The 109,773-nt window shown below is 67.5% G+C and carries 117 protein-coding genes and 2 pseudogenes (1 of these 119 running past the window's edge); 54 read left to right on the top strand and 65 right to left on the bottom strand.

Translation table 11 applies throughout. The features are described from left to right. The 23 genes from K2X73_RS04825 to K2X73_RS04715 form a co-directional block, all read right to left on the bottom strand. On the bottom strand, positions 1 to 286 hold the 5' portion of the coding sequence (locus K2X73_RS04825; protein ID WP_294108973.1) for a hypothetical protein. The gene continues 71 nt to the left of window position 1, outside the view; only the first 286 of its 357 coding nucleotides appear in the window; its start codon is at positions 284 to 286; the stop codon falls past the left edge of the window. Positions 287 to 297: 11 nt separating this feature from the next. After that, positions 298 to 684: a hypothetical protein gene (locus K2X73_RS04820; protein WP_294108972.1), complete on the bottom strand. Its 387-nt coding sequence runs from the start codon at positions 682 to 684 to the stop codon at positions 298 to 300. 13 nt (positions 685 to 697) lie between these two features. Further along, positions 698 to 4,612 (bottom strand): hypothetical protein, encoded by a 3,915-nt coding sequence (locus tag K2X73_RS04815; protein WP_294108971.1) that lies wholly within the window; start codon positions 4,610 to 4,612, stop codon positions 698 to 700. After that, the gene (locus tag K2X73_RS04810) at positions 4,609 to 8,400 is read right to left on the bottom strand and encodes a hypothetical protein (RefSeq protein ID WP_294108970.1); all 3,792 of its coding nucleotides are present in this window, start codon (positions 8,398 to 8,400) and stop codon (positions 4,609 to 4,611) included. The genes K2X73_RS04815 and K2X73_RS04810 overlap by 4 nt, the downstream gene beginning before the upstream one ends. Then, positions 8,397 to 8,603 (bottom strand): DUF1799 domain-containing protein, encoded by a 207-nt coding sequence (locus tag K2X73_RS04805; RefSeq protein WP_294108999.1) that lies wholly within the window; start codon positions 8,601 to 8,603, stop codon positions 8,397 to 8,399. Before K2X73_RS04805 ends, K2X73_RS04810 begins: the two co-directional genes overlap by 4 nt. Positions 8,604 to 8,713: 110 nt before the next feature. Then, a complete protein-coding gene (locus K2X73_RS04800; RefSeq protein ID WP_294108969.1) occupies positions 8,714 to 9,139 on the bottom strand; it encodes a histidine kinase in 426 nt (141 codons plus the stop codon). 10 nt (positions 9,140 to 9,149) lie between these two features. After that, complete coding sequence (locus tag K2X73_RS04795) at positions 9,150 to 10,082, bottom strand: phage tail tube protein (protein WP_294108968.1); 933 nt, start codon at positions 10,080 to 10,082, stop codon at positions 9,150 to 9,152. A 3-nt stretch (positions 10,083 to 10,085) separates the two neighbouring features. Beyond that, positions 10,086 to 10,286, bottom strand: coding sequence for a hypothetical protein (locus K2X73_RS04790; protein ID WP_294108967.1), 201 nt, complete (start codon positions 10,284 to 10,286; stop codon positions 10,086 to 10,088). Continuing rightward, positions 10,283 to 10,702 (bottom strand): hypothetical protein, encoded by a 420-nt coding sequence (locus K2X73_RS04785; RefSeq protein ID WP_294108966.1) that lies wholly within the window; start codon positions 10,700 to 10,702, stop codon positions 10,283 to 10,285. The genes K2X73_RS04790 and K2X73_RS04785 overlap by 4 nt, the downstream gene beginning before the upstream one ends. Continuing rightward, on the bottom strand, positions 10,699 to 11,052 hold the full coding sequence (locus K2X73_RS04780; protein WP_294108965.1) for a helix-turn-helix domain-containing protein: 354 nt from the start codon (positions 11,050 to 11,052) through the stop codon (positions 10,699 to 10,701). Before K2X73_RS04780 ends, K2X73_RS04785 begins: the two co-directional genes overlap by 4 nt. Further along, positions 11,049 to 11,564, bottom strand: a complete 516-nt coding sequence (locus K2X73_RS04775; protein ID WP_294108964.1) for a phage virion morphogenesis protein — start codon at positions 11,562 to 11,564, stop codon at positions 11,049 to 11,051. The genes K2X73_RS04780 and K2X73_RS04775 overlap by 4 nt, the downstream gene beginning before the upstream one ends. Then, entirely contained in the window at positions 11,564 to 12,274 is a 711-nt protein-coding gene (locus K2X73_RS04770; RefSeq protein ID WP_294108963.1) for a phage protein Gp36 family protein, read from the bottom strand. Before K2X73_RS04770 ends, K2X73_RS04775 begins: the two co-directional genes overlap by 1 nt. Further along, the gene (locus K2X73_RS04765) at positions 12,274 to 12,447 is read right to left on the bottom strand and encodes a hypothetical protein (RefSeq protein ID WP_294108962.1); all 174 of its coding nucleotides are present in this window, start codon (positions 12,445 to 12,447) and stop codon (positions 12,274 to 12,276) included. The genes K2X73_RS04770 and K2X73_RS04765 overlap by 1 nt, the downstream gene beginning before the upstream one ends. Continuing rightward, entirely contained in the window at positions 12,444 to 12,857 is a 414-nt protein-coding gene (locus K2X73_RS04760) for a hypothetical protein (protein ID WP_294108961.1), read from the bottom strand. The genes K2X73_RS04765 and K2X73_RS04760 overlap by 4 nt, the downstream gene beginning before the upstream one ends. A 93-nt stretch (positions 12,858 to 12,950) precedes the next feature. Then, positions 12,951 to 13,889, bottom strand: a complete 939-nt coding sequence (locus tag K2X73_RS04755) for a major capsid protein (protein ID WP_294108960.1) — start codon at positions 13,887 to 13,889, stop codon at positions 12,951 to 12,953. 24 nt (positions 13,890 to 13,913) lie between these two features. Continuing rightward, complete coding sequence (locus tag K2X73_RS04750) at positions 13,914 to 14,279, bottom strand: DUF2190 family protein (RefSeq protein ID WP_294108959.1); 366 nt, start codon at positions 14,277 to 14,279, stop codon at positions 13,914 to 13,916. Between the two features lie 16 nt (positions 14,280 to 14,295). Next, positions 14,296 to 15,234, bottom strand: a complete 939-nt coding sequence (locus K2X73_RS04745) for a hypothetical protein (protein WP_294108958.1) — start codon at positions 15,232 to 15,234, stop codon at positions 14,296 to 14,298. Positions 15,235 to 15,352: 118 nt separating this feature from the next. After that, complete coding sequence (locus K2X73_RS04740) at positions 15,353 to 15,562, bottom strand: hypothetical protein (protein ID WP_294108957.1); 210 nt, start codon at positions 15,560 to 15,562, stop codon at positions 15,353 to 15,355. Between the two features lie 55 nt (positions 15,563 to 15,617). Then, positions 15,618 to 15,887, bottom strand: a complete 270-nt coding sequence (locus K2X73_RS04735; RefSeq protein WP_294108956.1) for a hypothetical protein — start codon at positions 15,885 to 15,887, stop codon at positions 15,618 to 15,620. Further along, complete coding sequence (locus K2X73_RS04730) at positions 15,884 to 16,171, bottom strand: hypothetical protein (protein ID WP_294108955.1); 288 nt, start codon at positions 16,169 to 16,171, stop codon at positions 15,884 to 15,886. The genes K2X73_RS04735 and K2X73_RS04730 overlap by 4 nt, the downstream gene beginning before the upstream one ends. Next, a complete protein-coding gene (locus K2X73_RS04725; protein WP_294108954.1) occupies positions 16,141 to 16,356 on the bottom strand; it encodes a hypothetical protein in 216 nt (71 codons plus the stop codon). Before K2X73_RS04725 ends, K2X73_RS04730 begins: the two co-directional genes overlap by 31 nt. 195 nt (positions 16,357 to 16,551) lie before the next feature. Beyond that, positions 16,552 to 17,316 (bottom strand): hypothetical protein, encoded by a 765-nt coding sequence (locus K2X73_RS04720; protein WP_294108953.1) that lies wholly within the window; start codon positions 17,314 to 17,316, stop codon positions 16,552 to 16,554. After that, positions 17,316 to 18,143, bottom strand: coding sequence for a LexA family transcriptional regulator (locus tag K2X73_RS04715; RefSeq protein ID WP_294108952.1), 828 nt, complete (start codon positions 18,141 to 18,143; stop codon positions 17,316 to 17,318). The genes K2X73_RS04720 and K2X73_RS04715 overlap by 1 nt, the downstream gene beginning before the upstream one ends. A 176-nt stretch (positions 18,144 to 18,319) precedes the next feature. On the opposite strand from K2X73_RS04715, the gene K2X73_RS04710 reads away from it, so the two are divergent. The 28 genes from K2X73_RS04710 to K2X73_RS04575 all read left to right on the top strand — a co-directional run bounded on the left by K2X73_RS04710 (position 18,320) and on the right by K2X73_RS04575 (position 36,753). Then, positions 18,320 to 18,766: a hypothetical protein gene (locus K2X73_RS04710; protein WP_294108951.1), complete on the top strand. Its 447-nt coding sequence runs from the start codon at positions 18,320 to 18,322 to the stop codon at positions 18,764 to 18,766. Next, positions 18,763 to 20,574, top strand: coding sequence for a transposase (locus tag K2X73_RS04705; RefSeq protein WP_294108950.1), 1,812 nt, complete (start codon positions 18,763 to 18,765; stop codon positions 20,572 to 20,574). The genes K2X73_RS04710 and K2X73_RS04705 overlap by 4 nt, the downstream gene beginning before the upstream one ends. Then, a complete protein-coding gene (locus K2X73_RS04700) occupies positions 20,571 to 21,347 on the top strand; it encodes an ATP-binding protein (protein WP_294108949.1) in 777 nt (258 codons plus the stop codon). The genes K2X73_RS04705 and K2X73_RS04700 overlap by 4 nt, the downstream gene beginning before the upstream one ends. Further along, a complete protein-coding gene (locus tag K2X73_RS04695) occupies positions 21,347 to 21,961 on the top strand; it encodes a helix-turn-helix domain-containing protein (protein WP_294108948.1) in 615 nt (204 codons plus the stop codon). The genes K2X73_RS04700 and K2X73_RS04695 overlap by 1 nt, the downstream gene beginning before the upstream one ends. A 2-nt stretch (positions 21,962 to 21,963) precedes the next feature. Then, a complete protein-coding gene (locus K2X73_RS04690) occupies positions 21,964 to 22,347 on the top strand; it encodes a hypothetical protein (protein WP_294108947.1) in 384 nt (127 codons plus the stop codon). 3 nt (positions 22,348 to 22,350) lie between these two features. Then, entirely contained in the window at positions 22,351 to 22,638 is a 288-nt protein-coding gene (locus K2X73_RS04685; RefSeq protein WP_294108946.1) for a hypothetical protein, read from the top strand. Then, positions 22,635 to 22,958, top strand: coding sequence for a hypothetical protein (locus K2X73_RS04680; RefSeq protein ID WP_294108945.1), 324 nt, complete (start codon positions 22,635 to 22,637; stop codon positions 22,956 to 22,958). The genes K2X73_RS04685 and K2X73_RS04680 overlap by 4 nt, the downstream gene beginning before the upstream one ends. Beyond that, complete coding sequence (locus K2X73_RS04675; RefSeq protein WP_294108944.1) at positions 22,955 to 23,206, top strand: hypothetical protein; 252 nt, start codon at positions 22,955 to 22,957, stop codon at positions 23,204 to 23,206. Before K2X73_RS04680 ends, K2X73_RS04675 begins: the two co-directional genes overlap by 4 nt. Continuing rightward, the gene (locus K2X73_RS04670) at positions 23,206 to 23,397 is read left to right on the top strand and encodes a hypothetical protein (RefSeq protein WP_294108943.1); all 192 of its coding nucleotides are present in this window, start codon (positions 23,206 to 23,208) and stop codon (positions 23,395 to 23,397) included. Before K2X73_RS04675 ends, K2X73_RS04670 begins: the two co-directional genes overlap by 1 nt. A 2-nt stretch (positions 23,398 to 23,399) precedes the next feature. Beyond that, positions 23,400 to 23,570: a hypothetical protein gene (locus tag K2X73_RS04665; protein ID WP_294108942.1), complete on the top strand. Its 171-nt coding sequence runs from the start codon at positions 23,400 to 23,402 to the stop codon at positions 23,568 to 23,570. Next, positions 23,563 to 24,531 carry a hypothetical protein gene (locus tag K2X73_RS04660; protein WP_294108941.1) on the top strand — a complete coding sequence of 323 codons (969 nt, stop codon included), beginning with the start codon at positions 23,563 to 23,565 and terminating at the stop codon, positions 24,529 to 24,531. Before K2X73_RS04665 ends, K2X73_RS04660 begins: the two co-directional genes overlap by 8 nt. Continuing rightward, a complete protein-coding gene (locus K2X73_RS04655; protein WP_294108940.1) occupies positions 24,528 to 24,827 on the top strand; it encodes a helix-turn-helix domain-containing protein in 300 nt (99 codons plus the stop codon). The genes K2X73_RS04660 and K2X73_RS04655 overlap by 4 nt, the downstream gene beginning before the upstream one ends. Next, positions 24,824 to 25,075: a hypothetical protein gene (locus tag K2X73_RS04650; protein ID WP_294108939.1), complete on the top strand. Its 252-nt coding sequence runs from the start codon at positions 24,824 to 24,826 to the stop codon at positions 25,073 to 25,075. The genes K2X73_RS04655 and K2X73_RS04650 overlap by 4 nt, the downstream gene beginning before the upstream one ends. Continuing rightward, positions 25,075 to 25,557 (top strand): ASCH domain-containing protein, encoded by a 483-nt coding sequence (locus K2X73_RS04645; protein ID WP_294108938.1) that lies wholly within the window; start codon positions 25,075 to 25,077, stop codon positions 25,555 to 25,557. The genes K2X73_RS04650 and K2X73_RS04645 overlap by 1 nt, the downstream gene beginning before the upstream one ends. Positions 25,558 to 25,714: 157 nt before the next feature. Then, positions 25,715 to 26,404, top strand: coding sequence for a regulatory protein GemA (locus K2X73_RS04640; RefSeq protein ID WP_294108937.1), 690 nt, complete (start codon positions 25,715 to 25,717; stop codon positions 26,402 to 26,404). 3 nt (positions 26,405 to 26,407) lie between these two features. Continuing rightward, complete coding sequence (locus tag K2X73_RS04635; RefSeq protein WP_294108936.1) at positions 26,408 to 26,908, top strand: hypothetical protein; 501 nt, start codon at positions 26,408 to 26,410, stop codon at positions 26,906 to 26,908. A gap of 42 nt (positions 26,909 to 26,950) precedes the next feature. Next, a complete protein-coding gene (locus K2X73_RS04630; protein ID WP_294108935.1) occupies positions 26,951 to 27,355 on the top strand; it encodes a hypothetical protein in 405 nt (134 codons plus the stop codon). Continuing rightward, positions 27,352 to 27,642, top strand: coding sequence for a hypothetical protein (locus K2X73_RS04625; RefSeq protein ID WP_294108934.1), 291 nt, complete (start codon positions 27,352 to 27,354; stop codon positions 27,640 to 27,642). Before K2X73_RS04630 ends, K2X73_RS04625 begins: the two co-directional genes overlap by 4 nt. Further along, positions 27,643 to 28,176 carry a phage protein Gp27 family protein gene (locus tag K2X73_RS04620; protein WP_294108933.1) on the top strand — a complete coding sequence of 178 codons (534 nt, stop codon included), beginning with the start codon at positions 27,643 to 27,645 and terminating at the stop codon, positions 28,174 to 28,176. Continuing rightward, positions 28,176 to 28,556, top strand: a complete 381-nt coding sequence (locus K2X73_RS04615; RefSeq protein WP_294108932.1) for a hypothetical protein — start codon at positions 28,176 to 28,178, stop codon at positions 28,554 to 28,556. The genes K2X73_RS04620 and K2X73_RS04615 overlap by 1 nt, the downstream gene beginning before the upstream one ends. Further along, a complete protein-coding gene (locus tag K2X73_RS04610) occupies positions 28,553 to 30,094 on the top strand; it encodes a hypothetical protein (protein WP_294108931.1) in 1,542 nt (513 codons plus the stop codon). Before K2X73_RS04615 ends, K2X73_RS04610 begins: the two co-directional genes overlap by 4 nt. Beyond that, positions 30,094 to 32,115, top strand: coding sequence for a DUF935 family protein (locus K2X73_RS04605; protein ID WP_294108930.1), 2,022 nt, complete (start codon positions 30,094 to 30,096; stop codon positions 32,113 to 32,115). Before K2X73_RS04610 ends, K2X73_RS04605 begins: the two co-directional genes overlap by 1 nt. Beyond that, positions 32,112 to 32,327 (top strand): ankyrin repeat domain-containing protein, encoded by a 216-nt coding sequence (locus K2X73_RS04600; protein ID WP_294108929.1) that lies wholly within the window; start codon positions 32,112 to 32,114, stop codon positions 32,325 to 32,327. Before K2X73_RS04605 ends, K2X73_RS04600 begins: the two co-directional genes overlap by 4 nt. After that, complete coding sequence (locus K2X73_RS04595; protein WP_294108928.1) at positions 32,324 to 32,575, top strand: hypothetical protein; 252 nt, start codon at positions 32,324 to 32,326, stop codon at positions 32,573 to 32,575. Before K2X73_RS04600 ends, K2X73_RS04595 begins: the two co-directional genes overlap by 4 nt. Then, positions 32,568 to 33,785, top strand: coding sequence for a phage minor head protein (locus K2X73_RS04590; protein WP_294108927.1), 1,218 nt, complete (start codon positions 32,568 to 32,570; stop codon positions 33,783 to 33,785). The genes K2X73_RS04595 and K2X73_RS04590 overlap by 8 nt, the downstream gene beginning before the upstream one ends. A 159-nt stretch (positions 33,786 to 33,944) precedes the next feature. Beyond that, on the top strand, positions 33,945 to 34,484 hold the full coding sequence (locus K2X73_RS04585) for a host-nuclease inhibitor Gam family protein (protein ID WP_294108926.1): 540 nt from the start codon (positions 33,945 to 33,947) through the stop codon (positions 34,482 to 34,484). Next, positions 34,481 to 35,176 carry a hypothetical protein gene (locus K2X73_RS04580; protein WP_294108925.1) on the top strand — a complete coding sequence of 232 codons (696 nt, stop codon included), beginning with the start codon at positions 34,481 to 34,483 and terminating at the stop codon, positions 35,174 to 35,176. Before K2X73_RS04585 ends, K2X73_RS04580 begins: the two co-directional genes overlap by 4 nt. After that, a complete protein-coding gene (locus K2X73_RS04575; protein ID WP_294108924.1) occupies positions 35,176 to 36,753 on the top strand; it encodes a hypothetical protein in 1,578 nt (525 codons plus the stop codon). The genes K2X73_RS04580 and K2X73_RS04575 overlap by 1 nt, the downstream gene beginning before the upstream one ends. A gap of 55 nt (positions 36,754 to 36,808) precedes the next feature. Here the strand turns inward: K2X73_RS04575 and K2X73_RS04570 are convergent, their stop codons facing one another. Continuing rightward, complete coding sequence (locus tag K2X73_RS04570; protein WP_294108923.1) at positions 36,809 to 36,931, bottom strand: hypothetical protein; 123 nt, start codon at positions 36,929 to 36,931, stop codon at positions 36,809 to 36,811. A gap of 165 nt (positions 36,932 to 37,096) precedes the next feature. Between K2X73_RS04570 and K2X73_RS04565 the strand changes: the two genes are divergently transcribed. From K2X73_RS04565 to K2X73_RS04540, 6 genes are all read left to right on the top strand, one after another. Beyond that, complete coding sequence (locus K2X73_RS04565) at positions 37,097 to 37,894, top strand: DNA adenine methylase (protein ID WP_294108922.1); 798 nt, start codon at positions 37,097 to 37,099, stop codon at positions 37,892 to 37,894. A 314-nt stretch (positions 37,895 to 38,208) separates the two neighbouring features. Then, positions 38,209 to 39,144 (top strand): hypothetical protein, encoded by a 936-nt coding sequence (locus tag K2X73_RS04560; RefSeq protein ID WP_294108921.1) that lies wholly within the window; start codon positions 38,209 to 38,211, stop codon positions 39,142 to 39,144. Beyond that, the gene (locus tag K2X73_RS04555) at positions 39,135 to 40,004 is read left to right on the top strand and encodes a transposase (protein WP_294108920.1); all 870 of its coding nucleotides are present in this window, start codon (positions 39,135 to 39,137) and stop codon (positions 40,002 to 40,004) included. The genes K2X73_RS04560 and K2X73_RS04555 overlap by 10 nt, the downstream gene beginning before the upstream one ends. 106 nt (positions 40,005 to 40,110) lie before the next feature. Continuing rightward, complete coding sequence (locus K2X73_RS04550; protein WP_294108919.1) at positions 40,111 to 40,746, top strand: winged helix-turn-helix domain-containing protein; 636 nt, start codon at positions 40,111 to 40,113, stop codon at positions 40,744 to 40,746. 26 nt (positions 40,747 to 40,772) lie between these two features. After that, positions 40,773 to 42,311, top strand: coding sequence for an acyl-CoA synthetase (locus K2X73_RS04545; RefSeq protein ID WP_294108918.1), 1,539 nt, complete (start codon positions 40,773 to 40,775; stop codon positions 42,309 to 42,311). 96 nt (positions 42,312 to 42,407) lie between these two features. After that, entirely contained in the window at positions 42,408 to 43,193 is a 786-nt protein-coding gene (locus K2X73_RS04540) for a crotonase/enoyl-CoA hydratase family protein (protein ID WP_294108917.1), read from the top strand. A gap of 182 nt (positions 43,194 to 43,375) precedes the next feature. On the opposite strand, the gene K2X73_RS04535 is transcribed toward K2X73_RS04540, so the two are convergent. The 4 genes from K2X73_RS04535 to K2X73_RS04520 all read right to left on the bottom strand — a co-directional run bounded on the left by K2X73_RS04535 (position 43,376) and on the right by K2X73_RS04520 (position 46,607). Continuing rightward, positions 43,376 to 43,810, bottom strand: coding sequence for an acyl-CoA thioesterase (locus K2X73_RS04535; protein WP_294108916.1), 435 nt, complete (start codon positions 43,808 to 43,810; stop codon positions 43,376 to 43,378). Between the two features lie 2 nt (positions 43,811 to 43,812). Continuing rightward, positions 43,813 to 44,322: a DUF1993 domain-containing protein gene (locus K2X73_RS04530; RefSeq protein ID WP_294108915.1), complete on the bottom strand. Its 510-nt coding sequence runs from the start codon at positions 44,320 to 44,322 to the stop codon at positions 43,813 to 43,815. A gap of 60 nt (positions 44,323 to 44,382) precedes the next feature. Beyond that, positions 44,383 to 45,165 carry an SDR family NAD(P)-dependent oxidoreductase gene (locus K2X73_RS04525; protein ID WP_294108914.1) on the bottom strand — a complete coding sequence of 261 codons (783 nt, stop codon included), beginning with the start codon at positions 45,163 to 45,165 and terminating at the stop codon, positions 44,383 to 44,385. A 269-nt stretch (positions 45,166 to 45,434) separates the two neighbouring features. Further along, entirely contained in the window at positions 45,435 to 46,607 is a 1,173-nt protein-coding gene (locus K2X73_RS04520) for an acetyl-CoA C-acetyltransferase (RefSeq protein WP_294108913.1), read from the bottom strand. A 97-nt stretch (positions 46,608 to 46,704) separates the two neighbouring features. Between K2X73_RS04520 and K2X73_RS04515 the strand changes: the two genes are divergently transcribed. Then, positions 46,705 to 47,370 (top strand): nitroreductase, encoded by a 666-nt coding sequence (locus K2X73_RS04515; protein ID WP_294108912.1) that lies wholly within the window; start codon positions 46,705 to 46,707, stop codon positions 47,368 to 47,370. Between the two features lie 567 nt (positions 47,371 to 47,937). Here K2X73_RS04515 and K2X73_RS04510 read toward each other — a convergent pair. Together K2X73_RS04510 and K2X73_RS04505 are read right to left on the bottom strand one after the other, a co-directional pair. Beyond that, positions 47,938 to 49,176: pseudogene (locus K2X73_RS04510) on the bottom strand (DEAD/DEAH box helicase); the annotation flags it as partial. 306 nt (positions 49,177 to 49,482) lie between these two features. After that, a pseudogene (locus K2X73_RS04505) lies at positions 49,483 to 49,776 on the bottom strand (GIY-YIG nuclease family protein). A gap of 165 nt (positions 49,777 to 49,941) precedes the next feature. On the opposite strand from K2X73_RS04505, the gene K2X73_RS04500 reads away from it, so the two are divergent. After that, complete coding sequence (locus tag K2X73_RS04500) at positions 49,942 to 51,441, top strand: M20/M25/M40 family metallo-hydrolase (protein WP_294108911.1); 1,500 nt, start codon at positions 49,942 to 49,944, stop codon at positions 51,439 to 51,441. A gap of 143 nt (positions 51,442 to 51,584) precedes the next feature. Further along, positions 51,585 to 52,091 carry a CHAP domain-containing protein gene (locus K2X73_RS04495; RefSeq protein ID WP_294108910.1) on the top strand — a complete coding sequence of 169 codons (507 nt, stop codon included), beginning with the start codon at positions 51,585 to 51,587 and terminating at the stop codon, positions 52,089 to 52,091. 18 nt (positions 52,092 to 52,109) lie between these two features. Here the strand turns inward: K2X73_RS04495 and K2X73_RS04490 are convergent, their stop codons facing one another. From K2X73_RS04490 to K2X73_RS04480, 3 genes are read right to left on the bottom strand one after another with little or no spacing between them, the layout of a single operon-like run. After that, positions 52,110 to 53,576 carry a S41 family peptidase gene (locus K2X73_RS04490; protein ID WP_294108909.1) on the bottom strand — a complete coding sequence of 489 codons (1,467 nt, stop codon included), beginning with the start codon at positions 53,574 to 53,576 and terminating at the stop codon, positions 52,110 to 52,112. 34 nt (positions 53,577 to 53,610) lie between these two features. Next, positions 53,611 to 54,927 carry an amidohydrolase family protein gene (locus K2X73_RS04485; protein ID WP_294108908.1) on the bottom strand — a complete coding sequence of 439 codons (1,317 nt, stop codon included), beginning with the start codon at positions 54,925 to 54,927 and terminating at the stop codon, positions 53,611 to 53,613. Then, positions 54,924 to 56,339 (bottom strand): amidohydrolase, encoded by a 1,416-nt coding sequence (locus tag K2X73_RS04480; RefSeq protein ID WP_294108998.1) that lies wholly within the window; start codon positions 56,337 to 56,339, stop codon positions 54,924 to 54,926. The genes K2X73_RS04485 and K2X73_RS04480 overlap by 4 nt, the downstream gene beginning before the upstream one ends. A 288-nt stretch (positions 56,340 to 56,627) precedes the next feature. Here K2X73_RS04480 and K2X73_RS04475 point away from each other — a divergent pair, with 288 nt between their 5' ends. Beyond that, positions 56,628 to 58,001 carry a cytochrome P450 gene (locus K2X73_RS04475; RefSeq protein WP_294108907.1) on the top strand — a complete coding sequence of 458 codons (1,374 nt, stop codon included), beginning with the start codon at positions 56,628 to 56,630 and terminating at the stop codon, positions 57,999 to 58,001. A 140-nt stretch (positions 58,002 to 58,141) separates the two neighbouring features. On the opposite strand, the gene K2X73_RS04470 is transcribed toward K2X73_RS04475, so the two are convergent. Continuing rightward, on the bottom strand, positions 58,142 to 59,233 hold the full coding sequence (locus tag K2X73_RS04470; RefSeq protein ID WP_294108906.1) for an alkene reductase: 1,092 nt from the start codon (positions 59,231 to 59,233) through the stop codon (positions 58,142 to 58,144). A 104-nt stretch (positions 59,234 to 59,337) separates the two neighbouring features. Between K2X73_RS04470 and K2X73_RS04465 the strand changes: the two genes are divergently transcribed. From K2X73_RS04465 to K2X73_RS04450, 4 genes are all read left to right on the top strand, one after another. Next, on the top strand, positions 59,338 to 60,222 hold the full coding sequence (locus K2X73_RS04465; RefSeq protein WP_294108905.1) for a DMT family transporter: 885 nt from the start codon (positions 59,338 to 59,340) through the stop codon (positions 60,220 to 60,222). A 24-nt stretch (positions 60,223 to 60,246) separates the two neighbouring features. Beyond that, on the top strand, positions 60,247 to 60,906 hold the full coding sequence (locus K2X73_RS04460) for a COQ9 family protein (RefSeq protein ID WP_294108904.1): 660 nt from the start codon (positions 60,247 to 60,249) through the stop codon (positions 60,904 to 60,906). 81 nt (positions 60,907 to 60,987) lie between these two features. Beyond that, positions 60,988 to 61,299: a hypothetical protein gene (locus K2X73_RS04455; RefSeq protein ID WP_294108903.1), complete on the top strand. Its 312-nt coding sequence runs from the start codon at positions 60,988 to 60,990 to the stop codon at positions 61,297 to 61,299. A gap of 102 nt (positions 61,300 to 61,401) precedes the next feature. Next, positions 61,402 to 61,932 carry a glycine zipper 2TM domain-containing protein gene (locus K2X73_RS04450; protein WP_294108902.1) on the top strand — a complete coding sequence of 177 codons (531 nt, stop codon included), beginning with the start codon at positions 61,402 to 61,404 and terminating at the stop codon, positions 61,930 to 61,932. Between the two features lie 45 nt (positions 61,933 to 61,977). Here K2X73_RS04450 and K2X73_RS04445 read toward each other — a convergent pair whose 3' ends face one another. Continuing rightward, the gene (locus K2X73_RS04445; protein WP_294108901.1) at positions 61,978 to 62,178 is read right to left on the bottom strand and encodes a hypothetical protein; all 201 of its coding nucleotides are present in this window, start codon (positions 62,176 to 62,178) and stop codon (positions 61,978 to 61,980) included. Positions 62,179 to 62,299: 121 nt separating this feature from the next. Between K2X73_RS04445 and K2X73_RS04440 the strand changes: the two genes are divergently transcribed. Beyond that, a complete protein-coding gene (locus K2X73_RS04440) occupies positions 62,300 to 63,034 on the top strand; it encodes a hypothetical protein (protein WP_294108900.1) in 735 nt (244 codons plus the stop codon). A 14-nt stretch (positions 63,035 to 63,048) separates the two neighbouring features. Here the strand turns inward: K2X73_RS04440 and nagZ are convergent, their stop codons facing one another. The 4 genes from nagZ to rarD form a co-directional block, all read right to left on the bottom strand. Further along, entirely contained in the window at positions 63,049 to 64,050 is a 1,002-nt protein-coding gene (nagZ, locus tag K2X73_RS04435; RefSeq protein ID WP_294108899.1) for a beta-N-acetylhexosaminidase, read from the bottom strand. A gap of 190 nt (positions 64,051 to 64,240) precedes the next feature. After that, positions 64,241 to 64,867, bottom strand: coding sequence for an SPOR domain-containing protein (locus K2X73_RS04430; RefSeq protein ID WP_294108898.1), 627 nt, complete (start codon positions 64,865 to 64,867; stop codon positions 64,241 to 64,243). Continuing rightward, on the bottom strand, positions 64,867 to 66,591 hold the full coding sequence (gene argS, locus K2X73_RS04425; RefSeq protein WP_294108897.1) for an arginine--tRNA ligase: 1,725 nt from the start codon (positions 66,589 to 66,591) through the stop codon (positions 64,867 to 64,869). Before argS ends, K2X73_RS04430 begins: the two co-directional genes overlap by 1 nt. A gap of 160 nt (positions 66,592 to 66,751) precedes the next feature. Next, positions 66,752 to 67,639 (bottom strand): EamA family transporter RarD, encoded by an 888-nt coding sequence (gene rarD / locus K2X73_RS04420; RefSeq protein ID WP_294108896.1) that lies wholly within the window; start codon positions 67,637 to 67,639, stop codon positions 66,752 to 66,754. A 102-nt stretch (positions 67,640 to 67,741) separates the two neighbouring features. Between rarD and K2X73_RS04415 the strand changes: the two genes are divergently transcribed. Continuing rightward, positions 67,742 to 68,980, top strand: coding sequence for a glutamate carboxypeptidase (locus K2X73_RS04415; RefSeq protein WP_294108895.1), 1,239 nt, complete (start codon positions 67,742 to 67,744; stop codon positions 68,978 to 68,980). An 18-nt stretch (positions 68,981 to 68,998) separates the two neighbouring features. Here K2X73_RS04415 and K2X73_RS04410 read toward each other — a convergent pair whose 3' ends face one another. The 3 genes from K2X73_RS04410 to K2X73_RS04400 are packed head-to-tail and all read right to left on the bottom strand — an operon-like array spanning position 68,999 to position 72,050. Beyond that, positions 68,999 to 69,400 carry a GFA family protein gene (locus K2X73_RS04410; RefSeq protein ID WP_294108894.1) on the bottom strand — a complete coding sequence of 134 codons (402 nt, stop codon included), beginning with the start codon at positions 69,398 to 69,400 and terminating at the stop codon, positions 68,999 to 69,001. Positions 69,401 to 69,426: 26 nt separating this feature from the next. Further along, on the bottom strand, positions 69,427 to 70,575 hold the full coding sequence (locus K2X73_RS04405) for a DUF1501 domain-containing protein (RefSeq protein WP_294108997.1): 1,149 nt from the start codon (positions 70,573 to 70,575) through the stop codon (positions 69,427 to 69,429). Positions 70,576 to 70,577: 2 nt separating this feature from the next. Beyond that, positions 70,578 to 72,050, bottom strand: coding sequence for a DUF1800 domain-containing protein (locus K2X73_RS04400; RefSeq protein WP_294108893.1), 1,473 nt, complete (start codon positions 72,048 to 72,050; stop codon positions 70,578 to 70,580). Between the two features lie 142 nt (positions 72,051 to 72,192). Between K2X73_RS04400 and K2X73_RS04395 the strand changes: the two genes are divergently transcribed. After that, positions 72,193 to 73,482 (top strand): adenylosuccinate synthase, encoded by a 1,290-nt coding sequence (locus tag K2X73_RS04395; RefSeq protein WP_294108892.1) that lies wholly within the window; start codon positions 72,193 to 72,195, stop codon positions 73,480 to 73,482. 144 nt (positions 73,483 to 73,626) lie between these two features. Here K2X73_RS04395 and K2X73_RS04390 read toward each other — a convergent pair whose 3' ends face one another. The 7 genes from K2X73_RS04390 to K2X73_RS04360 all read right to left on the bottom strand — a co-directional run bounded on the left by K2X73_RS04390 (position 73,627) and on the right by K2X73_RS04360 (position 80,108). Then, positions 73,627 to 74,004 (bottom strand): hypothetical protein, encoded by a 378-nt coding sequence (locus K2X73_RS04390; protein WP_294108891.1) that lies wholly within the window; start codon positions 74,002 to 74,004, stop codon positions 73,627 to 73,629. A 59-nt stretch (positions 74,005 to 74,063) separates the two neighbouring features. Continuing rightward, complete coding sequence (aroC, locus tag K2X73_RS04385) at positions 74,064 to 75,131, bottom strand: chorismate synthase (RefSeq protein ID WP_294108890.1); 1,068 nt, start codon at positions 75,129 to 75,131, stop codon at positions 74,064 to 74,066. 25 nt (positions 75,132 to 75,156) lie between these two features. After that, entirely contained in the window at positions 75,157 to 75,606 is a 450-nt protein-coding gene (locus tag K2X73_RS04380) for a DUF559 domain-containing protein (protein WP_294108889.1), read from the bottom strand. A 60-nt stretch (positions 75,607 to 75,666) separates the two neighbouring features. Next, on the bottom strand, positions 75,667 to 76,494 hold the full coding sequence (gene fabI / locus K2X73_RS04375; protein WP_294108888.1) for an enoyl-ACP reductase FabI: 828 nt from the start codon (positions 76,492 to 76,494) through the stop codon (positions 75,667 to 75,669). Between the two features lie 3 nt (positions 76,495 to 76,497). Next, entirely contained in the window at positions 76,498 to 77,448 is a 951-nt protein-coding gene (locus K2X73_RS04370) for a YihY/virulence factor BrkB family protein (RefSeq protein WP_294108887.1), read from the bottom strand. 49 nt (positions 77,449 to 77,497) lie between these two features. Beyond that, positions 77,498 to 78,427 carry a DnaJ C-terminal domain-containing protein gene (locus K2X73_RS04365; RefSeq protein ID WP_294108886.1) on the bottom strand — a complete coding sequence of 310 codons (930 nt, stop codon included), beginning with the start codon at positions 78,425 to 78,427 and terminating at the stop codon, positions 77,498 to 77,500. Between the two features lie 73 nt (positions 78,428 to 78,500). Continuing rightward, entirely contained in the window at positions 78,501 to 80,108 is a 1,608-nt protein-coding gene (locus K2X73_RS04360; RefSeq protein WP_294108885.1) for an FAD-dependent oxidoreductase, read from the bottom strand. A gap of 143 nt (positions 80,109 to 80,251) precedes the next feature. On the opposite strand from K2X73_RS04360, the gene K2X73_RS04355 reads away from it, so the two are divergent. From K2X73_RS04355 to K2X73_RS04345, 3 genes are read left to right on the top strand one after another with little or no spacing between them, the layout of a single operon-like run. Continuing rightward, positions 80,252 to 81,151 carry an ABC transporter ATP-binding protein gene (locus K2X73_RS04355; RefSeq protein ID WP_294108884.1) on the top strand — a complete coding sequence of 300 codons (900 nt, stop codon included), beginning with the start codon at positions 80,252 to 80,254 and terminating at the stop codon, positions 81,149 to 81,151. A gap of 16 nt (positions 81,152 to 81,167) precedes the next feature. Then, positions 81,168 to 84,755, top strand: a complete 3,588-nt coding sequence (locus K2X73_RS04350) for a M1 family aminopeptidase (protein WP_294108883.1) — start codon at positions 81,168 to 81,170, stop codon at positions 84,753 to 84,755. Between the two features lie 7 nt (positions 84,756 to 84,762). After that, the gene (locus K2X73_RS04345; protein ID WP_294108882.1) at positions 84,763 to 85,416 is read left to right on the top strand and encodes a glutathione S-transferase family protein; all 654 of its coding nucleotides are present in this window, start codon (positions 84,763 to 84,765) and stop codon (positions 85,414 to 85,416) included. Positions 85,417 to 85,427: 11 nt separating this feature from the next. Here K2X73_RS04345 and K2X73_RS04340 read toward each other — a convergent pair whose 3' ends face one another. The 9 genes from K2X73_RS04340 to K2X73_RS04300 all read right to left on the bottom strand — a co-directional run bounded on the left by K2X73_RS04340 (position 85,428) and on the right by K2X73_RS04300 (position 97,766). Further along, positions 85,428 to 86,399 carry a helix-turn-helix domain-containing protein gene (locus K2X73_RS04340; protein ID WP_294108996.1) on the bottom strand — a complete coding sequence of 324 codons (972 nt, stop codon included), beginning with the start codon at positions 86,397 to 86,399 and terminating at the stop codon, positions 85,428 to 85,430. Positions 86,400 to 86,586: 187 nt separating this feature from the next. Next, positions 86,587 to 86,973 carry a response regulator gene (locus tag K2X73_RS04335; RefSeq protein WP_294108881.1) on the bottom strand — a complete coding sequence of 129 codons (387 nt, stop codon included), beginning with the start codon at positions 86,971 to 86,973 and terminating at the stop codon, positions 86,587 to 86,589. Positions 86,974 to 87,038: 65 nt separating this feature from the next. Then, on the bottom strand, positions 87,039 to 89,477 hold the full coding sequence (locus tag K2X73_RS04330) for an ATP-binding protein (RefSeq protein ID WP_294108880.1): 2,439 nt from the start codon (positions 89,475 to 89,477) through the stop codon (positions 87,039 to 87,041). Further along, positions 89,477 to 90,916 (bottom strand): EAL domain-containing protein, encoded by a 1,440-nt coding sequence (locus tag K2X73_RS04325; protein ID WP_294108879.1) that lies wholly within the window; start codon positions 90,914 to 90,916, stop codon positions 89,477 to 89,479. The genes K2X73_RS04330 and K2X73_RS04325 overlap by 1 nt, the downstream gene beginning before the upstream one ends. A gap of 398 nt (positions 90,917 to 91,314) precedes the next feature. After that, on the bottom strand, positions 91,315 to 92,757 hold the full coding sequence (locus K2X73_RS04320; protein ID WP_294108878.1) for an efflux transporter outer membrane subunit: 1,443 nt from the start codon (positions 92,755 to 92,757) through the stop codon (positions 91,315 to 91,317). Positions 92,758 to 92,759: 2 nt separating this feature from the next. Next, entirely contained in the window at positions 92,760 to 94,352 is a 1,593-nt protein-coding gene (locus K2X73_RS04315) for a DHA2 family efflux MFS transporter permease subunit (RefSeq protein ID WP_294108877.1), read from the bottom strand. Beyond that, the gene (locus K2X73_RS04310) at positions 94,352 to 95,434 is read right to left on the bottom strand and encodes an HlyD family secretion protein (RefSeq protein WP_294108876.1); all 1,083 of its coding nucleotides are present in this window, start codon (positions 95,432 to 95,434) and stop codon (positions 94,352 to 94,354) included. Before K2X73_RS04310 ends, K2X73_RS04315 begins: the two co-directional genes overlap by 1 nt. Then, on the bottom strand, positions 95,431 to 96,072 hold the full coding sequence (locus K2X73_RS04305; protein ID WP_294108875.1) for a CerR family C-terminal domain-containing protein: 642 nt from the start codon (positions 96,070 to 96,072) through the stop codon (positions 95,431 to 95,433). The genes K2X73_RS04310 and K2X73_RS04305 overlap by 4 nt, the downstream gene beginning before the upstream one ends. 212 nt (positions 96,073 to 96,284) lie before the next feature. Then, positions 96,285 to 97,766, bottom strand: a complete 1,482-nt coding sequence (locus tag K2X73_RS04300; protein WP_294108874.1) for an NAD(P)/FAD-dependent oxidoreductase — start codon at positions 97,764 to 97,766, stop codon at positions 96,285 to 96,287. 163 nt (positions 97,767 to 97,929) lie between these two features. Between K2X73_RS04300 and K2X73_RS04295 the strand changes: the two genes are divergently transcribed. Then, the gene (locus tag K2X73_RS04295; RefSeq protein ID WP_294108873.1) at positions 97,930 to 98,481 is read left to right on the top strand and encodes an isochorismatase family protein; all 552 of its coding nucleotides are present in this window, start codon (positions 97,930 to 97,932) and stop codon (positions 98,479 to 98,481) included. Between the two features lie 3 nt (positions 98,482 to 98,484). Here the strand turns inward: K2X73_RS04295 and K2X73_RS04290 are convergent, their stop codons facing one another. The 3 genes from K2X73_RS04290 to K2X73_RS04280 all read right to left on the bottom strand — a co-directional run bounded on the left by K2X73_RS04290 (position 98,485) and on the right by K2X73_RS04280 (position 101,678). Next, positions 98,485 to 100,524 (bottom strand): malate synthase G, encoded by a 2,040-nt coding sequence (locus K2X73_RS04290; RefSeq protein WP_294108995.1) that lies wholly within the window; start codon positions 100,522 to 100,524, stop codon positions 98,485 to 98,487. Positions 100,525 to 100,603: 79 nt separating this feature from the next. Further along, a complete protein-coding gene (locus K2X73_RS04285; RefSeq protein WP_294108872.1) occupies positions 100,604 to 101,050 on the bottom strand; it encodes a MarR family transcriptional regulator in 447 nt (148 codons plus the stop codon). Beyond that, on the bottom strand, positions 101,037 to 101,678 hold the full coding sequence (locus K2X73_RS04280; protein ID WP_294108871.1) for a DUF1275 family protein: 642 nt from the start codon (positions 101,676 to 101,678) through the stop codon (positions 101,037 to 101,039). Before K2X73_RS04280 ends, K2X73_RS04285 begins: the two co-directional genes overlap by 14 nt. Positions 101,679 to 101,781: 103 nt before the next feature. Here K2X73_RS04280 and hppD point away from each other — a divergent pair, with 103 nt between their 5' ends. The 4 genes from hppD (at position 101,782) to K2X73_RS04260 (ending at position 105,746) form a co-directional block, all read left to right on the top strand. Further along, a complete protein-coding gene (gene hppD, locus K2X73_RS04275) occupies positions 101,782 to 102,828 on the top strand; it encodes a 4-hydroxyphenylpyruvate dioxygenase (protein ID WP_294108870.1) in 1,047 nt (348 codons plus the stop codon). Positions 102,829 to 102,988: 160 nt separating this feature from the next. Continuing rightward, positions 102,989 to 104,272 carry a homogentisate 1,2-dioxygenase gene (hmgA, locus tag K2X73_RS04270; protein WP_294108869.1) on the top strand — a complete coding sequence of 428 codons (1,284 nt, stop codon included), beginning with the start codon at positions 102,989 to 102,991 and terminating at the stop codon, positions 104,270 to 104,272. Positions 104,273 to 104,488: 216 nt separating this feature from the next. Continuing rightward, complete coding sequence (gene gntA, locus K2X73_RS04265) at positions 104,489 to 105,172, top strand: guanitoxin biosynthesis heme-dependent pre-guanitoxin N-hydroxylase GntA (protein ID WP_294108868.1); 684 nt, start codon at positions 104,489 to 104,491, stop codon at positions 105,170 to 105,172. Then, on the top strand, positions 105,156 to 105,746 hold the full coding sequence (locus K2X73_RS04260; protein ID WP_294108867.1) for an urea carboxylase-associated family protein: 591 nt from the start codon (positions 105,156 to 105,158) through the stop codon (positions 105,744 to 105,746). Before gntA ends, K2X73_RS04260 begins: the two co-directional genes overlap by 17 nt. Before the next feature lie 10 nt (positions 105,747 to 105,756). Here K2X73_RS04260 and K2X73_RS04255 read toward each other — a convergent pair whose 3' ends face one another. From K2X73_RS04255 to K2X73_RS04240, 4 genes are all read right to left on the bottom strand, one after another. Next, the gene (locus K2X73_RS04255; protein WP_294108866.1) at positions 105,757 to 106,503 is read right to left on the bottom strand and encodes an isocitrate lyase/phosphoenolpyruvate mutase family protein; all 747 of its coding nucleotides are present in this window, start codon (positions 106,501 to 106,503) and stop codon (positions 105,757 to 105,759) included. 23 nt (positions 106,504 to 106,526) lie between these two features. Beyond that, positions 106,527 to 106,847 (bottom strand): quaternary ammonium compound efflux SMR transporter SugE, encoded by a 321-nt coding sequence (gene sugE / locus K2X73_RS04250; protein ID WP_294108865.1) that lies wholly within the window; start codon positions 106,845 to 106,847, stop codon positions 106,527 to 106,529. 169 nt (positions 106,848 to 107,016) lie between these two features. Next, positions 107,017 to 107,817: a LytTR family DNA-binding domain-containing protein gene (locus K2X73_RS04245; RefSeq protein WP_294108864.1), complete on the bottom strand. Its 801-nt coding sequence runs from the start codon at positions 107,815 to 107,817 to the stop codon at positions 107,017 to 107,019. Beyond that, on the bottom strand, positions 107,814 to 108,920 hold the full coding sequence (locus tag K2X73_RS04240) for a histidine kinase (RefSeq protein ID WP_294108863.1): 1,107 nt from the start codon (positions 108,918 to 108,920) through the stop codon (positions 107,814 to 107,816). The genes K2X73_RS04245 and K2X73_RS04240 overlap by 4 nt, the downstream gene beginning before the upstream one ends. A 219-nt stretch (positions 108,921 to 109,139) precedes the next feature. On the opposite strand from K2X73_RS04240, the gene K2X73_RS04235 reads away from it, so the two are divergent. Further along, complete coding sequence (locus K2X73_RS04235; protein WP_294108862.1) at positions 109,140 to 109,724, top strand: HD domain-containing protein; 585 nt, start codon at positions 109,140 to 109,142, stop codon at positions 109,722 to 109,724. Positions 109,725 to 109,773 lie beyond the last annotated feature (49 nt).

Here is a 109,773-nt window from a genome sequence, read left to right as displayed (position 1 = left end):
TGCGCGGCTGCTCATAGCCGAGCTGGTCGCCGATGATCTGCACGGCGCGGCCGATCAGATCGCGGCGCTGGCCTGGCACCAGCACACGGTCGCGTACCAGCGGCCCGGCCAGGAACAGCGCCTGCCGATCCGCCTCGGCCGCCGCATCGTCGCGCAAGGCGAAGGGAGACATCGCCTTGAGCGACGCTCCCCGATCGCCCCAGATACCAGCGCCGGCTGGGCGGGCGCGCAAGTAGAGCGCGTCCGCTTTCAGCCACTGGCCATAGGCGGGATCGACGCTAGCCACGGATCGAACTCCTAGCTTGCCGCCGCCGGCTCGGCCGGTGCTTCTTCGTCGGCCGGCACTTGCCACTCAGCCTTGGGCACAGGCGCGTTGGCCACGTTCTGGCCGGCGAGCACGCGCGCGATCTTGGTGCCGCGCGCGTCGGCATTCATGCCGTGGAAGCCAAAGCCCTCGGCGAACAGGGCGCAGCCGCCGGCGATGTCCTTCACCTCGGCATTGGCCTCGCCGGGGTGAGCATACACCGCCTCGGCAAAACCGCAGATCAGGTCCACCGGCGAGGTGCCGGTGCCAGTCAGCGGCGCCAGCTTGTCGGCGATCGCGGCGGGCAAGCCGGTCGCCCCCAGGATCAGCACCCGTCGCGCCGCATTGGCGGCATCGGCAAGACCGTCGAAAGTCGTCATCTCATCCTCCTCATCAACCCCGCAGGAAACTCTGCGAGGAAACCACTGCGCCGCCCGCCGTTTCGGACGTCCGATCGACGATGGCACGGAATTCATAGACCTGTTGGCCGGAGCTGTTGGTGAAGCTGCCTGCGGCGGTCGCATATGCCGGCTCGCTGGCGCCGACGAAGACATAGGCGCCGGTGGCGACGTTGCTCCAAGCATTGGCATCGGCTGGCGAGACCTGAATGATGACGCGGACATTGCCGCTGTCGCCGCCCGCCTGGATGCCAGCAGCCGCGTCGAGATTGATGGAGTCGCCTGGCGCCATCACTTTGCGGATGGTCGCATAGAGTGCAGCCACCTGGACCCCGCCGCCAGAGATCGCGGCGAGGCGCGAGGCGGCTGTGGGATCGAGCTGGGCCAGCGTGTTCGCGGTCGCGCCGGCACCCTGCCCGGCGATCGCCGCCGCGACCCCGATCGCGGTCACCACCAGGGTCTCTGTAACCACCGTGGTACCATCGGCGCGCACCAGCAGCGTCAGCCGACGATCGATCACGCGGGCAAGACCGTCAAGATTGCCGCTCGTGTTGAGGTACTGGACCTGGCCGGCAACGTTGCCAGGCACCAGGCCCCCATAGGTAGCCCACGCCGACTGTCCGCTGATCGCGCTCGCCACCCGCGCCTCGGTGACGTTGGCGCCAGCCTCCTGCGGCTGAAGCGCGCTCACCCCGGCGCCGCCTGGATAGGCGATCGTGTCGGTGCCCAGATAGTTGCTGTTGAGCGGGTGCGGAGCGAGACGCACCGAGAGCGCGCCGCCCAGATAGCCGTCCGTCACGGTGCTGCGCGTCGCGAGCGCGCCTTGCCCCGAAATCGCTGCTGCCGTGCCGAGCAGCGTGATCAAGTCGGCATCGCCCAGCCACTGCGAATTGGCGGCGTTCACGATCCCGCCGGCTCCCAGCACCCCCAAACGGACGCGATCGAGCGGGGCTAGCCCCCCGAACCCGGTAAGGAGGGGCGAGCCGTACCCCAAGCTGCTGATCGTCGCGAGCGCACCCTGGCCCGCGATCCCGCTCGCCACCCGCGCCTCGGTGACGTTGGCACCGAACTCCGCTGGCCACCGGTCTCGCAACACGCCGGCGCTGCCAATGTCGTTGTACACGCTGGAGCTGTAGATGTAGCCGTCATCCTGAATCCGGCTCACCCGTGCTGCTACCGTCACCGGTGCCACTGCGCCATAGGTAGCCCAAGCCGACTGTCCGCTGATCGCGCTCGCCACCCGCGCCTCGGTGACGTTGGCGCCAGCCTCCTGCGGCTGAAGCGCGCTCACCCCGGCGCCGCCTGGATAGGCGATCGTGTCGGTGCCCAGATAGTTGCTGTTGAGCGGGTGCGGAGCGAGACGCACCGAGAGCGCGCCGCCCAGATAGCCGTCCGTCACGGTGCTGCGCGTCGCGAGCGCGCCTTGCCCCGAAATCGCTGCTGCCGTGCCGAGCAGCGTGATCAAGTCGGCATCGCCCAGCCACTGCGAATTGGCGGCGTTCACGATCCCGCCGGCTCCCAGCACCCCCAAACGGACGCGATCGAGCGGGGCTAGCCCCCCGAACCCGGTAAGGAGGGGCGAGCCGTACCCCAAGCTGCTGATCGTCGCGAGCGCACCCTGGCCGCTGATCGCGCTCGCCACCCTGGTTTCGGTGACATTCGCGCCGGCTTCCTGCGGCCGCAGCGTGTCGACGCCGGCCCCATTCGAATAGGGCAACACGCTGATATCGAGCCAGCTCTCGCCGAAGATCGGGCTCGGGCGAAGCCGCGTCGGCACGCTGGTGATCTGCGACCAGCCTGCATTGTTCTGAGTTGCCAATGCACCTTGCCCGGCGATCGCACTCGCCACCCGGCTCTCGGTAACGTTGGCACCGAACTCCGCTGGCCACCGGTCTCGCAACACGCCGGCGCTGCCAATGTCGTTGTACACGCTGGAGCTGTAGATGTAGCCGTCATCCTGAATCCGGCTCACCCGTGCTGCGACCGTCACCGGTGCCACTGCGCCATAGGTAGCCCAAGCCGACTGTCCGCTGATCGCGCTTGCCACCCGAGCCTCAGTCACATTCGCGCCGGCTTCCTGGGGCTGGAGCGCGCTGACCCCGGTCCCGCCAGGATAAGCGATCGTGTCCGTCCCTAAGTAGTTGCTGTTGAGCGGGTGCGGAGCGAGACGCACCGAGAGCGCGCCGCCCAGATAGCCGTCCGTCACGGTGCTGCGCGTCGCGAGCGCGCCTTGCCCCGAAATCGCTGCTGCCGTGCCGAGCAGCGTGATCAAGTCGGCATCGCCCAGCCACTGCGAATTGGCGGCGTTCACGATCCCGCCGGCGCCCAGTACCCCCAACCGGACGCGATCGAGCGGCGCCAGGCCCCCGAACCCAGTAAGGAGAGGCGAGCCGTACCCCAGGCTGCTGATTGTCGCGAGCGCACCCTGGCCCGCGATCGCGCTTGCCACCCGCGCCTCGGTGACGTTGGCGCCAGCCTCCTGAGGCTGAAGCGCGCTCACCCCGGCGCCGCCCGGATAGGCGATCGTGTCGGTACCGAGGAAATTGCTGTTGAGTGGGTGCGGAGCGAGACGCACCGAGAGCGCGCCGCCCAGATAGCCGTCGGTCACGGTGCTGCGCGTCGCCAAGGCGCCCTGGCCGCTGATCGCGGCGGCGACGTTGGTTTGGGTGACGTTGGCCCCGCGCTCGGCTGGTTTCAGATCCTCGATCGGCGTGCCGTCGCGATAGGTACCGTCGCTCGCCTGGAACACCGCGCTCAGCTCACCATCGCTGTGCTGGCGCTGATTGCGCTGATAGCCGAGCAACCGCTCGGTGACGGGCTTGTACACCGCCTCGCGCTCTGCCTCGATCGCCACCTGGGTCTCTACGGCGCCGGTGAACGCGATCGGCGCGAGCCGCACCACGCCGGTGGGCTCGACGATCCACAACAGCGAGGCGCCGAGCAGCAGGCGATCGAGTGCCTGGCCGGCGGTCTCGCTGTCCTGGTCGACGTGAAGCCCGCACGCGCCCGGCCGCGCCGCAATCGCCTCGGCCAAGCCGGTCACCGCCATCGTGGGCGCCCGCGCGGCGATCACCCGCGCGGCGATCGCCGCACAGCTCTCGACATAACCCGTCCCAGTTTCGCCACGGAGATCGGCCGTCAACGGCCCCGCCGGCTGGGTCCACCATTTCACGCACCCGATCGACGGTGCGACCACCGCCCCCCCGGCCGGCGCCGATGCTGCCTGCAGTGCGGCGAAGGTGGCGGCGACGCTGCCCTGCCAGCCAAGCACGGTCACCTGGTCGGCCGCGCGCCCCTTGTCCTTCACCGCGTCGATCGCGAGCAGCGGGCGGGCGGGATCGCCCAGCTCGTAGATGCTGTTCGCCTTGTCGAGGATGCGCGCCTCGACGTTCCAGCACCGTCCCCAGCTGCGCCGCTTGATCCGCTCCTTCGCCTCGGGGATGCCCTCGACGCCGCCAGTACCGGCGAAGCGATCGGTCAGCAGCGGCTTGGCCAGATCGCGCGAGAGATCGGCAATGGTGAAGCTCGCCTGCCCGCCACGGGCGATCATCCCGGCGACCGTGCCCACCAACAGCGTGGTCCATACCGGATCGGCGAGATCGTCATCCCCCACCCAAACGGTGATCGGCGCGTCGGTCCATACCAATTGCGCCAGCGCCGAGATCACGGCGGGGTCGCTCGGCAGGAACCCCAAAGCGCCCGTGGTCGGGACGGCACCACCGGTGAAGCCGCCGTCCGCCACATTGAAGCCGATCTGCGCCGTGAAGCGCGGCTTGCTGGCAATGCCGGGAACCCAATCGAGGAACCCGCGATGGGTGTAGCCACGCGAACCGCCGCCGGCGAGCCGCACCGCGACCGGCGTGCCGTCGGGCGCCCAGGGCTGCGCCTCGACCAGGATCAACTCGCTCATACCAGGGAGTTCCGGATCGTAAGGCCCAGCTGGGGCGCGTCCCACCAATTGCCGTAATCGCCGAGGGTGGTGGTGATGCGCGACAGATCGCCCTCGCCGCCGCCCTGGACCGCGCCGATCAGCGTATCGAGCTTGCCGTTGGTGGTGGCGGTGAGGCTGGCGATTTCGTCGAGCAGGGTGTTGCTCTGCTGGGCGGCATCGACCGCCGCCTGCTGCAGCCCGGCGGCGCGATTGATCCTGTCCTGCTCGGCCTTGATCGCCGCCTCGGCGCCAGCGACCGCTCGCGAGCGATCCGCCGCATATTCCGAGCCGGCGGTACCGAACGCGTCGCGGCTGTTGCTGAGCAGCTGCTGATAGAGCTGGGCTAGCTTCGCACCAGCACCTTCAACGCCCGCCGCCTGATCCGCCTGCGCCTTGTCGACCTGGTCGATCAGCTGGCGGCGCTTCTCGGCCGCCGTTCCCTCGAACAGATCGCCGAACTTGATTGAATCGAGCAGCGATTGCAGCTCGCCCGTGTTCGCCTGCAGCGTGTCGGCGACCAGCTTGGCGCGCGCCTCGCCGGTCTTTTTCTCCAGCTCGACCAGATCGAGGCTGTATTTCTTGGCCAGCTCGACGCGCTCGTCGGCGAGGCGATCGAAATCGTCGAAGGACTTCTTCAGCGCGGCCGCCGGCCCACCGATGAACGCTTCCAGGTCGCGCACTTTCAGCGCCTCGCGCAGCGCCTTGTTTACGTCGGTCGAGCTTTGCAGCGCCTTTGCAACCGCCGGGCTGATGCCCTTGATCGCGCCATCCTTGATCGCGTCGGCGATCGCGAAACCCACCGCGCCCTGGATGTCGTTATCGTCGAACTTGCCCAGGCCCGGCAGCTTGTCGCCATATTTGCCGCCGTCCGAGCCTGAGCCCGTCGGGTCGACGCGGAAGCTGGTTTTGTACTTGGCGATCGAGACGCTGAAATTGCCGATATCGGCGCCGAGCTGATCGGCGATCTGCTGCAGCCCGGCCTGCACCTGGCCGACGGCTTGGGCGACCGAATTCTTGGCGTCGCCATTATTGCCGCTGATTTCTACCTTGCCGTCGACGCTGGTGATCGCCCCCGATTTCGCCTTGGGCGTCGGGGCAAAAAGACTTCCAAATAAGCCGCCAACCAACCCGCCAACAATGTCGAGGCCAGGGATTTTGGGAAACAGCTTGCCCAGGAGCCCACCGGCCGCCCCGCCGATCGCCGCCCCGCCACTATCGAGCTTGATGCCCAGTGCTTGGCCCAACCCGGCGACGGCGAGCCCGGTCCCTGCACCCTTCAATCCGGTGCCGATCACGTCGCCGAGCTTGTTCAAGCTGCTCGACTCGATCTTGAGCCCCTTCGTCAGGAACTCCCTGAGGAGCCCTTGAAGGCTGCTGATGGTGTCGTCGGACCTTTTCAGGCGATTGGCGGTGACGGTGACCTCTGCCCCGTCATAGGCCGAGCCACCGCCCAATCCGGTGGCGCGCTGCCCGAACAGCGCGACCGTGGCACCTAGTATCGAGTTCGGGGAGATTTTGTTCGCGGCAAGCAGCGCCCGGGTCGCCGGATCGCTGCCGGCAACACCCGAGGCGGCAACCTGACGAAGGCTCGCAGCCGCACTAGCCGCCTCGCCGGCGAGATTGCCAAGCGGGTTGATGGTCTGGTCGACCGCCGCCTTGAACCGGTCGGCCGGCGCCTCGATCTTGCTGCGACCTAAAACGCGATCGGTAAGGTCGCGAAACAGGTTCCCGAAGAGCTGCTCAGTCAGCTGCTCGGCGAAGGCGCGGCGGAACGACTGGACGATGTCGCCGGCGATATCGGTGCTCTCCCCGGCGAAGGCACGCGCAATCGAGCCGCGCGCATCCCCCAGGAAGCCGATCAGATTCTGCTGGCGCCGCTGCAGCACCTCCAGCTCGCGCGCCTGCTGGCGGGTGGCCTGCACGCCAAGCAGGATTGCGTCCTGCTGCTGCTGGGTCAGCACAAGGCCAGCGCGCTTTAGGCCATTGATCAGCTGCAGCGCTTGGGCTTCGTCCTCGCGGCCGCGCAGGATCAGGTTGTTCGCCTCGATCTGCTCGCGCTGGCCGGTGACCAGTTCGCGATAAGGCCGAAGGACGGAAGCGTCGATCGCCGCCTGCGCTCGCTCCGCCTGCTCGATCAGGGGCTCAAAGCCAGGATTGTCCTTCAGATTGGCGTTTAGGTAGCGGACGATCGAGGAAAGCCGCTCGGTCCCTTCGCTCGCCCGCTTCGCGGCGGCGCCGGTCTGGTCGAAACCATCGCCGATCTTCTCGATTTCCTGGGCAAGCCCGCGATCGCGCCCGCCGATCACCGCCGCCCGCGCGTCCTCCAGCTGCTGCTTGAGCGCGGCGTAATTGGGCGGTTTGCGCTGCTCCAGCTCGCGCGCGATCGCGTCGAGCTGGTTGAGCGATTGCTCGACTTCGCGCACCGGCGCCGGCAGGTCCTGATAGCGCGTGACGATCGCCGCGAGCCGATCGCCGGCGCTCTCGCCGAACTGGGCCAGCGCGGCGCCGGACTTGGGCTTCTTCGCCTTGGCGTCCTGGCGGAGTTCGGGGGCAAGCCGCCCGTCGGCCAGCGACTTGTTGATCAGGTTGGCAACGGCATTTTCATTACGCGAGTCAGCTACCGCGATCACGGCGTCGATGAATTGTTTCCGCGTGACCGACGAGCTGCGGAAATCAGCGCGGCTGGCCTCTTGGATGATGCCGTCAAGCTGCCTGGCGCCGAGGGCTTGCTCTTCCTTTGTTCGAGACGGTGCTGTCAGCTGCCTGGCTGCCTCGGCGCGTGCGGCCAGGTCGCGAACCTGCCGGCCCACCGCGTATGCGTTCACCCCGGTATAGCCGCTTTGTAGCGTGCCGACGATCTGACTAAAGGTATCGGCCTGGTCGACGCGGCCGAACACGCCGATGGCGCTTTGCTGCTTTTCCAGCGCACTGGCCCGGAGGTTGATCTCCTTGGCACGCGCGTTCAGCAGCAGCGCCGCCGTGTTGTCCTTCAGCTTGCCGGTGGTGAGATCGAAGACTTTGCCGAGCACGCCCTGGGCGTCGGCAAGAGCATCGCCCGCGAGCGTAACTTCTTCGACGGCCTTCTTTGTGTTGAACAGCTCGGCGACAAACGGGCCAAGCACAGCGGTACCGGCGAGGATCGCCGCGCCCCAAGGGCCGGCGAAGAACGCCGCGACGCGCCCGCCCACCCCGGTCAAGCCGAGCTGGCTCACCGCCGAGGCGGTCTGGCCGCCCTGTTGCGCCAGGATAGTGAACGCGTTGGTGCCGAGCGCGATCGACTGGGTAATGTCCTGGATCTGGAAGCCGAGCTGGGCATAGCCCGCGCGCTGCGCGCCGAGCGACCGCGTCGCCGCCGTACCGGCCTGTTCGGCCTGCCGGCTGGCGCGCGTCACCTCGCCCTGGGCCTGCACCAGGTTCTGCTGCGCCGCCGCGACGCGGTTGGCGGCGGCGACCTGCTCTCCGCTGCCCGCCTCCACGGCGGCGGCCAGCGCTTCCTGGGCGGTCTTCAGCTCCTTCGCCGCCCGTTCCGCGCGGGCATTGGCCACCGCCATGTCCAGGATCGAGCTGGCCGCGCGTTCCGCCGAAGCGCCCGCCTTTTCGGCCGCCGCGCCGGCGCGGGTCATGTCGGCCGCCATGCCCTCGGCCGAGTTGCCAGCCTTCTCGGTCGCGCGCTTCAGCTCGTCGACCGACTCTTTCGACAGTCGCATCTGGCCGACCAGGCCGGACCCGTCCGCCTTAAGGCGTACCGCAACGACAAGATCGGTCATGCCGGGAACGCGGCGAGCGCCGCGCCCTCCATCACCTGCAGATCGGCGAATCGCGCGGGCGTCATCTCGATCCCCAGCAGCCGCGCCGCCGGCTCGATCGACGGGTAATCGAGCCCCAGCCGCGTCCCCGTCATCGGGTGGCGGCGCCACTGGGTCGCGAGCGCGAAGAACAGCTCGATCACGGGCACGTCTTCCTCGACTATCTCGGTCGCTTCAACCCGGCCGGGGCGAGCGGCCTGGGCGGCGCGGCTGAGCGGATCATCCGCCTGCTTTCCGCCGCTCCGGCCCCGCGCCCAGGCCTGGGCGACGGCCTTCAGTTTCCCGCCTTGGCTTCCTCGCGGGCATTGATGCAGTCGCGGAACGCCTCGAACACATGGCCGAACAGCCCGGGCTCGTTCATCAGCAGGGCAAGGTTGTCGGCGCCGAACGGCAGCGGCTCGCCATTCTCGGCCTGCACGCCCCGCCAATCATCGGCGATCTGCATCACCAGGTCGGCATAGCGGACGGGGAGCGCGGCGATCGCCGCCGCCACGGTGGCGGGATCGCTGCCATCGCCGGTCGGCGTCGCCTCGGCCGCGCGCACGCCGTCAACGGCCAGGGCGATCTTCACCGCCTCGTCCACCTTCAGCAGACGGAAGCGCAGCTCGATCTTGTTGGTGATGATCTCACCGTCTTCGCCCACGCCCTTCCAGCTCACCGGCCACCAGGCCTTGCGCTCCTTGACGATCTTGTACGCCATGCTCGCCCCCTTACTTGGCCGTGATGACGAGATCGTCATTGGTCGCGCCGACGTTCAGGCCGAACGTCATCGTCGCTTCCAGCACGTTGTTCTGCTCGCCGAGCTCGATATCGGTGACCTGCAGGCGCGATGCGTCGAGCTGGACGATGTTGCCGGCGGCGATGCCGTGGACCACGCTGAGCGCGATCTCGGCATTTGCGCGCAGATCGGCGAAATAGTTGCGGGCGCCGATCGTCGGCAGTTCGAACACCGTTCGGCCGGTAGCCGCGTGGTTGCCGCGCTGGATGTAGCGGCCGTTCACCAGGTTGCGCACCGCGATATCGGCGTTGGCGTCGATCGTCAGCGATCGCAGCACCACCGCATAGCCGCCGATCAGCACGTCGGTGTTGTCGGTATTCACCTCGACGGGGTCTTTCCAGCGATCGAGCGTCGGCGCGGCCGGCGCCAGGTCCGTGAACGGCACCGCGCCGAGCAGCCCGGTCATGTCGAACTTGGCGAACGGATAGGCGCCGGCGGTGAAATCCAGGCTGAAGGTGCCCCGGCTGCCCACGGCCTTCTCGAGGAGCGAACCCCGATAGTACCAGGCCGTCGCCGAGCTGAGCGCGGCGCCGACGGGGGCGAAGCGCTGCACCGCGTCCTGGCCGGCGGTGAGCGTCGGCGCCAGCATGCCGCAGGCCTCCAGGTGCTCCATCCAGCCCGGCGCGGTGCCGGCGGCGCCGGAGCCCGCCAGCTCGATCTCGTAGCTGAAGGTGGTGCGCTCGTTGCTCGTGCCGTCCTTCGTCCGGCCGCGCACCGGCCGATCGAGCGTGCGCTGGATGCGATCGGCCGCGATCGGCTTGGAGGTGAAGTTGCGGGTAAGCACCGCGTTGGCGGCCAGCGTCGGCGCCGAATCGGTGGCATACACACCCTCTTTCTTGAAGAGCAGCAGCTTGTTGTCTTCCACGGGTCAGCCCTCCTGATCGGTCTTCGTGCGGGGTTGGGGTTCGGCGGCGCCTTGCGTCGCGGCGCGATCCTGCAGCGCGCGGGCGCGCGCCGGGCCGGAGAGCGGCAGGCCGTCCTCGGCGAGCTGATAGCCCTGGGCGTCCACGGCGCGCGGTCGCGTGGGCTGCGCCGGTTCATCGTTCGCCGGCTGTCGATTGCGGCTCATGTCGGCTTCCTTTCGTGGTAGCGGGTGGCGAAGCGCATCAGCCACATGACCAGGCCGTCCTTGGTGGAGAGCAGCTCCCCCCCGGCATAATCGGTGGGCGCGCTCGCCTGCGGATGGGTCCAGCCTGTCAGCGCGCGGCCGGCGAGCTGGCATGCGTCTACCAGCTGCTCGCTGGTCGATTGACCGTGACGAGCGGCACCGGCGAGCACGATCACCACGCCGATCTCCACGCTCACCCTTTGGTCGCGGGCGCCGGCATAGGCATTGGGCTCGGCGCGCTCGCGCGTCGGGATCACGAAAAAGGCGGGCACCATCCGGGGCGCTTCCACCTGGCCGGCGAACTCGATCACGCCCTCGGCGCTCTTGGCCCCGGCGCGGCGCAGCTGCTCGACGATCGGTTGCTGGGCGAGCATCATGCCGCGCCTCCGTCCACGAAGGGCTGCCCGCCCCAGAACAGGCCGGTGCCGTGGGCGACGCCGATCGGATTGAACATCCCCGCCTCGTTGAACTTCTTGCGGATGCGCCGGACATGGACGCTGATCACCACGCGGTCCGTCACGTCGAGCCGATCGATCAGCGCGTCATAGGGGATGATCCGGCCACGCGCGCGGAACAGCGCGCCGGCCAGCTCGATCTCCTTGGGCGTCAGCGGGATCGCCACGCCGCCCACGCTGAAGCCGCCGCGCGGATCGTAATGGTACCCGCCGACATGCATCGGCTCGTCGCGGGTGAGATCGAAGCCGCAGTTCGGGCAGATCGCGGTCACGCCGATGCCTCCCCGCCAGCGCGGAAGGCGCGGGCGATATGCTCGATCAGCGTGTCGATCGCATAGCGCTCAAGCGTGTCGTTCCACCCGAGATAGGGGCGCGCGGGGATCTTCACCGAGGCGAAGAAGCGCTTGCCGACGCGCAGCGCCTTGGCCTGGCGCGGGCGGATCGTGCCGCCGAATTGATGGATCGCGGCGTAGCGCCCCGCACCGCCTGACGTTTCAGGGCCGGCCTCGGCAAAGTCCTTCCCCCAGTTTGCCTCAAGCGACCCGAGCAAATCTCCCGATTTCGAAAGCGTCTGCCCGCCCTCTTCGATGGCGCGGCGCGAAGGCTTCCATGGCACGCCAATTGGGGAGCGCTCGAACTCAAAGGATCGGGCCGCCTCTTTTTCGAGTTCGCCAGCGATATCGCCCATTGCCGGCGTCAGATCGATCGCCGCCTCGACCGCGCGGGCGAGCGCGGGGCCGAGTTGGTCATCGACCGAGATATCGAACTCAAGCCCGCCGGCCATCAATATCCCTCCAGCGCATCGGGGTAGGCACGCTTGCCGGGCACGAAGACGATCGGCGCTTCCTCGGCCGTGGCCGGCGCCGGCGCGATCGGCAGGCCGAGGTTCATCGTGCCCGCCTGGATGGACTTGAGCCGCTGCTCGGCGAGCTTGGCGGCATCGGCGATGCCCTCCGGCGCCCCGCGCGGATAGAGGCGCGCGCGCGCCAGGTCCGCGACGATCATGCCGACGATCGGCGGCACGCTCGCGAGTGGTACCTGGTACCGGATCGCCAGATAGCCGTCGGCGATCGCCTGGGCGTCGGCCAGCGCCGCCACCAGCAGCGCGCGATCGATCCGGCCGGAACCGTCGCCATCGGTCATCCGCACCGTCTCTTCGAAGCCGAACCGGCCGACGAAATCGGCGATCGACAGATAGGGCGTGCCGCCGCCGGGCATCGCCCAGGCACCGTCGACGATCGCCAGATCGATCTCGCGCTCGGCGGTCTCGCCACCCGCCAGCTCGGCGCGCACGGTGACGAGATAGCGCTCGCCATCGAGCCCGGCCGAGACGGTGACCACCACTGTGCCGGTGACGATCTCGGCCGTGGCGATGAGCGTGCCGTCGCCGCCGCCCTGGCGCTCGATCAATACCGCCTGCACCGCCGTTGCAGCGCCGGGGAAATCGAGCTGCAGACGCTTGGCCTCGGCCGGCTGTTTCAGCTGGACGAGCATCAGTCCTCCAGCACCAAGCCCAGCACGATCGAGATCGGCCAGATGAGGTTGAAGAACATATGCGCCCACAGCTCGACGGGTTCGGTCGACCAGTGCGACAGCTGCTCTTCAGCCAGATCGCGGCAGCAAAGGCTCAGCGCACCGCCGAGCCAGAGGGTAGCGAGGGTGATCACGCCGTCACCTTGGGCGCGCGAGGCCCGCTGCCGCGCGGACGGCGACCGGCGGCCGGAGGCACCGCCGGTTTATCGCTGGCCTTCCCCGTCGGCGCGGCCGCGCCTTCGGTTCCGGCCCCTCCACGCGACACCTCGGCCGCCCCCGCCGTGATCGGAGCAGCCGTGGCGCCGGGGTCAGCAGCAACGGGCGTATGCTCGCCGCCCGTCACCTTCCCGGCATCGCCCGAGGCCGGCGCCGCGGCGCCTTCCTTGGGGTCCGCCGGCCCGGCGCCTCCCTGGTATTTCTGCAGCTCTACGCGCGCGACGGCGCCAAGCGCCTCCAGCGCGATCACCGTCGCTTCATCCAGCTCGATCGTGTCGCCGGCCTTGGCGCGGCCGCGAATAGGGGTGTGGACGTGGACAGTGATCATGATGCGGTCCTTCTCAAAGTCCGGCGGGCGCGCGGCGGCGCCCGCCGGCACAGTCTGCCGGCGCAAGGGATCGGAAACGCCGGGGCTCGGCTGTTACAGCGCGTTCTGGATCAGGAAGCCGGCGTCGGCGCCGACGAGCTCGGGCGAATATTCGTCGAACACGTCGTTGAACCAGCTGCGGAAGTCGCGGACATAGACCGGCGGCTGAACGAACGGGTGGCCGCGCAGCTGGTAGGTATAGCCATAGCTGGGCAGCGCCATGTTGCGTTGGCCGGCGGTGCTTGCCGGCGCGACATAGGCCAGGATCGCATCGCCGCCCCAAATGTCGAGACTGGTACCATCCTGCTGATCATAGATCGCGTCACCGACGAGCAGATTATCGACCTGGAAATACGCCTTCAGCATGTCGACCGTCACCGTCGAGCTGGTGGTGTATTTGAAATGGTCGCGGATCTTCGGATGCGTCGAAAGCGCGGTGGCAAGCGCGCCGCCCACGGCCAGCGTATTCGGCCGCTTGCCGATGCGCTTGCGGATGGTCTCGCGATAATCGCCCAACTGATCGAGCGGGTCGCTCGCCGCGTCGCTCCACTTGTCGGCATCGGTCAGGGCGATCTTGTTGTTGTTGGGATAGAGCGCGGCGTTACGCGCGATCGTCGCCGCCTCGATCTCCTTGTCGAGCGCGATGACGTTGAGTACCAGGTCAACCGCCATGCGCTGGAGGTCGATCCCCGGCACTTCCGCTGCCTCTTCCAGATGCTCGACCGGCGTCTTGGCCGAAAGCGCACGCTGGGTCAGCGCGACATTCTTGCCCTCATAACCAAAGTCCATTTGGCCGATCTGGGCGCCAGGCGCGCGCTTGACCGGCGGACGCTTGAAACTGTCGCGGCCGAACTCGATCCGCTTGGCGGCGCGGGTGGGCATGGTGACGGTCGGGAACAGGCCGTTCCAGATGAACTCGGCATTGGTATAGCCGCGCGCGTGCTCGGTAAGGATCGGATCGACGACGCGCGCCTGATCGGGGGACATCAGCATTGGGGTCTCCTAGAGTAAGGGGGATCAGGCCGCTGGCGCCGGCGAGCGCGCCGGAAGCAGCAGCACCTCGACGATCTGGCCGGCGCCGCCCGACGCCTGCAGCGCGCGTGCCGCGCCCAGCGCATTGGCGCCGGCGCGAGTCACCGCGCGGCCCTGGGCGTCGGTCATCAGCTCCGTGCCGCGCGCGAAGGCGCCACCCGCCTCCACCTCGGCGGTACCGAGCATGTGGATCGGCACCTGCTTTCCGGCGGCGCTTGCCTCGTAATCTGCGACACCGGCGACCAATTGGCCGGCGGCGCTCGCCTGGGCATTGTCATAGCCGACGAAGCGCTTCTTGGTGATCGCGCCGGCGGCGACGATCGAATCGGTGAGGATCGGTTTCTGGGGCATCGGGGCGTCCTTTCGTTCAGGCTTCGGCGCGGGCGCGATTGACCGCCGCCCACCAATCGAGCTTGGGGTTTTCCGCCTGCAGCGCCTTGGCACGCGCATGGAGGGCGGCGGCAGCGGGATCGACCTCGAACCCGCTGGGGGCGGCGAAGCTCACCGGCGCCTTGCCCGGCGCCTTCTTGTCGGCGGGCGCCGCCTCGCCGAAGCTGATCAGCGGCGTCGCGGCGTCGATCAGCTTCTTAAGCTCCTCGACCGGGCTGAGCTCGGCGCCGCCTTCGGCGAAGCTCACCGGCGCGAGCGGCGCCAGCTGGTCGAGCAGGCCGATCAGCACCGGCTTGGCGGCGGGCGCCACCTTGCCGGCCTTCGACGCGGCCTCGACGAAGCTCACATGCTCGCGGTGAATGGCCTCGGCGCGGACCTTCGCGGCCTCCTCGCGCGCGGCCTGCAGCTCGGCGTCCTTCTTGGCGAGCGCGCTTTCGTGCTCGCTCAGGCTGATCGTGGTCATCTCGTTCTCCAGGGTGGTTTCAAGCGTGATGGCGGCGGCGGCGGCGGCGAAGCTCACCTGGCCGAGCCCTTTGATCGCGGGGGCGGCGGCGCCCAGAAAGCCGACATGGCGCAGATACCAGCCCTCGGGCGCGGGGCTGTTGGGATCGCCGGGCTGGTAGAGCTGGGCGCTGATCTTGCGATAATGGCCGGCCTTCACGGCCTCGGCGAAACTGGGCGCGATCTCGCTCGGCTTGGCGACGAGCACGTCGCCCTGGACTTCCAGGGCGCCGACCCAGCCATAGGCCGGGTCCGCCATCTTGGGATGACCCACAACGATCGGCGCCGGATCGCTCTCCGGCTTATAGCTCGCCGCGATCTGCGCGAGATCGGCGGCGGTGAAGCTCACCTTGGTCCCTTCGACCGAGGTGAAGCTGCCGGGGCGCAGGATCTTGATGGTAGGCGCGTCGTTCATGCGCCCCTGTTAGGAGGCGAGCGACACCCAGTTGCCCGTAACTATCCTGACGTCAGTGAACGACGACGAACTTTTCGGGGAAGCGGATGGATAGCCGCGTGCTGATTACAAAAACAAGCTACCAGTTCGTCATCGCCTGCATGGAAACGTGCTTCTGCAGTTCAACGGTCGTCATCGCCTTGCCGGTTGCGCCGGCAGCGATCAGCGTCGGGTCCGTCTGAAGCATCTCGAGCGCTTCAGCCGCTGAATAGGTCAGGTAAGGCGTGGTCCTCGTGCCATCCTCCTTCTTGGTATAGATGGCGTATGCGACACGAGGGAACGACGGCATGCGATCTCCGGCGGGATAGGCGAGCCCGGCAAGGGTACACCCGCCGTACCAAACGTCAAATCTGGGCGTCCGCTGTCCGGTCCGAGGCTCTGAGCGACCATTGCCAATAGTGCAGCGCGCTGTGCGTCGCCGCATCGAGCGCGGTTGAGGCGGTGTCTCCCTGGCCGCGCCACACCGGGAATGCCCCAGTGCGTCGCCATTGATCGTCGGCCTGCCCGCAATTGACTTGCGCCTCCCAGCGATCGCCTTCGCGCTTCACCAACGCACGCAACCTCAGGCCCAGCTTGGCGGCCACCACGGTCAGTTCGTCGAACTGGGGTGTCATGGCTCCCGACTTTGCAGCTCGACCGGTACCGCCAGATAATGCTCGCGCCGGCTGGCATCCCAGCTCGCCAGGCCGAGCGCGATCGCCTCGGCCATCGCCGCCGCCACGCTATCGTGCCAGGCGCCGCGCGGCCTGCCGAACACCGCCAGCCGGTACTGGCGGCGCGGCGGGGCCAGGGGCGGCGGCGAGGGCAACCGGGCGAAGCGCCCGCGCGCATCGTGCCAGCGCCGGCCGGCGTCGAACCCGCCGCCCATCACGCCGCGCGGGCCAGGGACGCGACCCACTCGCGCTCCGCGTCATCGAGCTGCTCGAACGCGTCGGGATCGGCCGCCATCTCCCCGAGCCGCAGCCGCACCTCGTCGGGCGAGGCATCACGCGGGAACGCGGCATCCGCCGCCGCCGAGCGCGCCAGGGCGCCGATCCACTCATCACGCCCCGCCTGAGCCACCAACCAAGTGCCGAACTTCATGCGTCGACTCCATCATGGAACATAGAGGGAACATGCGAGAAGCCGCAGCAAGAGTCGAGGGGGGATGGGCCAATGGCTGCCGACACCCCCCAAATTTGCCCGGGGCAGCTTGCCCCGTAGGGTCGAAGGTCTGGGGGGTCCCGACATAGCGGCGACACGTGGACGGGCCTCCACGGGGCTTAAAATCGACGGCGGTCAGTTCGTATCGGTCGCCCAGAGCACGATCGAATCAGGAGTGAGTATCAAGGCGCAGCGTAGATCGCCTCTGAGCAACACATATTGATGCCAGGTCTCTAGCGGATCATCGACGGTAGCTGACTTGTCCAGCTTCATTTGCTCTTGGACGAATGGGGCCTGCGGCTCAAACACGAATGCAACCGACAGATTATACCGGTAACGCTGCGCAAGCTCAGGGCTCATTGGCACGCGAACTTGTTTCTGGCCATTGGCAAAGAGGCCGGGCCCTTGCCCTTCGACGAGACCTACTTCGGTCACGCGCTCGACCTCAAACCGAGTGACGGCGCCAAAGCCATTTTTCCCGAGTTTTCTACCCAAAGACTGAACGGCGTAGAACCCGCGCGCCGATACCAACGGACCACTTTGATTTGCGTCAAGCACGTGCTCGGGCATTACGCGCTTGTATCCCGCATACCATGGGTTGAATAGATCAGCATCGAAGATCATGGACTCTGAGTCAGCGTCATAACGAAGACCTGCTTCGTCTCCAACTCTTCGAGATAGTATCCAAGGATTACTACCGAGCGCTGCAACAGCGGCCCGCTGGCGCGCCACAAAGTTAGCGGTCGTTTCAAACTCGCTCTTCGAACGTGGGACCGACGACAACATTTTCGCCGCCACGATACCAGCGTTCTTATGCAGCACACGTTGGCCGACGTAGCTTTGACATCGAGTGTTAGTGCTCTGCTCAGTGGCTAGCAGCAACATCATCGAGGCGAGCATCACATCACCTTTATTGCCGCGATGACGCGGCCCATAACCTCGAAGCTATCCTGATCCGCTTCCCGGTCAAGCACGGTCGTCGCATAGGCGGGATTGGCGCTCAGCAACATCACCTTGCGCCCTTCGAGCTGGACGCGCTTAACCTGCAGATAGCCGTCATGCCTCACCACATGCATACCCGGGCTGAGTCGGCGCTGGTTGTGATCGACGATCAATTGATCGCCGGTTGAAAGCTCGGGTTCTTGGCTGTCGCCGACCACGGTGACGATGAATAGATCGGGATCGCTGCCGACATGCTCGGCAATCCATGAAACGGGCAGCGGCCAATGGCCAATAGGCGTCTCGTCATGGACGCTACGCCCGGCGCCGGCTGCAACCTCGATATCGTAGATGGGTACGTCAATTGCCTTGGGCGCCCGCAAAGCCCTGTTCAAACCTGGGCCGATCACGTCGAAGATCGCATCGACCGACCCGACTGGGGGTTCGCCGTTGACCAGGTGATCCAGCGACATGCCAAGCGCCTTGGCGATCTTGGCGGCGGTATCGGTCCGCGCTGGTCCCTTATGCACCGCATCGCTGAGCGTTTGAGGCGGGATATCGGCCTCGCGAGACAACCAAACGAGGTCGCGGCCGCCTAGGGCGCGCAAAATACGCTTACCAACCGGATTTTCGGTTTGAAGGGGTTGACGCCGAGCCATCGGATCAATTATCCGAAATCTCGGGCCGGGATTTCGGATAAAGGAAGGCGTGTGCTGCCCCACCGCGAGGACATCAAAGCCGCGATCAGGAAGGAGTTCGGCAGCGTTGCCGCTTTCGAGCGCGAGCACAGCCTACCGGCAAAGTCGGTCACGGACTTCTTCCGGGGACGTCGCAGCGAGCGCGTCGAGCGTGCTGTTGGTTCGGTCATCGGTGCCCTCCCTCATAGCGCGCCGTCTCCGAAGCAGCGGAACGACGGGCGCCAGCGCAAGCCCTATCCCCCACAGCGTGCGGGAGGCAACCCGCAATGAGCTTCGATGGATTAGTCCTGTCCACCGCTGGGAAGGCGCGCCGCAAACTAGTCGCTGCGATTGACCAGCGGCTCATGGAAATTGACCCCAAGTTGCCGGTCCGAGAGCGCTTCTCCTATTGGAATGAGGGGCACGATCTTGCGGCGCGGGTCACGGGTGTCAAATTCGACATCTTTCAAGCCTGCGACAAATTGCACCTTTGCGCGAAGGACATTCAGGGCGCGGTTGTTCAGCTGGTCGGGGAAGACCATCCTGAGCTGCCGCTAGCGCTTTCCGATCAGCCTTCATGGGTTAAGCGGGGTACTGCCGAGGTCGACCAGATCCTCATGACCGCGCACGCCTTCCGCATCGCGGTCGACGCGCTGCCGGTCGGCAAGGACATTCGCGGTCGCCTGCTCGCGCATGTCGACGCGCACATCACCGCGATCGAGGCGCTGCAGTGAACCATCTGCTCGCCCGCACTCATCTCTCCGCCGCCGAGATCGCCCAGCTCCGGCTCGCCGGGTTGCCCGCCACCAAGCGCGGCGTGCTGCTGCTCGCGGGTAAGGCCGGGTGGCATAGGGTCGATCGACCAGGGCCTGGCGGCGGGTTTTGGTTCGCGGTCGCCGAGCTGCCCGAGGGGGCGCGCGCCGATCTCGCGCGGCGCCAGGCGGCGGCGAACGACGCGCAGCCCCAGCGCGGGCGCGGACGGCCCAAGGGCAGTGACTACTGGTCGGCGAACCCCCAGGTGGCCGACGCGGTCGAAGTGCTGCTCGCGGAGCAGCAGCTTTCAGCCTCGCGGATCTACGAGCTGATCGCCGCCCGCTTTCCTGGCATCCCCTTGCCCAGCGACCGCACGCTGCGCCGACGGATCGCCGCGATCGAGGCCAGCAAGCCCGCGCTGCTCGCCTATAACCGCGATCCCGATCTTTATCGCGGCAAATACCGCGTCTCGTTGGGCCGCGCCGATGCAGAGGCGACCCACGCCAATCACATCTGGGAAATCGATACCACCAAGGCCGACGTGGTCTGCACCGATGGCCGCAGGTCGATTCTTGGCATCGTCGACGTCTATTCGCGGCGCGCGAAGTATCTCGTGGTCGAATCGGAAAGCGCGCGATCGGCACGAGCAACGCTACTGGCCACGATCAGTGCGTGGGGCGTGGTCCCCGAGATCCTGCGTACCGACCAGGGCTCCGGCTTCGTCAACGCCACGATGAAGACGGGCCTGCCCAGCCTCGGCATCGAGCTTGACGATCTGCCGCCCGCCCGCCCCGATCTGAAACCGCATGTCGAACGGCTGTTCGGCACGTTCACGCGAGAGCGCGCCTCGCTGCTCGGCGGCTTTGTCGGGCACAATGTCGCCCAGGCGCAAAAGCTGCGCGCCGCCGCCCGCCGGAAGACCGGCCGCGCCGAGATCGTTGCCGCGATCAGCTCGGCCGAGCTGCAGACAATCATCGATAACTGGGTTGAGGGCACCTACGGTCAGCGCGTCCATTCGATGACGGGCGAGGCGCCGATCGCGCGCTTTCTAGCCTCGCCGATCGCCAGCCGCCGCGCACCCGATACCGACACGCTGCGTCGCGCGCTCAGCGCCTATGTCGGCCACGGCACGGTCACGAAGAAGGGCGTCCAGTGGAAGCGCGGCAGCTATTGGGCCGAACCGCTCGCTGCCTGGATGGGCCAGCGCGTCATCCTGCGCCGCGACGAGGACGAACTGGGCGAACTGTTCGTTTTCGCGAGCACGGGCGAGTTCATCTGCACCGCGCTCAACCACGAACGTGCCGGCTTCTCCGAACGCGATTTCGCAATGGAGGCCCGGCGCCAGCAAGCGGCCTGGATCAAGGCGCAGCAGGCGGAGCTTCGCGCGAAGCAACGCGAGTTCCGCTTTGACGATATGCGCGATGCGGTGCTGCGCCGCGATGCCGAGGCCGCGGGCAAGCTTCACACGCTGCCGCCGCGCACCGCGCCGCACACCACCCCGGCGATCGCCAGCATGGCGGCGGACGTGGCGCCCCCTGCGATGCCGGTGCCAGCCCCGCGCCGCCGCGAAGCCGTTGCGCCGAGCACCGCCAGCGTGCGCGAGCGAGTGGCGCAAACCGATCAGCTGCTGAGCGATGCCGCCGCCGGCATCGAAGTCGATCCGACGCTGCTCGCCCAGGCCCGCGCCTACTCGAAGAGCGCGGAATACCGGGCCGAGAAGATCCTTTCCGGCGCTTTCGAGCGCCCCCGCATCGCCAACCAAAACAGCCAATGGAGACAGGCCCGGTGAACGACCTTGTGCCCCCTGCGACCCCTATTTCGCCCGCGCCGCCCAAGGCGCCGGCACAACTGACCAACATGCGCCTCGCGATGGAGGCAATGGTCCGGCTCGATGATCCGCGCGAAGGCGTCGAACGCATGGGCGTGCTCTACGGCTATTCGGGCTGGGGCAAGACGATGGCCGCCGCCTACACCTGCGACAAGTATGACGGCGTCTTTCTGACCGCCAACCGCACCTGGACGCCGGGTGTCATGCTCAAGCTGCTCGCCCGCGAGCTGGGAATCGAACACCTGGAGCGCACGGCAGCGGATCGCCTGGGGCAGATCATCAGCGCGCTGAACAGCTATCGCCGGCCGGTTGTGATCGACGAGTTCGATCAGGTCGAACACTGCAAGTGGATCGAGCTGATCCGCACCATCTATGATGAAACCAAGGTACCGTTCCTGCTGGTGGGTGAGGAAAGCCTGCCCGCCAAGCTCCAGCGTCGTCAGCGTTTTCACAACCGCATCCGTGTCCACATGCCGGCACAGCCCTGCTCGCTGCCCGATGCCCTGGTTCTGCGCGACCATTATTGCCAGCAGGCGCATATCGCCGAAGATCTGGTCGCGGCCATCGTTACCGCCTGCAACGGCGTCACACGATACATCGCGAACAACCTCATCGAGGCCGAGGGCGAAGCGCTCAAGCGCCAGAAGTCGACGATGACGCTCGCCGACTGGGGCGATCTGCCGATCCAGAGCGGCCAGGTGCAAACTCGCCGGCAGCAACAGGCAGCCGCCTGATGCGCGCCGCGCCCAATCCCGTCCAGCAGCCGCTCTGGCGTCTGATGACCCGCGCAGCGCGGCCGATGACCAGCGATGAGCTCGCCGCCGCGATCCGCGTCACGCGCCAGGCCGTGCATGTGCGGCTGCTCTTCTGGCGCCGGGCCGGCCTTGTCGAACGCATCATGGGGAGACCGATGCGCTATGCCCTGAAGCCGGAGGCCATTGCCGCCGCCGCGAACACCAACACCCCGCCCCAGGTCGGCAAGCAAGGCCGGCTAAAGCCGCGCCGGCGCACCCAGACCGAGCGGCTGTGGCGTTTCATGCGCATCGTCAAGCGGTTCGATCGGCCGACGCTGATGCTTGGCTGCGAAGGCGTAGGCCGGCGCACCACCGACGAGTTCCTGCTTGCGTTGTTCCGCGCTGGCTATCTCACCCGCGAGGGGACCGGCCAGATCGCCCGCTATCGGCTGGTGCGCGACACCGGCCCCAAGCCGCCACGCATCACTCGCTCCGAGCGCGACGGCACCGCCCGCCGCTGGCTGATCGACGGCAACACGGGCAAGAAAATCGAGCTGATCGCCAGCCACGCACGCCCCAGCCGGCGCCGGCCCCGCGCCGGGGGGGAGGGTTAACCATGTTTGGTAACCCTAACATCGGCGAAAATCTCGCCAAGGCCATCGCCGCCTGGGGCGATCCACTCCCGGAATGGGTGCGGCTGCTCGCCCTGGCCTGCGACAAGACCAACCAGCGCGAAGCCGGCGACCGCATTGGTCAATCGAGCGGCACCGTCAGCAAGGTGCTCCGCCACGTCTATCCCGGCGATTATGCCGAGATCGAGCGCAAAGTGCGCGCCGCCTACTCGGCCGACACCGTGCTGTGCCCGGTCAGCGGCGCGGAAATCGCGCTGCGCACCTGCCTGCGCCACCGCCGCCGCAAAGGCCCGCTCATCGATTGGCGCACCCGCAAGTTCGCCGACACCTGCCCGAACTGCACCCACAACACCGACCAGGAGGCTTGACCGATGACCACTACAAGCACGCCCGTTGCAACCCAGCTGCAGGACCTGATCGTGCGCGCCAGCGCGGCGATCGCTGGCCGCGAGAATTGGGGCCGAACCGAACTCGAAATCCTCCGCCGCGATCTCGCTGCCGTGTGCGAGCAGGCCAAGGCCGAGCATCGCGGCGACGTGATCGCCCGCATGGTGATCGAGGATCTGTGCGTCGGCGTCGAAAAGGGCGTCGCCAACCTCGCCGGCCTCGCCCAGGCGGCGCGGCGCCAGGCAAAGCTTGGCGGGGAGGCGGCTCAATGAGCTTTTTCCCCAAGAAAATGAGCCAGATCGCGCTTCTCGGCTCTATGCGCACGCTCGTTTGCAGCCCTTGCACCCGCGAACAGCTCGGCTTGTCTCCAGGCTTGGTAGGCGCGTTTGTCGGCGTTCATCGCGCGATCGACACCGATCATTTGCCGCCCGAGCTCCACGGTTTCACTGCCATGTTGGGGCACGTCGATAGCCACGGGACGGCTTCTTACGCGGTGTTCACGCTTAAGCAGCTCGACGCGCTCGAAGCCAAGGTGTCCGAGCTGCGCGCCGCCATCCTCGCTGAGGAGCGCGCCCAGAGGTCGGTCCAATGACCATTCGCACCGGGCGCCCCGCCGGCCACGGCATGTTCGCCAGCGAGCTGTTGATCATGGACCTGTGGGACGCCGGCCGCTCGATCGAGGGCATCGCGCGTGAAACCGGGTTGATGGTCAGCACCGTGAAGAAGACGGTTGAGATCTACCGTCATCGATCAACGGACCGCGCCTGGGAAGAAGCGGCGCGCGCAGCCAGCGAGCAGCTGGTCCGCGCGATCGCGGCCACGGGCGAGAGCTTCGCGTGATGGCCAGCGCCGAGGCCCGGCTGCGCGATCGGCGGCGGCACCGCGAGGCATTCGCCCTCGCGGTCCGGCTTGGCTGCTCGCTCCGCCAGGCCCGGCGGCTGCTCATCAAACAGCGCAGCGACCAGCGCCGCCAACCCGGCGGCGACCAATTCGAACAGACCGAGCCCACGCTCCCCTGGTGGCAGAGGTAATCATGAAGCTCACCTATATCGGCTATTTCGGCCCTACGCAGAATGTGCGCGCGCCAGGCGCGGACGCCCCTAGCCCCGACGCGGTGGCGGCGGCGATCGCCGCGCTGCCCCGGCGCCGCAAGGCGCCCGCCGCCGACAACGTGATCGACCTGGAGGCGCGGCGCCGTGGCTGAGGGTTTCCGCTCCTGGGCGGAGGATTACGCCCATCGGTCGCGCGACTGGGTCTATGATCCGGCGAAGGTCGGCGCGGCCATGCGCTTGCGCGCCGCTCTCAGCACCGCCGGACAGGCGCAACGCAAATCCGGCTTCGGGTTCGCCGCCCGCGCCGAGCTTGAGCGCCAGGCCGAGGACGAGCGGCGCCGGACTGATCCGCTGGAGCGCGCAAAGACCTACCTCACGAAGCTGCTGCGCGTGCCGATCTACGCAGCCGAGGTAGCGAACGGCCCCAAAGGCCAGATCGTCGTGGGCAGCAAGCTCTACACGGCGGAACAGCTGCTCGACTTCGCCCGCGCCAAGGGCTGGCGCGAGGACGGTGACAGCGCGCCGCCGCCGCTGCCCAAATTGCAATCCGCGCCGGTCATCCCGGCGCCCGAGCTCGCGTCGCCTGCCGGTGAGACAATCCGGTCGGGCCAGGATGACGCGAGGGGAGAGGTTAGCCGGACCCCGCCGGTGCTCGAAGCCTCTCCCGAACCCGATCCGGCGCCGACCGAGGTGCCGTTCCCGAACATTACCCCCCCCCAATCTGAGCAAGAGGAGAAGACCGTGGTTTCATACGCATCCGGCGCCAAGCCGATCACCGTCCCCGCGCCGGCCGACGTTTACGCGGCCGTCCAGCAGCTGGCCGACGAACAGGACCTGCCGCTCGGCAAGGCCGCCCTGATCTTCATCGAGCGAGCGCTGGCCGAGCCGGCCGATCCCCACGCCCATGCCGACGGCTCCCGCGAGTGCCGGCCGGTCGATCCGATCGAGCCGGCGCCGCTGCCGCTGGGGAGCATCGCGCTCGACGCGCTGCTGGCCGAGATCAAGCGCCGCGCGGACAAGGCGGCGGACGTAGAAGCGCTGGGCGAAGCGATCGCCCGCGCCGAGGCCGCCGAGGCGAGGCTGGCCCGCCTTCGCGAGGCGCTCGCCGCATGACGCTCGCCGAGCGTTCCCGGATGATCGCCGAACGCGTCGCCGCCGCACGGGGCGTTTCCATCGCCGAGATGTTCGGGCCGGCGCGCCATACCCGCGCCGCCGAGGCGCGCTCGGTCGCGGCTTGGGTGATCCGCTGGATCACCGGCCAAGGCTCGACGCCGATCAGCCGGACGCTCAACCGCGATCACAGCACCATCATCGCCGCGCTCAACCGTGTCGACCGTCGCCGCGCCGCCGAGCCTGACTTCGCCACCACCCTCGACCAGCTGGTCGACCAGATCAGGGAGGACTTATGATCCACCACCTGCCCCCCGCGCCCCGCCAGGGTCGCGAGCATTGGAACCGCGTCCACCGCACGGGCGACAAGCACCCGCCGATCGCGCTGCCCGAGCCGCACTATCCCTTTTGGGCGCCCGAATGGGAGCTGCGCGGCGAACACTGGCTCCACCGCCGCCCGCGCCTGCTGGTTGCGGTCTGGGTCGCCCTGCCTCTGGCCGGGGTCGCGACCTGGGCAGTGATCCTCTGGGCGGTGGGGGTGCTGTGATGAAAGCGCTCACCCTTTGGCAGCCCTGGGCTTCGCTGGTGATCGAGGGATGCAAGCCCTTCGAATTCCGCAGTTGGCACGTGCCACGTTCGATCATCGGCCAGCGGATCGTGATCCACGCCGCCGCGCGCGAAGTAAATCACTCAGAATGTGTGCGCCTGCTGCGCGCGCTCCAGCAAGGCGGAGCAACGGCGGCCGAAACATGCCTGATTAGCGAGAAGGCTATCCCGCTGCTCGCCGGGCGATCATGGCTGGACTACCCGCTCGCGTGCGGCCTCGGCACCGCGATCGTCGGCGAGCCGCGCAACGGAATCGACATCGCGGAGGAATTCGGCGTCCCGCGCGCGAATGATAGCGACCGCGATCAGCACGCCAATTGGGGCTGGCCGATGCTCGAAATCGAGCGGTGGGAACAGCCGATCAGGATGCGCGGCGCGCAGGGACTGTGGAATTGGCCGACGCCGGCGGAGGCGGGGCTATGAGCGCTCGGCAAAGCCTCATTCACCACACCGCCGGCTGCTTCACCTGCGGCAAGTCCGTGTCGGCGCGCAACGCACTGGCTTGGGCGCACAATCACGTACGCCACAACCCTGGTCACTGGGTCGAGGTCTCGCTCGGCTACATCGTGAGTGCGGCGGCATGAAATCCCTCGGTCAGATCGCGCAGCGGACGCTGCGCACCGCCGAGGGCAAGTCGGAGAGCCGAACCGGCTTGATCCGCGCCGTCCGCGCCGCGTGTAAGGCGCAGGGGATCGAGGATGACGATCGCCGCGCGCTGCAGCTGGAAGTCACCGGCAAGGCCAGCCTGGGCGACATGACGCCGGCCGAGATCGGCCGCGTGCTCGATCAGCTCAACCGGGGCCGGGCGGCGCCGATGGCGCACCGGCCGCATGTCGCGAAGATCCGCGCCTTGTGGTGGTCGCTCTATTGGCTGGGCGCGATCGACGATCCGGGCGAGCGCGCGCTCAATGCTTTCGTCAAGCGACAGACGGGGCGCAATGCGCTCCGCTTCCTCGGCGCGCCCCAGGCGGCGAGCGTGATCGAGGCGCTGAAAGCCTGGTGCGCGCGCGAGGGCGTGGCCTGGCCCCCGGTCGCGGCCGATGCCGATGCGCGCGGCGAGCGCCGCGCCGTGCTCGATGCGCTGTGGCGCAAGCGATGCGACCAGGCCGGCGCGCCGCGCCTCGCCGACGCGCGCGGGCTGGGGATGAATGTCGGCCCGCTGCTCGGCGACCAGCCAGACCCGGCCAAATGGGGCGCCAAGACGCTCGATCTGGCCATCCGCCACGTCGGCAAGGCCGTGCGCCGCGCCGCCGGCAAGAGCGAGCGCTGAGCGATGGCTGGCGATCTGCCCCGATTCGACGAGCTGCCCATTCCGGCCGAGGTGACGATCGGCACCGGCTGGTCGCCGCTGATGGTGGAGATCGCCGATCATATCGGCGCCCATGCCACGCTAAAACTGCTCGAGCGCTTTGGCGGCGAGCATTTCCGCATCAGCCGCGCCAGCCGGCGGGACCGATTCGCCGAGGTGATCGGCGAGGCGGCGGCAAAGGCCTTTCAGGAGGCTTTCCACGGCGAAAAGCTCGATCTGCCCACCGGCCGCGATGCCATCTGGCGCGCGAAGGCGCAGCCGATACTTGGCCAGGTGCGCGATGGCCTGTTGACAGTCGCCGACGCCGGCCGGATTTTGCGCGTCAGCCGCACGCGCATCCATGCGCTGCTCGAAGAGGGCGACCGCGCCGGCCTGCCGCGCCGTCGCCGGATGAAACCCGTCGATCCCCGGCAGATCGATATGTTCCAGACCGTCAGCTCAGAGACGGGCATCATCCCCAGCTAACCCGCCCAAGGTCCACCCATTCACGCGCGCGCGAGGTGGGTTTTGGGTATCTGGGCGGACTACATCAAATATGGCTGGCCGATCCTCACAGGGGTCGCAGCCTTCATGGTGATGGTGGCGAGCCTGTTGCTCAACAGCCGCTTCGTCACCCGCGCCGAGCACAAGCTCCATGCCGAGGCCGATCGCGAGCGCGACGCAAAACGCGACGAGGCCATCGAAGCCCATGATCGCGAGATCAAGCTCCTCACCCAGCATCTGAAGGAACCGCCCACCCGCCACGAGCTGGACGAGCGGCTCAGCACGGTGTTGCAGCGCCTTTCCAGCGTCGAGGCGGAGATGCGCTCCAACAGCCTGCGCATCGATCGCGAGTTCGATTCGCTCTCCAAGCAGCTGGGCACCCTCAATGATTATCTGCAGGCGATCATCGAACAGGGGATGCGCCGATGATCAGCGAGGTTATCGCCCCCGTCGTCCGCCGCGCGGTGCTCGACTTCCTCGACGATGTCGGCGGCGAGCATAATGACGATGTCCTCACCCTGCAGCTGAACGCGCTCGCCCACCGCGTCGCGCGCCGCGACGTGCGCGAGCTACTTCAATGGCTCGGCGAGCGCGGGCTGGTCGAGCTGGAAGAGCTGGGGCCGTATCTGGTCGCCGAGATCACGCCCGACGGCCGCGACGTGGCGGCGGGCACGCTACGGATCGACGGCGTCTCGCGCCACAAGACGGGGGCCTGAATGGGCCGGCGCTCCAGCATCGAGCAACTCGATCCGCGCGTCCGCGCCGAGGTCGACCAGGCGATCAAGCGCGGCGCGACGATCGACGCGATCGTCGATCTGCTGAAGGGCCTGGGCGCCGACGCCAGCCGATCGGCCGTCGGCCGCTACAGCAAGCGCTATGCCGAGCTGGCGCGCCAGCAGCGCGAGATGCGCACCGTGGCGGAGGCGTTCGGCCAGGAATTCGGCTCGGCCGACGATCGCCAGGGCCGGATGATGGTGCAGCTGCTCACCAGCGTCATCACCCGGGCGATCATGCCCGTCGCCTCGGCCGAGGACGATCCCGAGGGCATCGACGCCAAGGAACTGCACTTCCTGGCCCGCGCCGTGAAGGACACGGTGGGCGCCGCCAAGCTCGACGTGGAGCGGGAGCGGGCGGTGCGGGAGGAAGAACGAAAGCGCGCGGCCGAGGCCGGCGCCGACGCTGCCCGCAAGGGTGGTGCCTCGGCCGAGACGATCGATCTGGTCAAGCGCTCGATCCTGGGGCTCGCCTGATGCAGCGCGTGTACCCCGATCGCACCATGAGCATGGCATTCGCCGGTACCGGCGAGGCGAAGCCCGGTGCGCATGAGCGCATGGCGGTGCGAGCGCTCGATGTAGCGCGCCGGCTCGGCATGCCGGCCTCGATCGAGGCGAGCCGCTGCACGGTCAGCTGCTCGCGCTATCTCCACCTCCGCACGGCCGAGGGCGTGTGGATGATCCGCATCTCCAACCACCCTCGGCCCGCCGATACCGGCCAGCCCACGCCCCATGTCGATTTCGTGACGCGGGATGGCGTGACCGGCGAGGCCGCGCTTCTCGGCATCATCGAGCGCATCGCCGCCGGGCAGATGGCCTGGTTCGACGCCGGGCACAGCCGAAAGGGGAAGCGGTGAGCGGCGCGGCCGACACCCCCAATGTGCTGCTGCCCTACCAGCAGGAAGCGCTACGCCTCGCGCACGAGCACCAGCTGTTCGTTTGCGAGAAAAGCCGCCGCACTGGCCTGACCTATGGCTTTGCCGCCGACGCGGTGTTGACCGCCGCCGATGCGCGCGGCTCGGACGTTTTCTATATCGCTTTCAACCTGGACATGACGCGCGAATTCATTGGCTATTGCGCCGATTTCGCGAAGGCCTTCGACCAGGTCGCCCATGAAAGCGAGTTTCTGTATGATGACGGGTCCGAGGCCGGCATCAAGGCCTTCCGGGTCGATTTCCCCTCGGGCCATGCCGTCGTCGCGCTCACCAGCAAACCGCGCTCGCTGCGCGGTCGCCAGGGCGTCGTCATCATCGACGAAGCCGCCTTCCATGACGATCTCGCCGAGCTGCTGAAGGCGGCGCTCGCCCTGCTGATGTGGGGCGGGCGGGTCGCGGTGATCTCCACCCATGACGGCGCCGACAATCCCTTCAACGAGCTGATCGAGGAAATCCGGGCCAAGAAGCGCAAAGGCGTGGTGCATCGCATCACCCTGGAGCGGGCGCTGGAGGAAGGCCTCTACCGGCGCATCTGCCTGCGCACCGGCAAGAGCTGGTCAGCCGAGGGCGAGGCGGCGTGGGAAGCTGATCTACGCTCGACCTACGGCGAGGCGGCGAACGAGGAGCTGGACGTGATCCCCGCGCGCGGGTCGGGCACCTTCCTGGCGCGCGCGACGATCGAGGCGTGCATGGCGCCTGAATATCCCGTGCATCGCTTTACCCCGCCCGACGGGTTCGAGCGCAAGCCGTTGGAGTGGCGCGCCACCTATACCGCCGATTGGCTGCGCGATGTGGTGGCGCCGGCGCTGACCGGCTTCGATCCCTACCGCCGCAGCTTTATCGGGCAGGATTTCGCGCGATCGAGCGACCTTTCGTGCATCGCGGTCGGCCAGATCGACCCAATGACGACGCTGCACTGCCGGCTCGGCATCGAAATGCGCAACGTGCCCTTCCGCGAACAGAAACAGGTGCTCGATTTTCTGGTGCGCGCCGTCCCGCTCTTCTCCGCCGCCCGCATGGACGCCCGCGGCAACGGCCAGCAGCTCGCCGAGCAGATGCAGGAGGATTGGGGCGCCGATCGGATCGAGGCCGCGATGGACAACGCCAACACCTACCTCACCCATATGCCGCGCCTGAAAGGCCGGTTCGACGATCAGACGATCCGCATCCCGCGCAGCGACGCGATCGTCGAGGATTTGCGGCTGATCAAGCTGGTGAAGGGCGTGCCGATGGTGGTCGACCGCGTCGCCGACAAGGAAGACGGGGCGAAGGGCAAGCGCCACGGCGACTTCGCGATCGCGTTGATGAACCTGGTCGCCGCCGCCGATATGGACGTGATCCCGATCGAGTTCTCGGCCGTGGGCACCCCGCGTAGCGGCGGCGGTGATTTCGCGACCACCTATACCGGCTTCGGCACGGTGCGTCGGGTCGAAGGCTTCGGCGCGCGGGGAGGCTGGTAATGGCCCGCAAGCCTCGCACCACCGCCCCCGCCATGCCGCTGCCGGCCGAGCTGGCCCAGCCGATCGCGACCACCGCGAATGGCCGCGATATCACGCAGCCCTGGATTGGCGAGCTGAAGCAACCGCTCGATCAGCGGCTGTGGGGGCCGGCCGATTGGGGCCCTTATGATCGGGTGCTGCTCGACGATCAGGTAAAGTCCTGCCTCGCCCAGCGCATCGGCGCCGTCGTGTCGCGCGATTGGCACGTGTTGCCGGGCGACGAACAAGACCCGCGATCGGTGGAAGCCGCCGAGCGCTTCACCGACGTGATCAGCGCGATCGGCTGGGACCGGGTGACCGAGAAGATGCTCTACAGCGTCTTCTACGGCTATGCCGTCGCCGAGCTGCTGTGGAACGATGACTGGGACTGGCGCCGCATCCATGTGCGCCATGCGCGCCGCTTCCGGTTCGACCAGGATGACCAGCTGCGGCTGCTGACGACGGCCTCGGGCATCAAGGGCGAGCCGTTGCCCGATCGCAAGTTTTGGGTCGTGAAATCGGGCGGCACCGATGACGATCACCCCTATGGCCGCGGCCTGGCAGAGTGGCTCTACTGGCCAGTGTGGTTCAAGCGGAACGGCGTTCGCTTCTGGAACGTGTTCCTCGACAAATACTCGGTCCCCACCGTCAAGGGCACCTATCCGCGCGGCGCTACCAAGGCGCAGATCAACGATCTGCTCGCCTCGATCCAGGCGATCGCGACCGATACCGGCATCGCCGTGCCCGAGGGGTTCCTGGTCGAGCTGATCGAGCAGGCCAAGCAAGGCGCCGATTTCGGGGCCGTCTGCCGCTACATGGACGGGGCGATCGCCAAGATCATCCTCAGCCAGACGATGACGACGGACAGCGGCAGCTCGCGCAGCCAGGCCGAGGTCCATGCAGACGTGAAGCTGGAGATCGTCAAGGCCGACGCCGATCTGCTGACCGACAGCTTCAGCGAAGGCCCGGCGCGCTGGTGGACCGACGCGCATTACGGGCCGGACGTGGCAGCGCCGCGCGTGGTCCGCGTGGTGGAAGAGCCGACCGATCTGAAGGCCGAGGCGGAAACCGACGAAATCCTCTCCCGCATCGGTTGGGAGCTGACCGACGAGGCGTTCGCGGACAAATATGGCGATGGCTATGAGCGTAAGCCGCCGCCTGCGCCGGCGGTGCCCCCGCCCGCTGCGCCAACTTCCGCCGCGCAGCCGGGCGATCCCGCGCAGCCGGCCCAGCCCGATCCGTCGGCGCAGCCGGTGGTGAGCCTCGCCGCCACCGATCCGCGCCCGCTTTACGTCTATCGCCGGGTGCAAAACGCGGAGGAGCTGCTGCGCTGGGCGAAAGAGCAGGGCTTCACCTCGCTGGTCAGCCCCGGCGATCTCCACGTGACGATCGCCTATTCGCGCCAGCCAGTGAACTGGTTCCAGGTCGCCGACGAGTTCCTGTTCAGCGACAAGCTGGAACTGCCGGCGGGCGGGCCAAGGGTCGTCGATCGGCTTGGCGACCAGGGCGCGATCGTGCTGCACTTCGCGAGCGAGGCGCTGACCTACCGCAACAAGCAGATCCGCGAACGCGGCGCTAGCTGGGATTTCGCGCAATATCTGCCGCACATCACGCTGACCTACCAGGGCGATGGCGTCGATCTGGCGAAGGTGCAGCCCTATACCGGCCGCATCGTGCTCGGCCCCGAGATTTTCGAGGCGCTGGAGGAGGATTGGTCGGGCACCGTCACCGAAATCAGCCTCGCCGAGCCTGAGCCCCGCCCGCGCGACGTGGTGGATGAAGCGGTCGACGCGATCATGGCGCAAGAGGGGTGGGCGCCCGCGCCGGCGCCGATCGCCGGCCTGGTCGATCAGCTGAAGGCCGCGACCAGCTTCGAAGACATGCTCGCCATCCTTCGCCGCGAGGCCGAGCTGGGCGACCAGGCCGCGCTGACCGAGAGCCTGGCGCGTGCCGGCTTCGCGCTGCGCCTCGATGCGCTGACCGATGACGGGGGTGAGGGATGATCGAGCAGCCGGACGAGATCGGTTGGACGCCGTTGTTCCACGCCGTTGCTGAGCTCGACGGCCTGGCGGCTGTCAAAGCGTTGATCGCGGCGGGCGCCGACGTCCATCGCAAGGATTCCGGTGGTTTCACTGCCTCCGATTGGGCGCGGTTCGAAGGAAAGGCGGACATCGCCGCCGTGCTGGACGCGGCGATGAACGAGGCGGCGGCATGACTGACCCGAGCTTCGACGATATCAAGAATCTGGCGCTGGAGGAGGCGCAGGCGACGCGGCTTGTGCTCGAACAGGGCGACCATAAGGCGCTGGTAATCGTCTGTATCGACTGCGGCGCCGAGGGCGTACTGCGGATTGCCTCGCCCCCGCCGAAGATGACGAAGGGCACTGCACGCGCCTTCATCGAGATGGTCGGCAACTACCTCGAAAAGCTACAGGCCATGTTGGACGCTAGCGAACATGGCTAATCCCAGCATCCGCCAGGTCATCACGCTACCGCCCGTCGATACGGTGCGCGCGTTCGAGGCGCGCGATCGGCTGCGCGCGACGGTCAACTGGACCGACATGTGGCAGGCCGAGCATGCCCGCTCCTTCACCGTCGCCAAACTGCTCGATCTCGACATTCTGGCGGAAATCCAGGCGGCGGTCGCCGACGTGATCGCCAATGGCGGCACTTTCGAGCAGTTCCGCGCCAATCTGGAGCCCTATCTGCGCTCCAAAGGGTGGTGGGGCGCGGTGAGCGATCCCGGCCTTACCGGTACCGCCCAGGCCGTGAATATCGGCCCCGCGCGGCTGCGCACCATCTACGACACGAACCTGCGCGTCAGCCGCGCGGCGGGGCGCTGGAAGCGCATCCAGGAGCTGAAGGGCGAGCGCCCCTTTCTGCGCTATGTCGCGGTGCGGGACCGGCGCACCCGCCCACTCCACCGCGAATGGCACGGCACCATCCTGCCCGTCGACGACCCGTGGTGGGATACCCATTACCCGCCCTGCGGCTGGTATTGCCGCTGCACGGTGCGCCAGCTCAGCCAACGCGATCTGGACCGCGAAGGGTGGAAAGTCAGCCCGCGCCCCGCGCTCGATCCAGTGCCGTTCATCCGCCCCGGCACTGGCGAGGTTATCCAGGTGCCCAAGGGGATCGACCCCGGCTTCGGGTACAATGCCGGCATGGCGAGCATGGCGGCGATCATGCGCAAGGCGCAGGCGTCGCTGGCCAATGCCGCGCCGCTCGATCTGGCCGCCGCCCGCGCGACACTCAACGATATCGTCCAGTCGGACGCTTTCCTGGAAGCCCTGCAAGAGCCGGGCGCGGTGGTGCCAGTGATGGTGCTCGCTCCCGATCTGCAGGCGGCGATCGCGGCGGACACGCCCATCGTGCTCTTTTCGGCCGACAGCTATCGCAAGCAGCTGGGCGAGACCAAGCGTAGCCGGGGGCATGGCGAGCTTACCATCGCCGATTATCGCCGCCTGCCCGAGGTAGGCGCGGCGCCTGACTTGGTACTGCAAGAGGACGATCAGCGCCTGCTGCTGTTCAAGCTCGCCGAGGACGATTGGCTGGTGGCGGTGATCAAGGCCACCAAGGATCGCCGCGAGACCTATCTGCAGAGCTATCGCCACACGAACGCCGCCGATGTCGCGCGATTGCAGCGCAAAAATCGGGAGGTGCCGCGTGGTTAGTTGGCGCGCGGCGAGGGCTTCCCACACCTCGCATGCGATCCCGGGCGAAGCCCGGTCCTACGGCAGGAAGATTCACCGTGTCACGCGCGCCGGCCGTCAAAATAAGCCGTCCGCGCGCGCCATGCAACGCCCCTGCACAACCCTGGAAAGGACACTTCGATGACCGCACGCCGCAAGGCGCCGGCGCTCGCCGCGCCCGCCACGCTTGAAGAGGCCAAGGCAATGCTGGCGCGCTACCAGCACCTCGCCGCGCGTGCCGATGGGGTGAAGGCGGCGGTGGAAGAGGCAATCGCCAACGCCCGCAAAGTCGAGGCCGAGCAACTCGCGCCGCTGGAGAGCGAGCTGCGCCAGATCTTCGCCGCGCTGAAGACCTGGTGGGCCGTCGCCGGCGCCGAGATCGCCGGCAAGCGCCGCTCGGCCGAGCTGGCGGGCGTCGAGATCGGCGTGCGCCGCTCTCCGCCAGCGCTGAAGATGCCCAAGGGGCTGACCATGAAGGCGCTGATCCAGGCGATGCTGGGCAAGGGCCTGATTGGGTGGCTGCGCATCAAGTACGAGCTCGATCGCCCCGGGATCGTGGCCACCATCACGGGCAACAACGATCACGATCTCGCCAAGATGGGCTTCGCCGCCGAGGCGAAGGACGAATTCTTCATCGCCCTTCGCCCGCTGGAGACCGCCACCGAGGAGACCGACGCATGATCCGCCTGCTGATGCTGTGCCTGGCGCTGCTTGCCGGCGCGCCGGCGATCGCCCAAACTCCGCCCGATTATCGCGCCGGCGGCGCCACCACCTCCACCAATCCATTGCCGGTGCAGCTGCGGTGCTGGAATGGCTCAGCGTACCAGCCCTGCACCTTTTCGGGGGGGGGTGGCGACCCCAGCTCGACTGGAACGACTGGGTCGGCTCCGCCCGACAACGCCAGTGTGGTCGCCGGCTGGGATGGCACTTTGCTCCGGCGGTTGTTCACCGATGACACCGGGCGGCTTTGGGTCAACCTGAATGGATCTATTCCCACCGGCGCCAACGTCATCGGTGGGGTCAATCAAGCCGGTACCTGGACGGTCGGCCTTAGCGGATTTGCGATCGTCTCTTCGGGTAGCGGTACTGGCGCGGTGCTCAAAGCGTCGGGCGGTGCGCTGATCTCGCTAAACGTCGCTGCGGGCGCCGCAGGATATGCCGTCGTCTATGATGCAACCGCAGTGCCCGCCGATGGCGCGCTCACCCCATCGCTGGTGCGGTATTGCGTCTATCTGAATGCCGGAGACGTGCTTCGCGATCCGATTGGCGCGCCCATTACGCTGAGCTCGGGCGGCGTCTTCTTCGTGTCGAGCGCGGGCTGCACGAGCAAGACCGCCGTCTCTTATTCTTTCCTAGCTGCACAGGTGCGCTGATGATCCGTTCCGTCCGTTTTATCGTCGCCGTGCTAGCCGCGCTGCCGCTCTGTGCGCCCCCGGTATTGGCGCAGCTTGTCAACCGGCCGACCCAGCCGCTTGGGCCCTCGGCTTATATGTTCGCCGGCACGGGCTTGGAGACGGGGCAATCGGTGTCGCTATGGACGCCGACAAGCGGCAACGCGTTCCAGGCGAGCCGCCAAGCCATTTGGACGCCCGATTATCCGGTCTGGAATTGCCGGCTCTATTATCCCAACTGGATGATGCGGGGATCGACGTCGCTGAGCCAGGAGCTCGATGGCGTGCAGCCGATCACCATCGAGCGCGATACCGTCCAGGTCGGCGGTGGCCCGGCGATAAGCGTTACCTTCGGCGGCAGCTTGTCGACGACGATCGCGGCCGGCGGCGGCATTTGGTCGGACCCGATCCCGGTGACCTTCGCAGCGCGCACGAAGCTGCTCAACAACGTCGCCACGGCCGCGCAGGTCGCGACCAACAGCATGTTCGGGATGTTCCAGCCGAATGCGTCGCTGGGCGAGGCATTCCAGACGAGCTCGACCTCGCTTGCGAGCAACGTTGCCACTGGCGCGGTTGCCAATACCGGCTCGACCAGCTTGTTCGCTTACGGCGCGGCGGCGATGGCCTGCCAGGGATATGACGGGCGCCCGGTCGCGCTGGTTTACGGTGACTCGATCGCCACCGGCACCGGCGAGCCAGCGACCTTCGCCGACGATCGCGGTAATCGGGGCTGGCTGGCGCGCGGGCTTGACCTAAGCACCAATGGCGCCACCCGCTTTCCTTTTGCCAAATGGGCGGCGCCCTCGGCCGCCGCGCGCCAGGTGACGGTGGCCAGCGATTTCACCCGCCGCTTCCAGATGATCGACGCGCTGCCCAACGTGCCGTTCACGCATATCTTGAGTCAAATCGGCCTTAACGACGCGACCGGCTCACTCTCGACGTGGCAGACGCGGATCACCACCGCGCTCGGCCTCCTGCGTACCAAGTTCCCGCAGGCCCGCATCATCCAGTTCGGCTTCACCCCCTACACCACCGCCGACAACAGCGCCGGCACCACGGCGGCGGGGCAGAGCTTTGTCACCAGCCACGACTGGCCGAGCGGCTTCACCCAGCAAGTCCAGAACGCGCTGGCTGGCCTGCCTTCGCCGGTCGATCAGTTCGTGTTCATCGAGGATTGGTTCGACAACACCAGCACGCGATGCGGCGCGGGCGGAGGCAGCGCCGGCAAGTGGCGCACTGATCAGACGTTCAGCACCACCCTGGCGGCGTCGACCGCCGCGAATGCCACGACCATCTCGTTGCCGCTGGCGCCTGAGATCGGCGCCGCGCTGGCGATCAATGCGGGCAACACGGGCTCGGCGATGGTGACGGTCACGAACGTCTCCGGCGGGGTGGGTGGCAATTTCACAGTCACCGTGTTTCCGGCGATCACCTCGGCTCAAACCTCGGGCGCCACCGTGCGCGAGATCGCGGCTCAGGACTTGCTGCATCCCAGCTCGGCGATGGCACGCACCGCTGCGGCGTGCTTCTCGGCGATCAAGAGCAGCGTGATGCGGTGAGTTTTTAAGCGAAATTCGAGAATGTGCGCTGCAGGCAAATCGATGAAGTTCTATCCTACAGGTTGCCGCGAACAGCGGTCAGCAGCCACGCCAATGCATAGCCGGCGCCCAACGCGAGCTGCGCGGCGATCGCGGCGGCAAGCACCACATATTCGAGCAAACGGAGGGCACGCCGCATTGTCCTCACTATCGGTTTCATCCCCCTTTCGAGGGGGGCCGGCGCGCTGGCACGCGCCGAGCCGCGGGCTTCTGCCCCGCACGTCGCCCGGGCGCGCCCTGGGCTCAGTCCCCCCACCGCCGGCAGCGGCGGGGGTTGTTGTGAGCGTGCAAACCAATGGAGTCCATGCCCCACGTTTTTCCCGAGCTGCAGCCTGTCTCACCGGTGAAGCCGATCGCGCCCTATTTGGGCGGCAAGCGCGCGCTGGCGCGCCGGCTATGCGCGATGATCGAGCGTGTTCCACACGATCTCTATGCCGAACCTTTTGTCGGGATGGGCGGCGTTTTCCTGCGCCGATCGAGCCGACCAAGGCTCGAAGTGGTCAACGATTTGGCAGGAGATGTGTCAACACTTTTCCGCATCCTGCAGCGTCATTACCAGCCCTTTGTCGACACACTGAAATGGCGCCTCTCCAGCCGTGCCGAGTTCGATCGGCTGATGCGCCAGGACCCGACGACGCTCACCGATTTGGAGCGATCGGCGCGCTTTCTCTACCTCCAGCGGCTCGCCTTCGGTGGCAAGGTTATGGGCCGCAACTTCGGCGTCGATACCGCGCGCAGCCGCTTCAATCTGGCAACGCTCGCCCCCATGCTCGACGATATCCACGATCGGCTGCAGGGGGTGGTGATCGAGGCTCTGCCCTATGCCGACTTCGTCCAGCGGTACGATCGGCCGGGCGCGCTCTTCTATCTCGATCCGCCGTATTGGGGCTGCGAGCGCGACTATGGCGCGCCATTCGAGCGGGCCGATTTCGAGCGCCTTGCAACGCTGCTGCAAGGCCTGCGCGGGCGCTTCATTTTGTCGGTCGGCGATCGCCCCGAGCTGCGGGAGCTGTTCGCCTGGGCGACGATCGAGCCCGCCGAGATCAGCTATCGCATCAGCGGTGCGGCCACCGTTGGAAAAGAGCTGATAATCAGCGGCTAGACGCGAAAATCGGCGGTTTTCTGCGGCATTAGGATAAGTGTGAACAGCATCCGGTGAGAACTGGGAATCGGCGGTGCCCCACCAACGGAAATCTGCGGCTTTTCGCGGTGCCGATCGCCCCCGATTCCCAGTTCAAAAGTGGGAATCGGCCAAAAATTCGCCGCCGCGTCCCTCCATCCGCGCGAAGCCCGGATTTCCGCCGTTTTTTGGCCCGTTATGTCCCGTTATCGGCCCGAGAATCCCGGGTGGTTTGTCTCGTGTATTTATTGACCAGTCACAATCGGCATGTTGATTTACGAGCTCGATCCCAGCTGATGCAGGACATTCTGCGCGCGACGCTGGCCGATCGCGCCATGCTGGAAGAAGCGCGCCGGCACTCGTTCGTCTTCGCGCAGGCGCACCGCGCAAGCGATGCCGTGCGTCACGCCGAGGCGGCGCTTGCCGGGCTCGACCTGGCCGACGCCGAGGCGGTCGCGCGCCAGGCGACGTTGCTGCTCGACGATGCCGGCTGGGTGCGCGCGCTGCTCGCGCCGATGGTCGCCGCGCTCGATCGCGATCCGTGGTTCGAGCCACCCTTGCGCGTCCAGCGCGAGGGCGGGCGGATCGGCGCGGTGCTCTTCGAGCATCCCGTGCTCACCATCACGGGCAGCGTGGTCGCGCCGCCCGCGCGGCCGGCCGATCATCTGGTAGTGCCGGGGCGGATGAGCGTGGTGCGTTATCAGCGCGGCTCGGGCCAGATACTATTGTGGCGGACCGAAGTCGCGGGGCCTGATTTCCGCGCGGCGAGCGCGCCGCCGCTGGTGCCGGCGGGCGCGGTGCGCTTGCGCGATGGACTGGTGCGGCGGATCGACGGACGCACCCATGCCCAGGCGATCGAGGGCGCGCGGGCGCCGTTGGCGATGATCACCGCCACGATCGCCGCCGATGCCGCCCCTTTCGCGCGCGATTTCGACCGGGCGAGCGGCCGGCTGCTGCGCGTCGCCGCGCTCGATCATGGCGCGTCGCGCGCCCAGCTGCTGCTTGCCTATCTGCGCGCCGCGCGCCGGGTGGATGCCGCGCCCGCCTTCGAGACCGCGACCCGCGCCCCCGCCTATTTCCTGCGCTGGGCGGCGATGCGCGAATGGCTCGCGCTCGATGCCCGCGCCGCGCTGCCCCGGCTGCGCGCGCTGGCGCATGACAGCAATGCCGAGGTCCGCACGGCCGCCCGCGCGACCTTGCCCCAGGTCGAGGCCGCGCTCGCGTGCCGATAGCGCTTGATCCCGGCGACGGCGCGCCGATCGGCCTCGACGCGCTGGTCGCGGCGCTCGCCGACAGCCCGGTCGACGCCCGCGACGCGGACGGCCTGGCGAGCCTCGGTCCACTGTTCGCGCGGCTGTGGCGCAACCCCGATTTCCTCGCGGCGATGGCGGTGGACGAGCTGCTCCGCCGCACGGGCGAGGCGCGACCGCTCTATGGCCCGCAGGTGCTGCTGCTCCACCCGCCCGACGGCCGCTTCCTGCTGCGCGCCTGTTTCTGGCCCGCCGCCGATGACGCGGTGACGCGCGCGGCCGGGCCGGCGAGCTTCTTCTACGGCCTGCCGCACGACCATAATTTCAGCTTCCTGAGCTATGGCTATTTCGGCCCGGGCTATGAGAGCGACGATTATGAATATGATGGCTGGTCGGTGGGCGGGCGGCCCGGCGATCCCGCCCAGCTGGTGGCGATCGGGCGGCGGCGGCTGAACCCCGGCGCGCTGGTGCTCTACCGCGCGCGGCGCGACGTGCATTGCCAGCTGCCGCCGGCGGCGCTGTCGGTGTCGCTCAACCTGATGGCGTTCGATCCCGCCCAGCCCTGGATCGACCAATATCGCTTCGATCTGGGGCGCGGAACGATCGCCGAATGTTTGACGGCGGCGCCGAGCGAGGCGCTGCTCGCGCTCGCGCTGCCGTTCGGCGAGGGGGCGGAGGTCGCCGCGCGGATCGCGCGCCATCATCCAAGCCCCCGGTTGCGCCACGCCGCGATCACCGCCCTGGCGGCGGAAGCGCCCGAATATTGGTGGGAAGTCGCCGCCGACGATCCCGCGCTTGGCGAAACCGCCCGCGCCCGGCTGGCGGCGCTGGGCGGCGACTGACGACCAGTGGCGCTCGTCCGATAATCTCCGTTTTGGAGCTAGTTGCGGCTGCGTATCGACCGGGTGCCGCTTAGACCAGGGGCGACGTTAACCATGGATGTTAACCATGATCGCGATGTTCCTGGCCGTGCCTCATCGACCCAAGCTCGCAGCGGCGCTCGCCGCGCGCGGGTTGGTGGCTGGCGACGAGCCAAGCGTCGGCGACGGCGCCAGGCTTGGCTGGGTCGCGCCCGGAAACGATCCCGATGCCGTGCTCGCCGCACTCGGCGCCGGCCCGCCGCGCGCGCTGCTGATCGCGGGCGACGAGCATGACCAGATCGCCGCGCTCGACGCGGGCGCCGACGCGGTGTTCGGCGCCGAGCAAAGCGACGCGCTGATCGCCGCGCAGCTTGCGGCCCTGGTCGAGCGCCACCGCCAGCCCCGCCAGACGATCGGCGAATTGGTGATCGATCCGGTCGAGCGCCGGGTGTGGCGCGCCGGGCATCCCATCGAGCTGCTGCCGCGTGAGTATCGCCTGCTGACCGAACTCGCACGCTGCCCCGGGGTCGCGGTGTCGCGCCAGCAACTGCTCGAACGGGTGTGCGGATTGACCTTCGATCCGGGCACCAACGTGCTCGAAGTCCATGTCAGCCGGTTGCGCGCGAAGCTCGATCGCGGCTTCGCGGTGCCGCTGGTGCGCACCACCAAGGGCCGCGGCTATAGCCTCGCCGCCGAGATTGAACCGGTGCGCGCGAGCGGCTAGCCTTTCCCGAAAAGGGGAGAGGAAGGATGCACCCCAGCGTCCACGCACAGCGTACGCCCGACAAGGCCGCGCTCATCGTCGCCGAAACCGGCGAAAGCTGGAGCTATGCCGAGCTGGAGGCGCGCTCCAACCGCGCCGCGCACCTGTTCCGCGCGGCGGGGCTGGCGATCGGCGATACCGTCGCGATCTTCTGCGACAACCGCGCCGAATTTTACGAGCTGGTGTGGGGGGCGCAGCGTGCCGGGCTGATCTATGTCTGCGTGCCGGCGAAGCTCACCGCCCCCGAGGTCGCTTACATCGTGAACGATTCGGGCGCGAAGCTGCTGGTCGCCTCGGCCGCGCTCGGGGAGGTGGCGGCGGCGCTGCCCGGGCTTCTGCCGGGCGTTCAGCGCTATCTGCTCGACGGCGAATTGCCCGGCTGGAGCGGGTGGGAGGCGGCGACCGCGCCGCTCCCCGCCACCCCGATCGCCGATGAACGCGCCGGCATCGACATGCTCTACAGCTCGGGCACCACCGGGCGGCCCAAGGGGGTGCGCGTCGCGCTCCCCGAAGTCGCCGAACTCGCCGCGCCCAATGTGCTGATGATGCTCGCCCAGGCGCTCTACAAACTGTCGGGCGAGAGCATCTATCTCTCCCCCGCCCCGCTCTATCACGCCGCGCCGCTGCGCTGGTCGATGACGGTGCAGCGCCTTGGCGGCACGGTGGTGATGATGCGGCATTTCGAGCCCGAGGCCGCGCTCGCCGCGATCGCGCGCTACGGCGTCACCGACAGCCAATGGGTGCCGACCCATTTCGTCCGCCTGCTCAAGCTGCCGGAGGCGGTGCGGACCGCCTATGACCTGTCGTCCCTGCGCACCGCGATCCATGCCGCCGCGCCCTGCCCGGTGCCGGTGAAGCGCGCGATGATCGATTGGTGGGGGCCGGTGCTGTACGAATATTATGCCGGCTCCGAGGGCAATGGCTTGACGACGATCGATTCCGCCCAGTGGCTCGCCCATCCCGGCTCGGTCGGCAAAGCGGCTTACGGCGTGCTCCACATCTGCGACGATGCGGGCGAGGAGGTGCCGCCGGGGACCGAGGGCCTCGTCTATTTCGAGGGTGGCGGCGTGTTCGAATATCACAACGACCCCGCCAAGACCGCCGAGGCCCGCCACCCCAAGGGCTGGACGACGCTCGGCGATATCGGCCGGCTGGACGAGGAAGGCTATCTCTACCTCACCGATCGCAAGAGCTTCATGATCATCTCGGGCGGGGTGAACATCTATCCGCAGGAGATCGAGAACCGGCTCGTCACCCATCCCAAGGTCGCCGATGTCGCGGTGATCGGCGCGCCCTGCCCCGATATGGGCGAGCGGGTGGTCGCGGTGGTGCAGCCGCTCGACATGGCCGAGGCCGGCCCCGCCCTCGCCGAGGAACTCGCCCGCTGGTGCCGCGCAGAACTTTCCGGGGTGAAGACCCCGCGTCAGTTCGATTTCACCGACGCCCTGCCCCGCGCACCCACCGGCAAGCTCTACAAGCGGCTGCTGCGCGATCGCTATTGGGGCAAGGAAAGCCGGATCGTTTGAACCCGCGCCGGCGGGGCACGGCTGGCGGCGGAGACCCCGTTGCACCGCGCCGCCGCCTCCGACACAACAGAGCGTACCCAATTGAAGGAACCACCGATGGAAGACCGCGTCCGCGTCACGCTCGCCGATCATGTCGCCGAGGTCCGGCTGTCCCGGCCCGAAAAGATGAACGCGCTCGATCCCGCGATGTTCGAAGCGATCGTCGCCGCCATCGCGCAGGTGCAGGCGATGGCGGGCGTGCGCTGCGTCGTGCTGGCGGGCGAGGGCCGCGCCTTTTGCGCGGGGCTCGACATGGCGAGCATGGCGACGGGCGGCTCGGGGATGGACCTGCATCACCGCCCCTATGGTAATGGCGCCAATCTGGTGCAGCAGGTCGCCTGGGGCTGGCGGACGCTGCCGGTGCCGGTGATCGCCGCCGTCCACGGCGTCGCGTTCGGGGGCGGGTTTCAGATCATGTCGGGCGCGGATGTTCGCATCGCCGCGCCGGGCACCCGCTTCGCCATCCGCGAGGCGCATTGGGGGCTGATCCCCGACATGGCCGGCCCGACCCTGTGGCGCACGTTGGTGCGCGACGATATCCTCCGCGAGCTGACCTATACCGCGCGCGAGTTCGATGCCGATGAGGCCGCGCGGCTGGGCTTCGTCAGCCATGTCCACGATCACCCGCTCGACGCGGCGCACGAGCTGGCGCGGGCGATCGCCGCGCGCAATCCGGAGGCGACGCGGGCGGCCAAGGCGCTCTACAACCAGGTGCCCGACGCGAGCGATGCCGAGATTCTGGTCGCCGAGAGCGAGCTGCAGCTGAAGGTGATCCGCCAGCCCAACCAGATCGAGGCGGTGCGCGCGAACATGGAGAAACGCACGCCGGTGTTTCAGGACTGAGGGGCGCAGACTTTACCCACCTCTCCCTTCCCCGGCGCAGGCCGGGGCCCAGCATCACGCCCGCTGCTCGTGAGGCCCTGCAATCCGGGCGGCAGCGCGACTGGGCCCCGGCCTTCGCCGGGGAAGGGGTATTGGGGGTAAGCGCAAGCCGTTGAAAGACGAAAACCGGCGCGGAAAAGGACTCAGTCCCCCTCGCGCACCCGCCAGCCTTCCAGCGCGGCGCGAAACGCCTCGGGAATAGCGCTCGCCCCGTCGGCCGCGCTCAGTACCAGCACCACGTCACAGGTGCCGATGCACACACCGCCCTGGAACGCCGCCGACAGAATCTGCCAGCTGCGCGTGCCGACCGTGCCGATCCCGCTCGAAATCGTCACGTCCTGCGGGAAATTGCCCTCGGCGAGGTAGTTGATCACCACTTGCGCGACCAGCCAGCGATGCCCCGGCCAGCGCGCGAGCCCCGCCGCCTGATTGAACCGCACCCGCCCGCTTTCGAACAGCGCGGCGAAGGCCACATTGTTGATATGGCCCAGCACGTCCAGATCCTGAAACCGCGTCTGGATCGCCTCATGATGCGGATAGGCGCCCGGCTCCAGGCGCCACGCCGGGGGGCGTGCCACGCCTACAGCCCGGATGTGAACATGTCGCGCTTGCCGAGCGCCACGCCGTGCGCGCGTAAAATCGCATAGGCCATCGAGACGTGGAAATAGAGGTTGGTCGTCGCGAAATTCGCCAGCCAGCGCGCGGCGGGGAGCGTCGGCTCCATGAAGTCGCCGATCTTGAAGGTGATCGGCGCATCGTCCCGCCCCGCGAACTGTTCGGGCGTGAGCGCGGCGAGCCGATCCTTGGCGCTGCCGATCGCGGCGCGGTAGCCGGCGAGATCGAGCTCGGCGCTGATGCTTTCAGGCGGCGTCTGCCCGGCGACGCGCGCCGGCCAGCCTTGCGCGAAGCTGGTCGCGACCGCGAACTGGAAGGACAGCGGGTGCATATCCTCGGCCAACCGCCAGCCGAGTACTTCGGTCTCGCCGATGCCGCGCTCGGCGGCGGTGGCGGCGGCCTTTTCAACCAGATGCGCCAGCGTGTCGAGCTGGCGGCGGTAGAGATCGACAAAATCATAAAGCGCGAAAGTCATGAACAGCTCCACGGCTAGGGGGACGGGCGGGCAGCACGGCGCTCCCCGCCCCGCCTGCGATCAGCGCGGCGCCATGCGGATCGCGCCGTCCAGGCGGACATCCTCGCCGTTGAAATAGCTGTTCTCGATCATCGTCAGCGCGAGATGCGCATATTCCGCCGGCAGGCCGAGCCGCTTGGGGAAAGGCACCGAGGCGGCAAGCGCTTCCTTCACCGCCGGGGGCGCGGCGTTCATCAGCGGGGTGTTGAAGATGCCGGGCAGGATCGTGTTCACCCGCACGCCCTCGCTCATCAGATCGCGCGCGATGGGGAGCGTCATGCCGACGACCCCGCCCTTCGACGCCGAATAGGCCGCCTGGCCGATCTGGCCATCCTCGGCGGCGACGCTCGCGGTCATCACGATCGCGCCGCGCTCGCCATCTTCCATGGGATCGAGGCTCAGCATTCCGGCGGCGGACTTGGCCACGCAGCGGAAGGTGCCCACCAGGTTGATCTGGATCAGCCAGTTGAACGCCTCGAGCGGGAAATGCTTGATGCTGCCATCTTCCTTGGAGCGGCTCGCGGTCTTCACCGCATTGCCGGTGCCGGCGCAGGCGACTAGGATACGCTCCTGCCCATGCGCGGCGCGGGCCTTGGCGAAGCCGGCGTCAACCGACTCGTCGCTCGTCACATTCACTTCGCAGAACACGCCGCCGATCTCGGCCGCGACCTTCTCGCCTTTTTCCGCCTGCAGATCGAAGATCGCGACCTTCACGCCCTTGGCGGCAAGCGTCCGCGCGGTCGCTTCGCCAAGGCCGGAGGCGCCGCCGGTGACGACCGCGGCGATGGTTGAGTCGAGTTTCATTGGTTCGGTTTCCTTTGGCTGATGTTTTTTTGGTTCACGCGGAGACGCGGAGGCGCGGAGAGGAAGAAAGTGTTTTCTCACACAAAGACACGAAGACGCAAAGCAAGAGCGGTGGCACCACGCCCATAATCTGCGCCGTAGGCGCTTTCATTACAGGCTTGAAAGCGCTTAGCGCGGATGGTGGCGATGCCGCTCCTGTACCTCTTCTACTCCGCGCCTTCGCGCCTCCGCGTGAACCCAATACTTCTTCTGCCCTACGCCGTCCCGCCTCACACCCGTTCGATGATCGTCACATTGGCGACGCCGCCGCCCTCGCACATCGTCTGCAGGCCATAGCGCCCGCCGCGCGCGTGGAGCGCGTGGAGCAAGGTCGCCATCAGCTTGGTGCCCGACGCACCCAAGGGATGCCCGAGCGCGATCGCGCCGCCATTCACGTTCAGCCGCGCGTGATCGGCGCCGTGATGCTTCATCCACGCCATCGGCACCGGGGCGAACGCCTCGTTCACCTCATAGAGGTCGATATCGTCGATCTTCAGCCCGGCGCGCGCCAGCGCCTTGTCGGTCGCGAACAGCGGTTCCTCGAGCATGATCACCGGATCGCCGCCGGTCACCGTCAGGTTCACGATCCGCGCGCGCGGGGTGAGGTTGTAGCGCTTCAGCGCCTCCTCGCTCACGATCAGCGCGGCGGAGGCGCCGTCGCAGATCTGGCTCGCGCTCGCGGCGCTGATCGTGCCGCCTTCCTGGAGCAGTTTCACCGAGCCGATGCCCTCGGGCGTCGCGTCGAAGCGGATACCCTCGTCGACATGGTGCCGCTCCGGCCCCTCGGGCGTGTCGATGTCGAGCACGATGATCTCGTCGTTGAACGCGCCCGCCTGGGTCGCGGCGGCGGCGCGGCGATGGCTTTCGAGCGCGAAGGCATCGAGCTGATCGCGGGTGAAGCCGTGCTTCTTGGCCATCATCTCCGCGCCCATGAACTGGCTGAACATGATGCCGGGATATTTCTCCTCCAGCCGCGGCGACTTATAATGGCCGAGCCCTTCCTTCATGAAGAGCGTGGCGGTGGTGCCCATGGGCACCCGCGTCATGCTCTCGACGCCGGCGGCGATCACCATGTCCTGCGTGCCGGACATCACCGCTTGCGCCGCGAACTGCATCGATTGCTGCGAGGAGCCGCATTGGCGGTCGATCGTCACCGCCGGCACCGAATCGGGCAGGTTGCGCGCGGCGAGCACCGCGTTGCGCCCCACCTGCCCCGCCTGCTGGCCGCCCTGCATCACGCAGCCCATGATCACATCGTCGATCGCGCCGCCCTCGACGCCGGTGCGCTCGACCAGCGCATCGAGCACGGCGGCCGCCATGTCGACCGGGTGCCAGCCCGCCAGCTTGCCGCCGCGCTTGCCGCCCGCGGTGCGTACCGCGTCCACGATATAGGCTTCCGCCATCGCATCCTCTCCTTAAGCTGATTGGCGCGCACCATTGCCCAAAGCGCCGCGATCGGCAAGGCTCGCGCCATACCGGGGGCTCGAAAAGGAGGGACGGATGCGCGTTTCGGAAGCGGTGGCGGCGCGGCGATCGGTGCGGGGCTTTCTCGATCGGCCGGTCGATCCGGCGCTGCTCGACCGGCTGGCGCGCGCCGCCGCGCGGGCGCCCTCGGGCGGCAATCTCCAGCCCTGGCATATCGACCTGCTGACCGGCGCGCCGCTCGACCGGCTGAAGGCGCTGATGGCCGAGCGGCTGGCGAGCGGCGCGCTGGAGGCGGCGGCCTATGACATCTACCCGCGCGAGCTGGGCGAGCCCCACAAGGCGCGGCGGTTCGAGGTCGGGGCCGCGCTGTACGCGGCGCTCGGCATCGGGCGCGGCGACCGCGACGCCCGGGCGGCGGAGTTTCGCCGCAACTTCGCCTTCTTCGGCGCGCCGGCGGCGCTATTCTGCTCGGTCGAACGGACGATGGGGCCGCCGCAGTGGAGCGATCTCGGCATGTATCTCCAGAGCTTCATGCTGCTCGCGCTCGAAGCCGGGCTCGCCACCTGCGCGCAGGAATGCTGGGCGCTGTACCCAGAAACGGTGGGCGGCTTCCTGGGGATGCCGGCCGGGCGGATGCTCTTTTGCGGGATGGCAATCGGCTATGAAGACCCCGACGCTCCCGCCAACGCGCTGCGGACCGCCCGCGCCGATGGCGCCGAATGGCTGCGGGTGATGGTCTAGGGGTCCAAAAGCATGAGGCCCCAGCTTGCGCCAGGGCCCCAAACTTCTTGATCAGGATGCTATGGCTTAGCCGCGCGCCTCGGCACGTGCCGGGCGGCGCGGGCCGCGACCGCCGGGGCGGCCGCCACCGGGCTGCGGGCGGTTGCGATCGCCACCGGGCGCGCCGGCGCCGTGCGGACGGCCGCGCGGCCCCTCGAAGCGTTGCTCGCCGCGCGGGCGGGCGGGGCCGCGATCGTCGCCGCGATGCTCGGGACGCGGACGCGCCGGGCCGCGATCGTCGGCGCGATAGTCCGGGCGTGCCCGGGCGGGGCCGCGATCATCCCCGCGATGTTCGGGGCGGGCACGGGCGGGGCCGCGGTCGTCCCCCCGATGGTCCGGGCGGGCACGGGCGGGGCTGCGATCGTCACCGCGATAGTCGGGACGCGCGCCGGCGGGGGCGCGATCGTCGAAGCGCGGCTCGGGCCGGGGGCGCATCGGCGCGCGCACCTCGCCGCCACGGGCCTCGTCCCCGAAACCGGGCCGACCGCGCCCGCCCTGGGCCGGACGTCCATGCGTCGGGCGCGCCTGATGCGTCGCGCGCGGCGGGCGCGGACCTTCGCGGCGCGGACGATCCTCGCGGATCGGCTCCTTGCCGATCACCTTGGCGCGCTCCGCCTTCAAGGCATTGGATTCGGCGATGAAATTCTCGGGCAGCGGCCGCACCGGCACGCGCTGGCGGGTCAGCTTCTCGATGTCGCGCAGATAGCTGCGCTCGTCCTCGGCGCAGAAGCTCACCGCGAGCCCGCTCGCCCCGGCGCGCGCGGTGCGGCCGATGCGGTGGACATATTGTTCAGCGACGTTCGGCAGCTCGAAATTGACGACGTGCGAGATCCCTGAAATGTCGATGCCCCGCGCGGCGATGTCGGTCGCGATCAGCACCTTCACCCGGCCCGACTTGAAATCGCCGAGCGCCCGCTCGCGCTGCGCCTGGCTCTTGTTGCCGTGGATCGCGTTCGAGGCGACGCCGTTCGCCGCCAGCAGCTTCACGACGCGATCGGCGCCATGCTTGGTACGGGTGAAGACGATCGCGCGCTCCACTTGCGGATCGCGCAACACGATGGTGAGCAGCGCCTGCTTCTCCGCCTGCTGGACGAAAATCACTTCCTGCTCGACGCGCTCCGCCGTGGTCGCGACCGGGGTCACCGAAACCGTCGCCGGATCGCTCAGGAACTTATCGGCCAGCTCGCGGATCGACTTGGGCATGGTCGCCGAGAAGAACAGGGTCTGGCGGTCGCGCGGCACGAGCTGAACGATGCGGCGCAGCGCATGGATGAAGCCCAGATCGAGCATCTGGTCGGCCTCATCGAGCACTAGAATCTCGATGTTACCGAGGTTGATCGCCGCCTGATCGACCAGATCGAGCAAGCGGCCCGGGGTGGCGACCAGAATGTCGACGCCCGGCGCCATGTTCGCCCGGTCGCGCCCAATCGAGGTGCCGCCGAACACCGTTTGGATCGAAAGCTTGGAGAAGCGCGCATAATCGCGCGCGCTCTGCGCGATCTGGCCGGCGAGCTCGCGGGTGGGGGCAAGCACCAGCATCCGGCAGCTGCGCGGGCGGCGTACGCCCTTGGCTTCGACCAGGCGCTGGATCGAGGGCAGCATGAACGCGGCGGTCTTGCCGGTGCCGGTCTGCGCGATGCCGAGCAGATCGCGACCTTCGAGCAGCGCCGGGATCGACTGCGCCTGGATGGGGGTGGGCTCGGCATAATTCTTCGCCGCGAGCGCGCGCACGAGCGGCTCGGCGAGGCCGAGGGTTGCGAAAGACATTGAAAACTTCCTCAAAAAACAAGCGCCAACGCGCCCGGATGCCGGGCGCGGCGACGGGGTGAACCCCCCGCGTGATTTGGGAAGCATAAAGTGTCGGCAGGCGCGCCGGGGCGGCTTATCCGCCCGATCACGCAGCGCAGCAAAAAGCCCGCGACGCCGGCGCAGATAGGGGGCGGGGGTGCGGAAGTCAATGCGAGGCCCCGGCGCCACCCGCCAATGGCCGCTGGGTCCGGGTCACTCAGTCGGGACGAGTGATTGAGTGACCCCTTGGCCGTCACCCCGGCCTTGAGCCGGGGTCCCGCTTTCCTACGCCAAAAGCTCAAACAGATCCTGCCACGCAGGGTTGGCTCGCTCGATCAACGCGAACTTCCACCCGCGTCGCCAACGCTTCAGCCGCTTCTCGTGGGCGATGGCGTCAACGATCGACGGCGCCCGGTCGGCCTAGACCAACCGATCAATCTCGTAGCGACGGCAGAAATCCGAACCATCCCCGCGCCGATGTTGATCAACACGCGCGGCCAAATCAGGGGTTACACCGACATACATGGTGCCCCGGTAGCGATCAGCCATGATATAAACCCAGCCGCCTTGCTCCTCCATCGGCGAGATGGAAGGGTAAGCGAGACCCCGGGTCAAGCCCCGGGGTGACGATCAGGAGATGTGTGCTGTTCTCCGTCATCCCGCCCTGAAGCCGTGGTTCCACGCCCCCTTGCCTCCCCGCGCCAACCGGGCATGATCGACGCCAAACAAACGGGGAGACAGGCTATGGATCGGCGCGAAATGCTCAAACTGGCGGCGCTCGGCGCGACCTTCGCGGTGCCGGGCGCGGCGCTCGCCGCGCAGGACGAGGCGCTCGCCAAGGCGGTCGCCGCCGGCCATGACGCGGCGATCAAGCGCCTGCGCGACTGGATCGCCCTCCCCACCATCGCCGCCGAAGGGCGCAACGTGAAGGAAGGCGCCGCTTACATGGCCGAGCTGGCGCGCGAGGCGGGCTTCCAGAAGGTCGAGATCGTGCCGACCGATGGCGTGCCCGGCGTGTTCGCGACGATGGACAACGGCGCCAAGAAAACGCTCGGCCTGTATTTCATGTATGATGTGAAGCAGTTCGATCCCGCCGAATGGTCCGCGCCCCCGCTCGAAGGCCGGATCGTCGAGCGCGCTGGCTTGGGCAAGGTGCTGATCGGGCGCGGGGCGGTGAACCAGAAAGGGCCGGAGTCGGTCGTGCTCGCCGCGCTCGCCGCTTACAAAGCCGCTGGGCGCAAGCCGCCGGTCAACCTGGTGCTGGTGTGCGAGGGCGAGGAGGAGATCGGCTCGCCGCACTTCCCGCAGATCGTCCGCCGGCCCGACATCGCCGCCGCGCTCAGGAAGAGCGTCGGGGTGGTGATCCCGAGCGCCTGGCAAGCTCCCGGCGACGGCGCCGCCGAAATCAATCTGGGCGCCAAGGGCATCATCGAGTGCGAACTGATCGCGACCGGCGAGCGCTGGGGGCGCGGGCCGGCCAAGGATCTCCACTCCTCGATGAAGGCGGTGGTCGACAGCCCCGCCTGGCATCTGGTCGAAGCGCTCCAGACGCTCGTCACCGCCGATGGCAACATGCCGGTGATCGACGGCTGGTTCGATCGCGTCCGCCCGCTCACCCCGCGCGAAAAGGCGCTGATCGCCGACAGTGCCGCCAAGCGCGACGAGGCGGTGATGAAACGGCAAATGGGGGTGCAGCACTTCATCGGCGATGCGCCGTTGCGCGAGACGCTCGAACGCCTCGCCGCGCAGCCGACGGTGAACATCGAGGGGCTGGTCGCGGGCTATACCGGCCCCGGCGGCAAGACCATCCTGCCGAGCCGCGCGGTCGCCAAGCTCGATTTCCGGCTGGTGCCGAACCAGACGCACGACGATTGCGTGGCCAAGTTGAAGGCGCATCTGGCGAAGCACGGTTTCGGCGACATCGAGGTGAAGGTGACCGGCGGTTACGACCCGACGGAAACCGACGAGAATTCGCCGCTGATCAAGGCCGAACTCGCGACTTACGCGCGCGCCGGGGTGAAGACCTCGGTTTATCCCCGGCTGGCGGGATCGTGGCCGGGCTATGTCTTCACCTCGGCGCCGATTTCGCTCGCGGCGGGGCAGTTCGGGTTCGGGCACGGCAATGGCGCCCACGCGCCCGACGAATATCTGCTGATCGACAGCAGCAACCCCAAGGTGCTCGGCTTCGACGGCGCGACCCTGGGCTTCATCGACTTCTTCGCGCAGATCGCGGCGATGGGGTGATGCCCGCCGGCTAGTTGTACATCGGCACCTTTTTGGCGAGCGGAGTTATCGCGGGCGCTTTACGCGCCTGCAATTCATCCCGATTTGCGCTATAATCATCGCGTCCCAAGGATATTGGACCATCTATATTGGTGGAGGCAGCGATGGACGCTGAATATCTAGTGACACGCGCTTTGTCGGCGACTGGCAAGAAAACGGTCTATAAATCGCCTGGCGTCGTCCCCGATCGTCGCGGCGAATGGCCGGAAAGCGCGGCGACCGATTGCTCCGGATTTATCTCATGGTGCCTGAAGATTTCGCGCAAGGTCGATCATCCGCTTTACAAGCAAGTGAATGGCGGCTGGTTCGAAACCACCGCCGTGTATCAGGACGTGATCAAGTCAGTTGGCTATTTCGATCAGCTGACCGCGCCGCGCCCCGGCGCGATCCTGGTCTATCCCGATTATCGCGATACCCAGAACCGGCTTCGCCAAGGCCATATCGGGATCGTTACGCAAACCAACGGCGCTGCGGGCATCGCCGGCGTGGACGCGGTCGTGCATTGCTCGGTTGGTAATTCGGCACAGGGCGACGCCGTGCAGGAGACACCGCCCACGCCGTGGCGCGCGCACGAAAAATCGGTGATCGGCTGGTATTATGATCTCCTGTGAACCGCGCGGAGCCGGGGCTCAGTAAAGCCCCGGCACCTCCCGCTGCGCGGGGCTCGGCTGGTCGGGTTGGAGCAGCTGGTTCTCGGGGAACAGCGTCGCGCTCGCCGATTGCGGCGTCGCGGTGCCGGCGCTCGCGGTGATCGCGGTGCAGCTTTGCCCATTGAACGTGCCGATCGCGGCCAGGATCGAAGCTTCCAGCGGATTGCCGAGTGGCGTGCTCAGATCGTCGCGCGCCTGGCAGCTGACCGCCACCTTGCTCGCCAGCCCGTCATAATAATCGCCCGAGCGCGCCGAGTTCTGCGATTGGAAGGCGACCACCCGCAACCGATCGTCACACGCCGCGCGATCGAGCGCGATCTGCCCGACCGGCTTGCCGAAGGTGTTGCTCCCCACCAGCGCCAGGCGATTGCCGAAGTAAGGGATCATCGCGTTGATCACCTCTTCGCTCGCCGAGGCGGTGCTGCCGGTGGTGATGAAGGCGAGCCGCGTTGGCGACACCGATTCGGGCTGCGGCTGGAAATTGCGCTGGGTGTTGTTTGACGCTTTTTCGGGGCGGAACACGGTGTAGCCCTGCACATCGGAGGTCGAGCGGTTCCCCCCGAGCAAGTCGCCCAGCAGCTCGCCAACGCTCACCAGCCCCCCGCCATTGTAGCGCAGATCGACGATCACGTTGGTGATGCCGGCCGCCCGAAAACGGGCGATCGCGTCGCGCAACTGCTGGCTGGCGGTGCTGACGATGAACGTGCGCAGGTTGAGATAGCCATATTGCTGGCCGTTATTGTTCAGGATCAGCCCGCCATAACGCGGCGAGACCGGAATCAGGCTGAAGTCGCTCTTGGTCACCGCGATATCGCGCTGGCCGCTCGCGTCGCGCACCCGCAGCACCCGGAGCGTGCCGGCGGTGTTGGGGCCGAGCGCATCGTTCAGCGCCTGGGTGCCGCCCGCCGCGATCAGGCTCGACACGGTCTGCACGGTCGAGGTCGAGGTGCCGATGCCGACGATCTCGGCGCCGCGATCGATGCCGGCGGTGAGCGCGGGCGCGCCCTCGAACGATTCGGCGACGAGCAGCCGGTTGGCGGCATCGAGCGTCAGGCGGAAGCCGAAGCCCGCGCTGGCGCCCGAATTGATCAGCGCATTCTCCTGCGCGATCGAGGTGATGTAGGTGAAGAAGCGGTCGCGCCGCTGGCTTCGCGCGGTGGCGGTGAGGGAATCGAGGAAATCGCTGACATTGCTGAACGCCGCCGGATTGGGGCTGGCGGGCAATGTTTCCGGGAACAGATACCATTCGCGCAGCTGGGCGAGCACCCAATCCTGGCGCTCGCGCACGGTGCAGCCGGTGGTCGTGGTCGTCGTCGTGCCGCCGGTGGTGGTGCCGGTGGTCGTGGTGGTCGTGGTGCTGCCCCCGCTCCCACCGCTATCCGAACCGCACCCCGAAACAAGCGACAGCGCGACGAGCGCCGCCGTTACTTTCCCGCCAAACCGCATTACTTGCCGCTCCTACCCGAGCGACCGACTCCCCTCAGCGCTCGTAAGCCTTTGGTAGCGCCCCTTCTTGCGGCTGGCGATAGCGTTTCAGCAGTTCCGCCTGGCGGGTGCCAAGCGGTTGCTTGACGCCGTCGATGAACACGCTTTCGGCCGCGCTATCGAGTTCGAGCGGATCGCCCGACCAGATCACCACATCGCCGCGCCGCCCGGGCTTCAACGTGCCCAGCTCGCCGCCCAGCCCGATCGCCTCGGCCGCGCCGCCGGTGATGCTGGCGAAGGCCGCGTCCCAGCTCAGCCCGCTGGCGCCCGGCACCTTGGTGAGCGCGACCAGATTGCCAGCATATTGCTTTTCGTACCGCGCCTGGCGGGCATCGTTATCGTTGATGATGCCGAGCCCGACCTGCACGCCCGCCGCCTTCATCCGCCCGACATTGCTCTGCGTGGCGGCGAGCATCTCGAAGCTTTCGGGCAGATCGTTGAGCGCGGAGGCGAGTACCGGAATCTTGGCGGCGGCGAGTTCGCGCGCGACCACCCAGCCCTCGCTCGCGCCGACGAACACCAGCCGCAGCGCGGGATAATCGGCCTTGAGCGCGATCAGCGCACGCATGTCCGACGCGCGTTCGACATGGACGAGGAGCGGCACGCGGCCGTTCACCACCGGCTCGAGCGCGGCGGCGTCGGCGCGGTTGACGAGCACGTCGCGCCCCTGATCGAGATAGGCGCCCGGCGCCTTCGCATAGGCGCGCGCGGCCTTCAGCGCGTCACGCAGGGCGACCATCGCCGCCGGCCGGCTGCCGCCCGCGACTTGCGCGCCGGTTTCGCCATATTCCAGGAACTGGAAGGCGCGCGGCACCGTCACCGAATTTTCGTCGGCGCCGAGATCAATGATCGCCCCCTGCCCCGCGAAGATCGAGCCGCGCGTGGCCGGCGCGACCACGGCGCGGGTGATCCCCTCGGCGCGGTTGAGCGCGATCGCGCTGGTCTTGGGGTTGATCGCGGGGGCGACGTCGATCGCCGCGTGGAACGGGGAATTGCCGGCGGCGGCGTCGTTGGTCTCATCGACGCCATCGACCTCGACGATGCCCATGCGCGTGAAGCCGGCGACGATCCCCGGCGTCACATAGCGCCCGCCGGCGTCGATCACCTCCACCCCCGCTGGCGCGGCGACACCCTTGCCGGCGGCGACGACCTTGCCGCCCTGGATCACGACGGTCGCCCCGTCGACCGGGGCCGAGCCGTCACCCACCACCAGCTTGGCGTTGGTGATCGCGACGCTCTGCGCGGCGCAAGGGGTGGCGAGAACGAGGGTGGCGGGCGCGAGCGCCGCGGTGCCGATCAGCCAGCGGATCATTTCACGTCTCCCGAACCGGGTTGGCCAAGCTCGAAATCGGACACGGGCCGCAGCCTTGGATTGTTCATGTCGTAGAGCAAGGCGCCGTCGATCCACACCTTTTCGGGGCGGGCATAGACGCTGAACGGATTGCCGTTCCACAGCACCACATCGGCCATCTTGCCGGGCTTGAGGCTCCCGGTCTTGTCGGCGATGCCCAATGCCTTGGCGGGGTTATAGGTGAGCCAGGTCCAGGCGGTCGCGTCGCTGATCGTGAACCCCGCGCGCCGCCCCGCCGCGAGCGCCTTGGCGACTTCCTGGTTAAGGCGCTGGATGCCGTTCGCGTCGTCCGAATGGATCATCGCGCAGGCGCCGCTGTTCTGCAGGATCGGCAGATTCTCGCTGATCGCGTCATAGGACTCCATCTTGAAGCCCCACCAATCGGCCCACACCGCCGCGCAAGTGTCGTTCGCCTTCAGCAGATCGGCGATCTTGTACGCCTCCACCCCGTGGTGGAACGCGGAGACGTGGTAGCCGAACTCCTTCGCCATATCGAGCACGATGCCCATTTCATCGGCGCGGTAGCAGTGGTTCTGCACCAGGATTTCGCCGGCGAGCACGCCGCGCAGCGTGTCCATCGCGATGTCGCGCGACGGGGGATCGCCGCCATCCTTTTCATATTTGTCCCAGCGGCGCTTATACTCGGCCGCGCGCGCCCAGGTCGCGCGATCGACCGCGATATTGCCCATCCGGGTCGAAGGCTGGCGGCCCTTGCTGCCATAGACGCGCTTCGGGTTCTCGCCGCACGCCATCTTCAGGCCATAGGGGGCGCCGGGGAACTTCATGCCCTGCACGGTGCGGGCATAGACGTTCTTCAGCACCACCGATCGCCCGCCGAACAGGTTGGCGGAGCCCGGCAGCACCTGCAGCGTCGTGACGCCGCCATTGGCGAGCGCGCGGCTGAAGCCCGGGTCTTGCGGCCACACGCTGTGTTCGGCCCACACATCGGCGGTGACCGGGCCGGTCGCCTCGTTGCCGTCCGAATTGGCCTGCACCCCCGGCGAGGGATAGTCCCCCAGATGGCTGTGGATGTCGATGATGCCGGGCGTCACCACCTTGCCCGCGCCGTCGATCACCGTCGCGCCGGCGGGGGCCTGAACGCTCGCACCGATCGCGACGATCTTGCCATCGGCGAACAGGATTTGCCCGCGATCGATCTTGCCGCCCTCGCCATCGAAAATGGTGACGTTGGTGACGAGCGTCGGGACGCCGGGATAGGGCTTGTAGGTGGAGGGGTAGGGATCGTGATTATAGGTCTTGCCCGGCTGCTTGGGCGGGGCGGCGTTGGCGCTCGATTGCGGCTTGGCGTCGCTGGTCGCGCATCCGGCGAGGCCCAAGGCGATGGCCAGCCCGCTCGCCAGCCCGATCCGCATGCCCATCGACAGCCCCCTTCGCAGTTTGATCGCATGTTTCTTTCGGGTCGCCGCGATGGTGTCAAGAGCGGTGGACGGTCGGGAGCGTAACGTTCAGCTTCGGGAGGAGGGGAAAAGAAGGCCCTCACCCAACCCTCTCCCGCCAGCGGGAGAGGGCTATGGACCCTAATAACGAAAAGCCCTCTCCCGCTGGCGGGAGAGGGTTGGGTGAGGGTGGTTCTTCCGCAAACCGACCTTGAGCCCCAACCCCGCCCTACTTATAGCGATGTAAGTAACGGAGAGATGCTGATGGCTTTTGCCCATACCCACGCCGCCAATCGGCACTGGCTGCCGCGCGCCTCCTCGAAAACGCTTGCGCATATCCCGGGCGAGGATGGTCCGCCGATCGTCGGCAACACCTTCCGGATGCTCAAGGACCCCCGTGCCTTCGGGCGGCGGATGTTCGATCGCTACGGCCCGATCTACCGCAACCGCGCCTTCGGCGACACGATGCTCAATTTGATCGGTCCCGAGGCGAACGAGCTGGTGCTGTTCGATCGCGACAAGATCTTCTCGTCCGAACAGGGCTGGGGACCGCTGCTCAATCTGCTCTTCCCGCGCGGGCTGATGCTGATGGACTTCGAGAAGCACCGCGCCGATCGCCGCACGCTCTCGGTCGCGTTCAAGCCCGAACCGATGCGCCATTATGCCGAGCAGCTGAACCGTGGCATCGCGCGTGAGGTGCGCGGCTGGGCCAACCGGCCGATGCGCTTTTACGACGCGATCAAGGCGCTGACGCTCGATCTGGCGGCGGAAAGCTTCCTCGGCATGGAGCTCGGGCCGGAGGCGAAGCGGGTCAATCAGGCTTTTGTCGACGAGGTGCAGGCAAGCGTCGCGCCGATCCGCTACCCCGTGCCCGGCACGCCGATGGCGCGGGGGGTGGCGGGGCGGCGCTACCTGATCGACCTGTTCAAGCGCGAAATCCCCCGCCGGCGCGACGGCGACGGCCAGGATTTCTTCTCGCACTTCTGCCGCGCGACCGACGAGCAGGGCCGCCCGTTGAGCGACGACGCCATCGCCGATCACATGAATTTCCTGATGATGGCGGCGCACGACACGATCACCTCGTCCGCCACCTCGCTGGTGCTGCTGCTGGGGCGCCACGGCGCCTGGCAGGAGCGGCTGCGCGACGAGATCATGGCGCTGGGGCTGAATGACGACGAAGGGCTGGCTTACGGCCAGCTCGATCGGCTGACGCTCACCGATTACGCCTTCAAGGAAGCGCTGCGCTGGATGCCGCCGGTGCCCTCCATCCCCCGGCGCGCGCTGAAGGATTTCGAGTTCGGCGGCTATCGCATTCCCGCCGGCACCCAGGTGGGCGTCTCGGTCGCCTTCACGCATCATATGCCTGAAATCTGGCCCGATCCCCACGTCTTCGATCCGCTGCGCTTCGAACCCGAAAAGGTCCGCGCGCGCCATCGCTTCGCCTGGGTGCCGTTCGGCGGCGGGGCGCATATGTGCCTGGGCCTGCACTTCGCCGAAATGCAGATCCGCATCCTGATGACGCAATTGCTCCGCCGCTACCGGATCGAAGTGCCCGAGGATGCCGGGCATGACTGGCAGGCATGGCCGATCCCCCGGCCGAAGGACGGCCTGCCGGTGCGGTTCGTGCCGATCGGCTAGGCCTCGATCAAGCTACCGCAATATCCGGTGGCACCGTCACCCCGGCCCCCGAGCCGGGGTACCACTGCCTCGCGCCGGGCGAAGAAGCGGAACCCCGGGTCAAGCCCGGGGCGACGGCTGTTTTTTCCTGGCCAAAGACCTCAGGCCGAAGCCGTCTCCAGCGCCGGGTAATCGACATAGCCTTCCGGCCCCTGGCTGTACCAGGTCGCCATCACATCGGCGTTGAGCGGAGCGCCAAGGCGCAGTCGCTCGGGTAGATCGGGGTTCGCCAGGAAGGTGCGGCCAAAGCTGACCGCGTCCGCCACCCCCGAATCGATCGCCGCCTGCGCCTGCGCCGCGCTCACATAATCGGAATTGAGCACCAGCGGCTGGCGGAACACCGCGCGGATCGCGGGCGATTGCTTGGGCACCTCGGTACGGCCGAAGGTGCCGTCCGGCCCCGGCTCGCGCAGTTCGAGGAAGGCGATGCCGATCGCGTCGAGCGCGGCGGCGGCGGGGACGAACACGCTCGCCGCGTCGCTATCGTCGCAGCCTTGCGAATCGCCGTTGGGCGACAAGCGGACCCCGGTACGATCCGCGCCGATTTCGCGGGCGACCGTCTCGGTCACCTCGCGCAGCAGGCGGATGCGGTTTTCGGGCGCGCCGCCATAGGCATCGGCGCGGTGGTTGGTGCCATCGCGCAGGAACTGATCGATCAGATAGCCATTGGCGGCGTGGATCTGCACCCCGTCGAACCCGGCGGCGATCGCGTTGCGCGCGGCGCGGGCATAATCGCCGAGCAAGCCCGGAATCTCGTCGAGTTCGAGCGGGCGGGCGACGTCATAATCGAGGCGGCCAGCATAGGTATGCGCCCGGCCCGGCGCACGCGTCGGCGAGGCGGAGACGGGCGCGGCGCCGCCGTTGAAGCTGGAATGCACGACGCGCCCCATATGCCACAGCTGCGCGACGATCCGCCCGCCGGCCTTGTGGACCGCCGCCGTCACCGGCTGCCACGCGGCGGCCTGTTCATCGCTCCACAGCCCCGGCGCGAACGGCCAGCCAAGGCCCTGCTGGCTGATGCCGGTCGCCTCGCTGATGATCAGCCCGGCGCTCGCGCGCTGGGCATAATATTCGGCCATGATCGGCTGGGGCACATGGTTCTGGCTCGCGCGGCCGCGGGTGAGCGGCGCCATCAGCACCCGGTTGGGGGCGTGGATCGCGCCAAGCTGGATGGGATCGAACAGGTTGGGCAAGGGCTTCTCCTCTGCGCTGCACCACAAGCGCCCGCATAGGGGCGACAGCGCGCACATAGCGCGCTAAGCGCCCGAACGCATCGCTTCGCCTACGAAAGAAAAACTTGGGGGTCGCCCTGTCCCACGCATCCGCCGCCACCCGCCCCCCGGCCAGCGCCTTCGCGGCGGTGGTGATCGCCAATGTCGCGCTCGCCTTCGGGCCGTGGTTCGTGCGGCTGGCCGATGTCGGCCCCGTCGCCGCCGCCTTCTGGCGGATCACGCTCGCCGCGCCGCTGATCGTGGCGATGGCGGCGGCGACCGGCGGCCGGCTGCGCGGGGTGACGCCCGGCGTGCTGCTCACGGTCACGCTCGCCGGCATCGCCTTCGCCGGCGATCTGGCGACTTGGCATCTGGGTATCGTGCGCACCACCCTCGCCAACGCGACCTTGTTCGGCAACGTGGCGACGTTGATCTTCCCGATTTACGGTTTCGTCGTCGCGCGTGCGCTGCCAAACCGCGCGCAGGCCGTCGCGCTCGTGCTGGCGGCGGCGGGCGGCGCGCTGCTGATGGGCCGTTCATATCAGGCCGATCCGCGCCACCTGGCAGGCGACCTGCTAAGCCTGGTCGCGGGCATTCTCTATGCGACGTATTTCATCGCGATGGCGCGCGCGCGGGCGGCGATGGCGCCACTCCCCACGCTGGCGCTGTCGTCGCTCGCGAGCATCTTGCCGCTGCTCCTGTTTTCGACCCTGCTCGGCGAACGCATCGTGCCGGGCCAGTGGGGCGCGCTGATCGGACTCGCGCTGGCGAGCCAGTTGTTCGGTCAGGGGCTGATGATCTACGCGCTCGGCCGGTTGTCGCCGCTCGTCGTCGGCATCGCGCTGTTGATCCAGCCGGGGGTCGCGGCGGCGATCGGTTGGCTGGCCTATGGCGAGCGACTGGCGTTGCCCGATCTCGCGGGCGCGCTGCTGGTCGCGGCGGCGCTGGTGTTGGTGCGCCGCGCGTCCTAAATGGCCGTCATTGGGAGATCGACCATGACCATTGCCGCCGACGCCACGCTCGATGAAATCCGCCTCGCGCTCGCGCCGCTGATCGCCGCCAACGCCGCGTTCGACGGCTGGACCGCCGAAGCGCGCGACTTCGCCGCCGATCAGGCCGGGCTCGACCGCGACATCGCCCGGCTGGCTTATGATGGCGGCGCGGTGCCGATGATCGACGCCTGGTTCGCGAGCATCGACGCCGCGATGATGGAAGGCTTCACCCGCGAGGCGCTCGCCGCGATGAAGGTGCGCGAGCGCATCCAGGCGCTGGTCGAGGCGCGGCTGGCGCTGCTCCACCCGAATCGAGACGCTCTGAGAAGGGCTTTGGCCATCCTGGCGCTGCCCCAGAATGCCCCGCGCGGGCTCGGCATGGGCTGGCGCAGCGCCGACGCGGTCTGGCGCGGCGCGGGAGATACCGCGACCGACTATAATCACTACACCAAGCGCGCGATCCTAGGCACCGTCTATGCCGCGACGATCACCGTGTTCCTCGATGACGAGAGCGAGGATTATGCCGAAACGCGCGGCTTTCTGGCCCGCCGCATCGCCGGTATCATGCGGTTCGAAAAGGCAAAATCGGCGTTTCTGGAGCGCACGCAGAACCTGCCGAGCCTCAGCCGCTTCGTCGGGCGCCTGCGCTATCCAGTCGCTTAACGAGCGGTTGCTGGAGGTTCATGCAACCTCGATTAAGCCCGCAACGTTGGGGGTGGCGCAACAAACCGAAGGAGACCCATGATGCGTTCAGTCATGCTCAGCCTCGCGGCGCTCTCGCTGGCCGTGCCGCCAGCGGCGCTGCTCGTTAACCCGGTGAAGGCCGAGGCCAAGAAGAAGCGCCAGCGTGCCTATGTCTATACCCGCAACGGCCGCACCTATTGCCGCCATTCGGATGGCACCACCGGCCTGATCGTCGGCGGCGTGAGCGGCGCACTCGTCGGGCGCTCGCTGGATGGCGGCGGCATCCTCGGCACCGCGCTGGGCGCGGCCGGCGGCGCGCTGGCGGGCCGTGCGGTCGATCGCTCGCTCACCGCGCGCGAACGCTGCCGCTGATCATGTGCCGGCGGCTGAAGGACAGATGAACCGCGCGTAGTTTTACCTTCATGCAACCCCAACCAGCGCTGGCTGGTTGAGCGTATGACCAAGGAGGTTAACATGCGACATTTCATTCTGGCTCTGGCGGCCGCCGCCACTGGCTTTACCGCGCTGCCCGCCCAGGCGCAGGACCGGCGCGACACCCGCGAGTATAACCGCGACGTCCGCCAGGCTGAGCGCGACTATCGCCGCGATCTACGCCAGGCCGATGATCCAGGCGACGTCCGTCGGGCGAACCGGGAATATCGCCGCGACCTGCGCGAATCCCGGCGCGACTATCGCCGCGACGCGCGTGACGATTGGCGCGACGATCGCCGCGGCTATTATGCCGATCGCGATTATCGCGATGGCCGCAACTATCGCCCGCGTTATTTATCGCGCAACGACCGCGTCTATCGCGGTTCGGACGGGCGCTATTATTGCCGCCGCAATGACGGGACGACCGGCCTCATCGTCGGCGGACTGGGCGGCGGCGTGCTCGGCAATCTGATCGCGCCGGGTGGCTCGAAGACTTTGGGTACGATCCTTGGCGCGGCGGGTGGCGCCGCGATTGGCACCTCGGTCGATCGCAATCAAGTGACCTGCCGGTAACGATTTAGGGGCGGTGACACGGTTCGCCGCCCCTTTTTCGCGCCTTCAGAAAATTCCCGCGCCCACCCACAGCCGCAGCGAAGCGCCCGCCAGCACCACCGCGCACACCGCGCGCCCGGCCTTGCCGCGCGACATCAATCCGATCACCAGCCCGACGAAAGCAAGCGGAATCGCCAGCCAGTTGAGCCAGCCCAGCAGCGGCACGAAGCCAATCATGGCGACCAGCAGCGCGAGCAGACCGAGCAAAAGTGATGCAAGATTGAACACTCGAGCGAGAATGGCCTCTTGAGCGGCCAAGAACAAGTCGCCAAGCAAAGTCGAGGAAATCTTAACCCGCGCCAGTGATAGGTGCGGTGGGAGACTGACGATGCGCGCTTGGACGCCCCTGTCGCTGCTGTTGCTGCTCGCCGCCTGTGGCGGGCAGGATGAAGCCGCGCGCAATCTCGACAGCCTCGATGCCGAACTCGCCGATGGCAACGCGCAAGGCAATGTCCGCGACCCGGCGCTGATGAGCAGCCTGCGCGACCAGATCATGGTCGACCCAAATCTGACCGGCCAGAGCAATCGCGACGCGGTGCGCCCCGCGCGTCAGCCCTATGCCGCGCCGCTCCCCGCCGACAAGCCGGTGCGCCGCGCGGGCGGCGAGGCGGCGACGAGCGAACTCGCCCGCAGCGCGCCGGCGCCCGGGAAAAACTGCCCCGCTTGTGCCGCTAAGCGCGAGGCGATGACCCTGTCGGGCCTCGCCGAGCGGCGCGGGGGTGGCGCGTGCGCGCGCAATGTCAGCTATTCGGCGCGTTGGGCGGCCCAGCTGCCCGCCGACCTGCCGCTCTACCCCGACGCGCGGGTGATCGAAGCGGCCGGCAATGCCCAAGGCGGCTGCGCGCTGCGCGTGGTGAGCTTCGCCAGCGCGACAAGCGTCCAAGGGCTGATCGACTGGTATTACACCAAGGCCACCGCCGCCGGCTATTCGGCCGAGCATCAGGCGGACGGCGACGCCCATGTCCTCGCTGGTGCGCGCGGCGACGCGGCTTACGCGCTGTTCGTCACCAAGCGCGACGATGGCGGCGCCGAAGCCGATCTGGTCGTCAACAACGGCCGCTGAGGGCGCCCCCAGTTTCAGTTCAGCGCTAGCAGCGCATCACGCCTGGCGATCAACTCGGCGAGATCGCCTTCGGGCTGGCGCAGCGTCGCCATCGCGCGGTCGAGCCGGGCCTTGGCGGCGGGCGCGATCGCCCCGATCCGTTCGGCGATTTCCTCCATCTCGGGCATTCGCGCCCAGCAATCGAGCACCAGATCGACCCCCGCCGCCAACGCCCCCGCCGCTTTCTCGCCCGCGGTGCCGGAGAGCGCCTTCATGTCGATGTCGTCGGTCATCAGCAGCCCGTCAAAGCCGATTGCGGCGCGGATCACTTGCTCGATCACCGTCGGCGAGAGCGTCGCCGGGCGGTGGGCGTCCCATGCCTCGAATACGATGTGCGCGGTCATCCCCATTGGAGCGTCTCGCAGCGCCTGGAACGGGGCGAGGTCGCTCGCGAGCGCCTCGGCGGGCGCCGACACGGTTGGCAGCTGATGATGGCTATCGACCCGCGCCCGGCCATGGCCCGGCATGTGCTTCACCACCCCGATCACGCCGCCCGCCGCCAGCCCGTCGAGCACGGCGCGGCCCAGCGCCGCCACGCGCCGCGGGTCGCTGCCCAGCGCGCGACACGCGACCGCCTCGGTCGTCTCCGCCCCGCTCACGTCAAGCAGCGGCATGCAATTCACCGTGATGCCGCTCTCGGCCAGTGTCAGCGCGATCGCGTGAGCATTGGCGCGCGCCGCCTCGATCGCGGAGATGGGCGCTTTGTCGTACAGCGCATCGAACGCCGGGCCGGCGGGGAAAGCGGGCCATTCGGGCGGCTGCATCCGCGCGACGCGCCCGCCCTCCTGGTCGATAAGGATGGGTAGATCGGCACGGCCGGTAAGGTCGCGCAAGGCATCGGTCAGCGCACGAAGCTGCGCGCGATTTTCGCAGTTACGCTTGAACAGGATGAAGCCGGCCGGCTCGGCGGCGCGGAAGAAGGCGGCTTCGTCCGGGGTAAGGGCCGGGCCGGCAAGGCCGAAGATCACGGGTTTCATCGGGGCAGTTTAGCGACCGGGCGTGGCCAGCGCGAGAGGGCGTTGCGCCCGGACCTCGACCCACCCCCGCCCCCTCCCTTCCAGGGAGGGGAGAAGCGGTTCAAGCTGACCTAATAGCCCCTCCCTTTAAGGGAGGGGTTGGGGTGGGTGGCGACGGCGCGCGCCCAGCCTCAGCCGCCAAAGGCCGCGCTCACCCGCGAACGATGAAGCACGGCTCGCCCGCCACGCGCAGCTTGTTGCAAAGCTCCATCGCGGCGTTGGCGCTGCCAGCGTTCACCCGGAGCCGATAAAAGACGCGCCCACCGACCTCGGCCTTTTCCACCACATGGCCAAGCCCGGCGAGGAAAGCAAAGCGCTTGGCCTGCCGCGCCCAGGCGGCATCGGCGCCGGCCTTGTCGGGGAAGGAGCCGATCTGGATCACCGCGCCGCCGCCAATGTCGCGCGGCATCGCACCCTTGCCGGGCATCACCACCGGCGCTTCAGGCAGCTGCTTGGGATCGATCCGCGCCTTGTCGGGGCGCTTGCCCTCGCTCGCGGCGAAGGCCAGGTCGCCCTCACCCTCCACTTTCATCCCGCCTTCCTGCTCAGGCTTTACCTTGTAATCGCCAGGCGGCGCGGCGATCAGCTCGCCATTGCCCTGGCTATGCGCCGTCGCCCGCTGGCGCAACGCATAGGCGCCGAACACCAGAGCCGCGAGCACCGCCAGCCCCAGCAGCGCGAAGATCGCGACACGCATGGTCGAAGGGCGATCCTCATAATCCTCGTCGACCGTTTCGAGCCAGGGCAGCCGATCCTCGTCGCGCAGCGCCTCGCGCATCAATTCAACTCCTCGACCGCCTCCACACCCATGATGGTGAGGCCATTCCTGATCACTTGCCCTAACGCATCGGCAAGGAAAAGTCGCGCGGCGGTGAGCGGGGGGTTGTCCGAAATCAGGAAACGCCGATCAGGCGCGTCGTTGCCCGCGTTCCAGGCGGCGTGGAATTCAGCGGCGAGGTCATAGAGGTAGAAGGCCACCCGGTGCGGCTCGCGCGCGGCGGCGGCGGCTTCCACCAGCCGGGGGAATTGCGCCGCGCGCTTCACCAGCCCGAGCTCGGCGGCGTCGAGCAATGCCAGATCGGCGCCGTCCGCGCCGATCCCCAGCTCGGCCGCCTTGCGGTGCAGCGAGCGGATGCGCGCGTGCGCGTACTGAACGTAGAAAACGGGGTTGTCCTTCGATGCTTCCACCACCTTGGCGAAATCGAAGTCCATTTGCGCGTCAGCCTTGCGGGTGAGCATGGTGAAGCGCACCACATCCTTGCCGACTTCGTTCACAACATCGGCGAGAGTCACGAAATTGCCGGCGCGCTTCGACATTTTCACTGGCTCGCCGTCGCGCAGCAGCCGGACCATCTGGACGAGCTTCACGTCAAACCGCGTCTTGCCGCCGGTGAGCGCCGCGACCGCCGCCTGGATGCGCTTGACCGTGCCGGCGTGATCCGCGCCCCAAATGTCGATCAGCTGATCGGCTGCCTGCGCCTTCTGGTAATGATAGGCGAGATCGGCGCCGAAATAAGTCCATTGCCCGGTCGATTTCTTGATTGGCCGGTCCTGATCGTCGCCGAACTCGGTCGATTTGAACAGCGGGAGCATCACCGGCTCCCAATCCTCGGGCGTCTCGCCCTTGGGGGCCTCCAGCATACCGTCATAGACAAGGCCGCGCGCGCGCAGATCGGCCTCGGCGGCTTCGGGCTTTTTCGCCGCCTGCAGCGCGGCTTCCGACGCGAAGACATTGTGGTGGATGCCGAGCAGGGCGAGATCGGCGCGGATCAGGTCCATCATCGCCGCCACCGCGCGTGCCCGGAACAGCGCGAGCCACTCGGCCTCGGGCGCGCCCTGATAGCGATCGCCAAATTCGGCGGCGAGCGCCTGCCCGATCGGCACCAGATAATCACCCGGATACAGGCCTTCGGGTATCGTCACCGCCTCGCCCAGCGCCTCGCGGTAGCGCAGATGCACCGAGCGGGCGAGCACATCGACCTGGCCGCCGGCATCGTTGATATAATATTCGCGCACCACCTTATGCCCCGCCCATTCGAGCAGGGTGGCGAGCGCGTCGCCGACCACCGCGCCCCGACAATGGCCCATGTGCATGGGGCCGGTGGGATTGGCGGAGACGTACTCGACGTTCACCGTCACCCCCTGCCCGCTGGTCGAACGCCCATAGGCGCCGCCCGCCGCGCGGATCGCGGCGAGTTCGCCGCGCCAGGTCGCGTCGGTGAGAGTAAGGTTCAGAAAGCCCGGCCCCGCGACCGCGACGCTCGCCACCTCGTCAAGCGCGCCCAGCGCCGCCGCGAGCTTTTCGGCCAGCGCGCGCGGGTTCGTGCCCGCGGGCTTTGCGAGCACCATCGCGGCGTTGGTCGCGAGATCGCCATGCGACGGGTCGCGCGGCGGCTCGATGGTGATGGCTTGGGTCGGCAGGCCAGCGGGCAGATCACCAGCGGCGACCAGGGCATCGAGCGCGGCATTCAGGTGCGCGGCGAAACGAGGATAGAGCGTCATGCGCGCGCGCTTAACGCATGGCAGCGGGGGACGCAAAAGGCAGGAGGCCTTCCTTCCCCGGCGAAAGCCGGGGCCCAGTCGCGCGGCGGTCGCGGGCGGAGAGCGCCGTAGGTTACCCGCAGGACGCTGGGCCCCGGCCTTCGCCGGGGAAGCTGTTAGTTCAAGTTGCTTGGCCGGCCCGCCGCCGCGCCGCGCGCAGACCATCGACCGCCACCACCGCTAGCCCCGTCCAGATGAGTGCGAAACACGCAACATGCGCCGTCGTCAGCCGCTCGCCGAGCAAGGCCACCGCGATGACGAACTGCAAGCTCGGCGCCAGATATTGCACCAGCCCCAGCACCGACAGCGGCAGCCGCCGCGCGGCGCCCGCGAACATCAGCAGCGGCGCCGCCGTCGCCGCGCCCGAGGCGAGGAGCAGCACCGGCACCGTGCCGCCCAGCGCCAGCCCCGGGGTGCCGTGCCACAGCAGATACCCGGAGGCGAGCGGGGCGAGCACCAAGGTTTCCACCAGCAACCCCTCCAGCGCTTCGACCGGCGTGACCTTGCGGACCAACCCGTAGAGCCCGAAACTGATCGCGAGCGTCAGGCTCACCCACAGCCCCTGCCCAACGCCGCTCGCCATGCCGAGCACCGCGACCCCGATCGTCGCCAGCGCCACCGCCAGCATCTGCGCCCGCCCGAGCCGCTCGCCGAGCAGCGCGACCCCCAGCAGCACATTGACCAGCGGGTTCAGGAAATAGCCGAGGCTCGCCTCGACAACGTGGCGCGTCTCGACCGACCAGATATAGACGAGCCAGTTCACCGCGATCAGCAGCGCGCTCGCCGTCAGTCGGCCGAGCGTGGACGGGCTGGTGAGCGCCGCGCGCAGTTTCGGCCAGCGCCCGCTGAACAGCACGATCGCGCCGAGCAGCAGCAGCGACCAGCAGATGCGGTGCGCGACCACCTCGATCGCGCCCACTGCGCGCAGCGGCACGAAGTACAGCGGCAGCAGCCCCCAGATGCCATAGGCCCCCAGCGCCAGGGCAAGGCCGCGCGTGCGTTCGTTCATCCCACCGCCGCTATCCGAGCCGACGGCGGCAAGCAAAGGCTTTGGCTGGACAGCACGCGCGCATCCTCGCATCAAGGCGGGAACGCAACAGGGGACCATGCCATGCACCGCGCGCTGCTACTCGCCACGCTTCTCGCCACCGCCGCGCCGGCAATCGCGCAGTCCGGGAAGGCGGGGCCGGTGTGGCGCGCGGCGGAAGGGGTGCGCGCCGAACAGCTCGCGCTGCTCGAGCGGCTGGTGAACATCGATTCGGGCACCGGCAATATGGAAACCGGGCCTCAGGTGCAGACGATCATCGCCGAGCAGCTGAAAGCACTTGGGATGGAGGTGCGGATGGTGCCGGCCGAGGCGCCGGGGCTACCCGACAATCTGGTCGCGACACTGAAAGGGCGCGGCAAGGGGCGGCTGCTGCTGATCGGCCATAGCGACACGGTCTTCGAACCCGGCACCGCCGCCAAGCGACCGTTCCGTATCGAGGGCGACCGCGCGATGGGGCCGGGCGTGGGTGACGAAAAGGCCGGCGTCGTCTCGGGCATCATGGCGATCAAGCTGCTGCGCCAGCTGAAGTTCGACGATTTCGCCAGCATCACTTTGCTTGTCGAAACCAGCGAGGAGCGCGGTTCGCCCGGCACGCGCAAGCTGATCGCCGAGCTGGTGAAGGACGCCGATGTCGAACTGAATTTGGAGCCCGGCCAGGCGGGCGATCAGGTGACGATCTGGCGCAAGGGATCGAGCGCGTTCGAGATCACGGTGAAAGGCCGCCCCGCCCATGCCGGGGTCGCGCCGCAGGAAGGGCGCAACGCCGCGTCCGAGCTGATCCACCAGATCGAGCTCGCCGATGGCTTGCCGAAAAGCGGCGACGGGCTGACCAGCAATCTGACGCTGATGAAAGCGGGCAGCCGCTACAACATCATCCCCGAGGACGCGACCGCGACCCTCAACGTCCGCCTGCGCACCAAGGCGCAGGGGGACGAGGTGATGGCGCTGCTGACCAAGAATGCCGCGAACCGCGTGATCCCCGATACCGCCGTATCGATCCACCGCGAGGACAGCTTCCCCCCACTCCCCACCAACCCCGGCACCGATGCGCTGGCTGGGCTCGCCGAGAAGATTTACGGCGAGGTGGGGCTGAAGCTGGGGCGCGGCGGCAATGGCGGCGCCTCGGAATCGGCGCTCGCCTATGAAGCGGGCGTGCCGGCGATCGACGGGCTGGGGCCGGTCAACATCGGCGCGCATTCGGAGCGCGAATATATCGAGCTGCCGACCGTCACGCCGCGCCTGTACCTGCTCACCCGGCTGCTGATGGAACTCGGCAAGAACCCGCCGGCGCGGCTGCGGTAAGCACCGGCGCGCCTGGCCTCAGGCCCAATGCTCTATCGGCAAACGCTCCAAAGCGCTTACCCAGGGGTGCTGGCGCTCTTCATAGACCGACACGCCGGGCGGTGGAAAACCGGGATCGGCGAAGGCGCCAACGGCGACCAGTACGAGGTCGGGCATCGTATCCGGCTCCCAATAAACGGTCGCGCCGCAATCGGGGCAGAAGTGGAACCGCGCCGTGCCGCCGCTTTCGCCGGTGCGGCTCCAGTTGCTTGAGCGACCGTCGACGCGGACCCGGTCGCGGGGGAAGCGGGCCTGGACCGCATAGACGCTTCCCGTCCGTCGCTGACATTCCAGACAGTGGCAGATCGAAACGCGCGTCGGCGCGCCTTCACAGGTGATGCGTAGCTGGCCGCAGCTGCACGATGCCGTTCGACTCGTCATCGCACGAACTTAGGCCTTGGGGCGCGTTAGACCAGCCCTTCCAACGGCTTGGCGCCGCTTGCGCCCGGGAACAGGGCGGGGAGCAGGCGGGCGGGCTCGATGCCGAAATGGCCGCTCAGCGCGCCAGCGATGAACGCGTCAAGCTGCAGCGTCGGCTTCAGGTCACGCCCCTCATACAAGTCGCCGCCGCGCAGGCCCGGCCAATCGGCGAGCACGCGCCCACCCTTCACCGCGCCGCCGAGCAGCATCGCGGCGGACGCGGTGCCGTGATCGGTGCCGCCGGTGCCGTTCACCGCGACCGTCCGCCCGAATTCGGTCGCGACCAGCACCAAGGTATCGCTCCACAGCGGCCCCAGCTCCGCCTGGAGCGCGCCGACCATCGCGTCGAGCCCGGTCAGCTGCGCCGCCAGCCGGCCGCGTTGCTGGGCGTGAGTGTCCCAGCCGCCGGTTTCGATCATCGCGATCCGGGCGCCATCCGCCGGGCTGAGCAATTTCGCGGCGAGCGCTCCGGTCGCCGCCGCGTTGCGTCCCGCCGCACCGCCCATGTCGGCGGTGAGCTTGCGCGTCGCCATCGCCTCGCTCCACAGGCCGTGGAGCTGCGCGTCGCCCTGATAGAGCATCGCCACGCGCGCCAGCAGATCCTCGCTCGCCTCGGGCAGCGCCGACGGGGCATAGCTTGCCACCTCATGAGGTCCGCGCAGCGCGAGCGGTACCGTCACCGCGACCGCGATCGCGCGCGCCTGCGCCTGCGGCAGCTGGCCGAGCAGCCGATTGAGCCAGCCGTCCTTCACCTGATAGGCGCCGGCCGAGCCGGTCTCGAGCACATTCTGCCCGTCAAAATGGCTGCGATCTCGATAGGGCGAGGCGATCGCATGGGCGAACAGCGCCTGGCGCTGGCCGTACAGTCCCGCGACCGTCTTCAGCGCCGGGTGGAGCGCGAACATGCCGTCGAGCTTGGTCGCGCCCGTATAATCCTCGGCCAGCGCGCCGCGCGCCGGGGTGAAGCCGGGGTCGCCGACCGGCGCGAGCGTCGCCAGGCCATCGGCGGCGCCGCGCTGGATGATGAAGACGAAGCGCTTGTCGGTTGCCGCCTTGGCGAAGGCCATGCGCGGCGCGAGGCCTAGCGCCAGACCGAGCGTGGCGCCCGAGGCAAGGAAGGAACGGCGATCGAGCATGGTCATCTCCGCATCATCTCAGGCGACACCAGCAGCAGCGCGAGCGCCTGGCCGGGGCTATCGGCGCTCGCCAGCACGCGGCTCGTCTCGGGCGAGAGCGTGCCGGGGAAGAGCTTTGGCGCCAGCGCGCGGGCGTCGATCGCGCCGCCGGCGCGGGTGGCGAGCCGCTCCGCGGCCTCGACCCGGCGCAGCACCGCGTCTGGTCCGGCCCAACTGGCGGCGATATCGTCATAACCGGCGGGGGAGCCGGGCCGCCATACCGGCTGACCGAGCTGTTGCAGCAGGCCAAACACCGCCTGGGGCGGCAGATCTCGCGCGCCGACCGCGCGGGTCGCGGAGACGGTCCATTCCCACGGTGTCTTGAACTTCGCCGGCGCTTCCACCCACGCCTCGCGCGCTTCGATCAGGGTGCGATACAGGCTCGGCAGGTCGCCGCCCGTCCTCCGGAAATCGGCCTCCAGCCGGCCGACCAGCGTTGGCGGCGGGGTGTCTCCAGCGAAATGGCGTGCAAGCTTGGTCGCGATATGGCGCGCGGTGGCGGGGTGCGTCGCGAGGTCGTTGAGCACCGCCTGGGCCTGCGCGACTCCCTCCTGGCCATAGCGCTTGCCCATGATCGTGCGCGCGCCTGGTTCGTGGACAGCGGCGGCGAAAACGAAATCGCCCGGCGTCCCGACATTGCCGACGATCCGCGCGAGCGGGCCGCGACTCAATCCGGCGACGGTCCACCCGGTCATCGCGCGAGCGAATTCGGTGACGTCCGCTTGCGAATAACCAGTCCGCACGCCGAGCGTGTGCAACTCCATGATCTCACGCGCGAGATTTTCGTTCAGCCCCAGCTGGCGGTTGGGCGCGAAGCGGCGCGCGCGTTCGGCGACGAAGCTGTTCGGGCCGATCGATCCCGCCTGATCGAGATAGAGCAACATCGCCGGATGGCGCTCGACCGCGTTCAGCATGTCGCCAAAGCGGCCGAGCAGGTTGGGGCGGATCGCCTCGAATTCGAGCAGGCCGGCCAGCCCCACCACGGTCAGCTTATCGGCGGAGACCGCGAAATGGTTCGCCCAGAACCACGCCATCCGCTCCAGGAACGGGGCATCGCTGACGAGTGCCGCCTGCGCCCGCGCGCCGACCTGGACCAGATAATGGTCGCGCCCCTGGCCGCGCACGATCTGGCGCGCGCTCTTTACCGGATCGGCGAGCGCCGCATTCGCGGGCGGCGTCATGGCGGGTGTCGCCGTCATCGCCTGCGCGGCTGGCCCCCGCGCGCGTTGCGCCAGCAGCGCCGGGCGGATTTCCTGAAGATATTCGGCGAGCTCCGCCGCGACCTGGGAACGGCCCGGCACCGCGGCGATCGCCGGCGGACGCGGGTTGAAACGGCCGAACTGGTCGAGCAGCCAGGCCTTGGGGTCAGCGGGCGGCGCCTGATCGGGCCGCGCGCCGATGCCGAAGCGGTTGAGCGCGATGCTTTGGGCGGTCATCCTCGTCCTTTCAGGGCTTTACTAGGACCCAGCTGTCGCAAAACTGTGTCGGGCCACAGGCCCAAGTGTCGCAGCGGGCAAAGCATTGGACGCCGCGCCGCCTGCTGTTTACAGCGGCGCGGTTTGCTTCGAGGAGTTTAGCTTGGCCAATGTCGCGGTGATCGGCGCCCAATGGGGCGATGAGGGCAAGGGCAAGATCGTCGATTGGCTCGCCGAACGCGCCGACATCGTCGTGCGTTTCCAGGGTGGGCACAATGCCGGGCACACGCTCGTCGTTGGCAACAATACGTACAAGCTCTCGCTGCTGCCCTCCGGCATCGTGCGCGGCACGCCCTCGGTGATCGGCAATGGCGTGGTGCTCGACCCCTGGGCGCTGAAGGCGGAAGTGGAGAAGCTGCGCGGCCAGGGGGTGGAGATCAGCCCCGACACGCTGATGATCGCCGACACCTGCCCACTGATCCTCCCCTTCCACCGCGATCTCGACGGCCTGCGCGAGGATGCGAGTGGCGCGGGCAAGATCGGCACGACCCGGCGCGGGATCGGCCCGGCCTATGAAGACAAGGTGGGCCGTCGTGCGATCCGGGTGTGCGACCTCGCGCATCTCGACGCTCTAGGGCCGCAGCTCGACCGGCTGACCGCGCATCACGACGCGCTGCGCGCGGGCTTTGGCCAGCCGCCGATCGACCGCGCCCAGCTGATCGCCGAACTCGCGGAGATCGCGGGCTTCGTGCTGCCCTTCGTCCGCCCGGTGTGGCGCGACCTGGGCGAGGCGCGCGCGCGCGGCCGTCGCATCCTGTTCGAGGGCGCGCAAGGGGTGCTGCTCGATATCGACCACGGCACTTATCCGTTCGTCACCTCCTCGAACACCATCGCCGGCACCGCTTCGGGCGGATCGGGGCTGGGGCCGGGCGCGGTCGGCTTCGTGCTCGGTATCGCCAAGGCCTATACGACCCGCGTCGGCTCCGGCCCTTTCCCGACCGAACTTACCGACGAAACCGGCGAGCAATTGGGGGTGCGTGGGCATGAATTCGGTACCGTGACCGGGCGCAAACGCCGCTGCGGCTGGTTCGACGCCGTGCTGGTGCGGCAATCGGCGGCGGTCTCCGGCATCACCGGCATCGCGCTCACTAAATTGGACGTGCTCGACGGGTTCGAGGAGGTGCGCATCTGCACCGGCTATCGGCTGGGCGACGCCATGCTCGATCACTTCCCGGCGCACGCGCGTGACCAGGCGGCGGTCGAACCGATCTACGAAACGCTCCCAGGCTGGGCCGAATCCACCGCCGGGGCGCGCAGCTGGGCGCAACTCCCGGCGGCGGCGATCAAATATATCAAGCGCGTGGAAGAGCTGATCCGCTGCCCGGTGGCGCTCGTCTCCACCAGCCCCGAACGCGAGGACACGATCCTGGTCCGCGATCCGTTCGCGGATTGAGCGCTCGCAAGGCCGGGTCTTGTCGTCATGCCGGACTTGTTCCGGCATCCACCGCGCGGCTTGCTCCCACCGCTGGCGCGCCAGGTAGCGCGGTGGCCCCCGGCACAAGGCCTGGGTGACGGGACAAGGTCGGGCGGGCGGCGTTCAGCGCGGGCTGCTCGTGCCGCTCGCGCTGCCCGAGCCCGACGCGCTCGACGCGGCGCCGGCGCCGCTCCAGTCGCCGGTGCGCCCGGTCGCCTTGCTGTCCCGCGTGCCGCCACGGCTCAGCCGCTCGGCCTGCGGCGAGCGCGCGTCGAGTGGGGGATCAGCCTCATTGCGCATCACGCCATTGTCGCTGCGATTGTCGAGTCGGTCCTCGGTCGGCACTGCGTTCGCATTATTGAGCGGGTCCGAAGGGCGCACCGCTTTGGCGGGCGCCTGCGCCTGATTATTGCTCCACGGCGCCTGCGAATTGACCGCCTGCGCAACCGCCGCGCCGGCGATGCCGAGCACGACGATCGACATGGGTGTCGAGAATTTCATAAGCCGCCTCCTGACCCCCTCCCGGCCAACGGGCGAGCAGGATCAAGGTTGCGCCGCGATCACCCGCACTGGCCGCGATGGCGTAGCTTATGGTCGGCGAGCACCAGCGCGACCATCGCCGCGACCACCGGCGCGCCCCGAATCCCGACGCACGGATCGTGCCGGCCTTTGGTGGCGATGTCGGTGGCCGCGCCGTCGCGAGTGATCGTCTCCACCAGCGTCAGGATCGAGCTGGTCGGCTTGAACGCGACGCGCAAGGTGATCGGTTGGCCTGTGGAGATGCCGCCCGCGATGCCGCCGGCATGGTTGGCGAGGAACAGCGGCCCATCATTGCCCGGGCGCATAGCATCGGCATTGTCCTCGCCACGCGCCGCCGCCGCGGCGAAGCCATCGCCGATTTCCACGCCCTTCACCGCGTTGATCCCCATGCAGGCATGGGCAAGCTCGGCATCGAGCTTGGCATAAAGCGGCGCCCCCCACCCCGCCGGCACACCCTCCGCCGCGCAACCGATCACCGCGCCGAGCGACGATCCCGCCTTGCGCGCGGCGTCGACCAGCCCTTCCCAGCGCGCCGCAGCCTGCGCATCGGGGCAGAAGAAGGGGTTGCGGCCGATCTCGGCGGGATCGAAGCGCGCGGGGTCGATCACGTCGCCGCCGATCGCCTCGACCCAGGCGGTGATCGTTACCCCGGCGATGATCTTGCGCGCGATAGCGCCGGCGGCGACGCGCATCGCCGTCTCCCGCGCCGAGGAGCGCCCACCGCCGCGATAATCGCGAAAGCCATATTTGGCGTCATAGGCATAATCGGCATGGCCCGGGCGATAGGCTTGCGCGACCTCGCTGTAATCCTTGGAACGCTGATCGACATTGTCGATGTGAAGCGCGATCGGGGTGCCGGTGGTCCGCCCCTCGAACACGCCGGAGAGGATGCGGACCCGGTCGGGCTCCCGGCGCTGGGTGGTGAAGCGCGACTGGCCGGGGCGGCGCTGATCGAGGAACGGCTGGATATCGGCTTCGCAGAGCACGATCCCCGGCGGGCAGCCATCGACCACCGCCCCGATTGCCGGACCGTGAGACTCGCCCCAGGTGGTGAGGCGGAGGAGATGACCGAAGCTGTTGTGGCTCAAAGGGGCATCCCGACGGTTGCTGGCATCATCGTTCCGGCGTCTCGCACAACCGTTTGCCTCGGTCTATTCCCCTCTCCCCTCGGGGGGAGAGGGAGGGGCCCGTCGCCTCGCGACGGGAGGGTGAGGGGAGCGCGGCCATGATAGCCTGTAGCACACCGTCGATATTGCTCGTCACCTCATGGTTCCAGAAGCGCAGCACGCGATAGCCTTGGCCGACGAGAAAGGCATCCCGCGCGGCATCCGCCGCTTCGGCTGCGGCGCCACTATGGGTTTCGCCGTCCAGCTCGACCACCAGTCTTGCCTCGGCGCTGAAGAAATCGACGATATGGCGGCCGAGCCAGACCTGGCGGCGGAACTTGTGTCCGTGAAGTTGGCGGTTGCGTAGACGTGCCCAAAGCAGCGCTTCAGGCGTCGTCTGGTTATGGCGGAGCGACCGTGCCCGCGCGAGTGGCGTGCTTCCTGGCGGCCGGCGCATCCCCCTCACCCTCCCAAGCTGCGCTTGGGCCCCTCCCTCTCCCCCCTTGGGGAGAGGGGGTTACCCCAGCGCGATATCCGGCGCGTCCTCCGCCTTCATCCCGATCACGTGATAGCCCGCGTCGACATGGTGCGTCTCGCCCGTCACCCCGGCCGACAGGTCGCTCAGCAGATAGAGCGCGGAGCCGCCGACATCCTCGATCGTCACGTTACGCTTGAGCGGCGAATTATATTCGTTCCACTTCAAGATCAGGCGGAAATCGCCGATGCCAGACGCCGCCAAGGTCTTGATCGGCCCCGCCGAAATCGCGTTCACCCGGATGCGGTCGCGGCCCAAATCGGCGGCGAGATATTTGACGCTCGTCTCGAGCGCCGACTTCGCCACCCCCATCACATTGTAATGCGGCACCACTTTCTCGGCGCCATAATAGCTGAGCGTCAGCAGCGCGCCGCCGTTCGGCATCATCGCCGCCGCACGCTGGGCGATGGCGGTGAACGAATAGACACTGACGTTCATCGTCATCAGGAAATTGTCGAGGCTGGTGTCGCAATAGCGACCGCGCAGTTCGTTCTTGTCCGAAAAGCCGATCGCGTGGACGACGAAATCGATGGTTGGCCAGCGCGCCGCCAGCTCGGCGAAGCAGCGGTCGAGCGCGGCCATGTCGCTCACGTCGCAATCGATCAGGAATGGACCGTTGGCGCCGCCCCCGCCCTCGCCGAGCAAGGATTGCGCGAGCGGGCGCACGCGCTTTTCCATCACCTCGCCCTGATAGCTGAAGGCGAGTTCGGCACCCGCCTCGTGCAGTGCCTTGGCGATCCCCCAGGCAAGCGACTTGTCGTTCGCGAGCCCCATGATCAGGCCGCGCTTGCCGCGCATCAATTCAGTCAAGGCTCAGGCCTCCCCGTCGAAATCGTCGCTCCTTACGCCCTGATCCTCGGCTTCGGCTAGTGCCGCGTTGAGCTGCGCGCCGACGACAAGCCCCAGCCCGACCAGGAAAAAGAAGATCAGCGCGATCATCACCCCGGCGAGGCTGCCATAGGTCATGTCGTAATTGGCGAAGTTGGCGAGGACGAAGGGCAGCGCGGTCGTCACCGCCAGCCACCAGCTCGCGGTGAAGACGGCGCCCGGCCATTTGGGGGCCTGGCTATCGCGATATTGCGGCGGGGTGAGCGAGTAGAACAGCATGTAAAGCGCGCCGAACAGCGCCACCGCCGGCGCCAGCCGGGTGACCGAGACGATCGAGAGCGCGCCGGTCGCGAACGGCAGCACGCGCATGATGAACTGCTCCACCGCGATCAACGTCACCTGCAAACTGAACGCGAGCAGCACCATGACCAGCGACACAACAATCAGCGCGATCGACCACAGCCGGTAATGCCAGAACGGCCGGATCGACTTGACGCCGTAAGCGCGGCGCAGAATGTCGCGGATCGTCTCGACGAAGCTCGCGGTCGACCACAGCCCGACGATCGCCCCCAGCCACAACAGCGAGCCCGATCGCGCGGCGAGCACGTCGGAGATCGGCGTCTTGAGCACGCCGGCCACCTCGGGCGGCACGGTGCGCAGAAAGGTTTCGACCGTGCGCAACCCTTCCTCCGTCCGCCCCACCAGCCGCGCGACGGCGGCGGCGACGATGAAGAAGGGAAACAGCGTCAGGATCGAAAGATAGGCAAGATTGCCGGCATGGATAAAGCCGTCCGCCAGCACGCCCGAGGTGACCCGCGCCAGCACCTCGCGCGCGTAACTGCCTGGCGCCATGAAAGCGAGCCGGCGATCGAGCTTCAGCCCGCGTTCGGGGTGAAGCCGCCGTTCCTCGGGCGAGCGGGCGGAGAGATGCTGCATGACCGGTGCTCAGAACGCCCGAAAGTGGCGCGCGTTACCCCGCGCCCGTTCACCCATCGAATTTGCCGCGGGGATTGCCTTGATCGCGCGCGCCCCAGCGTTGGACGAACTCGACCAAGGCATCGTCGATCACCGGGAGATCGACGAGCAGGGTGACGAGCTGGTCGCCGCGCCCGGCCTTGCCCTGAAAGCCCTTGCCCTTCAGTCGCAGCACCTTGCCCGAGCTCGATCCCTTGGGGATGTTGAGCATCACCGGGCCTTCGACCGTCGGCACCTTCACCGGCCCGCCGAGCACCGCCTCGGCGAGGCTCACCGGCAGGTCGAGCCGGACATCGTCGCCATCCCGGGTGAAGAAGCGGTGCGGCAGGATATCGAGCGTTACCAGCGCGTCGCCGGGGCCGCCCGGGCCGGGATCGCCCTTGCCGGCGAGGCGGAGCTGCTGACCGCTCTCGAACCCGGCGGGAAGCTTCAGGTCGATCGTACTGCCGTCGCGTAGCGCGATCCGCTGGGCCTTGAGCGTCGCGGCATCGACGAACGGCACCGCGAGCTTATAGGCGACATTGGCGCCCTTGGGCGATGGGCGCCGACCAAAGCCGCTCGCGAAACCGCCGCCACCGCCGCCGCGCCGGCCGCCGAACAACCCTTCGAAAATGTCGCCGAAGTCGGAAGAATCGCCGCCCGAAAATTCGAACCCGCCCGGCTGGAATCCCGCACCGCCACCGCCCGGCCCCTGGCGGAATTGAAACGGGTTCATCGGATTGCCGTTGCCGTCGATCTCGCCGCGATCGAAGCGCGCGCGCTTGTCCTTGTCGGACAGCAGATCATAGGCCTGGGTCACCTGGCTGAAGCGTTCGGCGGCCTTTGGGTTGTTGGTGTTGCGATCGGGGTGCAGCTCCTTGGCGAGCTTGCGATAGGCCTTCTTGATGTCAGCCTCGCTCGCGCCTCGCGCGACGCCCAGCAATTGGTATGGATCAGCCATTGGGTCCCTCTTTCCCGCCTATTTGGGGGATTTGGGCAGCGGGTGCAAATGGCGGGCGCTCATGGGCTCCGCCCTACCCCCGGTTCACGAAATCCCAGACCTTCGAGATCACCACCGATCCCTCGCCCACCGCCGCCGCGACGCGCTTCACCGAGCCCGCCCGCACGTCGCCCACCGCGAAGATGCCGGGGCGCGACGTGGCATAGGCCGAGCCATGGCCGGTGACGATGAAGCCCTTGGGATCGAGCTCGACCAGATCGGATAGCCAGGCGGTGTTGGGCGCCGCTCCCACCATCACGAACAGCCCGCGCGTGCGCACGATCCGGTCTTCCCGCCCGGCGCTGCGGATCGTCACGGCGGTGAGCCCGTTGTGATCGCCGTCAAGCGCGACCACCTCGCTCTCATATTCGATGCTGATATTGTCGGCGGCCTCCAACCGCTCGCTGAGATAGCTCGACATCGACGCAGCGAGCGAGCCGCCGCGCACGATCAGCCGCACGCAGCGCGCGCTGCGGCTGAGGTACATCGCCGCCTGCCCCGCCGAATTGCCGCCGCCGATGATCACCGCCTCGGTTTCGCGGCAATAGCGCGCCTCGATCTCGGTCGCGGCATAATAGACGCCCTTGCCCTCGAACTCGATCAGCCGGGCGAGCGGCAGGCGGCGATATTGCACCCCGGTCGCCACCACGACCGCGCGGGCGCGCACCCGGCGCCCATCGTCGAGCGTCGCGCAGAAGGCGCCGTCCTCCAGCTGATCGAGCGAGGCGACGCGATAGGGCATCACGAAGCGGGTGCCGAACTTCATCGCCTGCACTTCCCCGCGCCACACCAGATCGGCGCCCGAAATGCCGGTGAGAAAGCCCATATAATTTTCGATCCGGCTGGAGGTACCGGCCTGGCCGCCCACGGCCAGATCCTCCACCACCAGCGCGCGCAGCCCTTCGGCGCCGGCATAGACCGCCGCCGCCACCCCCGACGGACCGCCGCCGACGATCAGCACGTCGAACGCGTGCTCCTCGTTCAGTTCCATGTCGAGGCCGAGCAGCTGCGCCACGACGCGGGTCGTGGGTTCCTCGATCCATTGGCCGCGTCCGAAAATCACGCCGGCCCGGTCGCTCGGCGTCTCGCAGTCGGCGGCGGCGGCGCGCGCGGCCTCGCTGCCCAGCGGATGCGAACGATAGGGAATTTTGTTCCGGCTGGCGAATTCTGCGACGCGGCGCACCGCGACATCCTCATCCTCGCCGATCAGCGTCAGCGCGCTGTCCTGCTCGTCGAGCTGGCGGCGGCGGCGCGCGGCGAGCACCGTCAGGATGATGTCGCTCATCTCCGGCGTTTGCGCCATCAGCGCGAGCATCGCCTCGCGCGGCACCTCGATCACGCGGGTCGGGCGGCAGGTGCGCAGCGGCAGCGACCAGTTGCCGGCGTTCAGGAAGGCGATCTCGCCCATGAACTGGCCCGGACCCAGCGAGCTCGGCAAATGACGCTCGCCGGTGAAGGGGTTGAACACCTCGATCTCGCCTTCCTCCACGTAAGTGAAGCGGTCGATCGGCTTGCCCGGATCGGCGAGCACGGTGCCGGGGGGATAGTCCACCGTCCGCCCCGCCGCGCGCATCGCCGCGACATGTTCGGGGTGGAGCGGGGTGCGCCGCATCTGCCGCAGATCGCCGGCGATGGTTTCCATGATCGTCTCTCCCGCCCGATGGGGCCGCGCCGCCATAGCAGCGCCGCGCAAGGCGCGCCAAGCGCGGGGAGCGATCATTTCTGCTATAGACAGATAACACACCGCCGGTTAGCGTTTCCCAAAGTCTTTGCGGGGAAGAAACGATGCTCGAACTCAGCCATGTTACCCATGTTTATCCCAACGGCACGCGGGCGCTCGACGATGTGAGCCTTTCCATACCGACGGGCATGTTCGGACTGCTCGGTCCCAATGGCGCGGGCAAGTCGACTCTGATGCGCACGGTCGCGACGCTGCAAACGCCGAGCAGTGGCAGCATCCGCTTCGCCGACATCGACGTGATCGCCGAGCCCGAGCGGCTGCGCGAACAGCTTGGCTATCTGCCCCAGGATTTCGGCGTCTATCCGCGCGTCTCCGCCTACGACATGCTCGATCACATGGCGGTGCTGAAGGGCATCGCCAGCAAGAGCGAACGCCGCGATACCGTGGAGACTTTGCTCAACCAGACCAATCTGTGGAACGTCCGCAAGAAGGCGATCGCCGGCTTTTCGGGCGGGATGCGGCAGCGGTTCGGCATCGCCCAGGCGCTGATCGGCAACCCGCGGCTGATCATCGTCGACGAACCCACCGCCGGGCTCGATCCCGAAGAGCGCAACCGCTTCCTCAACCTGCTCGCGGAGATTGGCGAGCAGGTGGTCGTGATCCTGTCGACCCACATCGTCGAGGATGTCGCCGATCTGTGCCCGCGCATGGCGGTGCTCGCCGGCGGGCGCATCCAGTTGGAAGGCGCCCCGCTGGAACTGATCGCGCGCAGCCGTGGCAGCGTGTGGGCGAAGACGATCGACCGCGCCGCGCTCGAAGCGCATCAGGCGCGCTACGAGGTGATCTCGACCCGCCTGTTCGCCGGCCGCACGGTGATCCACGTGCTGAGCGAGAGCGATCCTGGTGATGGCTTCGAAAGCGTGAGCGGCGGGCTGGAGGACGTGTATTTCGCGACCCTTGCCCGCTCGCGCCGCCCCGCCACCCCCACCGCCCAAGCGGCCTGAGCGGGAGACCGGACCGATGTTCGCGAGTATCGCGCGTTTCGAGCTGCGCTACCAGCTCCGCAACCCCGTCTTCTGGGCGGTGGCCATCCTGTTTTTCCTGCTGACCTTCGGCTCGGTGACGATCGAGCAGATCCGCATCGGCGGCGGCGGCAACATCCACCGCAACAGCCCCTTCTCGATCGTCCAGACGCAGCTGATCCTGTCGATCTTCTACATGTTCGTCACCACCGCCTTCGTCGCCAACGCCGTGGTGCGAGACGATGAAAGCGGCTTCGGATCGATGGTGCGCACCACACGCGTGTCGAAAGCGGCCTATCTGCTCGGCCGCTTCACCGGCGCGCTGACGGCGGCGGCGATCGCGTTCCTAGTGGTCCCCTTCGCGATTTGGCTGGGCTCGTTCATGCCCTGGGTGGATCGCGAAACTTTGGGGCCGAACCTGCCGGCGGCGTATCTCTACGCCTATTTCGCTTTCGCGCTGCCCGACATGATCCTGACCGCGGCGCTGTTCTTCGCGGTCGCGACGGTCACGCGGTCGATGACGTACAGCTATGTCGGCGTCGTCGTGTTCCTGGTGCTGTATTTCGCGTTGACGGCGACGGTGCGCACCCAGCCCCAGCTGCGCGAGACGATCGCTTATATCGAACCCTTCGGGATCGGCGCCTTCGCGCAGGCGACGCGCTATTGGACGGCGGCGGAGGCAAACCGGTTGGTGCCGCCGATCGGCGGCGTGCTGCTCGCCAACCGCGCGATCATGCTCGGCATCGCCCTGCTCGCGCTGGGCTTCGCTCAGTGGCGCTTCAACTTCGTCGCCCCCGGCGTTTCCGCCAAAAAGCTGAAGCGGTTGGCGCGGCGCGAGGCGAAGCTCGCGGCGAGGCCCGCGCGCACCGTCGATCGCCTCCCCGCCCCCCGCCCCGCCGCCGCTGGCGGCGCGCGCATGGCGACGCGGATGCGCTTCGAAATGGCGCAGGTGTTCAAGAGCCCGGCCTTCTTCGTCCTGATCCTGCTCGGCCTGTTCAACGCGACCGCCGCGCTGTTCGTGAGCGGCGACCTCTACGGCACGCCGCCGCTGCCGCTGACCTTCTCGATCATAGGGGTACTTAACGGCAGCTTCTCGATCGTCCCGTTGATCATCGCGGTCTATTATGCCGGCGAACTCGTGTGGCGCGACCGCGAGAAGCGGATGCACGAAATCGTCGATGCGACCGCGCTCCCCAATTGGGCCTATCTCGTGCCCAAGGTGGCGGCGGTCGCGGCCGTGCTGTTTTCGACCCAGGTGATCGCGATGCTCGCGGGCATCTTCGTCCAGCTGGTGCGTGGGCAGAGCGACCTCGCGCTGGGCGGCTATTTCTGGTGGATGCTGCTCCCCAACAGCGTCGACATGCTGCTGCTCGCGATCCTGGCGGTGTTCGTCCAAGCGCTGGTGCCGAACAAATATCTCGGCTGGGGGGTGATGGTCATTTACCTCGTGGCCACGATCACCCTGGGCAATATCGGCTTCGAACATCCGCTCTATACCTACGGTTCGACCGGCAATGTCAGCCTGTCGGACATGAATGGCGACCGGGTGGGCGGGGCGATGGGCTGGTGGCTGCGGCTCTATTGGGGCGCGATCGCGCTGATCCTGGCGACGCTCGCGCATCTGCTCTGGCGGCGGGGCACGCAGGTGAGCCTGGGCGCGCGCGTGGCGCGGATGCCGCGGCGGCTGGTCGGCGTGCCGGGCGTGCTGATCGGCGCGGGCGCCGCGACCGCGGCGAGCGCCGGCGGCTTCATCTTCTACAACACCAACGTCCTGAACGAATATCGTACCCAGCAGGACCAGGAGAAGCGGCTCGCCGATTACGAGCGCCACTATCTGCGCTATGAAAATGTGAAGCAGCCCTCCACGACCGACATCAAGCTCAACGTCGATCTGTACCCGCACGATAAGCGGGTGGAGGCGCGCGGCGAATATCGGCTGGTGAACGATACCGGCGCGCCGCTCGGCGAACTGCACCTGCGGTTCCTCGATCCCAATATCGACATCCTGTCGATGCGGGTGCCCGGCGCGACGCTGGCGATGAACAATGCGCGCGACCGCTACCGCATCTATCGGTTCAAAACGCCGCTCGCTCCCGGGGGCACACTGCCGGTCAGCTTCGCGACCCGTGCTTGGCAGCGGGGATTCCGTGCCCAGGGCGATCAGGTCTCGGTGGTCGACAATGGCAGCTTCATCAATAACTTCACGATTGCGCCCATCGTCGGCATGAGCCGCGACAATCTGCTGCGCGACCGCGTCGCGCGACGGCGCCAGGGACTGCCCGCCGAACTGCGCCCGGCCAAGCTGGAAGACCTGAACGCCACCGCGCGCAACTATATCGCCAATGCGAGCTGGGTCCGTTCGGACATCACCGTGACGACCGAGGCCGATCAGACGCCGATCGCGCCTGGGCGGCGGGTGGCGGACAGCGTCGCCAATGGGCGGCGCACCGCGCGCTTCGTTTCGGGCGCGCCGATCCTGGCGTTCTTCTCGGTGCAATCGGCGCATTATGCCGAACGCTCGGCCGATCTCGGCGGCGGGGTGAAGGGCACCATCTATTTCGACGCCAAGCATCCTTACAACGTCGATCGGATGCTGAGGGCGATGAAGGCGGCGCTGGACTATTACCGTGCGAATTTCGGGCCTTATCAGTTCGATTATGCCCGGGTCATCGAATTCCCCGGCTATCAAACCTTCGCTCAGGCGTTCGCCGGCACCATTCCCTATTCGGAGCGGATCGGCTTCATCGCCGACGCCCGCAACCCGGACAGCATCGACTATCCCACCTATGTCACCGCGCATGAGCTGGGCCACCAATATTGGGCGCACCAGCTGATCAGCGCCGACATGCAGGGCGGCACCATGCTGGTGGAAAGCATGGCGCAATATTCCGCGCTGATGGTGATGAAGAAGCTCTATGGCGAGGACAAGATTCGCCGCTTCCTGAAGTACGAGCTCGACAATTATCTGCGCGCGCGCGGCAGCGAAGCGGTGGAGGAACTGCCGCTCAACCGCGTCGAGAACCAGGCCTATATCCATTACCGCAAGGGCGCGGTGGTGCTGTACCTGCTGCAGGACCGGCTGGGCGAGGGACGGGTGAACGCGATGCTCGCCAAGCTGCTCGATCGCTATCGCTTCAAGGGCGCGCCCTATGCCCGTTCGACCGATCTGGTCGATGGCTTCAAGAGCCTGGCACGCACCGACCAAGAGCGCGAGCTGGTGAGCGATCTGCTCGAACGCATCACCCTTTACGATCTGAAGGCGCAAAGCGCGAAAGCGCGGCGCCTGCCCGATGGCCGGTACGAGACGGTGCTGAAGCTCAGCACCGCCAAATTCTACGCCGATGGCCGTGGGCAGGAGACCAAGGCGCGCTTCGCCGACCAAGCCGATCTCGGCCTGTTCGGGGCCCGACCGGGGCTCGGCGCGTTCAGCGCCAAGGACGTGATCGCCTTCGAACGCCGGCCGCTGGCGAACGGCGCGCAGGAGGTGCGGCTGATCTCCGCCAAGAAGCCTGCCTTTGTCGGGGTGGACCCCTATAATAAGTTCATCGATCGCAACCCCGATGATAATGTGATCGCCGTGGAGTAGACCCGCCATGACGATCACCATCACCGCCTTCGCCAATTCGCCCGATCGCGGCGTGGGGCTCGCGCGCGACATGCGCGTCCGCTGGGCGCTGGAGGAAGCGGGGCTGGCCTATCAGGTCCGCGCGCTGTCGTTCGAGGCGATGAAGCAGCCGGCGCATCTGGCGCTGAACCCGTTCGGGCAGATCCCCACCTATGAGGAAGACGGCCTCGCGCTGTTCGAAACCGGCGCCATCGTGCTGCACATCGCCGAGCGCCACGGGGTGCTGCTGCCGCGCGATGCGCAAGGCCGGGCGCGGGCGATCGCCTGGATGTTCGCCGCGCTCAACACCGTCGAGCCGCCGATCTTCGAGCTGTCGACCGCGCGCCTGATCGAACCGGGGGAGCCCTGGGCGACGGGGCGGATGCCGCTGGTCGAAGCGCGGGTCCACGCGCAACTCCGCCCGCTGATCGCCTGGCTCGGCGATCGAGAGTGGCTGGAGGTGGATTTCAGCGCCGGCGACTTGTTGATGATCGCGGTGCTGCGCCGACTCGAGCCGGGTGGATTGCTCGCGCAGCACCCGACACTTGCCGCCTATGTCGCGCGCGGCGCCGCGCGGCCGGCCTATCAACGCGCCTTCGCCGCGCAACATGCCTTGTTCCTGGAAAGCCAGCCGACCGGCTGACCCGATCGCGATCAGCCGACAGCGGCGATCTTCGCCGCTTGATGAGGCGCGCCCAGCATCGCTTCGAGTACCGGCGGCTGCGCTGGCACCGGCTCGCCCTTGCCACGACGATAGGCGCTTGGATCGACGCCATGCAGCGTGCGGAACGCCCGGCTGAAGTGGCTACGGCTCGAAAAGCCGATGGTCGCCGCGATCACTTTCACCGGCACATTGGTGGTGCGCAGCATGTCGGCCGCCTGATGAAGCCGGGTGCGCGCGACGAACGCCATCGGGCTCATGCCGAACGCCAGGCCGAATTCGCGGGCGAAGGATGATCGGCTCATCCCCGCGGCGGCCGCCAAAGATGCCACGCTGTGGCGCGCCGCGGGCCGGTCGAGCACCGCGGTCACCGCCTTGCCCTGCCGCGGGTCGCGCATAGTGGACAGCAGCTGCGGCTCGCGCTCTCCGCTGCCAAAATGCCGGCGCAGCAACATCAGCACGCATAGCTTCATCAGCGCGCTGGTAAGCGCCCGCGACGCCGGCCCCGGCTTGGCCATTTCCGCCAGCATCATGTGATAAGCGAGCTGGACGATCGGCTCGCCACCCAGATTCTCCGCGATCGGCCGCCGCACCGTATCGAGCAGCCCGAACGAACCCGAAATATTGGCGGTGATGGTGCCGCACACGAAGCGCAGGTCCGCCCGGCCGGAACGGGTAGCGTCGAACCGCAGCATCCCGTTCGCCAGTTTATCGCCGAAATCCACGCTGCGAGGAGCCTCGTGCGGCCCTTGATCCGCCGCGACCGTCTGATGGGTAAAAGGCGGCACAAGAACAACGCTGCCAGCCGGGCAGATGATCATCCCCGCCTCCGGCGTTTCGAGGTAAAGCGTGCCGGTAAGGACGTAATGAACCTCGATCTCGGGCACCCCCGGGATCACTAACTTCTGGCCCCGCTCCGCCTGGCACACTGCAAAGGCATCGATCGACACATCCAGTGTCCGCAGCAGCCGATCGACGAACTACCCATCCATTACGCCAACTCCACCCCGCACATTCCAGGGGGTTAGTTAACGACGCTCCGGCGGCGAGACCATCTTCCCAACGTTTCTGGTCACCCCCGCAAGACGATAGGGCACCATTTTTATTGGAATACCGCAATTTTGGACAAAGTATCGCGCGGCAAGACAGGCGCTATAGCGGCATCGTGCGGCCCTTGAGGGCAAGCAGGCGGCCGATAGCGTCGAACAAGGAGTCCATCGCGACAGGCTTGAACAGTACCTCGTCGGCACCGCCTGCCAGACATTCATCGCGCAGATTGGGGGCGGTGTCGGCGGTGATGACGATCACCGGCAGCGCCGCCTTGTGATCGGCGCGCGCCCGGATGTGCCGGATCGCGGTCATGCCGTCCATGCCCGGCATTCGCAGGTCCATCAACACCACGTCGAAGTCGTGCGCGTCGAGCAATTCCAGTCCGCGCTCGCCACTGTCGGCACCGGTCATGCGCGCGCCGGCCACGTCGAGCATGTCCTGCACGACCCGCCGGTTCATCGCGTCATCCTCGACAAAGAGGATTTTCATGCCGATCCGTCCCTCGCACCGATGACAGGCGTATTACTTATATCCATCACTGGTGCTCTATCGCCTCAAGCAGCGTGCGATTCAAGCGTTTCAAACGACGCAAGCCGATGCGAACGACGATAGACGATTTCGCGCAATGCCGCACCCGTAATGGGCTTCGCGACGACCGTAATCTTGCCAGAAGGAGCGAACTCCGGCGCGCGCGCCAGGCAATGGACGGCGCCCGTCGGCAGCCGTTCGGCGAGCGCATCGAGCACCACCGCCCCCGATTCGGGCAGCGCGGCGTCGTCTATCAGGACACGTTCGGGGAGATGTTCGGCGATCAGCGGCTCGGCCTCGGCGAGCGTCGCCACAACGGCCACCGCCCCAGCCTCGGGCGCGAGCGCCGCCTGCCACATCGCCCGCGCGATCGGGTTCGGATCGACGATCACCAAAGTCGGCCGCGGCGCGCTTGCCGCGATCGGCGCATGCGTCGCGCGATAGGGGAACGTGAAGACGAAGCGCGATCCCTCGCCCGGCTGGCTGCTGACCACGACATCGCCCCCCATCGCGCGCGCGAGCTGGCGGCAGATCGCGAGGCCCAGGCCAGTACCGCCATAGCGCCGCGTGGTGCTGGCATCGACCTGACGGAAAGCCTCGAAAATCTCGTCCAGCTTGTGCGGCGGAATGCCGATGCCGGTATCAGTGACGGCGATCTCCAGCATTTCGTCGCTCAGCCTCGCGCGCAGCGTCACATGACCCTCGCGAGTGAACTTCATCGCATTGGACAACAGGTTGAACACGATCTGCCGCACGCGCCCGGGATCGCCGCTCACCCAGTCTGGGAGCCCATCCAGCGCCACCGAGAAGCCCAGGCCGCGCTGCTGCGCCGGCTCGTCCCACAATCGGGCGACATCGCGGAGCAGCGCCGGCAGCGCGACCGGCACTTCCTCGATCGTGAGATTGCCCGTCTCCATTTTGGCGACATCGAGAATATCGTCGACCAGCGCCTTCATGGTGACGCCGGCGCTTTGCACCACCTCCAACCGATCGCGCGTCGGCGCTGGCAGGGCCTGATCGGCGAGCATCACCTGCGTCATGCCGAGGATGCCGTTCAGCGGGGTACGGATTTCGTGGCTGGTGGTCGCCAGGAACTCGGTCTTGGCCTTCAGCGCGTGTTCGAGTCGGGCGTTGGTCGCGGCGAGATCGGCGTTGGCGGCGCGCACCTCGTTGCGGCTGCGCCGGAGCAGCAATAAGCCGGTGGTGAGCATCGCCGCGACGACCAGGCCGACAATCCCCAGCCCCCTGGACATGAGCTGCTGGGTACGGGCGCGAGCGTGCTCGAACGCGAGCTGCTTGCGCGCCTCCTCGGCCTTCAAATTGGCGATCTTGAGGTTCTGGTTGGCATAATCGAACCGGGCCGCCATCAGCGCGGTGTTGGTGGACGCGGCGAGCTTGGTCGCCTTGTCATCGATCCGCTTCAGCGCCTCGAGATAACGCAGCGCGAGCCGCTCGTTGCCAACGGCGCGATAGATGCGATAGGCGGTTTCGTGGGCCTCCGCGAAATTGATCGAGGTTTCAGACAGGTTGATGCCGGTAAAGGCGCGGTTGATTAAGCTAATCGCGTCTCTTAGGTTTCCCTGCTGATACGAAGCTTGAGCGGCTATCGACGTCAAGATCGGTGCCAAGTGCGCCGCTTCCGGCCTTTGAGCAAATTTGAGCCCATAGGCCACCGAATATCTGGCAGCATTAATGCGGTTTTGTTTTAGTTCAGTTCGAGCTCTGTTCGCCAAAAGTCGAGCACTGGCCATGGCACTATTCATACCTTGCGCCACTTTAAGAGCTACGTTGTATAGTTTGATAGCCTCATCATACCGCCCTAGAGCGGTTAATGAATTGCCGCGATTATTTGAAGTGGCAATCGTTAGATTGTCATCCCCAGGATATAGATCAGCGGCCTCAGCATCATATCTCAAGGCCATCTCATAGTCGTTTCCGTCTCTATATAATGATGCAATCTGCTGCAGCGCAATGGATTGGCTTCTAACCTCTCCAAGTATTCTAAATATATTGTGAGCCTTTTGATAATCGGTCAAGGCTTGCGTGGCATCGGCCTGTGCGGTAGCGATCCCGCCATGAGTAAGCAAAAGATCGCCGCGAAGCTTGGTTAGCTTAGTATCATTACCAACAATATGTAGCGCCTCGTTGATCCTTGGCGCTGCTTTCTGAATATCATTAAGTCTGAGGGAAGCCTCACTTTCAAGCCAAAGAGCTTCAGCAAGTTTTTGTGAGGGTAGTGGACTTATCTTCCGGATGAGCCGTTCGCCCTGGGTGGCTTGCTTGAAGGCCGTGGCTGGATCGGTACGCATCGCGGCTTTAGCGCCGTCTAGGTATTTTTCATAGGCGACGCTGTTCGCGAAGAATTGCTTATGATCAGGGGTATCAGCTCGCACGAGGTCTTGCGGTACGATGGCGCATGGTGCGGCGGCAATTCCCAGAATAATGCGCTTTAACAGCCGCGACATCACGCGCTCTTCCAGAAACTCGCCCCGCGGTTGAAAGCATCGCGGGGGTCGGCGACCATGTTCAGATGCTGCTTTTCGTTCAGGAAGTGGATCAATGCCGCCATCCCGATCGGCCGGCTGATCAGGAAGCCCTGCGCCATGTCGCAGCCCATCACGCTCAGCAGGGCAAGCGCCGCCGGCGTTTCGACCCCCTCAGCGGTCACTTCCATTTCCATCGCGTGCGCAAGGTCGATCGTCGACCGCACGATCAGCGGATCACGATTGCTACCCGTCAGTTGCATGACGAACATCTTGTCGATCTTCAGTTCGCGCGCCGGCAGTTGCTTGAGATAAGCAAGCGATGACAGGCCGGCGCCATAATCGTCAATCGCGATCGTTATCCCCATGTCGGCGAAGATCTTCAAATGCCCGATCGCGGTCTGTGGATCGCGGATCACCGAGGTTTCGGTGATTTCCAGTCCGATCTTGTTGCCCGCCCCCTGCACCATCTGGCAGGCGCGGGCGACAAAAGCAGCATCGGCAAGCAACTGGCCGGAGATGTTAACGAACACCATCAGGTCATGGCCATTCTCGGCCAATTGCCGCTGATCGGCGATCGCGCGCTCCAGCGTCCACAGCGTGATCGGGCCGATCAGCCGCGCCTCTTCGGCGACCGTGATGAAGTGGCCGGGCAGAACCAGGCCGCGCGTTGGATGTTGCCAGCGCACCAACGCCTCGACGGAGCGTATCTCCTGGCGGCGCAGATGCACTTTGGGTTGATATTGCAGGAATAGCTCGCCGCGGTCGACCGCGCGGCTCAAGTCGCGGATCAGCGAGACCCGATCGAAACCGCCATCGCGCTCGCCAACCTCGTGGAGCACAGTACGCTGCTCGCAGCGGGCGGTCGCGAGCGCCGCCTCGGCTTCCTCGACCAGACGGACATCGTCGAGCGCCGCGCAGGGGGCGGCCGCCCCCGCGATCAGCAGCTCGACTTGATGCTGCTCGCCGTCAAGCGTCAACGGTGGCGCGAACAACTGCCCCAGATCGGCGGCCGCGCGGTTCAGATCACTGCGCTCGCCGCCCTCGAACCTCAGTTCGATCATCGTCCGGCCAACCACCGCGAGCCGCGCCTGAGGCAGCAGTTCGGCGGCGCGATCGGCGACGTCGAGCACCAGGCAATCCGCCCGCGGCGCGCCGAGATGACGACGCAGGACGGCGAAATTGCCAATCTCGACCAGCAGCAGGAAATGCCAGGGATCGATCGGCTTGGTTCCGCCATCAGGGTCGGGCGTGCCCATGGCGGTCGGTCGGCGGCCAGCCAAAGGCCGGCGCATGAACGGGGCATCGAACACGATCGATTCGCGACGCGGCACGGCGAGTGGCGAGGCCGACGCGAACAGCGCGTGGCGCCACGTCTCATTTTGGGACCAATCCCAGCCGGGTTCCTGCGGACGCACCATCAAGCGTGCAATGCCAGCAAGGGCTGAAGGAAGCGTTAAGCGCTTTCGCCGCAACGCCCTCCAAGCGGTTGCGTTAACGTTACATTTCAATTAATAAGTGCGGGCACGGGCGATCCTCGTGCAAGTCTGGGAGACAAAGAATGTTCGCGCTGTTCTTCGCGTTCTACAACGGGCAGGAAATGCGTCCCTGGTGAACGCCTGCGGCCTTGGCCGGGAGACAAATCGTTGATTAGCAACGGTTTTTAAACACCCGCCAAGGCCGCAATCTCCCCTCTACCATCAGTTACACGTCGTTTTTCGGTCCGCCGCCGCCGCGCGAATAGTTAATTTTTGTCCCGCTTGACTATCGCGAATCGGGTAGGTTATTAACTAAGGTTAACGCGTTTCGCGGGCGACTGTCACGACGTTGCCCATCCCCCGCCAACCGCCTTGAACAGTGCCGCCGTCGCCTGGCGCAGCAGCGCGTCGCTCGCCGCCACTTGTTCGGCCGCCTGCAAGCGCTGCACGTCCGCCGCGATCACCGCGTCCTGCGCGATCAAACCGGCCCGAAAGCGGGCGTCGACCGCCGCGCGCGACCGCTCGGCGTCCGCGAGCGCGTGGCGAAGCGTCGCGTTGCGCCGGCGCTCCGCGTCCAGCCGGCTCAGCGGGTCTTCGACGTCGCGCAGCGCCTGGAGCACGGTCGCCTTGTAATCGCCATAGGCCTGCTCGCCCGCCTCGCGCGCGATCTTCACATTGGCGCGCCGCCGACCCCAATCGAGCAGCGGGAAGCTCACCGCCCCCTGCCCAAGTCCTTGGAAGCTGTCACCCGAGATCAGGTTCGAGAGGCTGGCGGACAGCAATTGCGCGGTGCCGGTGAGGCTGACGCGCGGATAGAGTTGCGCGACCTGCACGCCGATATCGGCCGTCGCTGCGGCAAGGCGGCGCTCGGCGGCGCGGATATCGGGGCGGCGGCGGAGCAGATCGGCGGGTAGGCCGGCGGGCACCGCGGGTGGCGCGCCCAGCTCGGCGCCGGGCGCTTGCAGCTCGCCGATCAACGCTTCGGGAGGTTGCCCGGTGAGCACGCCGAGCGCGTGCATCCGCAATTCGGCATCGGCGCGTAGCGGTTCGATCCGCGCCTGCGCCTGGGTGAGATTGCCGCGCGCGCGAATCGCGTCGATGCTCGGCGTCACGCCGGCACGTGCCTGATTTTGCGCGATTTCGATCTGGCGTTGATGGCCGGCGATTTGCTGCTCGATCAGCGCGATCTGTGCTTGGTCGAGCCGGAGCGCGAAATAGGCGTCGGCGATCTCGGCGGCGAGGGTGACGCCGGCATCGCGCGCGCTCCATTCGGCTGCCTCGGCGCGAGCGGTGGCCGCCTCGCGCTGACGCCGCACACCGCCGAACAGATCGAGCTCCCAGCTCGAATCGAAGCCCAGCGCGTAGGTCGTAATGCCGGTCCCGGGCAGCGCCAGCCCGCCCCCGGTGTTCTGATTCCCCTGGAATTGCCGCGCGAGCGACGCGAAGCCAGCGTTGCGCGAGAATTCGACATGGGTAAGATTCGCCCCCAGATTGACCTGCGGCCGCCCCGCCGCGCGCGCGACGATCTCCTGAAGCCGGGCCTGACGCACGCGCGAGGCGGCGATCTGGATCGTGGGATTGTCGGCGAGCGCGCGTTCGACCAGCGCGGTCAGCCGTGGATCGCCAAACGCGGTCCACCACCGCGCGACATCGACCTCACCCGTCGCCGCCGCCACCGGTTTGGCATAGCTCGCCGGCAGCGGCATTTCGGGCCGGCTGTAATTAGGCCCGACGGTGCAGCCGGCGAGCGCGAGCGCGGTGCCGGCGATCAGAAAAGCGCGCATCGTCAATGTCCCACGCTAGGCCCGCCGCCAGCCTTGGCGGCACGCATCACGAAAACCACCGGCGCGATGACCAGAATCACGATCATCAGCGTTCGGAACACGTCGAGGAAGGCGAGCATCGTCGCCTGGCGCTGCACCTCTTGATAGAGCAGCGCGAGCGTCGCGTTACCACCCGCCGGCTGGCCGATCGCCTGGCCGGCCTGCGCCAGCCAATCGTTATAGAGCGGATTTCCCGGATTGAGCCGCTCGACGCTGACCGATTGCTCGACCTGGCGATAGGTCGAAAGCAGGCTTTGCGACGCGGCGATGCCGATCGACCCGCCCAGATTGCGCGCGACGTTGAGCAGGCTCGATGCCTGCGCGGTCTTGGTCTGCGGCAGACCGACATAAGCGACCGCGTTGATCGGCACGAACAGGAAGGGCAAGGCCGCCGCCTGATACATCCGCGCGATCGCCGCATCGGTGAAGGTGATGTTGGCGTTCAGGTGGCTCATGTTCCACAGCGCGAACGCCTGGACGAGCAAGGCGGGGAAAATCAGGAAGCGCACGTCGATCTTGCTCGACAATCGCCCCGCCACCGGCACCATCGCCAGTGTCGCGAACCCACCAAAGGTCATCGCCAGCCCCGCCTGGAACGCGGTGTAGCCCAGCACTTGTTGCAGCATCTGCGGGATCAGCTGAGTGGTGCCGAACAGGATCATGCCCGTGAGCAACATGATCAACAGCGTCAGCGAGAAGTTGCGCGAGCGCATCAGCTTCAGGTCGACCACCGGCTCGGGGTGCGTCAGTTCCCAAACGACCAAGCTGGCAAGCGAGATCGCCGCGATGGCAGCGGTCGTGATGATCGTCCCGCTCGCGAACCAGTCCTCGCGCTCGCCGCGATCGAGCGTATATTCGAGGAAGCCGAGCCCCAGCGCGACCAGCAGGATGCCGAGATAATCGACCCGAATGCCGCGCGCGAGCAGCCGGTCGCGGGCATCGCGCACCGCCTTCGGCTCATCGACCAACAGGTGGACCAGCACCACCGCGATGATGCCCACCGGCACGTTGATCAGGAAAATCCAGTGCCAGCTCGACACGTCGGTGATGTAACCGCCAAGCGTCGGCCCCAGCACCGGCCCTACCACCACCACGATCGCGAAGGCGGCGAACGCCATCGCCCGCTTGTTGGGCGGGAAAGTGTCGGCGAGGATCGACTGCTCGACCGGGGCGAGGCCGCCACCGCCAATCCCCTGCAGGATGCGCGCGATCACCAGCGTCGTCAGATCGGGCGCGAGGCCGCACATCAGCGACGACAGCGTGAACAGCATGATCGAAATCTGGAAATAGCGCTTGCGCCCGATCACGTCGGACAACCAGCCGCTGATCGGAATGATGATCGCGTTGGCGACCAGATAGCTGGTCAGCACCCAGGTCGCCTGATCGGTGTCGATCGAGAGGCCGCCGGCAATATGCTGGAGCGAGACATTGGCGATCGAGGTGTCGAGCACTTCCATGAAGGTCGGCAGGCTGATGATCGCCACGATCAGCCAGGGATTGTTCGCCCCCGCGGCGGAGCGTTCCGGAGTCCAGGCCGGGGCGGCGGCGCTCGCCATCAGCGCACCTTCACCGTCGGCACCACCGACATGCCCGGGCCGATCGGATAGCGTCGCGGATCGGGGCCGTTCTTCAGATCGAACTCGATCCGCACCGGCACGCGCTGCACCACCTTCACGAAATTTCCGGTCGCGTTCTGTGCCGGAAGGATCGACTGCGCCTGCCCCGCCGCGCGCTGGATCGAATCGACCGTACCCTTGAAGGTAACGCCCGGAAACGCATCCACCTTGATATCGACCGGCTGACCTGGACGGATGTGAGTCAGCTGGGTTTCCTTGAAATTCGCGGTCACCCAGATGTGATCGGGCACGATCGACATCAGCGCGGTGCCCGGGGCGACATAAGAGCCGAGATCGACCGAGCGGTTGAACACATGCCCGTCGACCGGCGCTTCCAGCCGCAAATTGCCGACGGTGACGTTGGCCTGGCGCACTTGTGCCTGCCGGGCCTCGATCTGGGCCTGCGCCGCGCGGACGTTGCGGTCGGCGACCTCAACCTGCGCCGCGGCGTTGCGGATCGCGCTTTGCGCCGCCGCCGCGGATGCCGCCGTCTGGCGCGCCGCCGCGCGTGCCGCGTCGAGCTGTTGCCCGGCGACCGCGGCGGCGTCGATCCGCTGCAATTCCTGATAACGCGCGAGATCCTGGGCCGCGCGCTCGGCCTCGGCGAGCGGGGCGCGGGCATTGGCGACCGCCTGGGCGCGCGCGGCCTCGGCCGCTGTCACCTGCGCGCGCGCGGTTTCGAGCTGCGCCTGCGCCTGGGCAACGCCCGCCTGGCTTTCGGCGAGTTGCGCCTCGGGGCCGCTGGGCTTGATCAGTGCGAGCAACTCGCCCCGGCGGACATGCTTGTTGTCGACATCGGCCACCTGGATCAGCGTGCCCGCGACTTCGGGTGCGAGCCACACGACATGCGCGTCGACGAAAGCGTCGTCGGTGCTCTCGAACTGGCGGCTGTGCTGCCAATAGAGGAAGCCAGCGACGGCGATGGCCGCGACGATCAGCAGCGCGACGATCCAGAAGCCGGAACGCTGGAAAGGCGAGCGCTTGGCCGGGGCGGGCGGCGTTTCGACAGTATCGGTGCTCATGCGGGCTCCTGGCGGATCGAATCGAGAATGGCGTCGATATTGGCGGCGATGCGCGCCTTGAGATCGGCGACCAGCGCGGCGTCGAGCTGATCGCGTTCGAGCAGGCGCAGGCACGATGCGCGCGACGCCCGCATCACGATCACCTGCCCGATCAGCGTGACGGTCAGTAGCCGCGCGCGGTAGCGATCGTGCGAGGCCGTCGCGATGCAGACCAGTTCGGCGAGCTGGCCCAGCATCGTGCCGAGCAGCCCGCCGTAGATACGATCAAACGCCTGGGTCGGGCGCATCTGTTCGCGCACGATGAACAGCGAGCGCGCCTCGATCTCGGGGCTCACCATCTTGTCGGCGAAATCGGCGATCATGCGCTGAAGCAACGCGCGCGCCGCGACGGCGTCCTCGGGCAGCTTCTCGCTCGCGAGCGCCAGGTTCGGGCCGAATTCCTCGGCGGTGCGGCGGGCGATGTGATCGGCGGCCGCGAGGTACAGGCCTTCCTTGCCGCCATAATGATAGGTGATCGACGACATCGCGGTGCCGGCGGCGGCGGCGATGCTGCGCGTGCTCGCACCTTCGAGGCCCTTCGCCCCGAATTCCTCGACCGCGATGTCGAGCAGTCGTTCATGCGTCTCGCGACTCGCCATGACGCGCATCTAGTTCGTTCGAACGAACAAGGGAAGGGGCGAGCTTCTTGCAGGTTGCCGATGGCAGGCGTTCGGCTCCTGAAGCCCCTCCCCCCTACCCACGCCTTTGAAGGGGAGAGGAAAGATAATTTGATGAGGAGTTTAAGCCCTCTCCCCTTCAGGGGAGAGGGTTGGGAGAGGGGCCGGTGCTCGCGGGCCGGTCAGCTATCTCGTCACGCCGGCACCCGTTCCCCCTGCCCCACCGCCGCCCGGCCCGGCGCGGGGTTCGAAAATTCCATCTCGTCGTCCACCGAGCCGAAGCGGAGCGCCATCAGATCCTTGGCGTAATTCTGATGCACCCGCCACGGCGCGCGGTTGCCGCGCTTGGGAAAACGTTCGAGCGCGCGAGTGACATAGCCCGAGGTGAAATCGAGGAAGGGCTGCGCCTCCACATCATGCGCGATGCGCGGCGTCGCCTGGCGCAGCCCGCGCTTCTTGAGCGTGTTGAGCAGCCGACAGACATAGCCGCAGGTCAGGTCCGCCTTCAGCGTCCAGCTCGCATTGGTGTAGCCGAAGGACGAGGCCAGATTGGGCACGTCGCTATACATCATGCCCTTATAGCTGAAGCAGTCCGCCAGGTTCACCGCGCGGCCATCGACGCTGAACGCGACGTCGCTCAGCAATTGCAGCTCCAGTCCGGTCGCCGAGACGACGATATCGGCATCGAGCCGCGCCCCCGATTCGAGCACGATCCCGCCTTCGTCGAACCGGGCGATGCGATCGGTGACGACATCGGCCCGCCCCCCCTTGATCGCCGCGAACATGTCGGCATCGGGCACCAGGCATAGCCGCTGGTCCCACACATTGTAGCGCGGGGTGAAATGCCGGGCGATCGTTTCGCTCGGCAGATGCTCGGCGAGCATCGTCAGCACGCGCTCCTTGGCGCGCTCCGGATGCTTGCGCGCGGCGTTGAAGAAATAGAGGCTGAACAGCACGTTCTTCCAGCGGGTGATGCCATAGGCGACCTTGGCCGGCAGCAGCGTCCGCAGCCGATTGGCGATCGCGTCCTCGCTGGGGCGCGACACGACATAGGTGGGCGAGCGCTGGAGCATCGTGACGCGCGCGGCCTGTTTGGCGAGTTCGGGCACCAGCGTCACCGCGGTCGCGCCCGATCCGATCACGACGACGCGCTTGCCGGCGTAATCCAGCTTGTCCGGCCAGAACTGCGGGTGGATCAGCTGGCCCCGGAAGCTCTCGGCGCACGGGAAATCGGGCATGTGGCCGCGGGCGTAGTTGTAATAGCCCGAGCACATGAACAGGAAATTGCAGCTATACTCGACCTCGCGCCCCTCGGTCCGCGCGGTGACGATCCAGCGCGCCGCCCCGCTGTCCCAACGCGCGGCGAGGACGTGATGGTTGAAGCGGATATGGCGGTCGATCCCGTATTTGCTGGCGACCCCCTCGACATAGGCCTTGATCGAGGGACCGTCGGCGATCGCCTTGGGGTTGGTCCATGGCTCGAAGCTGTAGCCCAGCGTGTACATGTCCGAATCGGAGCGGATGCCGGGGTAGCGGAACAGATCCCACGTCCCGCCAATCGCGCCGCGCCCTTCCAGGATCATGTAGCTGCGATCGGGCGCCTTGTTCTGCAAATGCCAGCCCGCGCCAATACCCGAGATACCGGCCCCCACCACGATAACGTCGACATGCTCCATGACGCGGCTCTCCTCGCCCATACCGGATATTCGATTTTCAGACGGAGGGCAAAGGAAAGGCGCGGCGGACGCGGCCCCGTGGCGGCGCGCGGGATAGCGGCGTAGAAGCAGGCGGCGCGTGATCGTCTGTTACCGTAAGCCGTTCCAGCGAAAGGGAAAGCCGATGCTCCTGCCCACCCCTGCCAATTGCGCCGTGTTGTTCCTTGATCTGCAGGAAGGGATCGTCCCCGCCAGCCAGACCAACCCGCGCGACCGCATCGAGCGCGCGGCGGGCGTACTCGCCGAACTCTGCGCCCTGCACCGCCTGCCGGCCTATTGCTCGCTGGTGAGCCAGGGCGGTGACTTCCTGACGGCGGTGACGGGGCCGCTCGGCGGCGGGGATTTGCGCCCACGCGTGACGACTTCGGCCCTCTCGGACACCGGCCTCGTCACGGCGCTGGAGGGGCGGCAGCTGCTGATCCTCGCCGGCGTGGCGAGCGAGATCGTCGTCCAGCGCACCGCGCTCGACGCGCTGGCGGCGGGGTTCCAGCTGCTGGTCGCGGTCGATGCCTCTGGCGGTCTCGATCCGCGCACCGAGGCGGCGGCATGGAGCCGCATCACCGCCGAGGGCGGACGGCTCTCCTCGGTGGTGACGCTCGCCGCCGAACTCGCCGGCGATTTCACCAGCGAGCTTGGCGGGCAGACATTGGGGCTGATGTACCGCCTGATCGGCTGAGGCCTATCCCCGCGCCTTTGCCAGCGCGCGATATTTGTGGAGCAGCGGCTCGGTATAGCCATTGGGCTGCGCCGCGCCCTCGAACACCAGCGCGCGGGCGGCCTGGTACGCCAGCCCTTCAGGATCGCCCGCCATCGGCCGGTAGAGCGGATCGCCGGCATTCTGCGCATCGACCTTCGCCGCCATTCGCGCGAAGGCGGCGTCGACCTGCTCGGCCGTGCACACGCCGTGCTTCAGCCAATTGGCGATGTGCTGCGAGGAGATGCGCAGCGTCGCGCGGTCTTCCATCAGCCCAATATCGTTGATGTCGGGCACTTTCGAACAGCCAATGCCCTGATCGATCCAGCGCACGACATAACCGAGAATGCCTTGTGCGTTGTTGTCCAGCTCGCGCTCGACTTCCTCCGGCGTCCAGTTGCGCCCGCCCGCGAAGGGCACGCTCAACAGCTTGGCGAGCGGCGGCACCGCCTCGCCGGCGATCTCGCGCTGGCGGGCGAACACATCGACCTGATGATAATGGAGCGCATGGAGCGTCGCCGCGGTCGGCGAGGGCACCCAGGCGGTGTTGGCGCCCGCCATCGGGTGGCCGATCTTCTGCGCGACCATGTCCGCCATCCGATCGGGCGCCGCCCACATGCCCTTGCCGATCTGCGCCCGGCCGGACAGGCCGCAGGCGAGGCCGATGCGGACGTTGCGGTCCTCATAGGCGCTGATCCACTCGCTCGCCTTCATCGCCGCCTTGGGGATCACCGGACCGCCGGCCATCGCGGTGTGGATTTCGTCGCCCGTGCGATCGAGGAAGCCGGTGTTGATGAAGACGATCCGGCCCTTCACCGCCTCGATGCAGGCGGCGAGATTGGCGGAGGTGCGCCGCTCCTCATCCATCACGCCGACCTTGATGGTATGGCGGGCCAGGCCGAGCAATTCCTCCACGGCATCGAACAGCCGGTTGGTGAACCCGCACTCCTCCGGCCCGTGCATCTTGGGCTTGACGATATAGACGCTACCCGCCCGGCTGTTGCGATAGCGCCCCAGCCCGCGCAGGTCGTGGAGCGCGATGGTCGAGGTGACGATCGCGTCGAGAATGCCCTCGGGCGCCTCGCCGCCGCCAGGGAGCTTCACGGCGGGCGTCGTCATCAGATGCCCGACATTGCGCACGAACAGCAGCGAGCGGCCCGGAAGCGTGAAGGCGGTGCCATCGGGCGCGGTGTAGCTGCGATCGGGGTTGAGCCGGCGGGTGAGCGGCTTGCCGCCCTTGTCGAACGTCTCCTCCAGACTCCCACGCATCAGCCCCAGCCAATTGGCATAGGCCGCGACCTTGTCCTCGGCATCGACCGCGGCGACCGAGTCTTCCAGGTCGACGATCGTGGTGAGCGCCGATTCGAGGATCACGTCGGACACGCCATCAGGATCGCGTGCTGCAACGGCGTTGGCGTCGTGGCGGACCTCGATATGCAAGCCGTTGTGGCGGAACAACTTAGCGCCCTCGCCGCGCCCGACGAGATGCGCGTCATCGCGCCAGCCGGGGATCGCCTGATCGAGGAAGGCCTTGGCGCGCGCCACCACCGCGTCACCGCGCGCCACATCATAGCCGCCGGGGCGCGCCGGCGGCGCATCGAGCGCGTCGGTGCCGTAGAGCGCATCATATAGGCTCCCCCAACGCGCGTTCGCGGCGTTGAGCACGAACCGGGCGTTGAGCACGGGGACGACGAGCTGCGGCCCGGCCATCGTCGCGATTTCGGGATCGACATTGGCCGTCTCGATCGTGAACGGCGCGGGTTCGGGGACGAGATAGCCAATCTCGCGCAGGAAGGCCTCGTCGACCGCGCCACCCGCCGCGTAACGCGCGTCGATCGCCGCCTGCAGCGCGTCGCGCTTGGCGAGCAGCGCGGCATTTTCGGGCGCGAACCGCGCGAAGATGTCGGCGACGCCCGCCCACCAGCCGGCAGGCTCGATGCCGAGCGGGGGCAGCACTTGCGCCTCGATGAAGTCAGCCAGCTTGGCGGCGACGCTCAGGCCAGCGCGATCGACAAAGGACATGATTCCTCCCTTTCGGTACTCGTAGAATGCGAAAACGCCCTGGGGAGGCTGGCCGCTGCTTAGCCGCCCGGGCGCGCTGCCATCAACCCCGTTCGGGCTCGATCGCCGCCGCCGCCACCTCGATCCGGGCGAGCATCTCGGCGAAACGCGCGAGTTCCCCGGCATCGAACCCGGCGAAGATGCGCGCCTCCAGCTCGAGCGCCTTGGGCGCGACGCTTTCGTAGAGCGCCCGCCCCGCGGGCGTCAGCGACAGCAGATGCGCGCGCTGATCCCCCGGATGCGCCGCGCGCGCCACCAGTCCGCGCTCGACCAACGCGATCGCGGCGCGGCTCACCGTCACCTTGTCCATTTGCGTGCGCGCGCCGAGCGCCTGCTGGGTGAGCCCCGCGCCTTCCGCGATCACCGCGATCAGCCGCCACTGCGGGATGCTGAGGCCGAACAGCGCCTGATAGGCGGTCGCCACCGCCGCCGACACCCGGTTCGACGCGACCGACAGGCGATACGGCAGAAAGGCGTCAAGCTTCAGCATCGGGCAGCACCAGTTTGAGCGCGAGCAGCGCCAGCGTCCAGAGCGCGGCGAGCCACAGCGCGTCGCTCCCCAGCCAGTGATGCGCGAGCGTCCCCAGCGTCGCGCCGCCGAGCAGGCCGAGCCACAGCAGCAGATGCGGCACCCAACCCCACCGCGCCCCACCCGTCAGCGCGGCGGCGATCGCCTGGCCGATCTTCACCAGCCGCCCGGTCATATAGGTCAGCCCTAGCCGCACCTCGCCGGCTTCCTCGAAGAAGATGTTCTCCGCGCCCATCGCCAGCGCGACCAGCGCGACCGCGACATACGGCGCCCCCAGATCACCCAGCAGCGCGGCGAGGGCGAGCAAGGCACCCGTGAGCGCCAGGATCGCGGGGCGCTTGCCCACCCCCGCCCAGCGCCCCACCAACGCGCCGAGCACCACCCCGGCGACGAACATCGCGATCAGCAGCCCCGCGAGCAGCGCCGCGCGCTCCCCGGCGGCGAGCGCCGCGCCGAGCCGGGTCGAATTGCCGCTCATGAACGACACGAAGAAGCCGCCCGTCAGCACGAAGCCGATCGCGTCGACAAAGCCCGCGAGCAGCGACAGCGCGACCGCGAGCGTCCGGTCGCGGCGGGACAGAGCGATCACTCGAGGGCTTCCTGACGCATCCGCCCTTCACTGCCCGCTGGCACGGCCGGCTTCAATCGGCTATATAGTTTCATCTGATACTTGTTTTGGAGCGCTCCCCGCGATGATCAGCCACGATAACCCGATGGGCCTGAACGGCTTCGCTTTCGTCGAATTCACCCATCCCCAGCCCGAGGCGATGGCCGATCTGTTCGTGAAGTTGGGCTTCACTCACATCGCCACCCACCGCGAGCGCCCGATCCGGCATTACGCGCAGGGGACGATGAACTATCTGCTCAACATGGAGGCGAGCGGCCCGGTCGCGGCGTTCCGCGCCGAGCATGGCCCTTCGGCGAGCGCGATGGGCTTTTTCGTGGCGGATGCCCCCGCTGCCTTTGCCCGCGCGATCGAACGCGGCGCGACCCAAACCGCCGGCGTCTATGGCCTGCCGGCGATCGAGGGCATTGGCGGCGCGACGCTTTATCTGGTGCAGGACGGCGGCGATTTCTTCGAGAGCGCGTTCGAGCCCGTTCCCGGCGCGACGCGCGACGCCAACGCGACCGGGCTGCACACGCTCGATCATCTGACGCATAATCTGAAGCGCGGGCGGATGGATTATTGGGCCGATTATTATGAGCGGCTCTTCAACTTCCGCCAGATTCGCTATTTCGACATCGAGGGCAAGGCGACCGGGCTGTTCAGCAAGGCGATGACCGCGCCCGACGACAAGATCCGTATCCCCTTGAACGAAAGCCAGGACGATCACTCGCAGATCGAGGAGTTCATCAAGGATTATAAGGGCGAGGGCATCCAGCACCTGGCGATGGCGACCGACGACATCTTCGCGACCGTCGATCAGCTGCGCGCCAACGGCATCAAGTTCCAGGACACGATCGACACCTACTTCGATCTGATCGACAAGCGCCTGCCCGGCCACGGGCATGACGTGGAGGAAATGCGCAAGCGCAAGATCCTGATCGACGGCGCCCCGGAGACGGGCGGCGGGCTGCTGCTGCAGATTTTCACCGAGAACATGGTCGGGCCGATCTTCTTCGAGATCATCCAGCGCAAGGGCAATGACGGCTTCGGCGAGGGCAATTTCAAGGCGCTGTTCGAGTCGATCGAGCTCGATCAGATCCGCCGCGGGGTGATCCCGGCGGGGGCGGAATAACGACGCCAACCGCCCGCTTCCCCCTTCCCCGGCGAAGGCCGGGGCCCAGTGACCGAACGCTGGCCGATGAAGCACTCCCATCCGTGCCGAGCGGCTGCTGGACCCCGGCCTTCGCCGGGGAAGTCGGGATGGCAGTGGGCGCAGGAACAAAGGCAACCCAATGACCAACTACATGACCGGCTTCGGCAGCTATTTCGAAACCGAGGCGGTGCCCGGCGCGCTCCCCGTTGGGCGCAACTCGCCACAAAAGCCCGCCTTCGGGCTCTATGCCGAGCAGCTTTCCGGCAGCGCCTTCACCGCGCCCCGGCATGAGAATCGCCGCTCCTGGCTTTACCGCCTGCGGCCCTCCGCCGCGCACCCCGCCTTCACCCGCTACGAAGGCGCGCCCCACTTCGCCACGCCCGCGGCACCGGGGCCGCACGCGCCCAACCGGCTGCGCTGGGGGCCGCTCGACATCATCCCCGAGGCCGATTGGCTCGACAGCCTGACGACGATGCTCGCGGCGGGCGAAGGCGCGGCGGCGCAGTCGGGCGTCGCGCTGCACCTCTACCGCGCCGGGCGCGACATGGCCGCGCGCGCCTTCGTCTCGGCCGATAGCGAGCTGCTGATCCTGCCCGAACAGGGCCGGCTCATCCTCCTCACCGAACTCGGCCGGATCGAGGTAGCGCCCGGCCATATGGCGCTGATCCCGCGCGGCGTGCGCTTCCGCGTGACCCTGCCCGATGGCCAGGCGCGCGGTTATGTCGCGGAGAATTTCGGCCAGCCCTTCCGCCTGCCCGAACTCGGCCCGATCGGCGCCAACGGCCTCGCCAACCCGCGCGATTTCGAGGTGCCGGTCGCCTGGTTCGAGGATGTCGAGGGCGATTTCGAGCTGGTGCAGAAATATCAGGGCGCGCTGTGGCGCTCCGATCTCGGCCGCTCGCCGCTCGATGTGGTGGCGTGGCACGGCAATCTCGCGCCGTGCCGCTATGATCTGGCGCGGTTCAACACCATCGGCACGGTGAGCTTCGATCACCCCGATCCGTCGATCTTCACCGTGCTCACCTCGCCCAGCGACGTGGCGGGCACCGCCAACGCCGATTTCGTGATCTTCCCGCCGCGCTGGATGGTGGCGGAGGACACGTTCCGCCCACCCTGGTTCCACCGCAACGTGATGTCGGAAGCGATGGGGCTGATCCACGGCGCCTATGACGCGAAGCAGGGCGGGTTCGTCCCCGGCGCGCTCTCGCTCCACAACCAGATGGCGGGGCACGGGCCGGATGTGGCCAGCTGGCGCGGCGCGAGCGAGGCCGAGCTGAAGCCGCACAAGATCGACAATACGCTCGCCTTCATGGTCGAGAGCCGCTGGGTCTATGGCCCGACCGCCTTCGCCGTGGAGAGCGGCGCGCTCGACGAGGATTATGACGCGGTGTGGCAGGGATTTCCGAAAGCGCGGGTGCCTTAGCTCCCCCTGCAAGGGGAGGTGGCGCGCCGAAGGCGCGTTGGAGGGGTATCCCCGGTCGATCAACGGCAATACCCCTCCGTCAGCCGCTGGCGCGGCTGCCACCTCCCCTTGCAGGGGAGGAGCTTGCTGGCCGTCATCGCGGAGCTTCGCCCCCACGGAACCTCGCCCCCATGCCCCTCGTTCATCCGGCAACCGAGATTAACGAAGAGGTTATCGATGTTCCCGTGGCAGCACGCGGCGCAAGAGGCGCTGCAGGCCCGGCTGTTCGCGCATGTCGAGGATCGCGCCTTCCCCTGTGTCGGCGCCAAGGCGGCGCTTGCGCGCGGCACGCTCCAGGTGCTCGCGGCGGACAGTATCGCCAGCGCCTGGGACGATCTGCGGATCCACGACGCGCTGCTGCGCTTCACCCAGGCCTATCGCAACGATCCCGGGCTGTTCCGCAGCTTCGCCGTGATCTTCGAGGGACCGGACGATCTGAGCGAAGCCGATTTCGAGGCGGCCTTATGGGCGCGGGTTCAGTCGCTGTCCGACAAGGATGTCTGGCGCGGCCAGGAATATGATCCGCGCGTCTCCAGCGATCCCGCCAATCCGCATTTCTCGCTGAGCTTCGGCGGCGAGGCGTTCTTCATCGTCGGCTTGCATCCCAATGCCAGCCGCCCCGCGCGGCGGTTCGATCGGCCGACGATGGTGTTCAACCTGCACGACCAGTTCGAGCGGCTGCGCGCCGAGGGACGTTACGAGGGGATGCGCGAGAAGATCCTGTCGCGCGACGAGGCGCTCGCCGGATCGCGCAACCCGATGCTCGCGCGCCACGGCGAAACGAGCGAGGCGCGGCAATATTCAGGGCGCGCCGTGGGCAAGGATTGGGCCTGCCCGTTCAGCTATGCCGGCGATGATTGAGATTCCGCCGCGCTCGGGCACCGCGTTCCGCCTCAGCGCGGGCGAGACGCTCACTGTCATCGACCCGCGCGGGCAGCAGGTCGCCGATCTGCTCGCCTTCAACGCCGACGATCTGCGCGAGGTGATCAGCTCGGGCCGCACACTCGACTATGCCGAGACGATCCGGCTGACGACGGGGCACAAGCTCTATTCCAACCGCAGCCGGGTGATGCTGGAAATCGTCGACGACACGGTCGGGTTGCACGATTTCCTGCTCACCCCGTGCAGCCATGAGACGTTCGACCATTTCTATCCAGAGATGCCGCGCCATCGCGGCTGTTTCGGCAACCTTGCAGCGGCGCTCGCGCCCTATGGCGTCGAGCCGGACATGATCCCGGTCGCGTTCAACTGCTTCATGAACGTGCCGATTTCCGCCGACGGCCGGCTGCAGGTGCTGCCGCCCGTCAGCAAGCCCGGCGACCATGTGCGGTTCGTCGCGCGGATGAACCTGATCGTCGGCCTCACAGCCTGTTCGGCACCGGCGAGCAATGGCGGCACGTTCAAGCCAATCGCCTACCGGATCGACGCGGCTTGATCCAGCACGGCTAGCTCAACGCCGCCCGCGCCGCCTCCTCCAGCTGCTTGATCACCGCGCGGTACGGGAAGGGGCCGTGGCTGATCCGCGCGACCCCCACCCCGGCGAGCGCGGCGCGCCCCGGGCCGCCGGGCACCGCCATCACATTCACCGGCAGCGGCGTCTTGGCGCAGAGCCGCTCGAGCAGATCGAGCTTCAGCAATCCCGGCACGAACAGCCCGCTCGCGCCGGCCTCGGCATAGGCGTGCGCGCGATCGAGTGCTTCGCTCACCCGGCCGCTGTCATGCGCCTCGGGCGGGATTTTCAGGAAGATGTCGGTGCGCGCGTTGATGAAGAAGCCGGCGCCGGTGCCCGCCCGCGCGGCGGCGATGCGCGCCTGCTGCTCGGCCAGCGGGTAGAGCCCCTCCCCGCCGATCACCTGATCCTCGAAATTGGCGCCGATCGCCCCGGTCGCGGCGAGCCGGGCGAAGTTATCGCGCACCCGCTCGGGCGCCGCCGCATAGCCGCCCTCGAAATCGATCGTCACCGGCAGCGCCACCGCGCGGACGATCCGCTCGGCATTGGCGAGCGCGGCGTCGAGCGGCACGCCCTCGGCATCGCCATAGCCATGCGCCGCGCCGACCGACCAGCTGCCGGTCGCGATCGCCTGAGCACCACCACGCGCGACCGCCTGGGCGCTGCCGGCATCCCAGGCGTTGAACAGGATCACAGGGTTGCCGGGCCGGTGCAGCGCGGCGAAGGTGGCGTGTTTGTCCATCGATCGAGCTCCGTTCGGGTCGATCAACTTTCGGTCGAAATCTTCAGCAGGACAAGCCCGGCGACGATCATCGCGGCGGCGAACAGCCGCAACGGGCTCGCCGATTCGCCGAGCGCGACGATGCCGAGCACGAACGCCCCGATCGCGCCGATCCCGGTCCAGACGGTGTAGGCGGTGCCAAGCGGCAGGCTGCGCATCGCCGTGCTCAACAGCGCGAAGCTGCCGCCCATCGCGACAAGCGTGATCGCCGACGGGATCGGCCGGGTGAAGCCGGCGGACAGCTTCATGTAATAGGCCCAGACGACTTCGAGCAGCCCGGCGATGAGCAGGATCAGCCAGGGCATCAGCAAATCGGCGGGGAACAGCGACCAGCTCCTCCCCTGTAAGGGGAGGTGGCAGGCGCGTCAGCGCCTGACGGAGGGGTGTCCCCAGCGGATCGAGGGCGATACCCCTCCACCCTTGGCGTGCCGCGAATGGTCCCCCTCCCCCTGCGGGGGAGGAGCTTTAAGCCACTCAATGCACGAACCGCGCGACCACGTCACGGTAGCTGCGGCTGACCTTCACCTGCGCGCCCGAGCCCAGCACCAGGAAACACTCGCCATTGGTGTGCGGCTTGACTTCCTTCACGAGATCGAGGTTGACGATCGTCGAGCGATGCACCCGCTGGAAGCGGCGCGGATCGAGCCGCTTTTCCAGATCCTTCATCGTCTCGCGCAGGATCAGCGTGTTGTCGCCAGTATAGATGCACATATAGTCGCCGGCGGCGTCGATCCGCTCGATCGAATCAACATCGACCCGGAAAATCTGGCCGCGATCCTTGATGTTGATGAGCTTTTCGTAGCGGTTCGCCGCCGGATTGTCGGGCGCGTCGCCCAGCGTCTCCACCGCATCGGGCGCGACCTCGGCGAGCACTTCCTTCAGCCGGTCGACCTCCTCGGCGCCGCGTTTCTCGGCCAGGCGCTGGCGCACCCGCGCGAGCGTGTCGGCGAGGCGCGTCTCCTCCACCGGCTTCATCAGATAATCGATCGCCTGCGCCTCGAACGCGCGGATCGCATGATCGGAATAAGCGGTGACGAACACGAACAGCGGCGGCTCCACCTCCATCAGGCCTTGGACGACCGAAAAGCCGTCGAACCCCGGCATCTGGATGTCGAGGAACACCAGATCGGGCTTGTGGGTCTTGATTGCGCGGATCGCCTCGCGCCCGTTCATGCAGGTGGCGATCACTTCGACATCGTCATGCGCCTGAAGCCGCAATTGCAGCCCCTGGATCGCCAGGGTTTCGTCATCGACGAGAATGGTACGGATGGTCATGCGGCCTCTTTCACTGGCTCTTCGAGCTGGAAGGGGAACTCGATTTCCACGCGGAAACCGCCCCCAGGGCCTTGGCCAGTCTCGAAACGATGGTCAGGGCCATAAGCCTGCGCCAGTCGTTCCCTGATATTGGCAAGGCCCACTCCGGTTGAAAGGCTGAAGCGGCTTTTTGTTTCGCTCAAGCCCGGCCCCGTGTCCGCCACGACGATCCGCACTCGTTCACCGACGAGTTGCGCCAGCACGTTGATCTCGGCCCCCTCCTCCTGCGGGGTGACGGCATATTTGATCGCATTCTCCACCAAGGGCTGAAGCAACAGCGAGGGCAGCCGTGCCTTGGCGACGCGCGCGTCGATCTCGAATTGCGGGCGCAGCCGATCCTCGAAACGCATCTTCTCGATCTCGAGATAGAGTTTCAGCGTCTCCACCTCCTGCGAAAGCGTCACATGCGCGGTCGGCTCGTTGGCGAGCGTGTAGCGCAGGAAAGCGGACAGCCGGCTGAGCATCGCGTTCGCCCGCTCGGTCTGCTTCAGCAGCACCAAGGTCGAGATGGAATTGAGCGTGTTGAACAGGAAATGCGGGTTCAGCTGATAGCGCAGCATCGCCAGCTGCGCCGAGCTCGCCTGGTTTTCCAGCACCTGCAGCTGATCGATCTGCTCCTCGACGATCAGGTAGAAGTTGATCCCGAAATACAGCGCCGACCAGCCGGCGAGCACCGTGAAGTTCAGGAACAAGGTCGCCAGGATCAGCGTGAGGTTGATGCCCGGATTGTCGAGCTTGATGAACGAGAAGGAGAAAGCGTCGAGCACCGCGTAGATCAGCGTCGCGACCAGCAAAGCGGCGATGCTGAACACCACCAGCGGCACCCGCGGCAGCGTGCGGAAATAGCCGTACAGCGCGGAGAGCAGCAGCGTGATGCAATAGCCGATGATCGATTCGATCACGAGCGGGATAAGCGCGGTGAAGCTCAGCCCGTTCGACAGGCTGGAGACGGTGCGCAGCAGCAGATAGCCGCTCCACCCCACCGCCTGCAAAATCCAGAAGGCACGGTTCTTCTGCTCGAAGAACGGCCGCGAGAAGACGGCGGGGCGCGGCGGGCTGGCCATGGCGGCAGCTTATACCGGCTGACAAGCGCATCGGAAGAGGCCATGCTGCCTGTCGGACTGGTTTGAGAAAGGGCGTCGTCCGCCTTTTCTCGAAGCGGCGCCGGCCCACGCCTCCACCCGGCCACCCCGCGGCGGTATCATCTGGGTGGCCGGGTGGGGGCGTGGGCGGGCGCGGCGAAACACGCTGACCGTGTGTTTCGAAAACAAAGGAGAGGCATGATGACCGAGACGATCGAGCGCGCACGCTTCACCGCCATGACCGAGGGAACGGCCGAGGACTGGGCGGTGATCTCCCACCATTTCCGCGATTTCGCGCAAGGCCTGCCGGGCCGGGTGCGCGCGCATCTGGAGCTGCTGCGCGGCGATTATGGCGGCTTCCCGGTCGATCGCTTCGAACATTCGCTGCAAACCGCGACCCGCGCGCACCGCGACGGCCGCGACGAGGCCTATGTCGTGATGGCGCTGCTCCACGATATCGGCGATACACTCGGCAGCTATAACCACCCCGAGATCGCCGCCGCGATGCTGCGCCCGTTCGTGTCGGAGGAGTTGCACTGGATCGCCCAGCATCACGGCGTGTTCCAGGGCTATTATTACTTCCACCACCTCGGCCTGGACCGCGATCTGCGCGAGGGGTTTCGCGGCCACCCGCATTTCCAGGCCTGCGCCGATTTCTGCGCGAAATATGATCAGGCGGGGTTCGATCCGGCCTATGAAAGCGCGCCGATCGAGTTCTTCATGCCGATGGTCGAGCGCGTGATGAGCCGCCCGATCAACCCGACCTACCCCAGCCCCGCGAGCTGAGGCGCCCGGCCTCCCAGGGCCGCGGCGCGTCCCCCAAAAGCAAACCGCC

The organism is Sphingomonas sp. (assembly GCF_019746665.1).
Taxonomy (GTDB): Bacteria; Pseudomonadota; Alphaproteobacteria; order Sphingomonadales; family Sphingomonadaceae; genus Sphingomonas.
The sequence above is the reverse complement of the archived record's forward strand: the minus strand, read 5'-3'. Positions and strand labels throughout refer to the sequence as shown.

Excerpts from the sequence above, each read along its gene's own strand:
- K2X73_RS04370 (WP_294108887.1), bottom strand. The coding sequence starts at position 77,448 with ATGCAGCATCTCTCCGCCCGCTCGCCCGAGGAACGGCGGCTTCACCCC.
- K2X73_RS04570 (WP_294108923.1), bottom strand. The coding sequence starts at position 36,931 with ATGCGGCGTGCCCTCCGTTTGCTCGAATATGTGGTGCTTGCCGCCGCG.
- K2X73_RS04815 (WP_294108971.1), bottom strand. The coding sequence starts at position 4,612 with ATGAGCGAGTTGATCCTGGTCGAGGCGCAGCCCTGGGCGCCCGACGGC.
- K2X73_RS04460 (WP_294108904.1), top strand. The coding sequence starts at position 60,247 with ATGACCATTGCCGCCGACGCCACGCTCGATGAAATCCGCCTCGCGCTC.
- K2X73_RS04475 (WP_294108907.1), top strand. The coding sequence starts at position 56,628 with ATGGCTTTTGCCCATACCCACGCCGCCAATCGGCACTGGCTGCCGCGC.
- K2X73_RS04650 (WP_294108939.1), top strand. The coding sequence starts at position 24,824 with ATGATCCACCACCTGCCCCCCGCGCCCCGCCAGGGTCGCGAGCATTGG.
- K2X73_RS04540 (WP_294108917.1), top strand. The coding sequence starts at position 42,408 with ATGGAAGACCGCGTCCGCGTCACGCTCGCCGATCATGTCGCCGAGGTC.
- K2X73_RS04305 (WP_294108875.1), bottom strand. The coding sequence starts at position 96,072 with ATGGCGAGTCGCGAGACGCATGAACGACTGCTCGACATCGCGGTCGAG.
- K2X73_RS04710 (WP_294108951.1), top strand. The coding sequence starts at position 18,320 with ATGAGCTTCGATGGATTAGTCCTGTCCACCGCTGGGAAGGCGCGCCGC.
- K2X73_RS04620 (WP_294108933.1), top strand. The coding sequence starts at position 27,643 with ATGGGCCGGCGCTCCAGCATCGAGCAACTCGATCCGCGCGTCCGCGCC.
- K2X73_RS04315 (WP_294108877.1), bottom strand. The coding sequence starts at position 94,352 with ATGGCGAGCGCCGCCGCCCCGGCCTGGACTCCGGAACGCTCCGCCGCG.
- K2X73_RS04400 (WP_294108893.1), bottom strand. The coding sequence starts at position 72,050 with ATGACCGCCCAAAGCATCGCGCTCAACCGCTTCGGCATCGGCGCGCGG.
- K2X73_RS04590 (WP_294108927.1), top strand. The coding sequence starts at position 32,568 with ATGGCTAATCCCAGCATCCGCCAGGTCATCACGCTACCGCCCGTCGAT.
- K2X73_RS04695 (WP_294108948.1), top strand. The coding sequence starts at position 21,347 with ATGCGCGCCGCGCCCAATCCCGTCCAGCAGCCGCTCTGGCGTCTGATG.
- K2X73_RS04440 (WP_294108900.1), top strand. The coding sequence starts at position 62,300 with ATGCGCGCTTGGACGCCCCTGTCGCTGCTGTTGCTGCTCGCCGCCTGT.
- K2X73_RS04520 (WP_294108913.1), bottom strand. The coding sequence starts at position 46,607 with ATGGCGGAAGCCTATATCGTGGACGCGGTACGCACCGCGGGCGGCAAG.
- K2X73_RS04310 (WP_294108876.1), bottom strand. The coding sequence starts at position 95,434 with ATGAGCACCGATACTGTCGAAACGCCGCCCGCCCCGGCCAAGCGCTCG.
- K2X73_RS04745 (WP_294108958.1), bottom strand. The coding sequence starts at position 15,234 with ATGAACGACGCGCCTACCATCAAGATCCTGCGCCCCGGCAGCTTCACC.
- K2X73_RS04800 (WP_294108969.1), bottom strand. The coding sequence starts at position 9,139 with ATGGCGTACAAGATCGTCAAGGAGCGCAAGGCCTGGTGGCCGGTGAGC.
- K2X73_RS04530 (WP_294108915.1), bottom strand. The coding sequence starts at position 44,322 with ATGACTTTCGCGCTTTATGATTTTGTCGATCTCTACCGCCGCCAGCTC.
- K2X73_RS04345 (WP_294108882.1), top strand. The coding sequence starts at position 84,763 with ATGACGATCACCATCACCGCCTTCGCCAATTCGCCCGATCGCGGCGTG.
- K2X73_RS04595 (WP_294108928.1), top strand. The coding sequence starts at position 32,324 with ATGACTGACCCGAGCTTCGACGATATCAAGAATCTGGCGCTGGAGGAG.
- K2X73_RS04585 (WP_294108926.1), top strand. The coding sequence starts at position 33,945 with ATGACCGCACGCCGCAAGGCGCCGGCGCTCGCCGCGCCCGCCACGCTT.
- K2X73_RS04645 (WP_294108938.1), top strand. The coding sequence starts at position 25,075 with ATGAAAGCGCTCACCCTTTGGCAGCCCTGGGCTTCGCTGGTGATCGAG.
- K2X73_RS04820 (WP_294108972.1), bottom strand. The coding sequence starts at position 684 with ATGACGACTTTCGACGGTCTTGCCGATGCCGCCAATGCGGCGCGACGG.
- K2X73_RS04410 (WP_294108894.1), bottom strand. The coding sequence starts at position 69,400 with ATGACGAGTCGAACGGCATCGTGCAGCTGCGGCCAGCTACGCATCACC.
- nagZ (WP_294108899.1), bottom strand. The coding sequence starts at position 64,050 with ATGAAACCCGTGATCTTCGGCCTTGCCGGCCCGGCCCTTACCCCGGAC.
- K2X73_RS04455 (WP_294108903.1), top strand. The coding sequence starts at position 60,988 with ATGCGTTCAGTCATGCTCAGCCTCGCGGCGCTCTCGCTGGCCGTGCCG.
- K2X73_RS04670 (WP_294108943.1), top strand. The coding sequence starts at position 23,206 with ATGGCCAGCGCCGAGGCCCGGCTGCGCGATCGGCGGCGGCACCGCGAG.
- K2X73_RS04295 (WP_294108873.1), top strand. The coding sequence starts at position 97,930 with ATGCTCCTGCCCACCCCTGCCAATTGCGCCGTGTTGTTCCTTGATCTG.
- K2X73_RS04810 (WP_294108970.1), bottom strand. The coding sequence starts at position 8,400 with ATGACCGATCTTGTCGTTGCGGTACGCCTTAAGGCGGACGGGTCCGGC.
- K2X73_RS04685 (WP_294108946.1), top strand. The coding sequence starts at position 22,351 with ATGACCACTACAAGCACGCCCGTTGCAACCCAGCTGCAGGACCTGATC.
- K2X73_RS04495 (WP_294108910.1), top strand. The coding sequence starts at position 51,585 with ATGGACGCTGAATATCTAGTGACACGCGCTTTGTCGGCGACTGGCAAG.
- sugE (WP_294108865.1), bottom strand. The coding sequence starts at position 106,847 with ATGCCCTGGCTGATCCTGCTCATCGCCGGGCTGCTCGAAGTCGTCTGG.
- K2X73_RS04515 (WP_294108912.1), top strand. The coding sequence starts at position 46,705 with ATGCGCGTTTCGGAAGCGGTGGCGGCGCGGCGATCGGTGCGGGGCTTT.
- K2X73_RS04735 (WP_294108956.1), bottom strand. The coding sequence starts at position 15,887 with ATGACACCCCAGTTCGACGAACTGACCGTGGTGGCCGCCAAGCTGGGC.
- K2X73_RS04405 (WP_294108997.1), bottom strand. The coding sequence starts at position 70,575 with ATGCTCGATCGCCGTTCCTTCCTTGCCTCGGGCGCCACGCTCGGTCTG.
- K2X73_RS04255 (WP_294108866.1), bottom strand. The coding sequence starts at position 106,503 with ATGGACAAACACGCCACCTTCGCCGCGCTGCACCGGCCCGGCAACCCT.
- K2X73_RS04785 (WP_294108966.1), bottom strand. The coding sequence starts at position 10,702 with ATGATGCTCGCCCAGCAACCGATCGTCGAGCAGCTGCGCCGCGCCGGG.
- K2X73_RS04750 (WP_294108959.1), bottom strand. The coding sequence starts at position 14,279 with ATGCCCCAGAAACCGATCCTCACCGATTCGATCGTCGCCGCCGGCGCG.
- K2X73_RS04775 (WP_294108964.1), bottom strand. The coding sequence starts at position 11,564 with ATGGCCGGCGGGCTTGAGTTCGATATCTCGGTCGATGACCAACTCGGC.
- K2X73_RS04500 (WP_294108911.1), top strand. The coding sequence starts at position 49,942 with ATGGATCGGCGCGAAATGCTCAAACTGGCGGCGCTCGGCGCGACCTTC.
- K2X73_RS04450 (WP_294108902.1), top strand. The coding sequence starts at position 61,402 with ATGCGACATTTCATTCTGGCTCTGGCGGCCGCCGCCACTGGCTTTACC.
- K2X73_RS04380 (WP_294108889.1), bottom strand. The coding sequence starts at position 75,606 with ATGCGCCGGCCGCCAGGAAGCACGCCACTCGCGCGGGCACGGTCGCTC.
- K2X73_RS04355 (WP_294108884.1), top strand. The coding sequence starts at position 80,252 with ATGCTCGAACTCAGCCATGTTACCCATGTTTATCCCAACGGCACGCGG.
- rarD (WP_294108896.1), bottom strand. The coding sequence starts at position 67,639 with ATGAACGAACGCACGCGCGGCCTTGCCCTGGCGCTGGGGGCCTATGGC.
- K2X73_RS04285 (WP_294108872.1), bottom strand. The coding sequence starts at position 101,050 with ATGCTGAAGCTTGACGCCTTTCTGCCGTATCGCCTGTCGGTCGCGTCG.
- K2X73_RS04760 (WP_294108961.1), bottom strand. The coding sequence starts at position 12,857 with ATGATCACTGTCCACGTCCACACCCCTATTCGCGGCCGCGCCAAGGCC.
- K2X73_RS04615 (WP_294108932.1), top strand. The coding sequence starts at position 28,176 with ATGCAGCGCGTGTACCCCGATCGCACCATGAGCATGGCATTCGCCGGT.
- K2X73_RS04665 (WP_294108942.1), top strand. The coding sequence starts at position 23,400 with ATGAAGCTCACCTATATCGGCTATTTCGGCCCTACGCAGAATGTGCGC.
- K2X73_RS04260 (WP_294108867.1), top strand. The coding sequence starts at position 105,156 with ATGCCGGCGATGATTGAGATTCCGCCGCGCTCGGGCACCGCGTTCCGC.
- K2X73_RS04365 (WP_294108886.1), bottom strand. The coding sequence starts at position 78,427 with ATGGCTGATCCATACCAATTGCTGGGCGTCGCGCGAGGCGCGAGCGAG.
- K2X73_RS04390 (WP_294108891.1), bottom strand. The coding sequence starts at position 74,004 with ATGAAATTCTCGACACCCATGTCGATCGTCGTGCTCGGCATCGCCGGC.
- K2X73_RS04720 (WP_294108953.1), bottom strand. The coding sequence starts at position 17,316 with ATGCTCGCCTCGATGATGTTGCTGCTAGCCACTGAGCAGAGCACTAAC.
- K2X73_RS04575 (WP_294108924.1), top strand. The coding sequence starts at position 35,176 with ATGATCCGTTCCGTCCGTTTTATCGTCGCCGTGCTAGCCGCGCTGCCG.
- K2X73_RS04725 (WP_294108954.1), bottom strand. The coding sequence starts at position 16,356 with ATGAAGTTCGGCACTTGGTTGGTGGCTCAGGCGGGGCGTGATGAGTGG.
- K2X73_RS04325 (WP_294108879.1), bottom strand. The coding sequence starts at position 90,916 with ATGGTGCGTCCGCAGGAACCCGGCTGGGATTGGTCCCAAAATGAGACG.
- K2X73_RS04755 (WP_294108960.1), bottom strand. The coding sequence starts at position 13,889 with ATGCTGATGTCCCCCGATCAGGCGCGCGTCGTCGATCCGATCCTTACC.
- K2X73_RS04545 (WP_294108918.1), top strand. The coding sequence starts at position 40,773 with ATGCACCCCAGCGTCCACGCACAGCGTACGCCCGACAAGGCCGCGCTC.
- K2X73_RS04690 (WP_294108947.1), top strand. The coding sequence starts at position 21,964 with ATGTTTGGTAACCCTAACATCGGCGAAAATCTCGCCAAGGCCATCGCC.
- K2X73_RS04360 (WP_294108885.1), bottom strand. The coding sequence starts at position 80,108 with ATGGAAACCATCGCCGGCGATCTGCGGCAGATGCGGCGCACCCCGCTC.
- hmgA (WP_294108869.1), top strand. The coding sequence starts at position 102,989 with ATGACCAACTACATGACCGGCTTCGGCAGCTATTTCGAAACCGAGGCG.
- K2X73_RS04235 (WP_294108862.1), top strand. The coding sequence starts at position 109,140 with ATGACCGAGACGATCGAGCGCGCACGCTTCACCGCCATGACCGAGGGA.
- K2X73_RS04335 (WP_294108881.1), bottom strand. The coding sequence starts at position 86,973 with ATGAAAATCCTCTTTGTCGAGGATGACGCGATGAACCGGCGGGTCGTG.
- K2X73_RS04640 (WP_294108937.1), top strand. The coding sequence starts at position 25,715 with ATGAAATCCCTCGGTCAGATCGCGCAGCGGACGCTGCGCACCGCCGAG.
- K2X73_RS04600 (WP_294108929.1), top strand. The coding sequence starts at position 32,112 with ATGATCGAGCAGCCGGACGAGATCGGTTGGACGCCGTTGTTCCACGCC.
- K2X73_RS04490 (WP_294108909.1), bottom strand. The coding sequence starts at position 53,576 with ATGCGGTTTGGCGGGAAAGTAACGGCGGCGCTCGTCGCGCTGTCGCTT.
- K2X73_RS04770 (WP_294108963.1), bottom strand. The coding sequence starts at position 12,274 with ATGCTCGTCCAGCTGAAACAGCCGGCCGAGGCCAAGCGTCTGCAGCTC.
- K2X73_RS04550 (WP_294108919.1), top strand. The coding sequence starts at position 40,111 with ATGATCGCGATGTTCCTGGCCGTGCCTCATCGACCCAAGCTCGCAGCG.
- hppD (WP_294108870.1), top strand. The coding sequence starts at position 101,782 with ATGATCAGCCACGATAACCCGATGGGCCTGAACGGCTTCGCTTTCGTC.
- K2X73_RS04675 (WP_294108944.1), top strand. The coding sequence starts at position 22,955 with ATGACCATTCGCACCGGGCGCCCCGCCGGCCACGGCATGTTCGCCAGC.
- K2X73_RS04300 (WP_294108874.1), bottom strand. The coding sequence starts at position 97,766 with ATGGAGCATGTCGACGTTATCGTGGTGGGGGCCGGTATCTCGGGTATT.
- K2X73_RS04635 (WP_294108936.1), top strand. The coding sequence starts at position 26,408 with ATGGCTGGCGATCTGCCCCGATTCGACGAGCTGCCCATTCCGGCCGAG.
- K2X73_RS04625 (WP_294108934.1), top strand. The coding sequence starts at position 27,352 with ATGATCAGCGAGGTTATCGCCCCCGTCGTCCGCCGCGCGGTGCTCGAC.
- K2X73_RS04740 (WP_294108957.1), bottom strand. The coding sequence starts at position 15,562 with ATGCCGTCGTTCCCTCGTGTCGCATACGCCATCTATACCAAGAAGGAG.
- K2X73_RS04245 (WP_294108864.1), bottom strand. The coding sequence starts at position 107,817 with ATGACCATCCGTACCATTCTCGTCGATGACGAAACCCTGGCGATCCAG.
- K2X73_RS04320 (WP_294108878.1), bottom strand. The coding sequence starts at position 92,757 with ATGCGCGCTTTTCTGATCGCCGGCACCGCGCTCGCGCTCGCCGGCTGC.
- K2X73_RS04605 (WP_294108930.1), top strand. The coding sequence starts at position 30,094 with ATGGCCCGCAAGCCTCGCACCACCGCCCCCGCCATGCCGCTGCCGGCC.
- K2X73_RS04330 (WP_294108880.1), bottom strand. The coding sequence starts at position 89,477 with ATGTCGCGGCTGTTAAAGCGCATTATTCTGGGAATTGCCGCCGCACCA.
- K2X73_RS04560 (WP_294108921.1), top strand. The coding sequence starts at position 38,209 with ATGCAGGACATTCTGCGCGCGACGCTGGCCGATCGCGCCATGCTGGAA.
- K2X73_RS04350 (WP_294108883.1), top strand. The coding sequence starts at position 81,168 with ATGTTCGCGAGTATCGCGCGTTTCGAGCTGCGCTACCAGCTCCGCAAC.
- argS (WP_294108897.1), bottom strand. The coding sequence starts at position 66,591 with ATGACGCTCTATCCTCGTTTCGCCGCGCACCTGAATGCCGCGCTCGAT.
- K2X73_RS04790 (WP_294108967.1), bottom strand. The coding sequence starts at position 10,286 with ATGAGCCGCAATCGACAGCCGGCGAACGATGAACCGGCGCAGCCCACG.
- K2X73_RS04680 (WP_294108945.1), top strand. The coding sequence starts at position 22,635 with ATGAGCTTTTTCCCCAAGAAAATGAGCCAGATCGCGCTTCTCGGCTCT.
- K2X73_RS04240 (WP_294108863.1), bottom strand. The coding sequence starts at position 108,920 with ATGGCCAGCCCGCCGCGCCCCGCCGTCTTCTCGCGGCCGTTCTTCGAG.
- K2X73_RS04480 (WP_294108998.1), bottom strand. The coding sequence starts at position 56,339 with ATGCGGATCGGGCTGGCGAGCGGGCTGGCCATCGCCTTGGGCCTCGCC.
- K2X73_RS04580 (WP_294108925.1), top strand. The coding sequence starts at position 34,481 with ATGATCCGCCTGCTGATGCTGTGCCTGGCGCTGCTTGCCGGCGCGCCG.
- K2X73_RS04525 (WP_294108914.1), bottom strand. The coding sequence starts at position 45,165 with ATGAAACTCGACTCAACCATCGCCGCGGTCGTCACCGGCGGCGCCTCC.
- K2X73_RS04415 (WP_294108895.1), top strand. The coding sequence starts at position 67,742 with ATGCACCGCGCGCTGCTACTCGCCACGCTTCTCGCCACCGCCGCGCCG.
- gntA (WP_294108868.1), top strand. The coding sequence starts at position 104,489 with ATGTTCCCGTGGCAGCACGCGGCGCAAGAGGCGCTGCAGGCCCGGCTG.
- K2X73_RS04565 (WP_294108922.1), top strand. The coding sequence starts at position 37,097 with ATGCCCCACGTTTTTCCCGAGCTGCAGCCTGTCTCACCGGTGAAGCCG.
- K2X73_RS04655 (WP_294108940.1), top strand. The coding sequence starts at position 24,528 with ATGACGCTCGCCGAGCGTTCCCGGATGATCGCCGAACGCGTCGCCGCC.
- K2X73_RS04485 (WP_294108908.1), bottom strand. The coding sequence starts at position 54,927 with ATGATCCGCTGGCTGATCGGCACCGCGGCGCTCGCGCCCGCCACCCTC.
- K2X73_RS04430 (WP_294108898.1), bottom strand. The coding sequence starts at position 64,867 with ATGCGCGAGGCGCTGCGCGACGAGGATCGGCTGCCCTGGCTCGAAACG.